Annotated in this window: 95 protein-coding genes, 2 tRNA genes and 1 riboswitch; of the genes, 71 read left to right on the top strand and 26 right to left on the bottom strand. The window is 56.0% G+C overall.

The genetic code is table 11. The features are described 5' to 3' along the window. Nucleotides 1–804, top strand: an 804-nt coding sequence (locus tag BLV81_RS20200) for an aromatic amino acid ammonia-lyase (RefSeq protein WP_143036398.1), incomplete at its 5' end; no start/stop codon positions are given. A gap of 89 nt (nucleotides 805–893) precedes the next feature. Here BLV81_RS20200 and BLV81_RS20195 read toward each other — a convergent pair. The 4 genes from BLV81_RS20195 to puuE all read right to left on the bottom strand — a co-directional run bounded on the left by BLV81_RS20195 (nucleotide 894) and on the right by puuE (nucleotide 3,922). Continuing rightward, on the bottom strand, nucleotides 894–1,076 hold the full coding sequence (locus BLV81_RS20195) for a 4-oxalocrotonate tautomerase (RefSeq protein WP_092359599.1): 183 nt from the start codon (nucleotides 1,074–1,076) through the stop codon (nucleotides 894–896). Between the two features lie 40 nt (nucleotides 1,077–1,116). After that, on the bottom strand, nucleotides 1,117–1,878 hold the full coding sequence (locus BLV81_RS20190; protein ID WP_092359597.1) for a class II aldolase/adducin family protein: 762 nt from the start codon (nucleotides 1,876–1,878) through the stop codon (nucleotides 1,117–1,119). A 107-nt stretch (nucleotides 1,879–1,985) separates the two neighbouring features. Continuing rightward, nucleotides 1,986–2,798, bottom strand: a complete 813-nt coding sequence (locus BLV81_RS20185; RefSeq protein ID WP_092359610.1) for an outer envelope protein — start codon at nucleotides 2,796–2,798, stop codon at nucleotides 1,986–1,988. Between the two features lie 164 nt (nucleotides 2,799–2,962). Further along, entirely contained in the window at nucleotides 2,963–3,922 is a 960-nt protein-coding gene (gene puuE, locus BLV81_RS20180) for an allantoinase PuuE (RefSeq protein ID WP_092359595.1), read from the bottom strand. Nucleotides 3,923–4,067: 145 nt separating this feature from the next. Between puuE and uraH the strand changes: the two genes are divergently transcribed. From uraH to typA, 9 genes are all read left to right on the top strand, one after another. Then, nucleotides 4,068–4,433, top strand: a complete 366-nt coding sequence (gene uraH, locus BLV81_RS20175) for a hydroxyisourate hydrolase (protein WP_092359593.1) — start codon at nucleotides 4,068–4,070, stop codon at nucleotides 4,431–4,433. 469 nt (nucleotides 4,434–4,902) lie between these two features. Beyond that, nucleotides 4,903–5,898: an SMC-Scp complex subunit ScpB gene (gene scpB / locus BLV81_RS20170; RefSeq protein ID WP_092359591.1), complete on the top strand. Its 996-nt coding sequence runs from the start codon at nucleotides 4,903–4,905 to the stop codon at nucleotides 5,896–5,898. After that, a complete protein-coding gene (gene rluB / locus BLV81_RS20165) occupies nucleotides 5,885–7,936 on the top strand; it encodes a 23S rRNA pseudouridine(2605) synthase RluB (RefSeq protein ID WP_092359589.1) in 2,052 nt (683 codons plus the stop codon). Before scpB ends, rluB begins: the two co-directional genes overlap by 14 nt. 386 nt (nucleotides 7,937–8,322) lie before the next feature. After that, nucleotides 8,323–8,808, top strand: coding sequence for a ribosome maturation factor RimP (gene rimP / locus BLV81_RS20160; RefSeq protein ID WP_092359587.1), 486 nt, complete (start codon nucleotides 8,323–8,325; stop codon nucleotides 8,806–8,808). After that, nucleotides 8,805–10,364 carry a transcription termination factor NusA gene (nusA, locus tag BLV81_RS20155; protein ID WP_092359585.1) on the top strand — a complete coding sequence of 520 codons (1,560 nt, stop codon included), beginning with the start codon at nucleotides 8,805–8,807 and terminating at the stop codon, nucleotides 10,362–10,364. The genes rimP and nusA overlap by 4 nt, the downstream gene beginning before the upstream one ends. Before the next feature lie 58 nt (nucleotides 10,365–10,422). After that, nucleotides 10,423–13,284 (top strand): translation initiation factor IF-2, encoded by a 2,862-nt coding sequence (gene infB, locus BLV81_RS20150; protein WP_092359583.1) that lies wholly within the window; start codon nucleotides 10,423–10,425, stop codon nucleotides 13,282–13,284. Nucleotides 13,285–13,444: 160 nt separating this feature from the next. After that, nucleotides 13,445–13,834: a 30S ribosome-binding factor RbfA gene (gene rbfA, locus BLV81_RS20145; RefSeq protein WP_014007418.1), complete on the top strand. Its 390-nt coding sequence runs from the start codon at nucleotides 13,445–13,447 to the stop codon at nucleotides 13,832–13,834. A gap of 107 nt (nucleotides 13,835–13,941) precedes the next feature. Then, nucleotides 13,942–14,895 (top strand): tRNA pseudouridine(55) synthase TruB, encoded by a 954-nt coding sequence (truB, locus tag BLV81_RS20140; RefSeq protein ID WP_092359608.1) that lies wholly within the window; start codon nucleotides 13,942–13,944, stop codon nucleotides 14,893–14,895. A gap of 236 nt (nucleotides 14,896–15,131) precedes the next feature. Continuing rightward, nucleotides 15,132–16,967, top strand: coding sequence for a translational GTPase TypA (typA, locus tag BLV81_RS20135; RefSeq protein WP_092359580.1), 1,836 nt, complete (start codon nucleotides 15,132–15,134; stop codon nucleotides 16,965–16,967). Nucleotides 16,968–17,099: 132 nt separating this feature from the next. On the opposite strand, the gene BLV81_RS20130 is transcribed toward typA, so the two are convergent. Next, nucleotides 17,100–17,942: a helix-turn-helix transcriptional regulator gene (locus BLV81_RS20130; RefSeq protein WP_092359578.1), complete on the bottom strand. Its 843-nt coding sequence runs from the start codon at nucleotides 17,940–17,942 to the stop codon at nucleotides 17,100–17,102. Nucleotides 17,943–18,557: 615 nt separating this feature from the next. On the opposite strand from BLV81_RS20130, the gene BLV81_RS20125 reads away from it, so the two are divergent. The 17 genes from BLV81_RS20125 (at nucleotide 18,558) to sctV (ending at nucleotide 32,394) form a co-directional block, all read left to right on the top strand. Continuing rightward, nucleotides 18,558–19,748, top strand: coding sequence for an FHA domain-containing protein (locus BLV81_RS20125; protein WP_092359576.1), 1,191 nt, complete (start codon nucleotides 18,558–18,560; stop codon nucleotides 19,746–19,748). Further along, nucleotides 19,749–20,015: a hypothetical protein gene (locus tag BLV81_RS20120; RefSeq protein ID WP_092359574.1), complete on the top strand. Its 267-nt coding sequence runs from the start codon at nucleotides 19,749–19,751 to the stop codon at nucleotides 20,013–20,015. Between the two features lie 79 nt (nucleotides 20,016–20,094). Further along, nucleotides 20,095–20,295 carry a hypothetical protein gene (locus BLV81_RS20115; RefSeq protein ID WP_092359572.1) on the top strand — a complete coding sequence of 67 codons (201 nt, stop codon included), beginning with the start codon at nucleotides 20,095–20,097 and terminating at the stop codon, nucleotides 20,293–20,295. Nucleotides 20,296–20,329: 34 nt separating this feature from the next. Continuing rightward, nucleotides 20,330–20,788: a tetratricopeptide repeat protein gene (locus tag BLV81_RS20110; RefSeq protein WP_143036397.1), complete on the top strand. Its 459-nt coding sequence runs from the start codon at nucleotides 20,330–20,332 to the stop codon at nucleotides 20,786–20,788. Nucleotides 20,789–20,806: 18 nt separating this feature from the next. Beyond that, complete coding sequence (locus BLV81_RS20105) at nucleotides 20,807–21,241, top strand: hypothetical protein (RefSeq protein ID WP_143036396.1); 435 nt, start codon at nucleotides 20,807–20,809, stop codon at nucleotides 21,239–21,241. After that, nucleotides 21,238–22,092, top strand: a complete 855-nt coding sequence (gene sctJ, locus BLV81_RS20100; RefSeq protein WP_092359567.1) for a type III secretion system inner membrane ring lipoprotein SctJ — start codon at nucleotides 21,238–21,240, stop codon at nucleotides 22,090–22,092. Before BLV81_RS20105 ends, sctJ begins: the two co-directional genes overlap by 4 nt. 13 nt (nucleotides 22,093–22,105) lie before the next feature. Next, nucleotides 22,106–22,912, top strand: coding sequence for a SctK family type III secretion system sorting platform protein (locus BLV81_RS20095; RefSeq protein ID WP_092359566.1), 807 nt, complete (start codon nucleotides 22,106–22,108; stop codon nucleotides 22,910–22,912). Next, nucleotides 22,863–23,573, top strand: a complete 711-nt coding sequence (sctL, locus tag BLV81_RS20090; RefSeq protein WP_143036395.1) for a type III secretion system stator protein SctL — start codon at nucleotides 22,863–22,865, stop codon at nucleotides 23,571–23,573. The genes BLV81_RS20095 and sctL overlap by 50 nt, the downstream gene beginning before the upstream one ends. A 2-nt stretch (nucleotides 23,574–23,575) precedes the next feature. Next, nucleotides 23,576–24,898: a FliI/YscN family ATPase gene (locus BLV81_RS20085; RefSeq protein ID WP_369823910.1), complete on the top strand. Its 1,323-nt coding sequence runs from the start codon at nucleotides 23,576–23,578 to the stop codon at nucleotides 24,896–24,898. Then, nucleotides 24,858–25,415, top strand: a complete 558-nt coding sequence (locus tag BLV81_RS20080) for a hypothetical protein (RefSeq protein ID WP_143036394.1) — start codon at nucleotides 24,858–24,860, stop codon at nucleotides 25,413–25,415. Before BLV81_RS20085 ends, BLV81_RS20080 begins: the two co-directional genes overlap by 41 nt. Nucleotides 25,416–25,417: 2 nt before the next feature. Then, entirely contained in the window at nucleotides 25,418–26,242 is an 825-nt protein-coding gene (locus BLV81_RS20075; RefSeq protein WP_143036393.1) for a hypothetical protein, read from the top strand. 111 nt (nucleotides 26,243–26,353) lie between these two features. After that, nucleotides 26,354–27,418 carry a type III secretion system cytoplasmic ring protein SctQ gene (sctQ, locus tag BLV81_RS20070; protein WP_092359557.1) on the top strand — a complete coding sequence of 355 codons (1,065 nt, stop codon included), beginning with the start codon at nucleotides 26,354–26,356 and terminating at the stop codon, nucleotides 27,416–27,418. Nucleotides 27,419–27,434: 16 nt separating this feature from the next. Beyond that, complete coding sequence (gene sctR, locus BLV81_RS20065; RefSeq protein ID WP_092359555.1) at nucleotides 27,435–28,085, top strand: type III secretion system export apparatus subunit SctR; 651 nt, start codon at nucleotides 27,435–27,437, stop codon at nucleotides 28,083–28,085. Between the two features lie 14 nt (nucleotides 28,086–28,099). Beyond that, a complete protein-coding gene (gene sctS / locus BLV81_RS20060) occupies nucleotides 28,100–28,366 on the top strand; it encodes a type III secretion system export apparatus subunit SctS (protein WP_092359553.1) in 267 nt (88 codons plus the stop codon). Between the two features lie 11 nt (nucleotides 28,367–28,377). After that, nucleotides 28,378–29,166 (top strand): type III secretion system export apparatus subunit SctT, encoded by a 789-nt coding sequence (gene sctT, locus BLV81_RS20055; protein WP_092359551.1) that lies wholly within the window; start codon nucleotides 28,378–28,380, stop codon nucleotides 29,164–29,166. Beyond that, complete coding sequence (gene sctU, locus BLV81_RS20050; protein ID WP_092359550.1) at nucleotides 29,163–30,230, top strand: type III secretion system export apparatus subunit SctU; 1,068 nt, start codon at nucleotides 29,163–29,165, stop codon at nucleotides 30,228–30,230. Before sctT ends, sctU begins: the two co-directional genes overlap by 4 nt. A gap of 25 nt (nucleotides 30,231–30,255) precedes the next feature. Continuing rightward, complete coding sequence (gene sctV, locus BLV81_RS20045) at nucleotides 30,256–32,394, top strand: type III secretion system export apparatus subunit SctV (RefSeq protein WP_092359548.1); 2,139 nt, start codon at nucleotides 30,256–30,258, stop codon at nucleotides 32,392–32,394. 75 nt (nucleotides 32,395–32,469) lie between these two features. Here sctV and BLV81_RS20040 read toward each other — a convergent pair whose 3' ends face one another. Next, on the bottom strand, nucleotides 32,470–33,354 hold the full coding sequence (locus tag BLV81_RS20040) for a helix-turn-helix transcriptional regulator (protein WP_092359546.1): 885 nt from the start codon (nucleotides 33,352–33,354) through the stop codon (nucleotides 32,470–32,472). Between the two features lie 1,154 nt (nucleotides 33,355–34,508). Here BLV81_RS20040 and BLV81_RS20035 point away from each other — a divergent pair. The 3 genes from BLV81_RS20035 (at nucleotide 34,509) to BLV81_RS20025 (ending at nucleotide 42,027) form a co-directional block, all read left to right on the top strand. Continuing rightward, nucleotides 34,509–37,544: a LysM peptidoglycan-binding domain-containing protein gene (locus BLV81_RS20035; RefSeq protein ID WP_176992911.1), complete on the top strand. Its 3,036-nt coding sequence runs from the start codon at nucleotides 34,509–34,511 to the stop codon at nucleotides 37,542–37,544. A gap of 115 nt (nucleotides 37,545–37,659) precedes the next feature. Continuing rightward, complete coding sequence (locus BLV81_RS23740; RefSeq protein WP_143036392.1) at nucleotides 37,660–38,031, top strand: hypothetical protein; 372 nt, start codon at nucleotides 37,660–37,662, stop codon at nucleotides 38,029–38,031. Between the two features lie 294 nt (nucleotides 38,032–38,325). After that, entirely contained in the window at nucleotides 38,326–42,027 is a 3,702-nt protein-coding gene (locus tag BLV81_RS20025; RefSeq protein WP_143036391.1) for a hypothetical protein, read from the top strand. A gap of 170 nt (nucleotides 42,028–42,197) precedes the next feature. Here the strand turns inward: BLV81_RS20025 and BLV81_RS20020 are convergent, their stop codons facing one another. After that, a complete protein-coding gene (locus BLV81_RS20020) occupies nucleotides 42,198–42,743 on the bottom strand; it encodes a GNAT family N-acetyltransferase (protein WP_218134297.1) in 546 nt (181 codons plus the stop codon). A gap of 478 nt (nucleotides 42,744–43,221) precedes the next feature. Here BLV81_RS20020 and dusA point away from each other — a divergent pair, with 478 nt between their 5' ends. The 7 genes from dusA to maiA all read left to right on the top strand — a co-directional run bounded on the left by dusA (nucleotide 43,222) and on the right by maiA (nucleotide 49,525). Then, nucleotides 43,222–44,187 carry a tRNA dihydrouridine(20/20a) synthase DusA gene (gene dusA / locus BLV81_RS20015; RefSeq protein ID WP_369823908.1) on the top strand — a complete coding sequence of 322 codons (966 nt, stop codon included), beginning with the start codon at nucleotides 43,222–43,224 and terminating at the stop codon, nucleotides 44,185–44,187. Between the two features lie 250 nt (nucleotides 44,188–44,437). Continuing rightward, nucleotides 44,438–45,550: a bifunctional 3,4-dihydroxy-2-butanone-4-phosphate synthase/GTP cyclohydrolase II gene (gene ribBA / locus BLV81_RS20010; protein ID WP_092359536.1), complete on the top strand. Its 1,113-nt coding sequence runs from the start codon at nucleotides 44,438–44,440 to the stop codon at nucleotides 45,548–45,550. Nucleotides 45,551–45,673: 123 nt separating this feature from the next. Beyond that, on the top strand, nucleotides 45,674–46,159 hold the full coding sequence (gene ribH / locus BLV81_RS20005) for a 6,7-dimethyl-8-ribityllumazine synthase (RefSeq protein WP_092359534.1): 486 nt from the start codon (nucleotides 45,674–45,676) through the stop codon (nucleotides 46,157–46,159). Nucleotides 46,160–46,274: 115 nt separating this feature from the next. After that, nucleotides 46,275–46,745: a transcription antitermination factor NusB gene (nusB, locus tag BLV81_RS20000; protein WP_092359532.1), complete on the top strand. Its 471-nt coding sequence runs from the start codon at nucleotides 46,275–46,277 to the stop codon at nucleotides 46,743–46,745. A gap of 125 nt (nucleotides 46,746–46,870) precedes the next feature. Further along, the gene (locus tag BLV81_RS19995) at nucleotides 46,871–48,067 is read left to right on the top strand and encodes a pyridoxal phosphate-dependent aminotransferase (RefSeq protein ID WP_092359530.1); all 1,197 of its coding nucleotides are present in this window, start codon (nucleotides 46,871–46,873) and stop codon (nucleotides 48,065–48,067) included. Nucleotides 48,068–48,138: 71 nt separating this feature from the next. Further along, complete coding sequence (locus BLV81_RS19990) at nucleotides 48,139–48,834, top strand: fumarylacetoacetate hydrolase family protein (RefSeq protein WP_092359607.1); 696 nt, start codon at nucleotides 48,139–48,141, stop codon at nucleotides 48,832–48,834. A 28-nt stretch (nucleotides 48,835–48,862) separates the two neighbouring features. After that, a complete protein-coding gene (gene maiA / locus BLV81_RS19985; protein ID WP_092359528.1) occupies nucleotides 48,863–49,525 on the top strand; it encodes a maleylacetoacetate isomerase in 663 nt (220 codons plus the stop codon). Between the two features lie 55 nt (nucleotides 49,526–49,580). On the opposite strand, the gene BLV81_RS19980 is transcribed toward maiA, so the two are convergent. Then, nucleotides 49,581–51,194, bottom strand: coding sequence for an FMN-binding glutamate synthase family protein (locus BLV81_RS19980; protein ID WP_092359526.1), 1,614 nt, complete (start codon nucleotides 51,192–51,194; stop codon nucleotides 49,581–49,583). A 312-nt stretch (nucleotides 51,195–51,506) separates the two neighbouring features. On the opposite strand from BLV81_RS19980, the gene BLV81_RS19975 reads away from it, so the two are divergent. The 4 genes from BLV81_RS19975 (at nucleotide 51,507) to BLV81_RS19960 (ending at nucleotide 55,470) form a co-directional block, all read left to right on the top strand. After that, nucleotides 51,507–52,058 (top strand): hypothetical protein, encoded by a 552-nt coding sequence (locus BLV81_RS19975; protein WP_092359524.1) that lies wholly within the window; start codon nucleotides 51,507–51,509, stop codon nucleotides 52,056–52,058. Between the two features lie 120 nt (nucleotides 52,059–52,178). Then, nucleotides 52,179–52,811 carry a response regulator gene (locus BLV81_RS19970; protein ID WP_092359522.1) on the top strand — a complete coding sequence of 211 codons (633 nt, stop codon included), beginning with the start codon at nucleotides 52,179–52,181 and terminating at the stop codon, nucleotides 52,809–52,811. A 124-nt stretch (nucleotides 52,812–52,935) separates the two neighbouring features. Then, the gene (locus BLV81_RS19965; RefSeq protein WP_092359520.1) at nucleotides 52,936–53,364 is read left to right on the top strand and encodes a response regulator; all 429 of its coding nucleotides are present in this window, start codon (nucleotides 52,936–52,938) and stop codon (nucleotides 53,362–53,364) included. A 24-nt stretch (nucleotides 53,365–53,388) separates the two neighbouring features. Next, complete coding sequence (locus tag BLV81_RS19960) at nucleotides 53,389–55,470, top strand: PAS domain-containing sensor histidine kinase (protein ID WP_092359518.1); 2,082 nt, start codon at nucleotides 53,389–53,391, stop codon at nucleotides 55,468–55,470. Between the two features lie 50 nt (nucleotides 55,471–55,520). On the opposite strand, the gene BLV81_RS19955 is transcribed toward BLV81_RS19960, so the two are convergent. Next, on the bottom strand, nucleotides 55,521–55,961 hold the full coding sequence (locus BLV81_RS19955; protein ID WP_092359516.1) for a universal stress protein: 441 nt from the start codon (nucleotides 55,959–55,961) through the stop codon (nucleotides 55,521–55,523). A 366-nt stretch (nucleotides 55,962–56,327) separates the two neighbouring features. Here BLV81_RS19955 and BLV81_RS19950 point away from each other — a divergent pair, with 366 nt between their 5' ends. The 5 genes from BLV81_RS19950 to BLV81_RS19930 all read left to right on the top strand — a co-directional run bounded on the left by BLV81_RS19950 (nucleotide 56,328) and on the right by BLV81_RS19930 (nucleotide 60,798). Further along, nucleotides 56,328–57,626 carry an NAD(P)/FAD-dependent oxidoreductase gene (locus BLV81_RS19950; RefSeq protein WP_092359514.1) on the top strand — a complete coding sequence of 433 codons (1,299 nt, stop codon included), beginning with the start codon at nucleotides 56,328–56,330 and terminating at the stop codon, nucleotides 57,624–57,626. Nucleotides 57,627–57,801: 175 nt separating this feature from the next. Next, nucleotides 57,802–58,218 carry a glycine zipper 2TM domain-containing protein gene (locus tag BLV81_RS19945; RefSeq protein WP_092359512.1) on the top strand — a complete coding sequence of 139 codons (417 nt, stop codon included), beginning with the start codon at nucleotides 57,802–57,804 and terminating at the stop codon, nucleotides 58,216–58,218. Between the two features lie 150 nt (nucleotides 58,219–58,368). After that, nucleotides 58,369–58,572, top strand: a complete 204-nt coding sequence (locus BLV81_RS19940) for a hypothetical protein (protein ID WP_092359510.1) — start codon at nucleotides 58,369–58,371, stop codon at nucleotides 58,570–58,572. A 152-nt stretch (nucleotides 58,573–58,724) separates the two neighbouring features. After that, nucleotides 58,725–59,486 (top strand): c-type cytochrome, encoded by a 762-nt coding sequence (locus tag BLV81_RS19935; RefSeq protein WP_092359509.1) that lies wholly within the window; start codon nucleotides 58,725–58,727, stop codon nucleotides 59,484–59,486. Between the two features lie 16 nt (nucleotides 59,487–59,502). Further along, nucleotides 59,503–60,798: a c-type cytochrome gene (locus tag BLV81_RS19930; protein WP_092359507.1), complete on the top strand. Its 1,296-nt coding sequence runs from the start codon at nucleotides 59,503–59,505 to the stop codon at nucleotides 60,796–60,798. Nucleotides 60,799–60,858: 60 nt separating this feature from the next. Here the strand turns inward: BLV81_RS19930 and BLV81_RS19925 are convergent, their stop codons facing one another. Continuing rightward, nucleotides 60,859–61,842 carry an NAD(P)H-quinone oxidoreductase gene (locus BLV81_RS19925; protein ID WP_092359505.1) on the bottom strand — a complete coding sequence of 328 codons (984 nt, stop codon included), beginning with the start codon at nucleotides 61,840–61,842 and terminating at the stop codon, nucleotides 60,859–60,861. 276 nt (nucleotides 61,843–62,118) lie between these two features. On the opposite strand from BLV81_RS19925, the gene BLV81_RS19920 reads away from it, so the two are divergent. The 7 genes from BLV81_RS19920 to BLV81_RS19890 all read left to right on the top strand — a co-directional run bounded on the left by BLV81_RS19920 (nucleotide 62,119) and on the right by BLV81_RS19890 (nucleotide 67,771). After that, nucleotides 62,119–62,772 (top strand): hydrolase, encoded by a 654-nt coding sequence (locus BLV81_RS19920; protein ID WP_092359503.1) that lies wholly within the window; start codon nucleotides 62,119–62,121, stop codon nucleotides 62,770–62,772. Nucleotides 62,773–62,886: 114 nt separating this feature from the next. Next, nucleotides 62,887–64,734 (top strand): amidohydrolase, encoded by a 1,848-nt coding sequence (locus BLV81_RS19915; protein WP_092359500.1) that lies wholly within the window; start codon nucleotides 62,887–62,889, stop codon nucleotides 64,732–64,734. Nucleotides 64,735–64,764: 30 nt separating this feature from the next. Beyond that, nucleotides 64,765–64,956 (top strand): DUF1427 family protein, encoded by a 192-nt coding sequence (locus BLV81_RS19910; protein ID WP_092359499.1) that lies wholly within the window; start codon nucleotides 64,765–64,767, stop codon nucleotides 64,954–64,956. Continuing rightward, nucleotides 64,953–65,105 carry a DUF1427 family protein gene (locus BLV81_RS19905; protein WP_092359497.1) on the top strand — a complete coding sequence of 51 codons (153 nt, stop codon included), beginning with the start codon at nucleotides 64,953–64,955 and terminating at the stop codon, nucleotides 65,103–65,105. Before BLV81_RS19910 ends, BLV81_RS19905 begins: the two co-directional genes overlap by 4 nt. Before the next feature lie 30 nt (nucleotides 65,106–65,135). Continuing rightward, nucleotides 65,136–65,822 carry a YoaK family protein gene (locus tag BLV81_RS19900; protein ID WP_255365382.1) on the top strand — a complete coding sequence of 229 codons (687 nt, stop codon included), beginning with the start codon at nucleotides 65,136–65,138 and terminating at the stop codon, nucleotides 65,820–65,822. A 77-nt stretch (nucleotides 65,823–65,899) separates the two neighbouring features. Next, complete coding sequence (locus tag BLV81_RS19895) at nucleotides 65,900–66,823, top strand: DedA family protein/thiosulfate sulfurtransferase GlpE (protein WP_092359493.1); 924 nt, start codon at nucleotides 65,900–65,902, stop codon at nucleotides 66,821–66,823. 24 nt (nucleotides 66,824–66,847) lie between these two features. Further along, nucleotides 66,848–67,771, top strand: coding sequence for a LysR substrate-binding domain-containing protein (locus tag BLV81_RS19890; RefSeq protein ID WP_092359491.1), 924 nt, complete (start codon nucleotides 66,848–66,850; stop codon nucleotides 67,769–67,771). A 66-nt stretch (nucleotides 67,772–67,837) separates the two neighbouring features. Here BLV81_RS19890 and BLV81_RS19885 read toward each other — a convergent pair whose 3' ends face one another. The 10 genes from BLV81_RS19885 to BLV81_RS19840 form a co-directional block, all read right to left on the bottom strand. Then, on the bottom strand, nucleotides 67,838–68,539 hold the full coding sequence (locus tag BLV81_RS19885; protein WP_092359489.1) for a pirin family protein: 702 nt from the start codon (nucleotides 68,537–68,539) through the stop codon (nucleotides 67,838–67,840). Nucleotides 68,540–68,951: 412 nt separating this feature from the next. Further along, a tRNA-Lys gene (locus BLV81_RS19880) sits at nucleotides 68,952–69,027 on the bottom strand. 90 nt (nucleotides 69,028–69,117) lie between these two features. Beyond that, entirely contained in the window at nucleotides 69,118–69,864 is a 747-nt protein-coding gene (gene ybgF / locus BLV81_RS19875; RefSeq protein ID WP_369823909.1) for a tol-pal system protein YbgF, read from the bottom strand. A gap of 2 nt (nucleotides 69,865–69,866) precedes the next feature. After that, nucleotides 69,867–70,382: a peptidoglycan-associated lipoprotein Pal gene (gene pal, locus BLV81_RS19870; RefSeq protein WP_092359485.1), complete on the bottom strand. Its 516-nt coding sequence runs from the start codon at nucleotides 70,380–70,382 to the stop codon at nucleotides 69,867–69,869. Between the two features lie 51 nt (nucleotides 70,383–70,433). Further along, a complete protein-coding gene (gene tolB / locus BLV81_RS19865) occupies nucleotides 70,434–71,717 on the bottom strand; it encodes a Tol-Pal system beta propeller repeat protein TolB (RefSeq protein WP_092359483.1) in 1,284 nt (427 codons plus the stop codon). Nucleotides 71,718–71,720: 3 nt separating this feature from the next. Further along, nucleotides 71,721–72,650 carry a cell envelope integrity protein TolA gene (tolA, locus tag BLV81_RS19860; protein ID WP_092359481.1) on the bottom strand — a complete coding sequence of 310 codons (930 nt, stop codon included), beginning with the start codon at nucleotides 72,648–72,650 and terminating at the stop codon, nucleotides 71,721–71,723. A gap of 10 nt (nucleotides 72,651–72,660) precedes the next feature. Then, nucleotides 72,661–73,095, bottom strand: a complete 435-nt coding sequence (locus BLV81_RS19855; RefSeq protein WP_092359479.1) for a biopolymer transporter ExbD — start codon at nucleotides 73,093–73,095, stop codon at nucleotides 72,661–72,663. After that, nucleotides 73,095–73,796: a protein TolQ gene (gene tolQ, locus BLV81_RS19850; RefSeq protein WP_092359477.1), complete on the bottom strand. Its 702-nt coding sequence runs from the start codon at nucleotides 73,794–73,796 to the stop codon at nucleotides 73,095–73,097. Before tolQ ends, BLV81_RS19855 begins: the two co-directional genes overlap by 1 nt. Before the next feature lie 295 nt (nucleotides 73,797–74,091). Then, entirely contained in the window at nucleotides 74,092–74,556 is a 465-nt protein-coding gene (gene ybgC, locus BLV81_RS19845) for a tol-pal system-associated acyl-CoA thioesterase (protein ID WP_092359475.1), read from the bottom strand. A gap of 96 nt (nucleotides 74,557–74,652) precedes the next feature. Then, entirely contained in the window at nucleotides 74,653–75,399 is a 747-nt protein-coding gene (locus BLV81_RS19840) for an SDR family oxidoreductase (protein ID WP_092359473.1), read from the bottom strand. A gap of 98 nt (nucleotides 75,400–75,497) precedes the next feature. On the opposite strand from BLV81_RS19840, the gene BLV81_RS23735 reads away from it, so the two are divergent. From BLV81_RS23735 to BLV81_RS19785, 12 genes are all read left to right on the top strand, one after another. Then, nucleotides 75,498–75,716 (top strand): hypothetical protein, encoded by a 219-nt coding sequence (locus BLV81_RS23735; RefSeq protein WP_143036390.1) that lies wholly within the window; start codon nucleotides 75,498–75,500, stop codon nucleotides 75,714–75,716. A gap of 56 nt (nucleotides 75,717–75,772) precedes the next feature. Beyond that, the gene (locus BLV81_RS19835; protein WP_255365379.1) at nucleotides 75,773–78,061 is read left to right on the top strand and encodes a TonB-dependent receptor; all 2,289 of its coding nucleotides are present in this window, start codon (nucleotides 75,773–75,775) and stop codon (nucleotides 78,059–78,061) included. A 155-nt stretch (nucleotides 78,062–78,216) separates the two neighbouring features. Continuing rightward, a riboswitch (ZMP/ZTP riboswitch) is annotated at nucleotides 78,217–78,342 on the top strand. Nucleotides 78,343–78,428: 86 nt separating this feature from the next. Further along, on the top strand, nucleotides 78,429–79,676 hold the full coding sequence (gene glyA, locus BLV81_RS19830; protein ID WP_092359469.1) for a serine hydroxymethyltransferase: 1,248 nt from the start codon (nucleotides 78,429–78,431) through the stop codon (nucleotides 79,674–79,676). A 211-nt stretch (nucleotides 79,677–79,887) separates the two neighbouring features. Then, the gene (nrdR, locus tag BLV81_RS19825) at nucleotides 79,888–80,355 is read left to right on the top strand and encodes a transcriptional regulator NrdR (protein WP_092359467.1); all 468 of its coding nucleotides are present in this window, start codon (nucleotides 79,888–79,890) and stop codon (nucleotides 80,353–80,355) included. A gap of 100 nt (nucleotides 80,356–80,455) precedes the next feature. Further along, nucleotides 80,456–80,998, top strand: coding sequence for a GspH/FimT family pseudopilin (locus tag BLV81_RS19820; protein ID WP_092359464.1), 543 nt, complete (start codon nucleotides 80,456–80,458; stop codon nucleotides 80,996–80,998). Then, nucleotides 80,992–81,957, top strand: a complete 966-nt coding sequence (locus BLV81_RS19815) for a PilW family protein (RefSeq protein ID WP_092359462.1) — start codon at nucleotides 80,992–80,994, stop codon at nucleotides 81,955–81,957. Before BLV81_RS19820 ends, BLV81_RS19815 begins: the two co-directional genes overlap by 7 nt. Nucleotides 81,958–82,081: 124 nt before the next feature. Then, nucleotides 82,082–83,167 carry a bifunctional diaminohydroxyphosphoribosylaminopyrimidine deaminase/5-amino-6-(5-phosphoribosylamino)uracil reductase RibD gene (gene ribD / locus BLV81_RS19810; protein WP_092359461.1) on the top strand — a complete coding sequence of 362 codons (1,086 nt, stop codon included), beginning with the start codon at nucleotides 82,082–82,084 and terminating at the stop codon, nucleotides 83,165–83,167. Nucleotides 83,168–83,183: 16 nt separating this feature from the next. Beyond that, nucleotides 83,184–83,810, top strand: coding sequence for a riboflavin synthase (locus tag BLV81_RS19805; protein WP_092359605.1), 627 nt, complete (start codon nucleotides 83,184–83,186; stop codon nucleotides 83,808–83,810). A gap of 42 nt (nucleotides 83,811–83,852) precedes the next feature. Next, nucleotides 83,853–84,503 carry a Pr6Pr family membrane protein gene (locus tag BLV81_RS19800; RefSeq protein ID WP_092359459.1) on the top strand — a complete coding sequence of 217 codons (651 nt, stop codon included), beginning with the start codon at nucleotides 83,853–83,855 and terminating at the stop codon, nucleotides 84,501–84,503. A gap of 155 nt (nucleotides 84,504–84,658) precedes the next feature. Continuing rightward, nucleotides 84,659–84,967 (top strand): hypothetical protein, encoded by a 309-nt coding sequence (locus tag BLV81_RS19795; RefSeq protein ID WP_092359458.1) that lies wholly within the window; start codon nucleotides 84,659–84,661, stop codon nucleotides 84,965–84,967. Between the two features lie 157 nt (nucleotides 84,968–85,124). Then, complete coding sequence (locus tag BLV81_RS19790) at nucleotides 85,125–85,349, top strand: hypothetical protein (protein WP_038492120.1); 225 nt, start codon at nucleotides 85,125–85,127, stop codon at nucleotides 85,347–85,349. 169 nt (nucleotides 85,350–85,518) lie between these two features. Continuing rightward, nucleotides 85,519–87,114 carry a GMC family oxidoreductase gene (locus tag BLV81_RS19785; protein ID WP_092359456.1) on the top strand — a complete coding sequence of 532 codons (1,596 nt, stop codon included), beginning with the start codon at nucleotides 85,519–85,521 and terminating at the stop codon, nucleotides 87,112–87,114. Between the two features lie 544 nt (nucleotides 87,115–87,658). Here the strand turns inward: BLV81_RS19785 and BLV81_RS19780 are convergent. Both BLV81_RS19780 and BLV81_RS19775 read right to left on the bottom strand, forming a co-directional pair. Further along, complete coding sequence (locus tag BLV81_RS19780) at nucleotides 87,659–89,434, bottom strand: M14 family metallopeptidase (protein ID WP_092359453.1); 1,776 nt, start codon at nucleotides 89,432–89,434, stop codon at nucleotides 87,659–87,661. A gap of 102 nt (nucleotides 89,435–89,536) precedes the next feature. Then, nucleotides 89,537–90,217, bottom strand: a complete 681-nt coding sequence (locus tag BLV81_RS19775; RefSeq protein WP_255365378.1) for a DUF4336 domain-containing protein — start codon at nucleotides 90,215–90,217, stop codon at nucleotides 89,537–89,539. 151 nt (nucleotides 90,218–90,368) lie between these two features. On the opposite strand from BLV81_RS19775, the gene BLV81_RS19770 reads away from it, so the two are divergent. The 5 genes from BLV81_RS19770 (at nucleotide 90,369) to BLV81_RS19750 (ending at nucleotide 94,720) form a co-directional block, all read left to right on the top strand. Continuing rightward, nucleotides 90,369–90,902, top strand: coding sequence for a TetR/AcrR family transcriptional regulator (locus BLV81_RS19770; protein WP_176992910.1), 534 nt, complete (start codon nucleotides 90,369–90,371; stop codon nucleotides 90,900–90,902). 31 nt (nucleotides 90,903–90,933) lie between these two features. Then, on the top strand, nucleotides 90,934–91,782 hold the full coding sequence (locus BLV81_RS19765) for an aldo/keto reductase (protein WP_092359447.1): 849 nt from the start codon (nucleotides 90,934–90,936) through the stop codon (nucleotides 91,780–91,782). A gap of 143 nt (nucleotides 91,783–91,925) precedes the next feature. Beyond that, complete coding sequence (locus BLV81_RS19760) at nucleotides 91,926–92,582, top strand: LysE family translocator (protein ID WP_092359445.1); 657 nt, start codon at nucleotides 91,926–91,928, stop codon at nucleotides 92,580–92,582. Nucleotides 92,583–92,699: 117 nt separating this feature from the next. Beyond that, nucleotides 92,700–93,869 carry a cyclopropane fatty acyl phospholipid synthase gene (cfa, locus tag BLV81_RS19755; protein ID WP_092359443.1) on the top strand — a complete coding sequence of 390 codons (1,170 nt, stop codon included), beginning with the start codon at nucleotides 92,700–92,702 and terminating at the stop codon, nucleotides 93,867–93,869. 209 nt (nucleotides 93,870–94,078) lie between these two features. Further along, nucleotides 94,079–94,720: a LysE family translocator gene (locus tag BLV81_RS19750; RefSeq protein WP_092359441.1), complete on the top strand. Its 642-nt coding sequence runs from the start codon at nucleotides 94,079–94,081 to the stop codon at nucleotides 94,718–94,720. 139 nt (nucleotides 94,721–94,859) lie between these two features. Here the strand turns inward: BLV81_RS19750 and BLV81_RS19745 are convergent. The 4 genes from BLV81_RS19745 to BLV81_RS19730 all read right to left on the bottom strand — a co-directional run bounded on the left by BLV81_RS19745 (nucleotide 94,860) and on the right by BLV81_RS19730 (nucleotide 98,555). Next, nucleotides 94,860–94,935 (bottom strand) — tRNA-His (locus BLV81_RS19745). 101 nt (nucleotides 94,936–95,036) lie between these two features. Beyond that, on the bottom strand, nucleotides 95,037–95,903 hold the full coding sequence (gene murI, locus BLV81_RS19740) for a glutamate racemase (RefSeq protein WP_255365377.1): 867 nt from the start codon (nucleotides 95,901–95,903) through the stop codon (nucleotides 95,037–95,039). A 23-nt stretch (nucleotides 95,904–95,926) separates the two neighbouring features. Continuing rightward, nucleotides 95,927–97,474, bottom strand: coding sequence for a fumarate hydratase (locus BLV81_RS19735; protein ID WP_092359440.1), 1,548 nt, complete (start codon nucleotides 97,472–97,474; stop codon nucleotides 95,927–95,929). Between the two features lie 193 nt (nucleotides 97,475–97,667). Further along, on the bottom strand, nucleotides 97,668–98,555 hold the full coding sequence (locus BLV81_RS19730) for a DMT family transporter (protein ID WP_092359438.1): 888 nt from the start codon (nucleotides 98,553–98,555) through the stop codon (nucleotides 97,668–97,670). A 163-nt stretch (nucleotides 98,556–98,718) separates the two neighbouring features. On the opposite strand from BLV81_RS19730, the gene BLV81_RS19725 reads away from it, so the two are divergent. Next, nucleotides 98,719–99,208: acetyl-coenzyme A synthetase N-terminal domain-containing protein (locus tag BLV81_RS19725; RefSeq protein ID WP_143036389.1), on the top strand; the 490-nt coding region annotated here is incomplete at its 3' end.

The following is a 99,208-nucleotide window of genomic DNA, read 5'->3' as shown; positions in this document are numbered from 1 at the left end:
ACGCATGAAGCGCGGGCCGTGCAGTTTCCGGAAGAAACGCGCCGTACCGATATCCCTTACAGCGCGCGCATCCAGGATGTGTATTCGCTGCGTTGCGCGCCGCAGGTCTACGGCCCGGTATTCGATGCGCTCGACTATATCGACAATATCGTCGACAAGGAAATCAACTCGGCTACCGATAATCCGCTGATTTTCGACAAGGAAGGCGGCGGCTTTGAAATCATTTCCGGCGGTAATTTCCACGGCCAATACCTGGCGCAAGCGATGGATCTGCTGGCGATGGCGGTTACCGACCTGGGCAGCATCTGCGAACGCCGTGTCGCGCGCCTGATCGATCCGACCTTGTCGTGGGGCTTGCCGCGCAATCTGATGAGCGGCGTGCGTGGCGTCAACACCGGTTATCCGGTGGTGCAATGTTCGCTGAGTTCGCTGGTGATGGAAAACCGCACCCTGTGCATGCCCGGCAGCGTCGACAGCATTCCGGCCAAGGGCAATAGTGAAGACCACGTCTCGAACTCGACCTGGTGCGCGCGCAAGGCGGCGACGGTGGTGGCCAATACGCAGTACATCATCGGCGTCGAGATGCTGCTGGCGGCGCAGGCGTTGACCATGACGGAAGATCTGTTGCCGGGCTTCGTGCTGGGCAAGGGAACGCAAGCGGCGTATCAGGAAATCCGCCGCCAGATTCCGGCTTGCCTGGAAGGCGATCGCTGGTTCCACAACGATATCCTGGTGGCGCAGTCGTTTGTGGTGAGCGGTTCGGTGCGTAATGCGGTGGTTAAGCAGATCGGCGAGTTTGCCTGATGAACTAATGGTAAGACTAAGGCAGCTTGAAATGAAAAAGGAGCGACGATAACGTGGCTCCTTTTTTTTTGCAGCAGTGTTTTATAAAATCAATCTGACCACAGTTTTCCGGCGGTCGCCCAGTGTTCGCGCTTGACTTCCTGGATGATGATATCCACCGATTCCGGGCCGCATTCGAGCGTCTTGCGGGTGGCTTCAGTGATGGCTTTGACGAAGGCGCGCTTTTGCTCGACGCTACGGCCTTCAAACAGTTGTACGTTAAAAGTCGGCATACAAATCCTTTCAAAAAGATGCAGAAATCAAGAAGCGAAATTATTGTTGATAGCTCGCATCAATGGCATCCAGTTTGCGCAGCAAGGCAGGCCATTCCAGTACACCTTCTGGACTGCCGTCGCCCAGCAGCTGGTCGCGGGTCTTGCGGCAGATTGCCTGCGACGGCAAGGTCAGCCGGCCGCTGCCCGAGCTAAGCTGGAGTTGTATTTCGCAAGCTTTGTCCAGGGTATCCATCAGCACGTAGGCTTCCGCGATAGTGCGCCCGCATACCAGGCTGCCGTGATTGCGCAACAGCATGGCGGGCAGTTTTCCGAGTTTTTCGACCATGCGGTTTTGCTCGCTGGCCGTGAGCGCCAGTCCCTCATAATCGTGATACGCAATCTGTTCATAAAAACGCAGCGCGTGCTGCGAAATCGGCAGCAAGCCATCGGCCTGGATACCGACCGCCACCGCATGCGTATTGTGCAAGTGCATCACGCAAACAGCGTCAGCCCTGGCTGCATGGACTGCGCCATGGATGGCAAAACCGCTGACATTTACCTGATATGGCGAGTCGCCGACAATGCGGCCCTGGGCATCGATCTTGACCAAGTTGGAGGCGCACACCTCGTCGAAGCGATAGCCAAACGGGTTCAACAGGTAATGCCCCGGTTCATCGGGTACCGTGGCGGAAATATGGGTGTAGATCAGGTCGTCCCAGCGCTTCAATGCACAGAGGCGATAGCAGGCCGCCAGATCCTGGCGGACCTGCCATTCGACTTGGCTGATTGCGGCCGGACGGCCGCCAGAGGATAAGCTCATGATGTCAGCACAAAAGCTGCGGTTGCAAATGTTAAATGATGCAGGGTTGTTTTGGCCGCTTTGGTAGTTGTGGCGGCGCTTCCCTGCATCGTAGCATTTGCTGCTGCTTAGAAGTGATATTCGGCGCGTATCATCGGCGTTTTGGCCAGGGAACCGGGGACATCATGCGGATTGCCGAACTTGTTTCTCCAGTATTGATATTCCAGACCGACTTTGAAGGTGTTTTTACCCATGCCCAGCTGCGTGCCGAGGTCGTACATGACCTGCGCGTCGATATTGACTTCAGGAGAAGTAGGGCCGCCGAATTCGTTTTTGCCCTTGGCGCCGATCCAGTTCGCATAGCCTTCGAATGAAAAAGCGGAAGATCCGAGCGGGATGCCCCATGCCAGGTTCAACATCGGATGCGTATCGTAGCGGTAGCGGCTGGTGACGCCTATAGGCTGGTTGCTTTCGAATAATGCAAACAGGCTGATGTTGAGGAAGCCGGGCACATCCATCATCAGCGTCGGGCCCACTACCAGCATGCGTTTTTTCGATGCATAGCTATTGTCGTTCTTGGTATTCCAGTCGAAACCGCCGGTGAAGCCGAGGCCGCGGACCGGTCCGAATTTAAAATCCTTTCCTGATATCTTGCCGATATCGAGCGTATGGCGGTAGACGATATACGCTTCCTGCGCATTGTCGTCTTTATGGTCAGACATGAGCAGGTCGACGTTCAGGTAGTTGCTACCGTACTTGTAACCGTCGGCATGCGTGAAATTGATGATGTTTTTGGTGATGTCCTGATTGTTGTACGGCTCGGCGAACTTGGTGCCATAGCGGTAACCGATGGAGGTGTCGCTCCAGTCGGCGGCATTTGCCGAGTGCATGCTGGCCAAAGCCGACAGCGCGATCAGGCAGCCCGCCGTGCGCGTGACCATAGCTTTTCTACGCATGCGATTTGTTGGTGCGGCCGCGGATAATTTGCCGGATGGCTGGCGGGTTTGATGCATGGTGTCGTCTCCGTTCTATTGATAATTCCATCTTTTTTATATATATGATGGGTAGTGAATGCGTGGAACCGCCACGACGGTAAAAAAATCGTTTATGCCCCGAATGGGTGCGTGGCGCGCCAGTGATCGGCGATATCGATACGACGCGCCACCCAGACCTGACCATGGCTCTGCACGTAATCCAAGAATCGTGCCAGGGCTGCTGCACGCCCCGGACGGCCGACCAGGCGGCAATGTAGTCCGATCGACAGCATCTTCGGCTGATTCAAGCCATGCGGATCGCCTTCGCGGTACAGCACATCGAAGGCGTCTTTCAGGTAATCGAAGAACTGGGTGCCTGAGTTGAAACCTTGCATGGCGGCGAAGCGCATGTCGTTGGTATCCAGGGTGTAAGGCACGATCAGTTGCGGCTTGAGCACGGTTTGGCCGTTGCCGTCGCTAACTTTGACCTGTTCCCAGAAGGGCAGGTCGTCGCCGTAATGGTCGGCGTCGTAGCTGAAGCCGCCATGTTCCAGCACCAGGCGGCGGGTATTGGGCGAGTCGCGGCCGGTATACCAGCCGAGCGGGGCGCTGCCGGTCAGTTGCCTGATCACGGCGACAGCTTCGGCGATATGCGCGCGTTCGGTGGCTTCGTCGATATTCTGGTAGCTGATCCAGCGCAAGCCGTGGCAGGCGATTTCGTGGCCGAGTTCTTGAAATGCGGCAGTCGCTTCCGGGTTGCGTTGTAGTGCGCGCGCAACACCGAACACGGTCAAAGGCAGCCGGCGCTCTTCAAACATGCGCAGCAAACGCCAGACACCGGCGCGCGAACCGTATTCGTAGATGGATTCCATGCTCATGTGACGCGCCGGAAAGCTCTGGGCGCCGATGATTTCGGACAGGAAGGTTTCCGAGCCGGCGTCGCCGTCCAGCACGCAGTTTTCGCTGCCTTCCTCATAGTTGAGGACGAATTGCAAAGCGATCCGAGCCCGGTTCGGCCATTGCGGGTGCGGCGGGGTGCGGCCGTAACCGGTCATGTCGCGCGGATAGTTTGGGTCGGTGTTGATTGTCATTGCTTGACCTGGAATGTTATTTGGTTTTCAGGATTATGTGCGCTGCAGCCATGATTAATATATGCCGGATAGTATATTGACCTGGACCCTGCGGTATATCATTTGATCGATACTGGTTTTCAACTAATCGATATAAGGAAAAGTCATGGGAAACGCCGTTGGAAAATTAAGCACGCACGTTCTGGATATCACCCAGGGCAAGCCGGGTGTCGGTGTAAAAATTGCACTATATGCCGTTACGTCTGCCGGCCGCAGCCTGTTAAAGAACGCCGTGACCAACCAGGATGGCCGGGTTGATGCGCCCCTGCTGCAGGGAGAAGAGATGCAGGCAGGGCAATATGAACTGGTATTTTCGGCGGGCGACTATTTCGCTGCGCAGGGAATTGACCTGCCAAGTCCGCGTTTTGTCGATCGCGTCACACTGGCTTTCGGGATCGCCCATGCCGATCAAAATTATCACGTGCCGCTGGTCGTGTCGCCTTGGTCGTATTCGACTTATCGCGGCAGCTGAGTGCTAGGTAACTGGCAAGTAGGAAGCAAATAAGCAATAAGTAGGCAATAATGCAAGACCGTCGGCTGCTATTCACACTATGCTCCGATGGCGGTTGAGACCGGCGATAGCGAATCGGCAAATCCCCCTGCCGGCTATCGCCAAATAACCACGCCAGCAAGATCAATGCGCCTTCCCATCCGCTTTGTGCTAAACTGTGTACTAACATTTTTGATCAGCAACAGGATCGGTTCCAGTAATTTATAGCGTAGTCATGGCTATGGGCCGCTCGGATCGAAATTGAAAGAACGAGCGGCGCAGTGTTATCCGTCTTATTCAAGTCTTATTGTCCCCGCCCTCATTAATCCTCCTCTAACGGGCGCTGGACAGCAGTATCAACAGCTTTTTCTTTAACCAGGGCAGCAGGCGCCTTCGGTTGGACATGAGCTCTGCGAATTTTTTAATAAAATTTAAATAAACTACGTCGTACATGAATATTATTGAGGCTAAGAAAGTCCTCGAAACTGCATTGCTCTGTGCTCACGAGCCGCTGTCGCTTAACGACTTGAAAAAGCTGTATGCGCCAGGTGATGTGGATGGCAGTGACGATGACGGCGAAATCAATGCAGATACGATCAGGTCTATGCTGGAGGAATTGCGCAGCGATTGGGCTGGCAAGGGTATTGAGGTAGTCGCCCTGTCAACCGGTTGGCGCTTCCAGAGCCGCCCGGAGATGAAGATTTACCTGGAGCGCCTGAATCCGGAAAAACCGCCGAGATACTCGCGCGCGACGATGGAAACCCTGGCAATTATTGCCTATCGTCAGCCAGTGACGCGTGGCGACATTGAGGAAATTCGTGGCGTAACAGTCAATTCGCAAACCGTCAAAATGCTTGAAGAGCGCGGCTGGATCGAGGCCATCGGGCATCGCGACGTGCCAGGACGCCCGGCATTGTTTGCCACCACCAAGCAGTTTCTCGATGACCTTGGCCTGACTTCGCTGGATCAGTTGCCGCCCTTGCAGCAAGTTGCCAGAAATGATATGCAGGAAGGCAGTTTGCTGGAGCTGCAGGCATTGGAGGCCGATCTCGAAGCAAGTATCGAAGCCAGGGCAGTGCTGGATGCGGCGGCGGCGCTCGAAACCAATGAAGTCGCTGCGGAACAGCAATCCGCAGCGCTCAGCCAGGATGAGCAAGATGCCGTCGCAGTTGATGCGGAATCGACGATAGAAGCAGCAGAAACGACAGAAACAATAGAAGCAGCAGAAACAACGGCAAACACAGAGCCGGTTACAGAAGATGCAATTGAACATGCATCCGAAATCACGAAGGAAAATGCGATGGAAGCGGATGAGGAAGTAGTTGCTCATTCACAAGTAGCGCCAGTTGCATCGAATGAAACCCACACCAACGACCACGCGTCCCAATCGGATGATGAAGCTACGCCAGGTCGGCATAACCAACACCTGAATAATGAACCCACCTAGTTCCAATGATGCACCGGTCGTCGACGCGACAGCCGCCACTGAACCGAAGCCGGCTAAAAAGCCAAGAGCGCGCAAGGCTGCGACGGTCGCGGCTGACGCCCCGGCTATTATTGAGACCTCTTCTGCGGATGTCGCCGAGCCGGTCAAACGCGCTCCGCGCGCGCCGCGCAAGAAAGTAGCTGCGGCAGCCGGCGAGAGTAGTGCTGCATCGGAAGTGGCGCATGTCGCCGTGGAAGCTGTTGCGCCCGCCAAGCCTAAGGCTGCGCCGCGCAAGAAAGCGGCTGTAGCGGCTGAGCCGGCTGCCAGCGTCGAGGTGGTTGCGCAAGTGGCGCCAGCGGCTGTGGAAGCGGCGCCATTCGTGAACGTGGTGAATGCAGAAAGCGCGCCGCGCGAGCGGCCGGCCAAGCGTGGCGTACGCGGGCCGCGCGCTTTGCGTAGCAACCGCGCCGCCCAGCGCGCGCAAGAGTCGGCGTCAGCGGCTGCGGCGGATTCCGCCGTCGAGACCGGTATTGTGGCTGTGGCCGAAGGTCAGCCGGCCGTATCGCCAAGTGCCGATGCTCCCGCCGGCGAACCGCGCCAGCCGCGTGGCGACCGTAACAGCGGCCGTGGTGCTGAGCGCAGTGGCGACCGTAGCGGTGACCGCAATTCACGCGATCGCCAGCAAAAGGGCAAGAAGCCGCAAGGACAGAATGGCAAGCCGGGACAACCCGGCCAGCGCAATGGCAAACCGGGAGCCCGTGGCGGCGACGCTGATGACGTGTTCTCCTTCGTTACCTCCGAGTCTTTCGATACGCTGGTGACCGCCGAAGACGCGAACGACCGCCGCCAGGCTGCGCAAAAGAATGTCCGGCGTGATCTGACCGCCGAAGATGATGCGCCTAAACTGCATAAGGTATTGGCAGAGGTCGGCCTGGGCTCGCGGCGCGATATGGAAGAGCTGATTATCGCCGGCCGGGTCTCGGTCAACAGCGAGCCTGCGCATATCGGCCAGCGCATCTTGCCAACCGATCAAATCCGCATCAACGGCAAGTTGTTGCAGCGCAAAGTAAGCAAGCGTCCGCCGCGGGTGCTGGTGTACCACAAGCCGGCTGGCGAAATCGTCAGCCACAACGACCCGGATGGCCGTCCATCGGTATTCGATCGTTTGCCCAATATGAAGGCGGCCAAATGGCTGGCCGTGGGACGCCTGGATTTCAACACCGAAGGTTTGCTGTTGTTTACCACCTCGGGTGACCTGGCCAACCGCCTGATGCATCCGCGCTACGGTATCGACCGCGAATACGCGGTGCGTACTTTGGGCGAGCTGGAGCAGGGCATGCGCCAGAAATTGCTGGCCGGTGTCGAGCTGGAAGACGGCGTTGCGCAATTCACGAAAATTGCCGACGGCGGCGGCGAAGGCATCAACAAATGGTATCGCGTGGTGATCGGCGAAGGCCGTAACCGCGAAGTGCGCCGCATGTTCGAAGCCATCGGCCTGACCGTATCGCGCCTGATTCGTACCCGTTATGGCGCCATGACGCTGCCACGCGGCCTCAAGCGTGGCCGTTGGGAAGAGCTGGATGAAAATGCTGTACGCGACATGATGACTGCGCATGGCCTCGACAAGCCTGCGGCCGGCCAGAATGCCGGCGGCGGCAAGGGCCGTCCCGATTTCAACAGGGATCGCGAGCCTAACGGCAATCGCGCCGACAGCGCGCCGCAAGGCCCGGGTGTTTACCGCGATCAGGGTTTTGGCGGTCAGCCGCGCGGTAATCAGGGGCGCGGCCCGGGTGGCGGCCAAGGCCGTCCGCAAGGTGGCGGTCTAGGTCGTCCACAAGGCGGTGGTCAAGGTCGTCCGCAAGGCGGCGGTCAGCCGCGTAGCCGGCAGCCGGATCCTTTGCAGACTGCGTTGGGTTTCCCTGATGCCGGGCAGCAACGACGGAATGGCGGCGGTAATGGTTTTGCGCGTCCTGCACGTCCCAACAAGGCGGCTGGCGGACAAACAGGCGGTGGACATTACGGCGCACAAGGCGGGCCGCGCCGTCGTCCACGCGGCTGATTGGTGATTTGTCGTCCAATGCAGCATTTTTCTGCTTTGGACGGTTGCAAAGAAATGGCGGGAAGTGTTGCAATAATGATCAATTGACCGTCTGCTGACGAGTGATTGTCAATAAATGCAAACTTCCTGCATTGCGGTACATAGCCCAATCGTTTATAATTTACAAGTTAACAGAAGTCATTGACAGAATTAAATTGAAAATAAATTCAAATTAATTCGCAGCCGATCTCGTGAAACTGCTCGAATGACAAACGATAAGAAGATGGGCAGATGCCCATTTTTTTTTTGCTTTTCGTTTTGGCTGCTTTTAAGTTGTACGTGTGCGTAGGTAAAAAGATTCAGGCCCGTGGTTACTGGGCCTGTAGCATTATTTATAGGGAGTTGCTTTGCAGTTGCTGGAGCTAATTGAAACAACCGTGGTTGGCATGGGCTACGAGCTGGTCGAATTCGAAAAGGCCGCGCGTGGTTTGTTGCGCGTATACATCGACTTCACGCCTGAAAATGCCGAGCAAGGCCAGATTACGGTAGAAGATTGCGAAAAAGTGACGCATCAACTGTTGCACGTACTGACGGTAGAAAATGTTGTGTACGAGCGGCTGGAAGTATCGTCGCCAGGCCTGGACCGGCCGCTGAAGAAACTGGCCGACTATGTGCGTTTTGCCGGCAAGGAAGCAATTGTGAAATTGCGCATGCCGATGCCGGGCGCTGCACATCGGAAGTCATTTCAAGGCGTTCTGGGTGAACCGGACGGCGAGAATTTGAAAATCGAATTTGAAACAAAAGATGGGTCGGCGGTGTTGGATTTCACGCTCGCTGACGTAGACAAGGCACACTTGGTGCCGCAAGTGGATTTTAGGAGTCGCAAAGCATGAGTCGCGAAATTTTATTGTTGGTCGATGCGCTCGCGCATGAAAAAAACGTCGATCGAGATGTTGTGTTCGGTGCACTTGAACACGCGCTTGGACAGGCAACCAAGAAACGCTACGAGGGCGACGTCGATATTCGCGTCACGATCGATCGTGAAACCGGCGAATTCGAATCCTTCCGCCGCTGGCACGTTGTGCCGGATGAAGCGGGTCTGCAATTGCCGGACCAGGAAATCCTCCTGTTCGAAGCCAAGGAACAGATTGACGACGTCGAAGTCGACGACCACATTGAAGAGCCGATCGAATCGGTTGAATTCGGCCGCCGCTTTGCGCAAGATACCAAGCAAGTCGTATTGCAACGGATCCGCGACGCTGAACGCGAACAAATCCTGGCCGACTTCCTGGAGCGCGGCGATTCGCTGGTGACCGGCACCATCAAACGGATGGAACGCGGCGACGCCATCGTGGAGTCGGGCAAGATCGAAGCGCGTTTGCCGCGTGATCAGACGATTCCTAAGGAAAACCTGCGTATCGGCGACCGTGTCCGTGCCTTTATCCTGCGTATCGACCGCAATGCACGCGGCCCGCAAGTGATTTTGTCGCGTACCGCGCCGGAATTTATCATGAAGCTGTTCGAACTGGAAGTACCGGAAATCGAACAAGGCTCGCTGGAAATCAAGTCGGCAGCACGTGATCCTGGCGTGCGCGCCAAGATCGCTGTGTTTACCGCGGACAAGCGTATCGATCCTATCGGCACCTGCGTCGGCATGCGTGGTTCACGCGTGCAGGCCGTGACTGGCGAACTGGGCGGCGAACGTGTCGACATCGTGTTGTGGTCTGAAGATCCGGCGCAATTCGTCATCGGCGCACTGGCTCCCGCCAATGTTTCTTCCATCATGGTTGATGAAGAGAAGCATGCTATGGACGTCGTCGTCGATGAGGAAAACCTGGCAATCGCGATTGGTCGCGGCGGTCAGAACGTGCGCCTGGCGGCAGAACTGACCGGCTGGCAGATCAACATCATGACAGCGGAAGAGTCGGCGGATAAATCGGCGGTGGAAACTGCTGCGATCCGTACCCTGTTCATGGAAAAACTGGATGTCGACCAGGAAGTCGCCGACATTCTGGTGGAAGAAGGTTTTGCCAGCCTGGAAGAAATCGCCTACGTGCCGATTACCGAAATGCTGGAAATCGATTCGTTTGACGAAGATACCGTCAACGAACTGCGTAACCGGGCTCGCGACGCGCTGGTGACAGAAGCGATTGCCTCGGAAGAAGGACTGGAAGGCATGGAAGATGCCCTGGTCAATTTCGAAGGCATGGACCGGGTTACCGCCGGCAAGCTGGGTTTGGCGGGGGTCAAGACATTGGCTGCGTTCGCCGGTTTGGCTTATGACGAATTTGGCGCGATTCTGGCTTTATCAGCCGACCGTGCGCGTCATTTGATTGAAGCAGAGTTTAAAGATGTGACCGACGATGAGATGAAACTCATCGATGCCAAGTACGATGATCATGCCAAAGCCCTGCAGGCCAAGGCATGGAATATAGCGGAAGCCAAGTGATCAAGTGATCCGAGAGGTTCCGTATCGTCTGCCGCGCCACATAGAAAAAGAGGACTGAATGGCGAGTAACAATGTAGCCCAATTTGCCACCGAACTGAAAATGCCAGCGGATTTACTGCTGACACAATTACAGTCGGCTGGCGTCCAGAAAAATTCGACTGACGACGCCTTGTCGAAAGAAGACAAGGATCGCCTGCTGGAACACCTGCGCCGTTCGCACGGTGCGGTTCCTGATAGCGAAAAGAAGAAAATCACGCTGACCCGCAAGGAAACCACCGAGATCAAGCAGGCTGACGCCACCGGCAAGTCGCGCACGATCCAGGTCGAGGTGCGCAAGAAGCGTACTTTCGTCAAGCGCGATGAACCTGTTGCCGAAGTAGCGGCAGCACCGGTTGCGCCTGCCGCACCGGTCATCGACGAAGCGGAACAGGCGCGTCGGATTGAGGAAACACGTCGTCAAGCTGAATTGATCGCTCGCCAGGAAGCAGAATTGCTGGAGAAGCAAGAGCGTCTGGCCAAGCTGGAAGCTGAGAAAGAAGCGCAAGCCAAGGCTGCGCAAAAAGCTGAAAACGACGCCAAGAAAGCTGAAACCGAAGCTAAAAAAGCCGCTGCTGCCGCAGCGCAGGCTCCGGTTGCCGGCGATGCAGCGGGCTCTGCGGGTACGCCTGTCAAGCAGGAAGATCCTGCCGCCGAAGAAAAGAAACGCCTGGCTAACGAAGAAGCCAAGCAAAAAGTTGCGCAAGCCGCCAAGGAAGCTGCCGAGAAATCCGCGGCTACTGAACGTGCTCGCAAGGCCGTGCAAGATGAAGTTGCGCAGATCAAGGCGATGATGAATGCGCCGCGCAGGGTCATCAAGGCGCCTGAGCCGGTCGCGCCTGTGGCAGCTCCGGCCAAGACCGCCGAAGGCACCTTGCACAAGCCAGCGGATAAGAAGCCGGGCGAGAAGAAAGACGACAAAAAAGTGGTGGTCGACAAGAAATCGATCAAGTCCGCCAACGTCTCTTCAACCTGGCAAGACGATGCGGCCAAGAAGCGCGGCCTCGGCATCAAGACCCGCGGCAATACCGGCGGTGGCCGCGATGGCTGGCGCGGTGGTCCGAAGGGCCGCCGTGGTTCGCATAACGACGATCACGAAAGTAATTTCCAGGCGCCGACAGAAGCGGTCATCAAGGACATTTATGTTCCTGAAACCATTACCGTCGCCGAACTGGCGCACAAGATGTCGGTCAAGGCTTCGGAAGTCATCAAGCATTTGATGAAGCTGGGCCAGATGGTCACCATCAATCAGGTGCTGGACCAGGAAACTTCGATGATTCTGGTCGAAGAAATGGGCCACACCGCACACGCTGCGAAACTGGATGATCCGGAAGCATTGCTGGTCGACGGTGAAGAACATACCGACGCCGAATTGCTGCCGCGCGCACCGGTGGTGACTGTCATGGGTCACGTCGACCATGGTAAGACCTCGCTGCTGGACTACATCCGCCGCGCCAAGGTAGCATCCGGTGAAGCTGGCGGGATTACCCAGCACATCGGTGCATATCACGTGGAAACGCCGCGCGGCATGATCACCTTCCTCGACACCCCGGGCCATGAAGCGTTTACCGCCATGCGTGCTCGCGGCGCCAAGGCGACCGATATCGTGATTCTGGTAGTCGCAGCCGACGACGGCGTGATGCCGCAAACCAAGGAAGCGATTGCCCACGCGAAAGCAGCCGGCGTACCGCTGGTGGTGGCAATCAACAAGATCGACAAGCCGGGCAGCAACCTGGATCGCGTCAAGCAGGAGTTGATCGCGGAACAAGTGGTGCCGGAAGAATACGGTGGCGAATCGCCATTCGTGCCGGTATCTGCCAAGACTGGCGAAGGCATCGATAACTTGCTGGAACAAGTCCTGCTGCAAGCTGAAGTGCTGGAGTTGAAAGCAGCGGTAGCCGCACCGGCCCGCGGCCTGGTAGTGGAAGCCCGGCTCGACAAGGGTCGTGGTCCGGTGGCAACGATCCTGGTGCAATCCGGTACGCTGAAACGCGGCGATGTAGTGCTGGCTGGCTCGGCCTATGGCCGGGTCCGCGCGATGCTGGATGAAAATGGCAAGGCGATTTCCGAAGCCGGCCCATCGATCCCGGTCGAAATCCAGGGTCTGACAGAAGTGCCGGTTGCCGGCGAAGAAGTCATGGTCATGGCAGACGAGCGCAAGGCGCGTGAAATTGGGCAGTTCCGTCAAGGCAAGTACCGTGACGTCAAGCTGGCCAAGCAGCAAGCCGCGAAGCTGGAAAACATGTTCGACCAGATGGCCGAAGGCGAAGTCAAGAACCTGCCGATGATCATCAAGACCGACGTCCAAGGTTCGCAAGAAGCGTTGGTGCAATCGTTGCAAAAGCTGTCGACCAGCGAAGTCCGGGTACAAGTGGTGCACGCCGGCGTCGGCGGCATCAGCGAGTCGGACGTCAACCTGGCAGTCGCTTCGAAAGCCGTCATTATCGGCTTCAACGCCCGCGCCGATGCGCAGGCACGCAAGCTGGCGGAAGCCAACGGCGTCGACATCCGTTACTACAACATCATTTACGATGCTGTGGACGAGATCAAGGCAGCGATGTCCGGCATGTTGTCGCCGGAGAAGCGCGAACAGAACCTGGGTCTGGTCGAGATTCGCCAGGTCCTGCTGGTCAGCAAAGTCGGCGCGATTGCCGGTTGCTACGTGCTCGAAGGCCTGGTCAAGCGTGGCGCTTCGGTCCGCCTGCTGCGCGACAACGTGGTCTTGTGGACGGGCGAGCTGGATTCGCTGAAACGCTTCAAGGATGACGTCAAGGAAGTCCGTTCCGGCTTTGAATGCGGTCTGACCCTGAAGAACTTCAACGATATCAAAGAAGGCGATCACCTCGAAATCTTTGAAGTCGAAGAAATTGCACGTACTCTGTAATATGTAAAGCACACGCAGCTGGTAAGGTGCGCAGGGCAGGAAAATCGGGCCTAACAGCCCGATTTTCGTTTGCTAGTGTCCGGTGCAGCGCTGGTCAGTTGTTGGTAGTGTCGGTAGTTCATTTGTGAAAGATATAGCGTGTCAAGCGCTGAATAAAAGTATGGCTAAACATAGTAAATCCATTCCTGGCCGCGGTCTGCGCGTTGCAGATCAGATCCAGAAGGACTTGTCCGAGATCATCGTCTTCGAGCTGAAAGACCCGCGGGTCGGCATGATTACGATTACCGAAGTGCAAGTGACGCCGGACTACGCCCATGCCAAGGTGTTTTTCACGATGCTGAACGACGACCTCGAAGCAATTGCGAATACCGTCAAAGGCCTGACCCAGGCTGCCGGTTTCTTGCGCAACCAGCTTGGCCGCCGTTTGTCTATCCACACCTTGCCTGCCTTGCATTTCATTCATGACAATTCGACAGCCCGCGGCGTCGAGATGTCGCGTTTGATCGATCTGGCCAACGCGACACGTTCTAAAGACGATGGGCAGGACTAAGCGATAAGCTTATTTATCAATCATAATTATCAGTCACAAATTTGATACGGCTTGCTGGCGACGGCAAGCCGTTTCCGCTTCTCTTCACCTCTTCTGTATTTGCTGCCATGGCATCACGCCCACCCAAAAGAATCCGTGTCCCGCTCAATGGCGTTTTGCTGTTGGATAAACCTGTCGGCTTTTCCAGCAATGACGCACTGATCAAGGCAAAAGGCTTGCTGAACGCGCAAAAGGCCGGCCACACCGGCACGCTCGATCCGTTTGCCACCGGCGTGCTGCCGCTGTGCTTTGGCGAAGCCACCAAGTTTGCCCAGGATTTGCTGGACGCCGACAAGACTTACGAAACCCTGGTCCATCTGGGAGTGAGTACTACCACCGGTGATACCGAAGGCGAGGTCCTGGAGCGCAAGGACGTCAATCTCAGCCGCGCACAGATCGATGCCGTGCTGGCGCAGTTCCGCGGCCCGATCAAGCAAGTGCCGCCGATGTACTCGGCGCTCAAGCGCGACGGCAAGCCGCTGTATGAGTACGCGCGCGCCGGCATCACTCTGGAGCGCGAAGCGCGCGATGTGACCATCCACGCACTGGAATTCCTGGCCTACGATGCGCCGTTCCTACGTTTGCGGGTAGCCTGCAGCAAAGGCACCTACATCCGCGTACTGGGCGAAGACATCGGCGCTGCGCTCGGCTGCGGCGCCCATTTGCAAGAGCTGCGGCGGATCCAGGTGGGCCATCTGACGCTGGACGGCTGCGTCACGCTGGAACAATTGACGGCCGCCGAACCGGCCGCGCGCAGCGCCTTGCTGGCGCCGGTCGACAGCTTGCTCCTCACGTTTCCTGAAGTGTTGTTATCCGAGCCATTGGCCAAACGGTTTTTGCAGGGCCAGCGCCTGACGCTGACAAAGGAAGGTGTGGCGTTGCCGCCGGAGGCTGGACGGGTGCGGGTTTATCTGCAGCCGGCGGATGCTGTATCCGCTCGACAACTGCTGGGCACCGCGCAGTTGCATGAGTACGGGGTTCTGGCTCCCGAACGTCTGATTGCCACTGTACAGGCTGTGTAAAATATCTTTAAGGCAATATTCATGCTGCAATTGAGGCAGCAACTCTTTGAAAAGACAAGGCTTTTCATAAAGTAGTGCAGCGCGTCATGCTATAATACGCGGCCTCCCAAATTCCGCTACAACTGCTGTGCCTAGTGCAGTGCCTTAGCGAGCATTTTGGCCGCACTTGTAGCTATATATATTCTGCGCAATCCTTATCTGCGCATTTACTAAGTTCTCCAATCTCCAAACTGACCATGTCAAACACACCTCGCGCTATCCGCAACATTGCCATCATTGCCCACGTTGACCACGGCAAGACCACGCTGGTTGACCAATTGTTGCGTCAATCCGGTACTTTCCGTGACAACCAGCACGTCGATGCGCGCGTGATGGATTCGAACGCTATTGAAAAAGAACGCGGCATTACGATTCTGTCGAAGAACTGCGCAGTCGAATACAAAGGCACGCACATCAACATCGTTGATACCCCTGGCCATGCCGACTTCGGTGGTGAAGTCGAGCGCGTATTGTCGATGGTCGATAGTGTTTTGCTGCTGGTCGATGCGCAAGAAGGCCCGATGCCGCAAACGCGTTTCGTGACGCGTAAGGCACTGGCGCTGGGCTTGAAGCCTATCGTTGTCGTCAACAAGATCGACCGCGAAAATGCCGATCCGCAAAAGGCTGTGAACGCGACTTTTGAATTGTTCGACAAACTCGGCGCAACCGACGAGCAGCTGGATTTCCCTATCATTTACGCATCGGGTTTCAAAGGCTACGCAGGCTTGGAAGATACCGTCCGCGACGGCAATATGGAACCTTTGTTCGACGCCATCCTGAAGCACGTTCCAGCGCGTGAAGATGATCCTAACGGCCCGCTGCAACTGCAAATCACTTCGCTGGAATACTCTTCCTACGTCGGCAAGATCGGCGTTGGCCGTATCCTGCGCGGTAAAGTCAAGGCGCTGCAAGACGTGATCTGGATGAACGGTCCGGACGACAAGCCGACCAAGGCCCGCATCAACCAGGTGCTGACTTTCCACGGCCTGGACCGCGTGCTGACTGAAGAAGCGCTGGCTGGCGACATCGTGCTGATCAACGGTATTGAAGAAATCAGCATCGGCTCCACCATCTGCGCTCCGGATTTCCCGGAAGGCTTGCCGATGCTGAAGGTAGATGAACCGACACTGACCATGAACTTCATGGTCAACAACTCGCCGCTGGCTGGCCGCGAAGGCAAGTTCGTCACCACTCGTCAGATCAAGGACCGTCTGGACCGCGAACTGAAAGCCAACATGGCATTGCGCGTGGTACAGGCTGAAGGCGACGACTCGACCTACGAAGTGTCGGGCCGCGGTGAATTGCACCTGACCATCCTGATCGAAAACATGCGCCGCGAAGGCTACGAGCTGGCCGTATCGCGTCCACGCGTAGTGTTCAAGATGGTCGATGGCGTGCGCCATGAGCCATACGAAAACCTGACCGTCGACGTCGAAGAAGTGAATCAAGGCGGCGTGATGGAAGAACTCGGCCGTCGCCGCGGCGATCTGCAAAACATGGAACCGGACGGCAAGGGCCGTGTGCGTCTCGAGTATCGCATTCCGGCGCGCGGCCTGATCGGCTTCCAGGGCGAATTCATGACCCTGACCCGCGGCACCGGCTTGATGAGCCACGTGTTCGATGAATACGCACCGGTCGACACCTCCAAGGGCGAACTGGGCGGCCGTCGCAACGGCGTGCTGATTTCGCAGGACGACGGCGCAGCCGTTGCCTACGCCATCTGGAAACTGCAAGACCGCGGCCGTATGTTCGTCAGCCACAATGACCCGGTCTACGAAGGCATGATCATCGGCATCCACTCGCGCGACAACGATCTGGTCGTCAACCCGATCAAGGGCAAGCAATTGACCAACGTCCGTTCGTCGGGTACCGACGAAGCGGTGCGCCTGGTGCCGCCAATCGAAATGTCGCTGGAATATGCAGTTGAATTCATCGACGACGACGAACTGGTCGAAGTCACGCCGAAGAGCATTCGTCTGCGCAAGCGTTACCTGAAGGAACACGAGCGTAAAAAGGCTTCGCGCGACGCGTAAGCCGTTTTACGATCCGGACCGTTTGTTCCGGACACAAAAAACCCGTCGATTAGTGAGTTTGAGAAAACTCACGGATCGGCGGGTTTTTTATTTTTAGGGGATTGCACGTGTCGCGGCGACAGGATGCCAAACTCATGCGAGCATCAGGCGGCCTACCACGTAGGCCAGTTGCACATGATTGCGCACCCCGAATTTCTTCCGGAGTTGGAGAATGTGGTAGTCGATGTTTTGCTGTGATGTATCGAGACGATAGGCTATCTCCCGTCGACTCACGCCATCGATAACCAATTTCAGAGTCTGGCGCTGGACATCCGACAAGTCGATCTGGATGTCAGTTCTTAAATTTTGTTGTACATGATGGGTCAGCAGCTCATGAATCTTTAGTCCGACCGCATAAGTCTGTCCCACAACGCTGTCGACAATCCATTCCTTGGTGGGTTTCGCCGAGTAGAAGCTGATGAAGGCGTGTTCAACAGTGCTGGGATTGGCGATGCCGAAGGCAATTCCACTTCGTACACCCGCATGCTCTGCCTCGGTCAGGAATTGCGCGGACCGCTTTGCCAATCTGTCTATGCATCCTAAATTATTCAGGGACGATAAATCCCATACGAACGGCAGCTCATGCCGAAACGCAAAATGCACGCGTGGATCGACCTCATAGTAACGCTGTTCGATGTAGCGTTTTGCCCAAGGAGGCATGACGAAATGGCCGAAGAAGTCAACGATTTGAATTGTGTCGCCCAAACGAGAATATCGCCCATATCCGAACCCGTCCAAGCCTATCGATTGCAACGCCGCATGAACAGTCTGCTCAATTTCTTCGGCGTTACGTTTTGAATTGATCCCAATGATCGAGGCGACGGGGCGGGCAAGAGCTGTCTTTTCCGGGAACGCACTTTCAAAATCTCTTTCGATTAAATGTCCTTCATCGGGCGGAATGGTGCAGCCAGACTGGCCGGCAAGGTGTAAGTACATGGCGGAGCCTTTTCAGATCGAATGCGTGAACTGTGCACAAGAATTATCTCCACGGTGTTGCTGTTCTGTTCACGCATGGGATGACTTGCTGATGACGTGCTGACACTTTTCCCTGCATGGCCTTGAATGCAAAGATTAATGCCATCAGCTTAATTCTCTTTTTTTTGCGATTGAGATCAGTTTCTCGTAGCCGGGTCGCTTCTATCGGTTAGCCACAAACGAATTGACTACAGTTTTCCGGCACTCGCCGACATCAGTTCAGTTCCATGCCGAGTGGTATTGATGTCATCTTGAATAGCGTAGGCGAGTATTGATGGCGGATATCCCGTTTAACTGGTCAGAAAGCGGCTGCGCTTGCCGAATCAGAGATTTCCTTGGAGATTTCTGATTTTTCTTGCAATTAAGATGAGTTTCTCGTAGCGGACTACATCTATCCGGCAGCCATAAACAATTGGCTACGGTTTTCCGGCCTCGGCCGAAATGCGTTCAGTTCTATTCTAGATGGCGAGGCGTCATTTATTTTATAGATGCAAACAGGCTCGGTGCACATATTGACAATTCAGGACACGCACGATGGCTGTGCAGACGGTTCTGAGTGTTTTCTGCTTTTAGTACATGACGGCATTGCAAAAAAAAATCATGATACAAAAAACGCTTAAGATACTTAACGGATTTAATGAAGGGGCAGAGATCAGCCTGGAGCTTGGCGTGCCCTTCATTTTGGGTTGCCGGCCTGACTGTTCTCTGGTGCTTGTGGACGAGGGGATTGAAGCCCAGCATTGCCAGTTGGTATTGACGGTCGCAGGCCTGATCTGTACCGCGCTCAATGGTTCGCTCACGATTCAGGGCAAAGAGCTGACGCCAAGTGAAACAATAAAAATCACCTATATGCAGTCGGTACGTTGCGGCAGCATTGATTTTGCCGTGGGTGACAAAGGCACTGACTGGGCTCAGTTGCAAACTGATAATGCCGCATCAGCGTTGATGGCAAAAAATAAATCAGAGCGCTCCTGGCGATCAGGTTTTTCTGGATTGCTGTTGATGCCACGCTGGAAGCGCAATGTAGTTCTGGGGGGAGGTGCAAGCGTTTTTTTAGCCGTGATGGGGATTGCCTATGCAGCAATGCTGCCGTCATCCGCGTATATGTCGCAATCCTACCTCACCGAAGCCCGCCTCTGGTTGAAGTCGATTGCGCCCGCAGGCAGTGAGTTGCGCATCGATCGTGCCCAAGGCGGTGAGCTCGCCTTGACCGGATACGTGGGAAGCAATTATCAAAATGAGCTGCTGACCATGACAGTGCATAACTCTACCTACCATCCAAAAATCGAGGTGTATTCCGTGGAGCAGATGGTGTCTTCATTGTCGCGCCTGGCGAACCTTGAAAATTTGCCTTGTATAGTTAATTACCGGGGGAACGGGCGCCTCGGCTGCAATAACGACGTAGATGAACAAGCGCAGGCCGTGCGTTTGCAAGTGCTGGCGCACCAGGTTGTGGGTGTGAAGGCGCTGGAGGCGCGTGTACGTCCGGAAAAAGCGGATGCCGTTATGACGCCGCAAGCTTCTCCAGCATCAGAGGCGCCTCGCCTGCAATCGCCTGCGTCCGCGGGGATTGGAACAATCGCCAATTTTCCTCGCAAGCTTTCTATTTTGATGAGCAAGCGTGGCCGGTACGTCATTGATTCGAGCGGTTTGAAATTTTCTGAAGGTGACGTGGTCGATGGCTTTGCGCTTGTCGCGATTGAGTTTGATCAGGTCGAGCTGGAACGCAATGGGCAACGGTTCCTGGTCCGGGTCGGAAGCAACTAGATGATGAAGATTCCTGAACATCAGTGCAACGACAGCACGCACGAATCGATGATGACGCCGCTGGCGCGAAGCCTGATGCAAGACCAGCACGGCATCCTTAGAGACCAATATTGCCATGTTTTTGAAGTCTTGCAACTTCACGCAAGCGCAAATCTCCGGCAGCCGATGTCCGTTGAAGAATGCGCGGTCAACCAATCCGCGCTTGAAATAGCGGAAATAGCAGCGCAAGTGATAGCCCGTTTTTGGGACAGGTGTCACGCCAAATAGATTTTTTACGCAGCAGTCATCCGGCTGTTGTTTTTTATGAGTGATCCCGTCATGGGACTTTTTCTTTTCGGAGCCAACTATGTCAGTTTCAGGCGTAAATACAAGCGGTCTGACTAACCAGTCAAATGCATTGCAAAGTGCTATTGCAGATTTGAACAGCAACACCGATCCGGCAAAAATCCCTGCGCTCGCAGCCAATGTATCGGTGATTTCTGCTGCACTGGAATCGCTCAAGAAAGCGCAAGACGACTCAAGCAAAGCACAGGCAGGTCGAGCTTAACCTTCATCGATTCACGACTGCAGGCGGATATTCCATGACACAAAACATAGAGGTCTTGACCCTTTCTGCTATGCAGCATTTAGCGGAGGTGGGATTTCTTGCCAGTGAAATGGGATTATCCGACCAAGCGGTGACGATTTTTTCGGGCCTGGCGAAAATCAGGCCTGATCAACCTCATTCCGAAATTAATCTGGCGCTCGTCTATGCCCGTTATGACAAAGCAGACGAAGCGATCGAATTGCTGCAGTTTCTGCAAAAAAAATTTCCAGATAATCAGATGATCATGTCGGTATTGGGAGTTTGTCTGGTGCAGCAGGAAAAACCGGGAGCCTTGGCCCTGCTGGATCACGTGCTCAGTCGCCAAACCGACACAGACGCGATGAACGTCGCTCGTTCCTGTTATGACCTGGCCAAGCAGCAACAAGCTAGCCGGGAGCACAAGACCCCCACCGAGGGTTTGCAATTTTTTCGGCACTACAACCATCAGGTCTGATGAGTGCTATTGCTTGGCATGTTGAATGAAAACGTGAGGATGAAAATGAGTGGAGCACAAATATACAATCAGGTCGATTCGAGTGCACTAAACAAACTTACTGAACAGCATGAAGCAAGTTGGGTTAATCAGTCAGTCTCCGAGAATACCGTCGAGCGCTTCCAGCTTTTGATGAATGGTCAGCCTGCTCAAGCCAATGCGGCGTTCGGCGAGGCAAATGGCACGAATGGTCCAGCGACTTTCGATACCGCGAAATATGGTTTGGACGATGTATTTCATCGTGAAGAATTGATGCAGGCAGTTGCTGCCATGAGTAATTTGAAGCCTTATGAAATCCCGGCTGCGGCGGCCAAGGTAACCATGATTTCTCTGGATATGCAGATGAAGGTCGATGCGGTCAGGCAGGGGTCGAAAAGCAGTGAAGATTCCGTGCAGAGCATGTTGCGCGCATGAAGTATCTGTTTTCTGTAATTGATTTCAGAAGGTGGCTGATACTTACCTGTCTTGTTACATCACTGGCTTTTTTGTCGGGTTGCAAGGAGGCAGTCTATAACCAGCTCAGTGAACGCGAAGCCAACAATATTCTGCTAACGCTGCTCAAAGGCGGCGTTGAGGCAGACAAGCGCGCGGACGGTGAAAAGGGATACAGCATTTTGGTCAGCGAGAGCAAGATGGCGCTCGCTATCGAATTGCTTAAGATGAATGCGGAGCCGGAGGAACCTTATCGCACCATGGGTGATCTATTCGCGCGCAATCAGTTGATCGCGACTCCCGCCGAGGAACGCATCCGTTTCATCTATGGCATTGAACAGGGACTCGCTGCGACGTTGTCCAAGATTGACGGCGTGCTGGTTGCGCGCGTGCATATCGTCATGCCAGACAATGATCCCTTAGCCAATCAGGTCAAGCCTACCTCAGCCTCTGTTTTCCTGAAACACCGCGCCGATATGAACATGCAGGTGATTCTGCCTGCCGTCAAGGATATGGTGGTGCATAGTGTCGAAGGCTTGACGGTCGACCGTGTCGCAGTAACCTTGTTTCCCGCGACCGCAACCTCGACGACGCCTTCCGATGTTCCCATTACCCGATTCTTTGGCGCATTGGTAGCCGCTTCCAGTGTGTCCACGTTGTGGATGCTGTTGGGCTTGCCTTGGTTGCTGGTTGTCCTGCTGGCGGTGGCATTGTTTTTCGCGACTCGTTTGCGCGCGCTGCTCTGGAGCTACGTCAAGCCATCGTCATCCGGGATGGATTCCAATGAGCGTGGCGAACGGCCGGTGGCAAGCGCGAAGAACAGATTCCACTGAATAAGGGGACAAGATGGATGTTGACGAGGCCAGGCATTTTGGGGGTACGGAGCAGGCAATGTGCTTGGCTGAAACGGGATACGCGTTGCCGATCGTGCATGATCGATTCTTTGATCTGATTCTTAAATTCAATCTCTTCCCCGCGTTATATGTTCATCCTGCGCGGATCAAGTCACTCGATGCATTGCCAGATGATGCTCTGCTGGACTCAAACGGAAATGACTGGAATCCATACTGGCTGCGCTGCCTTTCGGACGCCTTATTGCGATCTGGCCGGCTGGAACAGTCCTATGATTTCGATTTTTCGGATCGAGCAAAAAGAATGATGCTGCTCGACGCATCGGATCTCATCCTGCTGGCACAGCATGTTGCGGCCGTTTTGGTACAACCCTATTTACGCAAGATCGTGCTGGGTGAACGTATTAGAGAAATCGATCAAGTCATGGGTTCGGCATGTCGTGAATTCGGATTGCGTTGGGTCACCGGGCCAGATCCCGCGTTATCGCCGGCAACTGCGTCATTGCAAGGCTTGGGCGATGCCGGGATTGAAGCGCTTGGTACCGACGACGACTGGCATCAGTTTGCCTTTAGATTGATTCTGTCGACATTATCGGAAAGCGACATCGCGGTACGTGGCAGATTGAAGCTCAAATTTTCGCCTGCCTGGAAGAATGCAAAATCATTCAGGCTGCATGAAAGCAAGAGAGATTTATTGGTCGCATTGTTCTTTGATGTCCTGAAAAAGACTTTTCCCGTCTGGCACGGTCACGTTGCCATCGAATTTCCAGGAGAGCCTCATGCAACGACTGACTCTGATTGATAAGCGCGCGCTTGCCATCAGTGACGGCAAAGTGGTCAAGGCGGAAGTGTATGCAACCTCGATTGAGGCCGCAGCTTTGCTCGCAGATGCGCGCGCCTATGCCAAGCAACGGCGCGCAAGCGCGGATGCTGAAATTGCCCGGGAATGTGAGCTAGGTTACCAGGAAGGATTCGCCAAGGGCGGCCAAGAGTTCGCAGCGCGCATGATCGACAGCGTCATGCGGCTCGAGTCGACCTACATAGGGCTGGAAGCGCGCCTGGTTAACACGGTGATGAACGCGTTGAAGACAGTGCTGGGCTCGCTTGATGAAAGCCTGCTAATCGAAAAACTGGTTCGGCAGGTGATCCAGGCTGCAGGCCAGGAAAAAAAGATGTGCTTGAGGGTAGCTGCGATTCAGTTTGAAGAGGTCAATGATATTCTGCAAAAAATTCTTTGCGATTACCCTTACGTAGAATTTATCGATGTCGCTAAAGACCCTCATATGCGCTTCGGGGATTGCGTACTGGAAACAGAATACGGTGCGGTTGACGGTGGCCTGGAACATCAATTGAATGTCATTCGCCAGAGCTTGATCAGCGTGTTTGCAGGCAGGCGGGCAGAATCCGGCGGATCGCGAACTTCTCAGCATCTGCACACCGAACCGTTGCGGGAGGACAGCTGATGTTGAACCAACAGGAATACTTCGCTGAAATATTGGACACCGCTACGCATAGATTGCAACCCTTGGAAATCAAGGGACGGGTGACTCAGGCGGTGGGAACCCTGATCAAGGCGGCCGGAATTTCTGCGCGGATTGGCGATGTTTGCCAGCTCTATAACCCCGGCAGCGACTGGCAGTTGTCGGCAGAAGTAGTCGGCGTTACGCGGGATGGCCTGCTGTTGATGCCCTATGGCGAATTGACGGGGCTATCGGTCCAGACGCATGTCCAAAATCTTGGGCACGTACCGTCTATCCGTGTCGGTCCCGAATTGCTGGGGCAGACACTGGATGGTTTTGGCGTTCCGCTAAAAAGAGATCTGATCACGACAGATATGGTGGACTATCCGCTACTCGCCGCTGCACCTAGTCCATTTGAACGCCGGCCGGTGAAAGATGTTTTCCAAACCGGGGTGCGCGCCATCGATGCATTGCTGACCTGCGGCAGGGGGCAGCGTATCGGTATATTTTCGCCGGCCGGTTCAGGTAAGAGTACCCTGTTGTCCATGATTGCGGAAGGTGCCGATAGCGATGTCAATGTTGTCGCGCTGGTGGGAGAACGAGGCAGGGAAGTCAGCGAATTCATTCAGCATTTTTCCGAAACGGACAAGATGCGGAAAACCATATTCGTGGTGACAACCTCCGACCGTTCTGCGGCGGAACGCGCCAAAGCGCCATGTGTTGCGATGGCAATTGCAGAATATTTTCGCGATCAGGGTTGTGCCGTTCTTCTCTTGATGGATTCTGTGACGCGCTATGCGCGCGCATTGCGTGAGATCGGCCTTGCCGCCGGAGAACCGCCCACGCGAAGAGGATTTCCGCCTTCCGCATTGACTGCTCTGCCAAAATTGTTCGAGCGAGCCGGGCAAAATGCCATAGGCTCGATCACATCTTTTTTTACTGTCTTGCTTGAGGATGATATTGCGGGCGATCCGATTGGGGAAGAGATGCGCGCCACCTTGGACGGGCACATTATTCTTTCGCCTCTGCTGGCCAACGCCAATTCTTTCCCTGCCATCGATATCCCGCTGAGCCGCAGCCGCGTGATGCGTCAGGTGGTATCGGATGGACATTATGAAAATGCAGGAATGCTGCGCGAATTGATGCGGAAATATGAATCTGTCGAAATGCTATTGCAAATGGGAGAGATCCAGCATGGCAATGATAAGTTCGCCGACAAAGCGATCCGTACTCACGAGCCCATGCGCCAGTTTCTGCGGCAAAAGACCGGAGAAATAGGCGATTTCTATGACAGCATCGAACAGCTCGCTCGGTTGGTTGGAGACTGATATGCAGACCGATTGCATGGAATCCCAGTTGCTAAATCTAATTCGCGTATATCGCTTGCGCATGGACAGAATCGAGATACTCAGGTCCGCAGGAATCAACGACAGGAACAACGTGGACAAGCTGCTCCTGCTCCTGCGCGACGACATGAAACTGGTCTCCGATCAACGGCGTGATTGGCAATCCCAATGGCAAAAATGGTTGCAAGAAGGAGGGACTCTCGGAAACGGCCGCAACTATAACGCTCATCATATGCAACTGCGGGAAATCGAGAATCTGCTCAGGCAGCACCAGGCAGGGATGGAGGCTCGGCGTGCCGACATACAGATGCGAATTGCGACGTTAAATCGCGATTTGATCCGTCATCAGGAAAAGATTCGCTTTGCAGAAGAGCAACAGGCCGATTTGAAAAACCAGGATGCAAAAATAATACGCCGCCATGAATCCGACCAAAATGAGGATACGGGTTTGAGAAAGTGGTTTTCTGAACAGCTTATACCTGCAGAAATGAGATTTTGAATATGCCAGCCAATCCAGCCATGCCAACTACAATACCCATGTGCGGCGACGCCCTGGATACCCGTTTTGCGTCTTCGCATGTGTCGCAGATGCTTCCATCAGGCAAACCAAGCGCCGCTGCGATTCAAATGTGGAAAGCTGCCGGGCTTGGGCAGGCGGATCCTCGCTTGGCCAGCCAGATATCGCCCGACGATCTGCCGCAGGGCGGCGCCAAGCTTGTTACTACGGCGGCAATATCAGGATTGCCCGGGCTGGAATGCCGAGCGCTTGCAATGCCAACGAAGGATTTGACGATCCAGCAGATCAGAGAGAACTATCGGGATAGCGCTCATCAAAGCCCGCCGCCCCCGCATGATGCGAAACACAATCTGGTCGATGTGGCTGCCTCCGGCCCGCTTATGGCGATGCAGTCGCCAACCCGGCATGACGACGTTTTGAAAGAATTCCACGGCGGTTTGCCGATGGGCCAAGCGCCACTGCCGACACATATTCCATCCATGGCACCGGTCGTGTCTTCTGGAAACAGCTCGGCACCCATCGTCAATGAAACCGAGTTGCATACCCTTTTAGAGAATTTTTGCCAGTCTCTCTATATGGGAAATCAATCTGGTTCGAGTAGTTTCGGCAGCGTCGTGCTGGACGTGGGGGCGATCCTGCCAGGCGCCATGATAGAAATGTCACGACAGGGCGCATCGTTGCAGGTTCGCCTGTATGCGTCAGATCAGCAGACATTGCTTGTGATGCAGCGTGAACGCGAAAAGCTGAATGCAAGCCTTACTGCATCAACTAATCTGGTGGTCAAGGTGGACGCGATTGCGCGTGGTTGAGATGGTTACGCCTCCGTTTAGCGCGGCGCCCGGTGATGCCGGATTTCTCGGAAAACATGGCATCAGACCTGCTACCAAACACTCTCATTTTTGAAACGGCAAAGCAAGAATATGCTTGTTGAACAATGTCTCCCGGTGTTGTCTGACGCCTGGCTGGAAGAAATGAATCAATGGCTCTTATGGCGTTCGGATATCCGCTTCCAGCTTGCCAGCGGTGAACTTGAGTTGAAATGGATTGAACCGCAATCTGAAACGTCTCAAGTGCGAATTCTTTTCAGGCAGCGTGACCATCGATGGGCAGTCGGCCTCAATCGGCTTGGTGCATTGGATGCCCGGCTGAACGGCGCACCGTTTACGGAAATGCCGGAAGTATTACGCACCCTCACTGTGCAAAAAATACTGTCTGGATTATTGGAGAAATTTCCATCGAGCGTGGCAAACGATCTGGATTCTGCCGAAGTGGAGTGGGATCCCCCGCACGGACCTGACGGATGGCAGTCATTTTCATTCGAACTGACGAATATGACGCAGCAGACGAAATCGATGGGGGTGTTTGCAGTTTGCTCGCCGCTGACATTGGGTTGGTTCAGGAAGCATTTGCCTGCCGCGCGGAAAGAACAATCGGTCGCCGTCGGCCAATTACAGGTGCGGACGAGACTTCAGGTCGGTATCACAAGATTGCACGCCGGGCAGATCGCCGAGCTGTCATTGGGCGACCTGATTTGGATGGATCAAGTTCGATTGGACAAGCACGGCTTGCAGGTTGGTTTTGATATCGAGACAAAAGGCAGCAATGCGACTTTTTACGCACATTGGAAACACAAAATATTGACCGTGAAATCCCGGCCCATGGATTCAACGCCGGGATTTCAGGATCTTGCAGCTAATTTTTCGGAGAATGCGTACATGCACATCGACATGAATCAGCTTGAATTACCCGTTTCATTTGATCTTGGCGAGTTATCGTTACCGGTGTCAGAGATTGCTCATATCGCACCGGACTACGTCTTCCAGCTGCCGGACGAAGCCGCCGATGCCGTTGTGAATGTCCGGATCCATGGCAAGTTAATCGCACAGGGGAGTCTGGTTCTGGTGGGAAGAAGACTCGCGGTTCGACTGACAAAGGTTCGCCAGCCGGACAATCTTCCGGATGCAGGCGGCGTTTCGTTGGACTGATTAAAAAAAACAAAAAATGCTGAATCAAGATCCTCTCGTTCTCATTATCAGCCTTGCGTTACTTAGCCTCGCTCCTTTTATCGCAGTCATGGTGACCTCGTTTGCCAAGCTGGTTGTGGTATTCAGTCTGGCCAGGAACGCAATAGGGTTGCAGCAAGTGCCTCCGAACCTGGTCGTCAACGGCCTCGCACTCATCTTGTCGTTTTATATCATGGCGCCGGTTGTCAATCAGATGTCAGATGTTTCGCAAGCGCAAATAACAAACGGCAGCTTGCGCATAAGCGGGCTGATTGAAATCATGAATCAGGGGCGCGAGCCGCTGAGAGCTTTCCTCGAAAAACATGCGGAACAGCGGGAACGGGAATTTTTTGTGCGTTCGGCGCAAAAGATATGGCCGCCGGAACAGGCCGCCAAACTGAAAAACAATGACTTGCTCGTGCTGGTGCCCGCTTTTACCGTCACTGAACTGACCGCGGCTTTCAAAATCGGGTTTCTGATTTATCTCGCGTTTGTGATTATCGATCTGGTTGTGGCCAACATCTTATTAGCGCTCGGCATGATGATGTTCTCTCCCACCGTCGTTTCGGTGCCACTCAAGCTATTGCTGTTTGTCATGTTGGACGGTTGGGCCAAGCTGATTCATAACCTGATTCTTACTTATCAATAGGTTGTAGCGTAATCATGAATATTGCGACACTCGCGACAGATGTGAAGCAGGCGCTGATGCTCGTGCTCTTGCTCTCAATGCCGGTGGTTCTGGCGGTCGGAGTGACTGGCTTGTTACTGGCGTTCCTGCAGGCCGTCACCCAAATGCAGGATCAAACCATGGCGTTTGGCATCAAGCTGGTAGTTGCTGTGATTGTCATTGCCTTGATGTCGGGTTGGCTGGGGGGCGAATTGTTCACCTTTGCAGATGGACTGTTTGCGTCCATTGCGTTGGTGAGGTAAGCGGCGCAGCCATGTTAGACCAATATCAAAATCTTGAATCCTCGCTGATAGGTCTGGGCATGTTGATGGTGCGCATGTTATTGGCGTTTTCCTTCATGCCGTTTTTTTCTACGAAAGTAATGCCACTCACCGTGCGCCTGAGCTTCGTGGCCGGATTGAGTTTATTCCTGTTCCCGCTATTGCAATCTCAACTGCCTTTATTCCAGGCGGATTGGCACATGCTTTTACCATGCTTGCTCAAGGAAGCCGGTTTAGGCATGGTGCTCGGCGTATTCGCCAGTTTATCATTTTGGGCCTTCCATACGGCGGGAGTCATCATCGAATATCAAGCCGGCTTGACCATGAGTGTCGCTATCGACCCATTATCCGGAGAGGAAGATTCATTAATCGGCGGACTCTTCATGCAGCTGCTGACCGTTTTCTTTTTTATTTCCGGTGGCATGAGGCAGCTGGTGGACATGCTGTTTGAAAGCTATGTTATCTGGCCAATCAATAAGATGCTGCCCATCGTCGGTAATCTTAAACTGATCACCATGCTGATGGCGGCAATCATGCAGATGATAGTGCTGGTCGTCAAAATCGCTGCGCCCTTTGTCATTCTCATGTTGCTGGTTGAGCTGGCGTTGGGTTTGTTGTCCCGCTTTGCTCCGCAATTGAACGTCTTCTTCTTGTCGCTCCCCCTCAAGGTGGGGATCCTTGCCGTGTTGCTTCTTATTTATAGTTCGCTATTGTCGGACGGAATGCAGTTATTGCCCAATTTCCATGAGTTGAACAAGACATTGGAAGGGGTGCTTCGATGAGTGATTCGAGCAGCAGTCAAAGCAAGACGGAACAGCCCACCCCCAAGAAGCTGCACGATCTGCGCCGTAAGGGCGATATCCCGGTGAGCCAGGATCTGGTTTCTGCTTTGTCGATGCTGGTTGTCAGCGTGGCGCTCGCCATGACAGGGAAATCTTTTATTCAAAACATGATGGGACTTATAAATCAAGCGCTGAACATGGATTGGCGGTCGATGAAAGATCCGGATGCAGTCCTCCACGCCACGAAAAACATGTTTGTTGAAGGCATTGGTTTCAGTTTGCCATTGATTGCCCTCCTGATATTTACCTCGATAGCGATCGGTTTGCTCCAAAGCCGCGGCTTACTGGTGATTACACGCGTCATGCCGGATTTGAAACGACTCAACCCTATTACCGGAATGCAGCGCATCTTTTCTCTGCGTACGGTTTTTGAGTTGTTCAAGCTGTTATCCAAATCAATATTGTTAGGCTTGATTGTATTTTTATTGACGCGTCAAATACTAGGCATCCTGTTTGATGCCCGTTTCCTGCCGATTGCCGGCGTTCTTTTTCTGGCCGAAAAAGTCATCGGTCAATTGTTCTGGATGTCGCTTGCGGCCTTCATTGTGTTCGCCATTGCGGATTTCAGTTTCCAGCGTTGGGATTTCACCCGTAAAAATCGGATGACAAAAGACGAGGTCAAGCGTGAATATAAAGAGATGGAGGGCGATCCTCATTTGCGTGCCAAGCGCAGGCAACTCCAGCAGGAATTAAGCATGCAGACCATGCTCGATAACGTCCGCAAAGCCAATGTCGTGGTGGTCAATCCAACCCATATTGCCGTCGCGCTGTACTACAACCAGGACGAGACGGCGATCCCGGTTGTTCTGGCAAAGGGTGAAGGGTTCATAGCGGAAGAAATACGCCGGGTGGCACAAGAGGAGGGCATTCCGATATTACGGGATATTCAGTTGGCAAGGCAGTTGCAGGCCAAAGTTCCGGTGAATCATTATATTCCTGACGATTTGATTGAACCGGTTGCAGCGGTATTGCGCTGGGTCCGGGACATCAAGCCCGATGCATGAGCGTTTAATTTAAGTTGAGGCAGACATGGCATTTTTAAAGTCAGCATGGAATAGTTTGGGCAGCCCTCGGTCAGTTGGTTCGAGTACGCGGCTTTCTCGCTTGGGGCGCCATTACGACCTGATGCTCGTGGCGCTGATTGTAGCGGTCATAGCATTGCTGGTATTGCCCTTGCCTCCGTATGTGCTCGATACATTGATAGCATTCAATCTTACCGTTTCCGTCACATTACTGATCGTTTCGTTATACATTGCTTCCCCGCTTGGCCTATCGACTTTTCCGTCACTGCTACTTTTTACTACGCTGTTTCGACTGTCGCTAAATATTGCGTCGACACGTCAAATACTGCTGCATGCCTATGCGGGCGACATCATCTCTACCTTTGGCAAATTGGTCGTCGGCGGCGACGTCATTATCGGCATGGTGGTATTCGCCATCATTGCAATTGTCCAGTTTATCGTCATTGCCAAAGGTTCTGAGCGGGTTGCCGAAGTGGCTGCCCGTTTCAGCCTTGACGCCATGCCGGGTAAGCAAATGAGCATCGATGCCGATCTGCGCGCGGGCATTATCCACAAAGATGATGCACGTCAGCGCCGCCGGACGCTGGAGAGCGAAAGTCAGTTATATGGCGCCATGGATGGCGCCATGAAGTTTGTCAAGGGAGATGCAATTGCGGGCATCATCATCGCACTGGTGAATATCCTGGCGGGCATCATGGTGGGCATGTTACGCAAGGACATGAGCCTGGATACGGCTTTGCAGACATATTCTGTTCTGGCTGTGGGCGACGCCCTGGTTTCTCAAATTCCCTCCCTCTTCGTTTCCATCGCAGCCGGCATCGTCATCACCCGTGTTGCACGTTCCGACAGCATCGAGGCGATTCCTCTTGGTAATGAGATCGCGCAACAAATCAAGGCGCATCCGAAAGCATTGGTGGTCACTGGCGTTGTGGTGTTTGCCATGCTGCTGGTGCCCGGTTTTCCGAAATGGCAATTTCTGGCACTGGGCCTGACGGTAGCGCTGACTGGCTGGAACCTGGGGGCAGGCAGGCGAGGCAGGGCGCGCAATCCGTCGGAGGTGTTGATGCCGTCAATGTCACGGGAAGGAAGTGATCTGGTTCCCGTTTTTATCGATGATGCCGATCATCTGATGACGATACCGATCGTCATGGAGGTATATCCGCAGATTGCACAGGACGTTAATCCGCAACGGCTTGATGCCGGATTGGAAAATGTGCGTCGGCATGTCGCGCATGACTTGGGTATTCCTTTTCCCGGGATGGTCATCCGTCCCGCCTCTCGCCTTGCCCCGGGGAAGTTCATCTTGTATATCAACGAAATCCCGATGCTGCAGGGTTCTCTCATGCCGGGACATGTGCTTTGTCTTGAGGAGGAGGCAAATTTAAAAGCTGCAGGTATTCCCTATGTGATGGCGGACGGCATGTTTGGCAACGCCGGTGTGTGGGTTCCGCTAAATCAGAAAAACAGACTGACAGAAAATGAATTTCGGGTTTTGCACGCGGAACAAATTCTGGCGCAATATGTCTTTCGCGTGGTCAGCCGCCATGCACATGAATTCATGGGAATTCAAGAAACCCAGTTACTGCTCAAACGTCTTGAAGACGCATACCCGGATCTGGAAAAGGAATTGAAACAGCAAGTGCCCTTGGCCCGACTGGCGGATGTGTTGCGCCGGTTGGTGCAAGAGCAAATACCGATACGCGACCTGCGTCTCATCGCTCAGGCATTGATTGAAACCGCCGCGCGTGAAAAGGATAATGTCATGCTGACCGAATACGTGCGCAATGCCATGGTTCGTTCAATCAGCTATCGCAATACCTTGCACAACGGTACGCTTGCAGCCATCGTAGTAGCACCTGGTTTCGAAGATCAGATCAAGCAGTATCTGAAACAAAGCGGCAGCGGCAGCGTTTTGCTGTTGCCGGAGACATTGCGCTTGTCTATTCATTCCCAGATACTGCAAATCACGGGTGCCAGGCAAGCACAGAAGGATGATTTTCCGAAACCCGTGCTATTGGTCAACGCGATTGAAATACGCGCTCATCTGCGATCGATACTTGTCGCCGATTTTCCCGATCTGACGGTACTCGCTTCGCCGCAGGTGGAAGGGGCGATCAGGGTCGACATCCAGGGGCAGATTCAGTAATGGTGCTAATTGATACCTATGAGAAGAAGGGGCGATCGGGAATTCATGCGGCGCGTGACATCTTTGTTTTTTTCTTCAAACAATCGCCAGTCGGCCGATCATATAGGCCAGCTGCGCGCGGTTCGTTGCGCCATATTTTTTCCGCAAATAGCGTAAATGATAGTCCACATTGTGATAAGTGGTTTTCAGGTTTCGGGCTATTTCTTTATCACTTAGGCCGTTTGCCAGGCATTCGAGTATTTGCTTTTGGATGTCCGAGACGGCATCCAGGTCAGGGTGGTGCATCAATTTTTCAATGCAGCCGGAGATGAATTCGTGGATCGACAGACCAAGAATCAACGCTTGCCCGACAACACTCGTGGTAATCCAGTTCTTGGACGGATTGGCGGAATTGAATCCTACGACTACCTGCCGATGGGTTGCCGGATTAATGAAGCCAAAGGAGATGCCGCTGCACATCCCTGCGCGAGCCATGTCTTCGAGAAATCCACGCGTTCGCGCATCGTGCGGCGGAAACAAACGGGCTTTCAAGAAATATTGCAAATCCCAGACGAATGGGAAGGGGGAGCCGAGACACGCGCTTACTCTCGGATCCAGATTGCAATAATGTTTGCGTGCATATTGATTCGCCCATTCGCCGGGAACATACGTTTTGAGAAAGTAGTGCTCGTGACCGCCATCGTTCGTATTTTGCACGGCCTCGTATTGAAGGAAATTGAATCCCAAGACCGAAAGCATGCTTCGAATATTGGCCATTCGCGCTTCTGGCGTCGATGCTGCTATGAGCTCACTGGCGATACGCGAGGGTACATGATCTTCTTTCTTCCGCATGTCAAAGACCAATTGCTGCTCTTCAAAAAAATTTACTGTATGGCGTTGCTCATGGCTTCTTGCCTGGCGCGGATTCTGCGGTGCAAATTCATCTTCAAAAGGGTCGAGAACTTCAGCGGCATTTATCATTTTGGTCTTTGTCTACGTTGTCTGCCAGGCGTAATCAATTTTTCTTCACCAAGCGAATTTTCATTGCGCATGAAAGTTTGTTAACGTTCTCAGATCATCGCAAACGATGGCCGGTGAATTCGTATGGAATTTCAATGTCTAAATGTTGTTCCCAAGCATGATTTGAGCGTATCAAATCATTTTAGTTCGTTCGTTGACGCAATTTGTGTCGACGCTGCAATCATGTCGGTTTGGCATCGACGCTGACGGATACAGGCCCGGCAAGGCGGGCTCCAACCGCGCGTTTTTCTTGCAACCATCCATCCGAGTCATCGATTTTCAGACCAGTACTATCTATGCTGAGGACCCGGGCCATTCCGATTGGAATGACGCACAGTTGCGTTTGTTCGTCATTGCGCAACCAGGCGCAGATCGATAGCGCTGTATCTGGGTCAAAAATCGGTTTTGTTATCCATGTGGCAACGCCGGCTGAGTACTAAATTCGAAAGCCGGCAAGCCTTAAATCTGTCGCGGAATCTAGTCATTTTTGTTGCCATTGGGAAATAATTTCATCATAGCACGAAGCCCTTTTCTGCGGGTTTGACGATTCGTTCAGCAATCGCCAACTTTACCTCCTGATAATTTTTCCTTCACTTGAATGACACGCCCTATGCCATGAGCGGGGAAGTTGTCCTGCTTCAAAATTTGACAATGCGCGGGTTGTTTTCCAACTGACTAGATAGCGCGCCTCGATACCCGCTTGATACCCGCTCGTTACACGTTGGCGCCCATCCGGCTGCTAATCCGTGCCTCGACGAGACAGTCAATTCCTTTCTTCAATTGGCCGATGATCTCGACCGGGAATCGACTCAACTACCCGCCAGCGAATGTTTGTTGCGCATCGATGCGCGCTATCCTGCTACAGCCGGAATTTCATACGGAGGTAATAAACAACTGGTGTAATGGGATCTGAATCTTCCATGGCGATTTGCTGACGCTTTCGCGGACGCTGGGAGTATCGGAAGGGTCCCAGACATCTATTTGCAGCATCTGCCACTACTCACTTCTCACCTTCCAGAGATTGCGTCCATCAGATGTCACTCTACATATATCCAAAATCGATCGCAAGTTCAGTTAACTTTGCTGCTCTCGATACGCCGCCACAGGCCCTACCTTTGCCAGACCCCACGGACGACACGGCAATCTCGCATATTGTCGGGCAGGACGAATCCCTCCATGAGTTGGCGGCGCGCTATTGTGTGCCGGTGCAGGACATCATTGACGCCAATCCCGCACTGACAGATCCCGACCATCTCATCCCAGGTGAAGCGCTCACGGTCCCGCTGCAAAAGGGAGGGGACGTGCTTCCAGCGCTATATTCCGTGCAGAGCGGCGAGACCTTGTATCAAATCGCTGCGACTCATGGCGGCGACGTTGGAGAAATCGCGCTGGCCAATAACATATATAGCCAGGACCGTATTTATCCGGGGGAGAAAATCTGGATTCCTGGCATGGGCGGCAAGGCCCAGCCAGGTGCAACGAGCGCGAACGGCGATACTGCAACTGCCTTCACTTCCGAGACGAAAAAGGTGAACGACGCGCTCCGGCAGGTGGATTCCACGCAGCGCTTATTGGCGTCACTCAGGGACGATGCAGCTAAAGGCAGTAACGCCGCGCACGCGGAACTGCGCGATGGCTTCGCGCAACAAAACGCAGATGATGCGCTGAACCAGCTCAACGATGCCGTCGACGGCGCGATCGGCGCGAGGGTCGGCGTCAAGACCGATGATGCAACGCTTAGCAAGGCCGGACGGGAGCTTGCGGCTACCTACGTCCGGGACCCGGCTACATACAAACTGGTCGACAGTGCTATCGCCCAGGTGCGCATCGGCCGCCAGGTGCAAGCGATCGTCACCGGCGTTCGGGCGCAGAGCGATCCGCTTCAAATGATGAGAACGTTCAGTGCCGGCTATGCCAATGCGCCGCAGGATGTAAAGGACGCGTTGCTGGCCGACCCGCATGCGCAGGATATGTTGGACGCTGTCGCGGCGTGGGCCAACCAGCCGATTACGCAGAAGCCTGAGAATGGAGTATTGCCCCAGGGACAAACTGTAGCGGCGATCAGGCGGGTGGATCAGGCGACGCAGGGTTTGGATAAAACAATGGCTGGCGCGCTGGTTGAGCGTGCCGTGTCCGCTTATGAAACTTTCTACAAGGATCCGGAGCACAGTGCTTTTTCGCTATTCGGGACTCAAGGAATGACTGTCTTGATGAATTTGTCAGGGCGCATCGCGGGCAGTACGCAAGGCGATAATGCGATAGTGCGGCTTGCCGCGACCGGAGCCTGGAACAGCGATGCAGTGCGCGACGCGATCGCTGCCGGCGCGGACCCCGCTTACGCAATCGCGCTGGCGGGAGCCATCAAGATGGACGGACAGAAACCGGACGGTGTGGTCCAGATCATCAATGACGGCATCGCGTTGCGGGACCAGAAAAATATCGCTCGCGGCGCCAACCCGCAGCCGACCCTTGATCTAGTCAAGCGCATGCAGGCAGCGGGGCTCGATGGCAATGGCGTAATGAAGGTCGTGATAGACGGCATGCAGCAATTCAAGGGAGTTGTCACGGCTGACGTCACGAAGCTGGCGCAGCACGATGCCGAGATATCCTGGCTGGTGCAGAACCTCGGCGCCGGTATGACACCGCAACAGCTCAATCAGGCTGTCGCCGACTATCGCACCAAGAAGGGACCCGGTTGGCAAGCTGACGAAGACAAGCTGCGCCAGCAGATTGTAGCCGATGGCAACCAGCTGACTGCGCAAATGATCGCAGTCAACCAGACGCCGCAGACGTCGGTGACGCGGGCAATGGTCGATCCGGCGTTGCAGGCGATCGTCAGCGATCCGTCCGCAGGCTTGGCCATTTCCACCGCGATTCAGGCCGATCCGAATTTGACGGATGCGTCACACGCCAAGGATATGGCTGACTTGTTCGCCTTGTCGAAGATCGGCGACATCGGACGCAAGTACTCCAGCGAGATCGCCTCTGCCTACTTGCGCCGCAATGTACTTAGCCAACTGCAAGGGGTCGACCTCCACGATCCTGTGAGCGTCGAGCAAGCCAAGCGGGCGATCAACAGCTTGCATGGCGAGCCTTTTGCGCGACTGTTGGGCGTGACGCAGAGCGACCTCGACAAAGCCATCAAAGCGGTGCAGGGGGCTGCCGACAATATTGCTGAAACCCGGACGCCGGACGGCGCGGATGCGGCGCTGCAAAACCTTAACAAGACGCTCAGCACCGACGCAACGCTATCCAAGACTTTCAATAAAGTCACGGTGCCGGGTCAATTGCTGCGCGGTGTTGCCGTGGTCTTTGCCAGCGCCAGTCTCATCAATTCGGACAACAAATTCAACGCCGATCCGTCCGACCCGCAGAACAGTCTCAAGCTGCTGGTCGACTCGTCGGGCTTCGTCCAAAAGAACGTCGAAGTGCTGGTCGGTTTGGGCCGCATCGACAAGAATTCGCTGATGGGGCAATTTGGCGGCGAGTGGAAGATGGCCGGCCGTGCGTCTGCGGGTGACCTGATTGCGGGCGTGTCGACGGTGCTCGACGGCGTCAGCGCGGTAAGGTCGACATTCGGTATCGGTACTCAGCAAGATGGCGCCAATGCGGCGCTTTCAGCGACGACTGCCGTTGGCGGCGCATTGACGGTGGCGCCGGCGTTTGGCGCTGCCGCCTGGCTCGGACCGGTCGGCCTGGGGGTGACTGCGGTCGGGGTGGTCGGCAAGGCAATTTACGAAGCGAATAAAGATGCGCACAAGTATGAAACTGCATCTAAACGTTTTTTGAAGTCGGCCGGCTACGACGACGTCGCTGCGGATGCGCTGAGCAAACAAGGAAGTGTCATCTCGGATGCTGCGGGAGCGAGTCAGATACCATTCCTGGCGAAATTCGCCCAGCTCAAGAAAATGACGCCTGATCAGATCCGGAATTGGGTCAACAGCCTGTCCGCCGACCAGGTCGATGCCGTGTCAAAGCGTCTGCAGCAGACAGCCAGCGATAGCGGTGGAAAGCCAGGAAATTTCACCGATGGTCCCCGGCAGACCGTATTTATCGCAGGCGCAGACGGCTATGCGGTGCAGGTAACGCGGGCCAATACGCTGGGCGTATTCGAGGAATATCTGAAATACGATCATGTACCGCTTGGGTAGCCAGGCTATGCATCTGATATGCCCATCTGCAGGGTGTAATGTTTGGCATTTGAAGGGGAGCGAAACGCTACACTGGCAAGCAATCAAGCATGATTGATAATCGAAGAAGCGAGCAATGAACCTCTGTCCGCATTGCAAATCCGAATCCTGTTTGCCCTTGTGGCGCAAGCTCTGTCTTGGCCCGGCGGGCACTGCATGCTGTCGAATCTGCGGTTGCAAGGTTGGTGTCGATGTTTCCCGCTCCTGTCTGGCGATGCTGCCGACCTTGTTGCTGGTGATCATGGCCAGCTTCGGCTTGGTGCGCGATCCGGTGACGTTGGCGGCCTCGTTGCTGCTGTGCCTCGTATGCACGTTTGCGCTGTATGCGGCCTGGGTACCTCTGCGGCCGGAGGAGTTGACCAGCGCGAACATGGTGGCAATCGGTCGGGCCCGCATAGCTGCCGCTAAACAAGCAGCAAGGCGGCCAGGCAAAGGGAAAGGCAAATAAGCCGGTGTGGCCCGAATACCGTGCAAGCACCGCATTTTTGTCGGGTACCGCCCGGCGTCACCTATAGCTAACGATATCGGCATATAAAACTTCCTGAGCGGCTTCGACGTGTTCTTGTCGTCCTGTCACCAATTGCACTGTCATAGGAAAACTACGGTTTTTTGAAATGGCGGACAAGTAATTCGAACATACAATGGATCAATTGGCATACCGAAAGTCAAGGGCCAAGGCGTGTCCGCATAAGCTTCAATCCAGCCTCAAAAAAATACTGTAAAAAATTTAAGGAGATTGTTTATGGGTTTGTATATCGATGGAGAGTCTTCGGCGAGATACCAGCCGGCGATAGTTCCTGCCGCTGCGCCTGCTTCACCACCGCCCCAACCCCCAACAACGCCCGATAATTCGTCTCCGACCGTGACCATCGGGAAAAACGGCGATAACAATCTGTTTGCCGTTTTCGTCAACCGTCGTGATCAATTGCTGTCCCCGGATGAACAGACCAAGCTTACTTATGATCAGCAATTTCTGTTGGTATTCAAACGGTTGAGCGAATACAACAAGAGTCAGAATTTCGACATGAGGCTGGTGGATAGCCGTCTGCCCGGTCCACCGAATCCGAAGGCTCCTGCGCGCGATCCTAACAATCTGGACCCAGGCGAGATAATCAATTTGACCGCCACCGCTGGATCTAACGGCGTGCCTGGGCCAGCGGTGTCGGGACCGTCTGGCACAGTGGTTCCGCCGCTTACGCCGGTACAGACCGCAGACGTCAATGCGGTGCCGCAGCCGGCGCCGCCCACCTTGCCTACGCTGGCCGATATCAACTCCCGCAAGATCGACGGCCAGACGCTGCCTGAAGCCAGTATGGCCGCATTGGTCGCGCAGTACAGCAACGCAGACCATAATTCAGATCAGTACAAATGGGCGATGACTGTCAAAGCGCAATCGTTGGCGCAAACCGGTGTGCCGGTGGACACGAAAGATTTCAAAACTGGGGCCATGTCGAGCCAGGTTATTACAAACGGCGTCATCGACCTGCCAAAAGTGCAAGCACTTCTAGGCTCTTTCAGCAAGAACAAGACGTTTACAGATCAGTTGGGTAAAGACTACCAAGCCATCACCGACGGCTTGACGTTGAAATATTTCCCGACGGCGATCAGTACCACACAAAAGCCGTTGCTATGGGCCGCTGTCAACGGCGACCCGATTCCTAAGCCGCAAACTGGCAATCCGGCCGCAGCGACGACTGTGCCGGTTCCTACGCCGTCACCCAGTGCGTCCGGCTGGTCGCCCGCAACATCACCCGCTCCCGCACCGACGTCGAGTCCGTCCGCCACCCCGGCAGCTGCTGCGTCGAACGCCCCAGCCTCGGCAGACACGCTGAAACGCGGCAATCTCGATCTGCAATCTCTGGCGCTTAGCGGACTCAGCAACGGCGAGATCAATCCGCAAGCACTTGCCGCTACTCCGCAAAAGTACCTATCGGGTGGACTGCTCAGCCCGGGGTTGTTGCAAGGCGTGCCAGCAGCCCAAGCGAAAATCGATCACCCGGACTTGGTAAATGACAGTCTCGCTGTGGTGGCCAATATCCAGACAGCGGCGAAGGCTAACGCCACAGCAAATCCGTTCAGTGCTGTCGGCACTACCGCTTACGGCGTAAATGCGCAATTGGCGTATCTGGCGAAGACGCATCCTGAGCTGACTCCGCAGCAGCGCTCCGATGCCGTCAACCAGGCTTACGAGTTGATGGGAGTATCGAACCGGCAAGCCACTGAATATGCCAAAGCGGTAGCGCCTTACCTGACGGCGCCGGCCAGCCCAGCAGTCGCCACTCCCGGTGTGCCGACCGCAAGTCCCGGCCCGGCGCCTGTCGCGCCTGGAACTCTGCCACAAGGCGTCGCCCTCAGCGCCGATGCGCCGGCTTCGGCGAAGGCTGCCTGGGACGCTTTGCATAAAGTTGCCGAGATGCGCGCCGCGCTGGACGATACCAACGGTGTCCATCCGCCAAGCGCGCTGACGACCGATCCGGCATTGACCAAGAACCTGGACCGGACATCGCTGGAGACAGCCATCGACCAGGGCGCCAGTACGCAATTCAGTTCCAGCAATATCGCGAACGGCTGGGCCGACTACATTGCCACACCTGCGTATGCCAAATGGCTCGCCACGTTGCCGGACGCTCAGCAAAAGCAGCAGGTAAACGACGCTCTGGCTACCATTCGTGCATTCAATCCGTCGATTGCCGACACGGCAGCTGAAAAGCTGGGATTGAACCTGTATCAGCAAACCTATGATGTCAAGCTCAACACCATCGATCCTAAAGCAGGTGCAACTGCAGCATATTTGATATTGAATATAGAGCGCTGGAGCGCGCGCGGTACAGGCTTCCTTAGCGGGACGTCGGATAAAGAGATGAAGCAATTTGGCCAGTATATGTTCACGGCGATGCAGCGAATTCAAGCCAGAGGCGGTGATCCCACCAGCTACACCGAATTTTTAGCCGAATCTCGAAAAGACGGGGCGGCGCCCACCGCGCTACTGCCTCTGGCAGAGAAATTAAACAAGGCCGGAATTTGGGGCAGTCTTTCCGGCGCTATCGATTTGGTCGCGGGGGACAAGCGCTGGGGCGATCCTCAGTTCCAGACTGATCTGTTCAATGGCACCAATCCACTGGATTTTTCCGATAATTCCAAGGCTGCATGGGCCAAACGGGATGCCATCGTCGCCGGCGTGAACTATATCGACATTGCAGGTTCCTATGCCGAGCATTACGTTCGGTTCGCTACGACCAAGTTTCCGGAAACGCAAAACAAGATAGCGCTGTATAAGGATTTCGGAGAAATATTACCGGAGCTTAAGCAAAACCTGCGCCCCGATGTGAATACGCTGACCAAGGCGTTGGATAAGGTGGACCCGACAGATAAGAAAGCCGTTCAGGCCGCGCTTGATAGTGCACTTAGCAAAAATGGCCAACTGTATAAATTGCTTCCAGCCGTTAAATATGACTCGGCATCCTTTGCTGAACGCTATAGCAAGGCGGCGGGACAGCTCAGCGCGGATGAGCGGGCTGCGGTCCAGAACAATCCCATGGCCAGGCTGGGATTTTTGCTCGATAGCCCGGCTGCCGGCGCTGCCGGCAGCGCCCAGACACCGCTTACCCAGGAAATCAGTAAACAAGCGAAAGCGTTGACCGGTGTTAATTTATCGGATCAGGCAGCAGTAAAGGCCGCCTTGATCGATAAAGGCAAATACGCGGTAGGCGATGCTGATTTACTTTCCGACCGGATTGCAGCCACTGTGACTACCGGCGGTGAGGGCACTGCTACGACCTTGGAAACCTATGGACGCTTGACGCTCGATACCTATTCAAGCGCGCCGCTCTATTCGGACCCTGCGATTCAGAAGGCGGCCCTGCAGGCTAGCGAAGCCGGCGGCAACGTAGCGCTGTCGGGAGTGATCGATGTTTCCACCGAGAAGATCGGGTCGGGATTAACCAGGGGATTGGCATACACTGGCTTGGCGCTCAAGGGAGGCGTAGCCGCATTGGATGTATTGTCCGGGCCGCTTTCAATATATTCGGGCGCCAGGGACATGTATACCGGTTTCAACATGAAAGATGCGTACGGCAATCCGTTGCCGAACAATTATGGCGTAGTTGGCTTTGGTGCGGTAGAGACTGGAGGAGGAGTGTTCTGGGGCGCCGCAGGTCTGGCGGAAGCCGGCGCAATCGATGTGGCTGCAGGGCCGTTCTTCCTGGTCGCACTGGGACTTACCGTGGTAGGTGCCGTGGGCGTCTTTATTTCCGAGAAGATTTTCGAGCCCAGTAAAATCGATCAGAATAAGCAGGCGTTAGAAGAATTCTTCAAGCCGTACAATGAAGCCGGACTGACCAGCCCGGATTGGAAAAACAATATCGATAACTGGTCGATGATGGAGCAGAAAGGCACTGTCATTCTCGCTCCGGGGCCATTTCAGTCAAGTAGTCTTTTGGGGTAGCTTGAAAGACGCCGCCATCGCTTATGGTACGGCCAATGCTTGGCGGTTATGCCCATCGGGATCAGTCTTATACTGTCTGCCTGTGTGGCGCGTACTGGAAAATACACCGGCACGGCAGTAAGCAGAGTGATTGGCCGAGTAAGCTGCGGATATCGGATTGCGCGCCTTGCTCAGTCAATGCGCGGGTTGCCGGCCTGCGTGCGGGCGGCGAAACCTGGTTGCACGGACATGCTGGTTGCTGGTACGGTCACGACCCTACAACGGTGGACGAGCAACGTTGTTTCCAGTCCAACGCAAGTGCTCCCCCATCGGTTCTGGAAATACCTGTTCTCCAGAAAAAGCGCTTCGTGTCGCATCCCGAGAATTTTGCACAGCCTTATCGCTGCTTTATTTTCCGAAATCGTTTCCGCATAAATGCGATGCACTCCCTGCTGCTCAAAACCGAAGGCAAGCATCGCACTTCCGGCTTCAAGCGCGTATCCTTTCTTTTGCCATTCACGGCCTAGTTCACAGCCAACCGATGCCTGTTGATCCGCTTCCAGGCGGATGCCGCATGAACCAATCAGGTCGCCGCCCTTGGTGACTATCGCAAATTGATATTTGCTTCTCGGTTGCGCCAGGTTCTCGGATATAAAGAATGTAAGCAAGGCATCCGACTTCTCATTCGAAAGGTCTTCCTCGCTATAGAATCGCGCGAATTTCCGGTCATCCCGCAGCGCTCTTTATTCGTCCCTGTCTTCGGAGGAAAAGTCGCGTAAAACCAAATGTTCTGTCCCGAGTGTGTACATTGGCTGGCCTGCCTGTCTTGTGATATTTGCGATCTTGGTTTTATTGTCTATTTTGCAATTGAATTTAATTCTGAATTAATCTATGTCGCAACTATCATCGTGCCCGGACACCGAGGTCAGGTCTCAGCATTGTTTAAGGTAGGTAACGCCATGTCAGATATAATGCGTCCATCCTGCTATTTGAGCGTTCGCCTGTCGCTTTCCATCTTTGCGGCTCATTTCTGAGCCCGCCAGCGTTTACCTATTTTAATGGTCAAGGCCATGTTTTCTATAGCCAGGAAACGTGAAGTCCGATGATGAAACATGAATTACAGTGAATATTGCAATGCTGACAAACACTCCTGAATCCCTTGCAAACACCGGGAAATCAACGAATTACCGAGGCCGGAGGATATCTGTTGCGCCCATGATGGACTGGACCGATCGCCATTGCCGCGTATTCCACCGTCAAATCACCCGCCACACCTGGCTCTACACCGAAATGGTGACCACCGGCGCCTTGCTGCACGGGGATGTGGCGCGCCATCTGGATTTCAGCGATATGGAGCATCCGGTCGCCTTGCAACTGGGCGGCAGCGAGCCGGCCGACCTGGCCAGGAGCGCCAAGCTGGGCCAGGAATGGGGTTACGACGAGATCAACCTGAATTGCGGCTGCCCGTCGGAACGGGTGCAGAAGGGCGCTTTTGGCGCATGCCTGATGGCGGAATCGGCATTGGTTGCAGATTGCGTCAAGGCAATGCGTGATGCGGTGACGATTGACGTGACTGTCAAACATCGGGTTGGTATCGACCAGACTGAATCCTATGAGTTTGTCCGCGATTTTGTTGGGACCGTCGCAGAAGCCGGCTGCCAGACATTTATCGTGCACGCGCGCAACGCGATCCTGAAAGGGCTGAGCCCTAAGGAGAACCGTGAAATCCCGCCGCTGAAATATGAATACGCCTACCGGCTGGCGAACGATTTTCCGGAGCTGGAAATCATCATCAACGGCGCCATCAAGACTACCGGTGAAATCGATTTCCATCTGCAATATGTGGACGGCGTGATGCTGGGGCGCGAGGCTTATCACAATCCCTATCTGATGGCCGATTTCGATTCCCGCTATTTTGGCGACGCCGGCGCCGCGCCGAAGACCCGGGCCGAGGTGATAGACGCCATGTTGCCTTATATCCGCCAGCAACTTGCCCTGCATGGGCGCGATGGCAACGGTTTGCGCCTCAATAGCATTACCCGCCACATGCTGGGCTTGATGGCCGGCGTGCCGGGCGCCAAATCGTTCCGGCAGGCGCTGTCGGACTCGAAAAAACTGGCGCTGGGCGACCCCTTGTTGTTGGTTGATGCATTGGCAAACATGCAACCATTGGCGGCTTGATTCGACTGGCATCGTTGCTGTATTGCCTGACCGAGGCGAAACTTCCGCAAACTGCTGTCCGTAAAACATTTTCAGTCTGCTAAATCCTTTAAAATAGCCACCTCTGGTTTATGTTTGATTTATCAGGATTGCTCAGCAGCGACCCTTAGTCCATAAACCACAATCTTCATAGCACGATTTATAGCAAATATCAGTTGGACGCAGTCAGCTCACAAGGCGACTTCCCGACTGGTTATCTTCAAGGCGAAACATGTCAATTGCAACAACAGAGGAAATCATTGCCGAACTCCGCGCCGGGCGCATGGTGATTTTGGTGGATGAAGAAGATCGTGAAAACGAGGGCGACCTGGTGCTCGCCGCCGATTTTGTGACGCCAGAGGCGATCAACTTCATGGTCAGGTATGCCCGCGGCCTGGTATGCCTGACCTTGACCGAAGAACGCTGCGACCAGCTCAACCTGGGCATGATGACCAGCCGTAACGGCACCGCCTACGGCACCAATTTCACGGTCTCGATCGAAGCCGCGGAAGGCGTCACGACCGGGATCTCCGCTGCTGACCGCGCCCGCACCATCCAGGTTGCGGTGGCGGTAAATGCCAAGGCTGGCGACATCGTGCAGCCGGGCCATATTTTCCCGATCAAGGCGCGCAAGGGCGGCGTATTGATGCGCGCCGGGCATACCGAAGCCGGTTGCGATTTGACTGAAATGGCGGGCTTGACGCCGGCCGCGGTGATTTGCGAAATTCTCAAGGAAGACGGCACCATGGCGCGTCTGCCTGACTTGCTGGAGTTTTCCAAGGAACACGGCTTGAAGGTCGGCACCATTGCCGATCTGATCCACTATCGCGGCCAGCACGAAAGCATCGTCGAACGGCTCGCTGAACGCACCACGCACACCGCGCAGGGCACGTTCAAGACCATCGCCTATCGCGATACGCCGAGTGGCGGCGCCCACCTGGCGCTGCTGCATGGCGAGCCTGCGCCGGACGTGGAAACGCTGGTGCGGGTGCATCAGCCGGTCTCGATCCTGGATTTGCTGGAAACCCAGGCCACCAACCATTCCTGGAATATGGCGTCGGCCCTGGCGGCCATTGCGGCGTCGCCTTGCGGCGTGGTGGTGTTGCTCAATTGCGAAGAGTCGGCAGACCAGATATTCGCCAAGTTTGCGGCGCTGGAAGCGGCCTGCAGCGGCATCAAGCCGCCGCCGCCGCGGGTCGATTTGCGGACCTACGGCATCGGCGCGCAGATTCTGAAAGACCTCGGCGTCGGCAAAATGAAATTGCTGGCCAGCCCGCGCAAGATGCCGTCGATGACAGGTTATGACCTTGAAATTACCGGCTATCAGAACAAGCCGAATTCTTGAAGATCGGGTGTCTTTGCGTTTGTCCTTGCAATCAATGGCAGTGGCAGCAACGAGCAGCGATTTTTGTAAATTATCTTGAAAATTAATTAGTAGAAAGCGCCCAGTGCGCATAAGAGGAAAGCCATGACAGTCGGAATTTACGAAACCAATCTGGATGGTGCAGATTTGCGCATCGGAATTGTGCAAGCCCGCTTCAATGAAGATGTATGCCACGGCTTGATCTCGGCCTGTCTGGCAGAGCTGAAGCATCTGGGCGTGGCGGATGAAGACATCTTGCACGTCACCGTGCCGGGTGCGCTGGAAATCCCGCTGGCGTTGCAGAAAATGGCGGAAACCATGCAGTTTGACGCGCTGATCGCGATCGGCGCCGTGATTCGCGGCGAGACCTACCACTTCGAGCTGGTCTCCAATGAGTCCGGCGCAGGCATCACGCGCGTCGGCCTGGATTCCGGCATTCCGATTGCGAATGCGGTATTGACCACCGAGAACGACGAGCAAGCCGAAGCCCGGATGGAAGAGAAGGGCACCGATGCCGCGCGGGTAGCGGTAGAGATGGCCAATCTCTCTATCGCGCTGGAAGAACTGGCGGAAGCCACCAGCGAAGAATAAGATTTTTGCGACAGGCAAGGCATCTTTGATGTCTTGCCGCGTAGTGTAGTGTTTGAATGAATTACAAGCTGGCGGCTGAACCGGCCGCGCAGTAGATAAACAAGCTGGAAAAACTATGACTAATAAAACTTTGCACGCCAATCCGAGCAAGAGCCGCACGCCACGTCACCGCGCGCGCGAATTCGCGTTGCAGGGCCTGTATCAATGGCTGTTGAATAACGAAGACGTGACTGCCATCAGCGAAAACATCCGCCAGGCGCACGGCTTCGACAAGGCCGATGCCGAGCATTTCAACTCGCTGCTGTATGGTGCGATCAAGGATGTGACGACACTGCGCGCCGGCCTGGAGCCGCTGATCGACCGCAAGATCAGCGAGCTGTCGCCGGTGGAACACGCGGCCCTGCTGATCGGCGCCTTCGAGTTGCAGAATCACGTTGAGATTCCTTACCGTGTCGTCATCAACGAAGCGGTGGAACTGACCAAATCGTTCGGCGGTATCGATGGCCACAAATACGTCAACGGCGTGCTGGACAAGTTTGCCGCCAAAGCACGGGCGACCGAAATCGGCGCCGGCAGGAAATCCTGAGTCGGCAATCAATGTAGACGGGAATACGGACGGTGCGCTTATCTCGTGCACCGATACCGGCCCCGTGTTTCAGGCGCGGCATGGCTCCAGCAACCGGAAACGCCTCGCCATTCGGAAAAGTGTTCATGACATTCTCGCATTTGGCTTCACGTCTCGACAACATCGCACCGTTTCATGTGATGGAGTTGGCAAAAATGGCCGCGGCATTGGAGCAGCAAGGCCGCCATATCATTCACATGGGTATCGGCGAGCCCGATTTCACTGCAGCGCCGCTGGTGATTGAAGCTGCCGCCAGGGCCATGGCCGACGGCAAGATGCAATACACTTCGGCTACCGGTTTACCGGCGTTGCGGGCGGCGATCTCGGCCCATTATCGCCAGGCATTCGGCCTGGATATCGCCCCTGAACGGATTATCGTGACCGCTGGCGCCTCGGCCGCTTTGCTGCTGGCTTGCGCTGCATTGGTGGAAAAGGGCAGCGAAGTGCTGATGCCGGATCCATCCTACCCATGCAATCGTCACTTCGTTGCTGCGTTCGACGGCCAGGCGAAAATGATTGCCAGCGGTCCGGACCAGCGTTTTCAGTTATCCGATGAGACGGTGCGCCAGCACTGGAGCGAAAACACGCGCGGCGTGCTGCTGGCATCGCCGTCCAACCCCACCGGCACCTCGATCCTGCACAGCGAACTGGCGAAGATCATCGCCACCGTGCGCGGCAAAGGCGGCTTTGCCATTGTCGATGAAATTTATCAAGGCCTGACTTACGACGGCGAGCCGTTTTCGGCGCTGTCGCTGGCTGACGACATTATCGTCATCAACAGTTTCTCCAAATATTTCAATATGACCGGCTGGCGTCTCGGCTGGATGGTGGTGCCGGAATCATTGGCGGCGCCGATTGAAAAACTTGCACAGAATTTGTTCATCTGTCCTTCGGCGATCGCCCAGCATGCAGCGCTGGCCTGTTTTGAGCCTGACTCGCTGGCCTTGTACGAGGCGCGCAAGAGCGAATTCAAGCGGCGCCGCGATTATCTGGTGCCGGCCTTGGTCGAGCTCGGTTTCAAAGTGCCGGTGATGCCGGACGGCGCATTCTATGTGTATGCCGATTGCAGCGCTTTACTCAAGCACTGCGTCAAGGACGGCGGCGACGCCGACACGCTGGTCAAGGATGTATTGAATCAGGTCGGCGTCAGCATGGTGTCCGGCCTGGATTTCGGCCCGTACACGGCGCAGCACTATATTCGGCTGTCCTATGCGACGTCGATGGAAAACCTGCAAGAAGCGGTACGTCGCCTTGGGCTGTTTCTGGGTAAGAATGACGTTTAACTATTGTTCGCTGCCGATCATTGGGCAATATTCTCGGCAGTATTTTCGGCGGTATTGAAAAAGGAGCTTCCATGCAATTCATTTTTCCCCCTAAGCCAGTAGCAGCGGTCCCCGTCGCAGGCAGCGCCCAATTGTTTCCGGTACACCGGATTTATTGCGTCGGCCGCAATTATGCCGAGCACGCCAGGGAAATGGGCAGCAGCGGCCGCGAAGCGCCGTTTTTCTTCATGAAGCCGGCTGATGCGGTGCTGCCGGTTGCGCACGGCACGGTAGGCGAGATGCCTTACCCTTCCATGACCGAGGATCTGCATCATGAGATCGAGTTGGTGGTAGCGCTGTCTACCGGCGGCAAGAATATTCCGGTAGCGGAAGCTGTCAAGCATATCTGGGGTTATGCCGTCGGGCTCGACATGACCCGCCGCGATTTGCAGGGCGAGGCCAAGAAACTCGGTCGGCCATGGTGTACCGCCAAGGGTTTCGATTACTCCGCCCCGATTTCTCATCTCCATCCCGCCGGCGCGAGCGGTGTCATCGATCAAGGCGATATCCATCTGAATGTAAATGGCGCATTGCGCCAGCAAGGCGATATCAGCCAGATGATCTGGAACATCGCCGAGACCATAGCGCAGTTGTCCGCCTATTTTGAATTGCAGGCCGGCGATCTGATTTTTACCGGCACCCCCGCTGGCGTTGCCGCAGTGGGCAAAGGCGATCTGCTGGAAGGATCGATAGCGGGCGTCGGCGATCTGCGGGTGCGCCTGGTTTGATACCTGAATCGAGATTCGAGATACATTGATGAAACTGTATAGCTATTTCCGAAGTTCCGCCGCCTATCGGGTACGGATCGCCTTGAATTTGAAAGGCATGCCCTACGATATCGTACCGGTCCATTTGCTGAAGCACGGCGGCGAGCAACTGAGTCAGATGTACCGGACCTTGAATAGCGATGGCCTGGTGCCGACTTTGGTCGACGACGATGCTGCCGGCGGCCAGGTTGCGCTGACCCAGTCGTTAGCGATTATGGAGTATCTGGAAGAAGTCCAGCCTGCGCCTGCCTTGCTGCCATCGACGGCACTGGATCGCGCTTTTGTGCGCAGCATCGGCCTGTCGATTGCCTGCGACATCCATCCGGTGAATAATCTGCGCGTATTGCGTTATCTGGTGCACGAACTGAAGGTCGATGAGAATGCCAAGAACGCCTGGTATCGCCATTGGTGCGAAAGCGGTTTGGCGGCGCTGGAGCTTACGCTGGCCAGGGACAGCCGGTCCGGCAAATTTTGTTTCGGCGATACGCCGACGCTGGCCGATTGCTGCCTGGTGCCGCAGATTTTCAATGCGCAGCGCCTGAAATGCGATTTGTCTGCGATGCCGACCTTGACGGGCATTTACCAGAACTGCCAGGAGCTGGATGCCTTCATCAAGGCGGCGCCGCAAAATCAACCGGATGCCGAGGTTTGAAACACAGCCAGGTATGGAAAAAAGCCAGGGGTCGCGAGAGCCCTGGCTTTTTTTATCAGGCGCCGCTTTTGATCGGCGCTGCGGGATGAAAACTTTCCGCGCGCGAGATCGGCCAGTATTTCTCAAATACCGGGAAGCGGTATTTCTGATTCAGCAAATCCCCCGCTTGCAGATAAGGCAGCAAATCAGACATCAGTTTCACTTCATGGTCCGAAGTGCGGCGCACAATATGGTGCGCGCGTAGTGCAGAGGCGTGCGGCAAGCCGGCAGCTTGCACCAGTTCTTGCAAGGCGTGCAAGGTGCTTTCATGGAAGCGATACACGCGCTCGGCCTTGTCAGGCACCACCAATGCCTTCTGGCGACCGACATCCTGGGTGGCGACGCCGGTTGGACAACGGTCGGTATGACAGCTTTGCGACTGGATGCAGCCCAGCGAAAACATGAAGCCGCGCGCCGAATTGCACCAGTCGGCGCCGATCGCCAGTGTGCGAGCGAGGTCGAAGGCGGTAATCACTTTGCCGCTGGCGCCGATCTTGATGCGGTCGCGCAGTCCGGCGCCGAGCAAGGTGTTATGCACCAGCAGCAAACCTTCCTGCAAAGGCATGCCGACGTGATCGACAAACTCCAGCGGCGCAGCGCCGGTGCCGCCTTCAGAGCCATCCACCACAATGAAGTCAGGCAGGATGCCGGTTTGCAGCATGGCTTTTACAATCCCGAAAAATTCCCAGGGATGGCCGACGCAGAGTTTGAAGCCGACCGGTTTGTCGCCCGACAGCGTGCGCAGTTTCTGGATGAATTCCAGCAAGCCGACGGGATTCGAAAACGAGGAGTGGGTGGCCGGCGAGATGCAATCGACACCCATAGGCACGCCGCGAGTTGCCGCTATTTCCGGCGTGATCTTGGCTGCCGGCAGTACGCCGCCATGGCCTGGTTTGGCGCCCTGCGAAAGTTTGACGGTGATCATCTTGACTTGCGGCGTAGTGGCTTGCTCCACGAATTTTTCTTCGTTGAAGCTGCCGTCGCCGTTGCGGCAACCGAAGTAGCCGGAGGCGATTTGCCACAGCAGGTCGCCGCCGAATTCGCGATGATAAGGTGAGATCGAGCCTTCGCCGGTATCGTGTGCGAAGCCGCCTTTCTTGGCGCCGCGATTGAGCGCGCGAATTGCGTTGGCCGAGAGCGCGCCGAAGCTCATCGCGGAAACATTGAAGACCGACATCGAATACGGCTGCGCGCGCTCGGCGCCGACCGTCACGCGGAAGTCGTGGCTGGCCAGGACGGTGGGCGCCAGCGAATGGCCGACCCACTCGTAGCCGCGCAGCTTGACATCGAGCTCGGTGCCGAACGGCCGGCTGTCGACAGCGCCTTTGGCGCGCTGGTAAACCAGGCTGCGTTCCTTGCGGGTAAATGGCGCGCCGTCGTTATCGCTCTCGAAAAAATACTGCCGCATCTCGGGACGGATCATTTCAAACAGAAAACGGAAATGTCCGATCAACGGATAGTTGCGCAGGATCGCGTGGCTGCGCTGGCGCATGTCCCAGATACCCAGTACGGTCAGCAGAGCGGGGATCGCAGCCCACCACCATGCCATTTTGCCAGCCGCGGCGCCGGCGGCAAGCAGCAAAGTCAGCAACAGCACTGCCCAAAAGCTAAGATAACGACTGACTCTCATGACTTCCTTCCTTTTAAGACTTGTATTTGCGGGTGCAATGGCGATTATGCGTAGGAAACCGCATTTGGCAGAGCAGGTTGACAATTTTACACGCCGAATTTTACACATTGATGGCGCGCTCCGCATGACTGACGCTTCCGCTTGTCCTACAAGCATGCCCGTCCCTGTCCTATAGCGCTGTATAGCTGTGCCTGGTTAGTATGGGATCACCGGCGCAAGGGCAACGGCGATGGCAGGCCGGCGAGGCTGGTATGGTCCATCAGGGGCTCAGCGGGAAGTTCTTGCATGCCGGATTGAATAAAGGATATTGACATGATTATCAAAAAAATGATCGCCGCCATGCTGATCGGCGTGGCCGGCGTTAGCGGCGCATCGCTGGCGCTGGCGGCAGACAATGCCAAAGCCAGCTACAAGGCGGCAGAAGATGCGGCCGATGCGAGCTATAAGGCTGACAAGGTGAAATGCAACGATTTCAGCGGCAATGGCAAGGACGTCTGTCTCAAGCAAGCCAAGGCCACGCGCGAGCACAGCAAGCAGGATGCCATGGCCGAGTATAAAGACACACCTGAAGCATTGGCCAGCGCCCGCAAATCCGAAGCTGATGCCGACTATGCAGTAGCCAGGGAAAAATGCAACGGCCTGGCGGGTAACGGCAAGGATGTCTGCATCACGCAAGCAAAAGCCGCGCAAACCGATGCCATCACCAACGCCAACACGCAACGCGACGTCTCCAAGGCAAGCGCCAGTGCCAGGGAAGAGCGCGCCGATGCCAGATACAAGGTTGCACTTGCCCAGTGCGATGCGCTGGCCGGTGCTGCGAAAGACGAGTGTGTCAACGCCGCCAAAATCGAGCTCAACAAATAATTGCCGCATATGTTTACATTGAAGGCAGTCAGTCGCACACTGCATATGACACGCTGAAGATTGGCCGCAGCCAGGCCATGACAGCGCCGGATAATTGATCTGATTGCGACGGTTGAACAGATGACGAGAATTTTGGTGGTTGACGATCATGCGGTAGTGCGCGCCGGTGTCCAGCACTTCATCGCCGACATACCGGAAATGGAGATCGCCGGCGAGGCCGCCAATGCGCAGGAAGCCATCCGGCTGATCCGCTCCAATGAATATGACATCGTGCTGCTTGATATCGCGATGCCGGACAAGAGCGGAGTGGAAGTGCTGAAACAGATCAAGCGCGAGAAACCGGCGCTGCCGGTGCTCATGCTCAGCATGCATCCGGAGAATCGCTACGCGGTGCAGGTGCTGCGCAGCGGAGCCGACGGCTATGTGCAAAAAGAGGCGCTGGCGACGGAACTGGTGAAGGCTATCGAGACTATATTGCAAGGTCACAAATACATCAGTTATGCAGTTGCGGAGCTATTGACGGCCGATCCTGCCAATGCTGAACAGGGGGCGTTGCATGAATCCTTGTCCGCGCGCGAGTACGAAATTTTTTATAAGCTGAGCCAGGGCGAAGGGGTGACCAAGATTGCCAAGGAACTTTGCCTGAGCGTCAAGACCATCAGCACCTATCGCACCCGTGTGCTGCAAAAGATGAGCATGACGAGCAATGCCGATATTATTTATTACGCGATCAAGAATAATCTGATCGATTAGGCAGGCGAGATGCACCAGAGACACACGATATAGTTGCTGCAAGAAGGCTGTCAGCCGCCGCCATCCAGACTGGCATAATGCACGAACCCAAGCGAGGTATGTTGATAACTAGCCGTCAACCAATATGAACCAAACCATAACCCCTGCTGCAGCCAATGCCAGCGTCGCGCCCTTGCGGATTTTCCTGGTGGAAGATTCGCTGGCTGTACGGGATTTGATGATTGATACCTTGAAGGAAATTCCCGGCGTGATATTTGCCGGATTTGCGGAAGAGGAAGCCGACGCCTTGAAAAAGATCAATGCGGAGTCTTTTGATGTCTTGATTCTGGATATTGAACTTAAGCAGGGCAATGGCATGAACCTGTTGCGGACCTTGGCTGAATCGCACAAGCCGCTCAATTCGCTGAAAATCATTTTCAGCAATAATGTCAGCAATGCCTTTCGACGCGCCGGAGAGAAATATGGTGTACGTTTTTTCTTCGATAAGAGTTCAGAATTCACCAAGCTGCGCGACTTGCTCGCAGCCTTGGGAACGGGACTGCCAGATCATTGATCGACACGATTTCCTGGAGGCGATTTGATAGAAGATGGTGATCAGGCGGAGGCGGGACTTGGCAATCCGCACTATCAGGATCTGCTGAAGACACGCGCGCTGGAGAGCCTGGCTGCGACCCAAACCTATGTGTCGCGCACTATCCTCGCCGCGGTAGCCGTGAGCATGTTGCTGATGATGATTTCTGCGTTTGTGCTGATTGCCGCTGTTTACCCGTTTACGCTGTCATTTCCGCTGCAGTTTTCTACTTCGCAACTACCCCTCTGGGGTACCAACACAGCAGCCGGTTTTCTGCTGGCAACCTGTAGCCTGTTACTGCAGTGCGTGATAGTGGGGCCCCAAAAAGCGATTAAATTTCTGGCGCAGATACTGGCCGTTTTACTTTTGATGCTTGCCATCGCAGCACTGTTGCACGAGGTGCTGGGCAGCGCCGGCTGGCTCGACGTTCTCCTTAACCTGCTGGCGTCACATCCAGGTCAGCGCTATCCGGATGGCTTGCATCCGATGGCTGCGATCGGCTTTGTTTTCTGCGGAATGGCTTTGCTCCTGCTGGATCATCGCACCAGGAGCGATCGCCACCTGGCCGAATACTTGGCAATTTCCCTCATTTTTCTAAGCGCGATCCCGTTGCTGGGTTATCTGTATAACGTTGCTGCAATGACCCAGATGGTTTACGCGACCCGCATTCCGTGGCTGGCGGCAGTGGCTTTTTTCCTGTTCGGCATGGCGTTGCTGATGTCGCGTCCGCGTCAACGCATGATGGCGATCATTACCCGGCACGCGCCGGGCGGGCAGATGTTGCGCCGTTCCGTGCCGCAGATGCTGATCTTGCTGGTTGCCCTGCATTGGCTGGCCGATTGGGGTGCGCGCCAGGGTATCTACGACCGCGCCTCGGTGCCGCCTTTGCTGACCTTGATCGACAGCGTGCTGGTGTTGTTCATTTTCTGGCGTGCCGCCGGCCAGGTCGACCGCGAGTACGGCGCGCGTCTGCAAAGCGCGGCAGAGCTGGCGGAAGCTACCGCGTTGCTGATCGCGGTCAGCGATAACACCAACGATCCGATCTTCGTGAAAGATCGCCAGGGGCGCCTGATTTTCGCCAATCCGGCCTATTTGCGCCGGCTCGGACTGGAATGGCGAGACGCCAGGTACCGCCGCAGCGAAGAACTGTTTCAGCGACGGGAAGACGCCGAGCAGATCGACCAGGCCGATAGCCGCATCATGAGCGGCGGGGTATCGGAGACGCTGGAGCAAACGGTGCAATCGTTAAACGACATGGTAACTTTCCAGACCACCAAAGCGCCGTGGTTCGACCAGCAGGGGCGGGTCATGGGGGTAGTCGGCATCGCCACCGATATCAGTGAACGCAAGCGTGCCGAGGATTCGCTCAGGCAGCGCGAGTCGGAGCTGGAGCGCACCATCGCGCAGCGCACTGCATTATTGCGCGAGCTGGCCAACCATATGGAGACCATACGGGAAGAAGAGAAGCGGGCGATTGCGCGCGAGCTGCACGACAATATGGGCGCGTCCCTGACTGCGCTGAGCATGCATCTGGCGGGAGTCTATAAAGTCCTGCCGGACAATGAACAATGGCAGAATCGCCAGATCCAGATGCAGGAGCTGCTCAGTTCGCTGGTGGCTACCACACGCCGGATTCAAACGGAATTGCGGCCTAACATGCTTGATCTGTTTGGATTGAAAGCGGCCATCCTGGAGCAGCTGGAAGATTTCGGCCAGCGTACCGGGATCGTATGCAAGTCCAGTCTGCCCGATGAGGACATTGCGGTCGACCATAAAGTCGACATCGCGGTATATCGCATGCTGCAGGAAATTTTGAACAATGTCTCCAAGCACGCCCATGCCAGCCAGGTTGAGGTGATTCTCGATATTGACGAGGACAGGCTGGCGCTAACGGTGCGGGACAACGGCGTCGGCATGTCGCAGCAGCGCTTTGAAAACACTGCCACCCATGGTTTGCGTGGCTTGCATGAAAGAGCAACTTATCTGGGCGGGCAAGTCCGTTTTAACGCGGCAGAAGGTAAAGGCACCACGGTGGTGATCGAACTGCCGGTATTGGAGCAAGCCCCGACAGATCAACCCAAGACGTAGGCAGCCGGCATTGCGCAGGCTGCCTGGTTGGCGCCGAGTTTAAGGAGGCGCTAAGGCATGCAGGGATCGGTCGCCACCAGCACGCTGCAAGGCACTTTTTCGACCAGCAAGGCATCGACTGAACCACGCCACCAGCGCGTCGCCAGCGGCCTTTTGCGCGAATGGCCGACAATCACCAGGTCTATCCCCAGTTTGCTGACCAGATCGCTGATCACATTGACCGGTTCGCCGCTTTCAAAGTGATCGATGGGCTTGAGGCCGGCGTCGCTGAGCAGTTTGTGGCCTTTGATCAGTTCTTGTTCCAGCAAGGTTTTTTCAGCCCGGATGGCAGATTCGGCGACGAATTCGCCTGCCATCAGATAGGTGGCAAGATTGATCACCCCCAGCAGATGGATCTCGACTTCGGGAGCGGGCGCTAGCTGGATGCACGAATATAGGGCAGAACGGCTTTCGGGCGTGCCATTGTAGGCGACGAGAATTTTCCGGTACATATACCCTCCTGAAGATTATTTTTTTTTATGTTTGCAATGCCCTTCGCTTTCATCATAGCGCAGACTGCGGCCATGAACCAGCTGCCATTGCGGTATTTGTAAGCTGGGTTTTCGCTGAGGATTTTGGGTGGTGAAGGTGGGTTTTGGCATCCAGTCCGGGCGGTTTTCCCGCACCCTCGGCTTTTCCCCGAATACTGCAAATTGGCGCCGCCTGATCAACAATCGCTGAAACTACGGCACTATTGCGCTATGCGGCACTATAAAAGTAGACTTGCCAGGCGGTTCGCTGGTTTTGTCTCTGCGCAAACCCGGCGTTTCCAGGCGCGATTAGTCAATATTGGCCAATAAAATTTGAAGGATAGATGGATGTCAGATGAAATCGTGATTGTCGGCGGCGGCGCCGGTGGCCTGGAGCTGGCTTGCAAGCTCGGCCGCAAGTTGGGGAACGGCCACGTCACGCTGGTCGACCGGGCGCTGTATCACATCTGGAAGCCGTCCCTGCACGAAGTCGCAGCGGGCACGCGCGATATCCATCAGGAAGGCCTGTCCTATCAAATGTTGGCACACGACAACAAGTTTCGTTTTGTTTACGGCGCAATGAGCGCTCTCGACAATGGCAACCATACGATCACGGTGGATGCAGTGCTCGACGAATCGGCGGCCGAACTGATCCCGCCACGTCAAATCGCGTTCAGCAAGCTGGTGATCGCGGTCGGCAGCATCTCCAATTATTTCGGCATCAGCGGCGCCGAGGAAAATACGATTTCGCTGAACACCACCGAAGACGCGGAACATTTCCGGCTGCGCCTGTTGAAAATGCTGTCGTCGGCGGATTTGAAGAAAGAAAAGAATCCGGATGCCGGGATCGATATCGTGATTGTCGGCGGCGGCGCTACCGGCGTTGAACTGGCGGCAGAGCTGCGCGATGTCAGCAGCGTGTACACCGATTATGATTTTCCGCATCTGAATCCGAACCGCGACGTGCGCATCACCATACTGGAAGGCGCGCCGCGCCTGCTGGCGCCGTTGACTGAACGGGTCTCGAAAGCCGCTACCAAACTCTTGCAGGAGCGTGAGGTGAAAGTGGTTACCGATTGCCGCGTCGCCAGCATCGCAGAGAATTTTGTCACTGACGCCAACGGCAACAATTATGTCAGCGACCTGTGCGTGTGGTCGGCCGGTATCAAGGCGCCCGATTTCCTCAAGACGCTGGGATTGCCGGTGACAAAATCAGGCCAGCTGGAAGTCGACGGTTTCCTGAAGGTCGCCGGCACCGACAATATCTATGCGCTGGGCGATTGCGCGGCATGCCTCGGCCCCGACGGAAAAATGGTGCCGCCGCGCGCGCAGGCGGCGCATCAGCAGGCTGATTATCTGGTGCAGATGTTCGTCCGCGCCAACAAGGGCCAGGCGGCACTGGAGGCGCCTTATGTCTATACGGACCATGGTTCGCTGGTGTCGTTCGGCAGGAATACCTCGGTTGGCACCTTGATGGGTTCGCTGACCAAGCTCGGCTGGTTTGTCGACGGTTTCTTTGCCCGCATGATGTACACCAGCTTGCACCTGATGCATTTGAATGCCTTGCTGGGACCGGTTCGCACCGGCGTTACAGCTGCCGCCAGCAGCTTGATGAAACACGCCAAGCCGTCAGTCAAGCTGCACTAGGGCCTGGATAAGCGGCCCTGCAGATGTAAGTATGTTGTGCAAATGTAAAAGTGTGTATCGCTTGCATGGCTTTCCCGGAAGCTGGTCTATAGTTCAAATCAACAGCCGCGATCTTGCAATTTTTCTCGCAATTTTTGCCCGGCTGTTGGCTGTACGACCCTTAAAGGAGTCAACCATGCTGTATAAAAAATGGATGTGCGTTGCGCTGCTGGCCAGCACAGGCGCTGCAATTTCAAGCTCTGCCATGGCTTACGACGATGGCGCCAATACTGCCATCGGCGCGGTAGCCGGCGCTGTCATCGGCGGCGCGGTGGGCGGCCGTAACGGCGCCATCGTCGGCGGCGTGCTTGGCGCTGCGGTGGGCGCGACTTCCGGCGGCTATCGCCAGGATGACCGTGGCTACTATGACCGCGGGCAAGGTTATTATGCGCAGCCTGCGCCGGTGTATTACCGGCCGGAGCCGGTCTACTATCGCCCGGCCCCGGTGTACTACCAGCCGCAGCCGGTATATTACCGGCCAGCCCCGGTTTATGTAGAAAGCCGCGACTATTATTATCGCCGGCCTTATCGAGACGGCTACTACGAGCGCTGATCCAATACTAAGCAGGTATCCTTGAAACGCTGGCCCGGATGTGAATCCGGCCCGGCGTTTTTTCGTTGCAAGGGATTCTTTGCTATGCGCGAGTCCGTGAACGTTCTATATTGAAAATATAAAATAAACCAGGCAACCAAGGAGACTGCGATGGGTAAAGCTAAAGATGTTACGAAGGACAGCAATACCGGCAAGAAAAAGAAGATACGCCCTTTGAGTCCGGCCGAGAGATGGACCGGGCACGCGCTGGACGGCAGCCAGCAGCTGGATATCGTCGAAGAGCAGATATACGTGAATGAACCGGGAACCACGATCGACCAGCCCCTGGTGCCGCCGCAGAAACCGCCAAAATGAGATGCCCCGAATGTTCCGCCGCGCCTGCGGCCTGGGACAATTTGTCCAGCCTGAACAGCTGTTGCGGGAGGGGCTTAGTTGTACTTGCTAGTTTATAATCGTCAGCTGAATGCCCTCCCTAAAAATGCAGGAACATAACAAGGCAGGAAATCATGTCGATTATTTCGGTAAGCCCGGCCAGCGGCCGTGCGGCAGACAGTGCGCGCCACTTGAGCGCGAAGTTCCTGGTTTTCTTTGCCGCGACATTGCTGGCGGTGGTTGCCAATGCGGCAGAGGTCGACGCCGGCGCAGTTCCAGATACCATCAAGCAGCGCCTCACCGCATGTACCGCCTGCCATGGCGAGCAAGGGCGCGCCACCAACGATGGCTATTACCCGCGCATCGCCGGCAAACCGGCTGGCTATCTCTACAACCAGCTGCATAATTTTCGCGAAGGACGCCGTCGGTATCCGATGATGACCTATCTGGTCGATCACCTGTCCGACGCCTATCTGCAGGAAATCGCCCGGTATTTTGCAGATCAGCACCCGCCTTACCCGGCGCCGCAACCGTTCGATCGGTCGAACGCAACCCGCGAACGCGGCGAAACCTTGGTCAACAAGGGCGATCCCGGCAAGAAGATTCCGGCTTGTATAGCCTGCCACGGCAGCGCCATGACCGGCGTCATGCCTGCTACGCCGGGTTTGCTTGGCCTGCCGCGCGATTACCTGGTCGGACAGATAGGCGCTTGGAAAAACGGCGCACGGCACGCCAAGGCGCCCGATTGCATGGCGCAGGTTGTGCAACGCTTGAGTCCAGAAGATATCGGTGCGGTGGCGGCATGGCTGGCTGCGCAGCCGGTCCCTGCCGACGCCGTCGCAGTTGCTCCAACCCCGGTCAAATTGCCGCTTGCCTGCGGCAGTGTCCCCAATTGATGAAGCGGAACCAAGAATGAAACGGATATTCAAGTGGGCGGCCGGCGCTCTTGTGTTGCTGATCGCGGCGGCAGTCGGGGTAGTGGCATTGCTCAACGTCGACGATCACGGCGACCAGCCGGCTGCCACTACAGCCGCAGTTGCAACCGCAGAGCAGATTGCGCACGGCGCCTATCTGGTGCGCACCGGCGATTGCATGGCTTGCCATACAGCGCGCGGCGGCAAGGAGCTGGCGGGAGGGCGCGCGATACAGACGCCGTTCGGCGCCGTCTATTCGCCGAATGTCACGCCTGACAAGGAAACCGGTATCGGCACCTGGTCGGCCGACGATTTCTGGCGCGCGCTGCATAACGGTAAATCGAAAGACGGCAGCTTGCTGTATCCGGCTTTTCCGTACACGAACTACACCAAGGTCACGCGTGCCGATGCCGATGCGATGTTTGCTTATTTGCGGAGCGTGCCGCCGGTACGGCAAAAGAATTTGCAACACGGTTTGCGTTTTCCCTATAACAACCGGTTCCTGCTCTACGGCTGGCGCGCCTTGTATTTCCGGCCTGGCGTGTACCAGGCCGAGACGCCGCAATCGGCCGAGTGGAATCGCGGTGCTTACCTGGTGCAGGGATTGGGCCACTGCAGTGCTTGCCACACCACCCGCAATGCACTCGGCGGCAGCGATCTGAAAGCGGAGCTGGGAGGGGGTTTTATCCCGGTGGTGAACTGGTACGCACCGTCGCTGACATCGGATGAAGAAATCGGTCTTGGCGGCTGGAGTATTGAGCACATCAGCGCTTTGCTGAAAGACGGCGTCTCGCCGCGCGGAACAGTGTTGGGGCCGATGGCGGAGGTGGTGGGCGCCAGTTTGCAACATCTGAGCGATGCGGATGTCAGCGCGATGGCGGTTTACCTGAAATCGTTGCCGCGCCAGCAGGAAGCGCCGGCAGAAAAAGAGCGCGCCAGTCCTGAGCAGGTGGCAAGCGCGCTGGAGTTGGGCCAGAAGATCTACAAGAACCATTGCGTGGATTGCCACCAGGCTTCCGGCAAAGGCGTGTGGCCGGCTTACCCGCCGCTGGCAAGCAATCACGCGATCACCATGTCGGCGCCGGTGAATGCGATCCGGGTGGTGTTGAACGGCGGTTTTGCACCGAGTACGGCTGCCAATCCGCGTCCTTACGGCATGCCGCCATACGGTCCGACGCTGAGCGATAGCGAAGTCGCTGCGGTCGTCTCGTATATCCGCAACAGCTGGGGCAACAAGGCGCCGATTGTGAGCGCATCGGAAGTTAGCCGATATCGCTCGGTGCCGTTGGATTAACTCTGAGTTAGTCCTGGGATTTGTCCAAACGACAAGGCAGCCGTCCGGCTGCCTTGTCGTTTAGTGTTCTATGGTCAGCATGATCTTGCCGATATGCGAACTACTCTCCATCAGTGCATGCGCTTGTGCCGCCTGCTCAAGTGGAAATGTCTTGAAAATCACCGGTTTGATTTTCCGTGCCGCCAGCAGCGGCCAGACGCGCTCGCGCAATTGGGCCGCAATGGCCGCCTTGAAAGCGATCGGCCGCGGCCGTAACGTCGAACCGGTAATCGTCAGGCGCCGCATCAGGATATGGCGGAAATCGATATTGGCGCTGCTGCCGCCGAGGGTGGCGATGAATACCAGGCGGCCGTCGTCGGCCAGGCAGCTTATTTCGCGCGGAACATAGTCGCCGGCCACCATGTCCAGGATGACATTGACGCCTTTGCCGTCGGTTGCGGCCTTGATGACAGCGGCGAAGTCTTCAGTCCGGTAATTGATCGCGCGTTCGGCGCCCAGCGCTTCGCAGGCAAGGCATTTTTCATCCGAGCCGGCAGTGGCGAATACCCGATGGCCGAGTGCCGTGGCGATCTGGATCGCCGCCGCGCCGATGCCGGAACTGCCGCCCTGCACCAACAGGGTTTCGCCGCTCGCCAGCTTTACCCGATCGAAAACATTGCTCCAGACAGTGAAAAAAGTTTCCGGCAGCGAGGCAGCTTCCACTGCGCTCCAGCCATCGGGCAGCGGCAGGCACTGCGCGGTCGGCGCACAACAGTATTCGGCGTAACCGCCGCCCTGGACCAGGGCGCATACCAGGTCGCCTTTCTTGAAAGCGCTGCCGCTGAAATCGCCGTCGACAATTTCACCTGCGATTTCCAGCCCCGGCAAATCAGACGCGCCTGGCGGCGGCGAATAATTGCCGGTGCGTTGAAACACGTCGGGCCGGTTGATGCCGGCGGCCTGCACCTTGATCAATACTTCGCCTGGTTTGAAAGACGGGAGAGGGCGTTCGCAGATTTGCAAGACATCCGGGCCGCCGGGATGAGTGATTTCGATAGCGCGCATGGCATGGTCTCAGGAGAGGAAACGTCCATTGTATGACATCAGGCGGCATCGGCCGCTTTCTGCGCGTTCTTACGGTCTGAAAAATATCGAAAAATAAATGTTCGATTAATTCGATCATTAATCTGCAAATTTTCCGTTTTTCTTTTGATTTTCCCTAGCCCATACTGCAATCCATTGGCACTGACCCAACGCCAATCAATGAAAATCGATGTTTATCCGATTCTTATCTGACTTTATTTTAATGTCGAATTAATTGCATATTAAAGAGGAGAAATCATGCCAATCGCAACCGCCAAGCCAGGCAGCACATTGTTGGATCCTGCCAACCACACCTTGATCATGATCGATCATCAATCGCAAATGGCGTTCGCCACCAGATCCATCGATCTGGCGTCCTTGCGCAATAACGTCGCATTGGTAGCCAAGGCCGCAAAGGAATTCAAGGTGTCGACCATTCTGACCTCGGTCGCCGAAAAATCGTTTTCAGGTCCCGTCTTCGACGAAATCAAAACAGTGTTCCCGGAGCAGGAAGTGATAGACCGGACCACCATGAATACCTGGGAAGATGCGCGCATTGCTGAACGGGTCAATGCCATCGGCAAGGGCAAGATCGTACTGGCTGGCTTATGGACTTCGGTGTGCATCGTCGGTCCGGCCTTGTCGGCCCTGGATCAGGGATTCGAGGTGTATGTCATCACCGACGCCAGCGGCGATGTGTCCGACGAGGCGCATCAGCGCGCGGTTGAACGCATGATTCAGCAAGGCGCGCGGCCCATGACCTCGCTGCAGTACCTGCTGGAGCTGCAGCGCGACTGGGCGCGCGGCGAAACCTACAACGAAACCGTGGCCACTTCAATTGCCCACGGCGGCGGCTACGGCCTCGGCTTGATTTATGCTAAGACCATGTTCAACGCTTCTGAAGCACATTAAGAGCGGGCGGCCCGGTTCAGTCGCTCAGTCGCCGACAGGGCCGCGTTGTCCGTGCTGTATCAAATCAATGGCATCAAATCAATGGCATCAGATCAATGACGCGAGGGCATAACCATGCATGCAGACATGATTTTGTTGAACGGCCGCTTTCACACGGTCGACAAGACGCAGCCGCTGGCGACGGCAGTAGCAATCCAGGACGGTAAATTCATTGCAGTCGGCGATGCCGAGGAGGTGCTGCGTCATCGCAGCGCGGCGACCCAGGTGATCGACCTGAACGGCCGCACCGTGGTGCCGGGCTTGAACGATTCCCACATTCACCTGATCCGCGGCGGCCTCAACTACAACCTGGAATTGCGTTGGGAAGGCGTGCCTTCGCTGGCGGATGCCTTGCGCATGCTGAAGCAACAGGCGTTGCGTACGCCGCATCCGCAGTGGGTGCGTGTGGTCGGCGGCTGGACCGAGTTCCAGTTTGCTGAAAAACGTATGCCGACCTTGGAAGAAATCAATGCCGCAGCACCTGACACGCCGGTGTTTATCTTGCACCTGTACGACCGTGCCTTGCTCAATCGCGCCGCTTTGCGCGCTGTAGGTTATACCAAGGACACGCCGAATCCGCCCGGCGGCGAAATCCAGCGCGATGCGGCTGGCAATCCGACCGGCATGCTGATCGCCAGGCCGAACGCCATGATCCTGTACGCCACCCTGGCCAAGGGGCCGGCATTGCCGCGCGAGCAACAAGTCAACTCTACCCGCCAGTTCATGCGCGAACTGAACCGGCTCGGGGTCACCAGCGCTATCGATGCCGGCGGCGGCTTTCAGAATTATCCCGAAGACTACGCCATCATCGACCAGCTGGCGCGTGACCAGCAGTTGACTATCCGCGTCGCCTACAACCTGTTCACCCAGCGCAAGGGGCAGGAACTGGAGGATTTCCAGAAATGGACGGACATGATCAGTCCCGGACATGGCGATGATTTTTATCGCCATAACGGCGCCGGCGAAATGCTGGTGTTTTCGGCGGCAGACTTTGAAGATTTCCTGGAGCCGCGGCCGGAGCCGGCGGCTGGCATGGAGGACGAACTGGAAAAAGTGGTGCGGCATCTGGTGTCGAACCGCTGGCCGTTCCGTCTGCATGCTACTTATGACGAGTCGATCAGCCGCATGCTGGACGTGTTTGAAAAGGTGAATCGCGATATTCCTTTCGACGGCTTGCACTGGATCTTCGATCATGCGGAAACCATTACGCCGCACAATATCGAGCGGGTGCGCGCACTTGGCGGCGGTATAGCGATTCAGCATAGGATGGCGTTCCAAGGTGAATATTTCGTCGACCGCTATGGCGCCGAAGCCGCCGCCCACACGCCGCCTGTCGCGCGCATGCTGGAAATGGGGGTGCCGGTCGGCGCCGGCACCGACGCTACCCGCGTGGCCAGCTACAACCCATGGACTGCGCTGTATTGGCTGGTATCGGGGCGCAGCGTCGGCGGCATGCAACTGTATGACACCGCAGCCAGGCTGCCACGGGAAACCGCACTCGAACTGTGGACCGCAGGCAGCGCCTGGTTCTCCAGCGAGCAAGGCAAGAAAGGCCGCATCAAGCAAGGACAACTGGCCGATCTGGCAGTCTTGTCAGCGGATTTTTTCGGTATCGATGAAGACGGCATCAAGGCGCTGGAATCGGTGCTGACGATAGTTGGCGGCAAGATCGTGTACGGCGCGGCAGAATTTACGTCGCTGGCGCCGCCGCCGATCCCGGTATTGCCTGATTGGTCGCCGGTAAAAACCGTGCCGGGGCATTATCGTCCGGCGCTGCAACAACGCCAGGCGTTACCGCATCAATGCGCCGGCGCCTGCGGCGTGCACGCCCATGCGCATGACGCTGCAAGAAAGTCGAGCGTACCGATTTCCGATTATTCCGGATTCTGGGGCGCATTGGGTTGCAGCTGTTTCGCTTTTTAAGCATGCGACGGACTATCACCGAGGATTATCATGCGCTATACAAAGATACTAATGGGTTTGCTGCTATCGTTCGTGGTCGGCGCCGCTTGCCGCCTCGCGCAGATTCCGGTGCCTTCGCCGCCGGTGCTGAGCGGAGCGCTGCTGGTGTTCATGATGAGTAGCGGATATTGGCTGGTGGGCCGTTATCTGGCGACCCGTGTTGCGCCCGAGAGGCAATCATGATTGCCCTCCTGCTGGGCGCCATCCTGGGTTTGCTGGTGGGCGCAGTCTGCCGCTGGTTCGATTTGCCGTCGCCAACGCCGCCGACCCCGGTCGGCGCCTTGCTGGTGGTGGCGATGACACTCGGCTACGTGGTCGCGGGCTGGGTTTGACGTGAGGATGCGATGCAGCCAAACAAGCGTATGACACAGCAGTCTATCGTATTGAGTTTCCTGGCCGGTTACGTCGATACCGTCGGTTTTATCGCCTTGTTCGGTTTGTTCACCGCGCACGTTACCGGCAACTTCGTGCTGATCGGCAGCGCGCTGGCTAGTCATTCGAACGGCGTGCTGATCAAGTTGCTGGCGTTCCCGGCTTTCATACTCGCGGTGGCGCTGACGCGCATGGCGCACATCTGGCTGGAACGCAGCGCCAGAACGCCTATGCCTTATCTGCTGTTGCTGCAATTGGTCTTTTTGCTATGCTTCATGGCCGCCGGCTGTCTGGCCGAACCGGTCAGCAATACGCAGGCGCCGCTGGCTTTGCTGGCCGGCATATGCGGCGCCGCCAGCATGGGCGTGCAGAATGCCAGCAGCCGCCTGATCTTGCAGCACCTGACGCCAACTACGGTGATGACCGGCAATGTCACCCAGCTGGTGATCGATCTGGTCGACATCCTGCGCGGCGCGGCGGACGACGTGGTGCGCCAGCGCTGCATCAAGTTCTTCTGGCCGGTGGTAGCGTTCGGCGCCGGTGCGATAGGCGGCGGGTTCGCCTACAAGCACCTGCTGTTTTTCGCGCTGTTGTTGCCGGCCGCCATGCTGGCCTGGCTGGCGGCCACAGAATATCTTTCAGAAAAAACCGGAGCCGGATCGCCATCAACTTTATAATGGTCAGGGAAATTACCGCAGTACTTTGATATTGCCGATCTGGCAATCCCTGACATGGCGATGAGGCGACGAAAGAGATGACCTATTTGTTTCATTTGATTGAGCAATATGGGCTGGTCATCGTATTTTTCAATGTGCTGGCGGAACAGCTGGGGGCGCCGGTACCGGCGTATCCGACCCTGGTGATTACCGGCGCCTTGATGCACCGCGGCGACTACTCGGCGCCGGTGCTGCTGCTCACAGCGGTAGCGGCGGCGTTGATCGCCGACTTCCTCTGGTATCTGGCGGGCCGGCGTTATGGCAGGAGGGTGCTGTCTACGCTGTGCCGGATTTCGCTGTCGCCGGATTCCTGTGTGCGCCAAACCGAATCGATCTATTCGCGCTGGGGTGCGCGCTCACTGCTGGTAGCCAAATTCATCCCCGGTTTCGCTTCCATCGCCAGCGCGCTGGCCGGCACCATCGGCACCAGCCGCACAAGGTTCATCGTCTACGACAGCTTAGGGGCGGCATTATGGGCCGGCCTGGCGATTTTCCTCGGTTCGCTGTTCAGCACCACCATCGACGATCTGTTGAACGTGCTGACCCAGCTAGGCCAATACGGCATGATGCTGGTCGCCGCCGGATTTGCCATCTTTGTCGCCAGCAAATGGTGGCAGCGCCGGCGCTTCCGCATGTCCCTGCGCATGGCGCGCATTTCGGTGGCGGAGCTGGATCAATTGTTCAAGGAAGGAATCACGCCGGCGATTGTCGACGTGCGCTCGCCGGCTTCGCAGCAGGCCGGGCGGATTCCCGGTGCGCGCACCATATCGCATCAGGAAATCAACAGCTTCGTCTTCGACGCGCCGGTGGATCAGGAAATAATTGTCTACTGCGCTTGCCCTAACGAAGCCTCGGCGGCACTGGTTGCCAAGCAGCTGATGCAAAGGGGTTACAAGAAAGTGCGCCCGCTCTCAGGTGGCATAGACGCCTGGATCGCAGCCGGCTACGCCATCGATTCCTAGTCTTTTTCTCTCTATCGGAGTTCCATGTTCAGAATCAGTCTCGACGCGCTGTTGATTCTCGACGCCATCGACCGCCGCGGATCGTTCTCCGCCGCCGGCAGCGAATTGCATCGGGTGCCTTCGACCATTTCCTATACGGTGTCGAAACTGGAGCAGGACCTGGGCGTGCAGGTGTACGAGCGCCAGGGGCCGAAAGTCACGCTGACGCGCGCCGGCGCAGAATTGCTCAAGGAAGGGCGCTATCTGCTGAAAGCGGCAGAGGACCTGGAACATCGTGTGCGGCGCGTGGCTTCAGGCTGGGAAACCGAACTGACGATATGCATGGACTCTTTGTTTTCGGTGGCGGCGCTGGAAACCGATATCGCCAATTTCTGCGCGATTGCCGATAAAACCCGTTTGCGCATCGCCCGAGAATCTCTGGCCGGCACCTGGGAAGCCTTGCTGGACCGTCGCGTTGATTTGTTGATTGCAGCGCCGGGGCCGGGACCGGCAGGCGGCGGTTATATCGCCGAACAGATGGGGACGGTCTCTTTCGTGTTCGTGGTGGCGCCTACGCATCCGCTGGCCAAGGTAAGGCGCGTACTGGGCAAGGCGGAGCTGCATCCGCATCGCGCCATCAGCGTGGCGGACTCGGCGCGCAAGATGGCCTCGCGCACGGTCGGCCTTTTGTTTGGACAGGACACGCTGACCGTGCCCGACATGCGCAGCAAATATGAGTTGCAACTGGCCGGCGTAGGTTTCGGTTTTTTGCCGGAGCCATGTGCAAGGGCGGCGATTGCCTCAGGCGCCTTGATCGTGAAAGAAGTGGAAGAACCGAAGCCGGATGAAACGTTTTCGCTGGCGTGGCGAACCGGCGACGATGGCGCCGCATTGAGCTGGTGGATAGATAAAATGCGCGACAGCGATGCGATGGCGCGCTTGATCCGGCATGTGCCGGGTGCGCTTTGAAAAAAACAGGCCGGACAGCGTGAAGCTGCTCCGGCCTGCATCGTTTCAGTAAACCAAAATACAAAATCAATAAGGCAGATCGAAAAGCAACACTTCTGCGGCGTCGGCATTCGCCAGCGTGATCAGATTCTCCTCAGTCACCTTCACCGCATCGCCGCCGTTCAGCGCGGCGCCGTTGACGCTGAGACGGCCGCGTATCACATGTACATAAGCGTTGCGCCCTTTAGCCAGCGCGTATTGCAGCGGCTCGCCACCGTTCAGGATAGCTGCATAGATCGCCGCATCCTGATGTATCAGCACCGAGTTGTCGCGGCCATCGGCTGACGCGATCAGACGCAGCTGGCCTTGTTTTTCCGCGGCAGTGAAATGCTTTTCTTCATAGCTGGGCGGAATGCCTTTGACATTCGGCTGAATCCAGATCTGCAGAAAATGCACAGGCGCTGTCGCCGAGTGATTGAACTCGCTGTGACGCACGCCAGTGCCTGCGCTCATCCTTTGCACATCGCCGTATTGCAAGACCGAACCGGTGCCCATGCTGTCCTTGTGCTCCAGTGCGCCATCCAGCACATAGGAAATGATCTCCATGTCGCTGTGGCCGTGCGTGCCGAAACCCTGGCCGGCTTGCACCCGGTCCTCATTGATCACCAGCAGCGGCCCGAAGCCGGTGTGCTGCGGATCAAAGTAATGGCCGAACGAAAATGTATGGTGCGAATTCAACCAGCCGTGATCGGCAATACCGCGTTCTTCGCTTTTACGAATTTGAAGCATGATTTTCTCCGTCAGTTACTGCAGGCAACGCCATTTTTCACAGTGAAGAATGGTTGCGCTGGATGCAGGGTTGGGTCGACAGGGGAAAGTATGCGCGTTGCCAATTCAAAAGAAAAACGGAAAAAATATGGATATATCTTCGAATTTATCGATGATTGCCAAAAGGCCTGTGTTTACATGCTTTTCCTGAAGATGAATTGATTTCGAGAGGTGGTTTTTGAATTTAAAAACGGGTAGGGTACATAAAATTCGAAAATAGATGAACGAGAGGAAATTATTTGCAACGAATGGGGCGGCTGGCGCCAAGGCTGTAAAAAAGCGGTGTTTTGCAATGACCTAAAAATACGGAGGCCAAAACAAAAAAGCCACTTACATTTCTGTAAGCGGCTATTTCTGTACTACGACTTATTCGTGGTAGGCCGTGCGGGATTCGAACCTGCGACCAACGGATTAAAAGTCCGCTGCTCTACCAGCTGAGCTAACGACCCGAAAGACGGCTATTATATGTAATGTGCATATGAGCTGTCAAACCCATATGCACTTTTATTTACATAATTTGCAAAATTAAATTTTGCGGCTTACTTGAGCGTTGTCAGGCGCTCTTTTGCCGTCTGTGCTGCCGGCGTGTTCGGATACTGCGACAGCAGTTGTTCCAACGCACGCTTGGACTGAGGTTTATTCTTCAGCTCGGTATAGCTGCTGGAGATATTCAACAGGGCATCGGCAGCTTTGGGATTGTCGGCATACTTGCTGACAACCACCTGCTGCGCCGCAATCGCATTCTTGTAATCGCGTAGAGCGTAATACGAGTTCCCCAGCCAGTACTGGGCTGATGGCGCTAAACCCGAATCCGGGTTGGAGCGTACAAAATTGGAAAATGCGCTTACCGCAGTTTTATAGTCGCCGCCTTTGAAGGTCGCCAATGCTGCGTCGTAGGCCTTCTGGTCGTTGGCGCCAACGCTGACTTCCTGGCCGTCGACACTGACTTTTTGCGGCTCCAGCTTGCGCAAGCGGGTATCCAGATCGACATAGAAATCTTTCTGGCGCTGTTGCGTGTTGGCCAGCTCATTGGTCAGCACTTCGATTTGTCCGCGCAGCTTGGCCAGTTCCTGATTCAGGCGGTCATTCTGTTCCGACAAACTGAGCGAACTGGTTTTGTCCGCCTTGCCGTCGACCCTTGCATTGACCGCGTCAATCTTGGCGCGTATATCCAATATCGCCCGACGTGCTTCATCGTCGTCAAACAGCCCGGCGTGGGCGGTCGGAGCGGAAAAAACTGCGGCCAGCATGGCCGCAGTCATCGTGGCTTTGAAGAACGTCCGCATCATTATTGATAAACGATGTCGGAGCGGCGGTTTTCAGCGTAGGACGCTTCGTCGCTGCCGAGGGCCTTAGGCTTTTCTTTACCCAGTGAGACTGCTTCGACCTGGGTATCCGAAACGCCTAGCAATACCAATGCCTTGCGAACCGCTTCGGCACGTTTTTGTCCCAGCGCCAGATTGTATTCACGGCCGCCGCGTTCATCGGTATTGCCTTGGATGATGATCTTGCGATTCTTGTGGCTGTTCAGGTATTGCGCGTGCGCTTCAACCACGGACTTGAATTCATCCTTGATGGTATAGCTGTCGAAGTCGAAGTAAATGCTGCGCTTCGAGAGGATGCCGGTCGGGTTGTTGAGCGGATCGCTGCCGGTATCGACGGTATTGACCGAACGTGCATCAGCGCCGGTGGCGCCGCTATCGACGACCGGGACCGCTTTGTCGTCGAGTTTGACTGGGGAGGAGCAAGCGGCCAGCAAAATGGCGCTGGCAACGATAAGGGCAAAGTTTTTGATATTTAGCATTTTTTAATTCTCCAGGGTGGGAAACGTACGTCGATTCAAATTACTGCGTGATTATTTCATGAAAGGACCCCAAGTAGGCTCCCGTATGTCGCCTGCCTGCATAGTTAAACGCTGTTTCACGCGGCCGTCAACCGAGACAACGGCCAGTGAGCCGCGGCGGCCTGATTCAGTGGCGTACATGATGTATTTGCCGTTCGGCGAAAAACTTGGGGATTCGTCTTTGACGGTGTCCGACAAACGCTGCTCCTGGCCGTTGCTCAGGTCCAGTACATACAGCTGGAAGCGGCCGCTGCGCTGCGAGATATAGGCCAATGCCTTGCCGTCGGGTGAAATCCGCGGGCTGATGTTGTAGCTGCCGCCGAATGTCACGCGTTGCGCATCGCCGCCGCTGGCGCTCATTTTATAGATTTGCGGGCCGCCGCTGCGATCGCTGGTGAAATAGATGCTTTGGCCGTCAGCCGAAAATTGCGGTTCGGTGTCGATGCCGTTGGTATTGGTCAAACGGCGCAAGCCGCCGCCGTCGGCATTCACCATATACACCTGGGTCAGGCCGTCGCGGGCCAGCGCAATCGCCAGTTTGGTGCCGTCGGGCGACCACGATGGGGCCGAATTACTGCCCTTGTAGTTGGCCACCACGATGCGCTGCTTGGTGACCAGGTTTTGCACGTAGACCACCGGTTTTTTTGCTTCAAACGAGACGTAGGCAACCCTGGTGCCGTCGGGCGACCAGGCTGGCGAAATGATAGGCTCGTTGGAACGCAGGGCGACCTGGGTGCCTTCGCCGTCGGAATCGGCGACCTCAAGGCGGTATTCCTTGCCGGCCTTGATGATATAGGCGATGCGGGTAGCGAACGCACCGCGTCCGCCGATCAGTTTTTCATAAATATCGTCGGCGATCTTGTGCGCGGTAACCCGCGTGTACTGCGGTGCGGCGGCCATCGCCAGGGCTGACAGCTGGGCCGATTTGACGGTATCAAGCAGACGGTAGCGGACATCGAAACGGCCATCGGCCAGGCGCTGCACGCTGCCGACTACCAAAGCGTCGGCGCCGCGGGCTTTCCAGTCGCCCAAGTTGACCTGGGTCGCTTCGGAAATGACATCACCGGTATCAATAATCTTGAAAAATCCGCTGCGCGCCAAATCAGCTTTGATGATGGCTGTGACCTGCTGCGGCGCCAGGTTTTCGTCGCTGAAGCCGGCAATCGCGATGGGAATCTGGGTGGCGCCGACGCCGGAGGTTTCGATGCGCAACTGGGCATTTGCCGGAGCGCTGAATACTAAAGCGGTAAGCGCCAGTCCTATGATCGCGAATAATTGATGCAATTTGTTTTTCATGGCTTACTGATCTTTCGGTTTATGGATTCCGAGGAAACTGGAAGGTACAGAACCCGTTTTACTGTCTTTTGGATAGGGTACAGATTTCTCAATCGCACGCTTCACGGCCTCGTCAAAACCGGAAACCCCAGAGGATTTCCTGAGGCGCACGCTTGCCACCGAACCGTCCGGAAGCAGTTCGACATCGAATTCCGCTGCCGGGTTTCCGGCCAAACCTTCAGGCACATTAAAGATAATGTTCGACCTGATCTTGGCGCCGACCTTTTGCCCATAGCTAGGATCGCCACGCGGCCCTTGCGACTGGGCTGCCGTGCCGGTACTGTTGGCCGCACCATTGCCGACCGCCTGGCCCATCATGCGTTTCAATTCGTCGCTGTGGCGCTTGTTGTCAGCCGCGGTATCGGCTGCTGCTTGCTTCTTCTTGGCGTCGGCTTCCGCTTTTTTGGCGGCATCCTGTTTTTGCTTTTCCTGAGCTGCGGCTTTGTCCTTGGCGGCTTTTTGTTCAGCCTCGGCTTTCAGCTTGTCCTTGCGCTCTTCCTCGGCTTGCTGTTTCTGCAATTGTTTTTGCTTTTCCAGCTCTTCCTGGCGTTGCAGGTCCTTGCGTTCCTGTTCTTTGCGTTTCTTTTCTTTTTCCAGCGCAATTTCCGGATCCGGCAGCGGTGGCGTCACCACTTTCGGCGGCGCGGTTTCCTGGATCACCGGTTCCGGTTTGGGCACGGGCGTCGGCTGCGGCGTTGGTTCCGGCGGCGTCGGCGCAGCATCCTTGATCTCCGGGCTCCAGATTTCGGCCTCGACTGCTATCGGCTGCTGGCTTTGCCAGTGAATGCCAAACCACAGGAATGCAAACAAGGCGGCATGCACTGCCGCTGCGAGCAAGATGGCGCGGATGCTGCCGGGTTCTTTTGGTACGGAATACGGGGAGTTGCCTGTCATAACCAGATCGTCACTTTGTCGCCAGTCCGACGCGGTTAATGCCAAGCATCTTGGCGTCCGAAATGACCTTGATCACGTCGTCGTATTTGATGTCCCTGTCGGCGGAAATCATCACCGGCATCTCGGGTTTGTCAGCGTGCAGGGTTTGCAGTTTCTGTTTCAAGCCGTTGCGGGGAACGCTTTCGGCTTTGCTCATGCCGCTTTTCTGACCGTTGATACGGATACTGGCCAGCTCGCCGGGTTTCAAGGTGATTTCTATGTATTCAGTCGGCGGCGTCGCCGATTTCGCCGCATTCGGCAAATTGATGACGCTAGGGTTGGTCAGCGGCGCCGAAACCATGAAAATCACCAGCAATACCATCATCACGTCGATGTACGGGACGACGTTGATTTCTGCCTTGAATTTGCGGGTACGGCCGCCGCGCATGGATGAGGGCCCCGACATTAGTGCGCCTGACGTTGCAAGATGTTGGAGAATTCTTCGATGAAACTCTCGAAGCGGATGGCCAGGCGGTCGACATCATGAGAAAAGCGGTTATAGGCAACCACCGCCGGAATCGCTGCAAACAAGCCGATCGCGGTAGCGATCAAGGCTTCGGCGATACCGGGCGCGACTGCCGCCAGCGTTGCTTGCTGTACGTTCGCCAGGCCGCGGAAAGCATTCATGATGCCCCATACAGTGCCGAACAAACCGACATACGGCGATACCGAGCCGACCGAGGCGAGGAACGCCAGATGCGATTCCAGTGCATCCATCTCACGCTGGTAGGCCGCGCGCATGGCGCGCCGCGCACCTTCCAGCAAGGGTGCATTGTCGCTGCCGCCCTTGTGGCCGATCGAAGCCTTGACCTTGTTGAACTCATCCATGCCGGCTTGGAAAATACGTTCCAGCGCACCGGTTTTTCCTGCGCCTTTGCGGCGGTTCGAGGTGGCGTCCTGATACAGCGTGCTCAGGTTGCCGCCGGACCAGAATGCGCGCTCGAAGTCTTCTGTCTGTGAGCGGGCGCTGCGGATAGCGAACATCTTGCGGAAAATATAGGTCCAGCTCATCACGGAAACTGCCAGCAGCAGCGCCATGACCAGTTGTACTAATACGGAGGCATTGGTAATGAGGGTAATAAACGAAAGATCTTGGGTGACAGTCATGGATAGCGGTCTTGAGGAATGGTCTTAGGTTTAAGTAAAGACTTAGGTTTAAGTAAAATACTCAAACAGTGAATTGTAATCGCAAAGTGCTTACCGCAAAATTAGCAATTGACGCCGGCAATGTTGCCGGGCGCTATCGCGTTATCCCGGTTTCCTTGCAATGCTGCATGAGACCGCGTCCGGTGCGCGAAGGTTCATTGTGCCCTCGGAGTTGCTATTTTGTACTATTTCGCACTACTGGGCTAAGTGTATTAAAGAGTAAGAAGAGTAAGGGCTAAGCGCATTAACGCAAAAACTATGCCGCTGCCGGCACAGAATGGGTGGTGCCGGGCTTGATGCTATGCAATACCTGTTTCGGGATTGCCTGCGGCCGGAAGGTGACGGCATTGACGCAGACCACGCTGATGCGGCCGGTCGCCAGCAATGCCGGTTCATTGCCACCCAAGCGCCAGGCTTGCTGAATGAAGTCAACGCCAGCGCGCCCCATGCGCTCGACCACCACGGTCAGTTCCAGCTCGTCATCCAGCTTGGCAGGCGCATGATAGTCGACGCTGGTGCTTTTTACGACAAACATGACGCCATCGGTCTGTTCCAGCGTGCGCTGGCCGACGCCGGCTGCGCGTAACCATTCGGTGCGGGCGCGCTCGAAAAATTTCAAATAGTTGGCATAAAACACGACACCGCCGGTATCGGTGTCTTCGTAATACACCCGGATACGCCAGCTAAAGTCTCTAGGCGGGGTGGAGCTTGTCTGGTTCATTGCCTGCGGTGCTTTTCGAATGTTGTATGCGGACAGGCTACAGCCGGGAGCTGCGCTGTAGCCATCCGATAATGTTGCTTACTTGGTTAAGGTTGATTAGTTGCGTTTGATGCTCATGCCTGCGAAACCTTGGCAGGTCGGCATCATTTCGATGCGGTTGATATTGATGTGGGCAGGCAAGGTCGCGACCCAATAGGCGGTGTCGGCGATATCGCCAGGCGTCAGCGGCTGCGTGCCCTCATACACCTTGGCGGCAGCCTCGTCGTTGCCGCGATAGCGCACATTGGAGAATTCGGTGCCGCCGCACAAACCCGGCGCAATATCGGTTGCGCGCACACCGGTGCCGACCAAGTCGGCGCGCAGGTTCAAGGTGAATTGCTTGACGAAAGCTTTGGTGGCGCCATACACATTGCCGCCGGGATAAGGGTATTCGCCGGCGATGGAGCCAAGGTTGATCACGGTGCCGCGTCCGCGCGCCACCATGCCGGGCAGCACCAGGCGGGTCATGCTCACCAGCCCCTTGCAATTGGTTTCAATCATGGTTTCCCACTCTTCCAGCGAGGCTTGCTGCGCCGATTCCACGCCCAGCGCCAGGCCGGCATTGTTGACCAGGACATCGATTTCTTGCCACTCCGGCGGCAGCGCAGCCAGCGCGGCGCTGATCGAAGCCTTGTCGGTGACGTCCATGACGATAGGCAGCACCGCGGCGCCCAATTCGGCTGCCAAATGATCCAGGCGGTCCTTGCGGCGGCCGGTAGCGATGACCCGATGGCCGTTTTTGGTGAATTTACGTGCCATTTCGGCACCGAAGCCAGATGTTGCGCCAGTAATCAAGACAATCATGGTCAATGCTCCTGTTGTTGCGATGTTTGGTGTAGCCGGAAATTGTAGCCCAATTTGCCAGACCCGCCGTTGACAATCGCTGCCAGCCTCTAGCGCGCATGCCTGCCGCAGGGGTGCGGCTGTTTAATTGCTTTGGTGCAAGCCGCACCAAAACACGACACAAAGCCGACCGTCATTTTGACCGCAATGTTTTGCAGCCTGTATTAACGCCAGTATTAGCAGCTTCAACCTGTGGCATGCATATTGCTGATAAGCATTTTTCACCGCTGTTTCACAGTTTTTCATCGATGCGTACCATAGGGGTTATAAAACAATGAGAGCGAGTTCCGCAAATTTTAGCTGCGCGATTGCTGTGGCCGCAGCAACTTCAACGTTGCTGCTGACTACAGTTACGGCTGCGGCGCAGCAACTGCCTGCCAGCGCCGATACAGCCGCTGCACCTGAGACAAAAAAATCGGCGAAGCCAACCGAGCAAATTGAAGCGGTGCTCGTCACAGCGCAAAAACGCAAGGAAGATGCAAGCAAGGTGCCGTTGAGCATCTCGGTGATCAACGGCGAGGAATTGCAGGCTGCGCACATCAACAACTTTGCGGATGTGACGCGGGCCGTGCCGAACATATCGTTCTCCGGCGCCAGCGGTTCAGGGGCAGGGCTGAGCAATATCGAAATTCGCGGCATCAGTTCGGCCGCCGGTTCGGCCACCGTCGGCGTGTATCTGGACGACGTCTCGATGACCACGCGCAATCTGTACAGCATGGGCAGTTCCGAGCCGAAGTTCTTCGACATCGATCGTATCGAAGTGCTGCGCGGCCCCCAAGGCACGCTGTATGGCGCGAGTTCGATGGGCGGCACCATCAAGTTCATCAGCAACCAGCCCAACCTGAAGGAGCGCGAAGCCAGCGTCTATTCCGAAACCTCGTCGACCAAGGGCGGCGGCACCAATTACACGGTCAACGGCGTGGTCAACCAGCCCTTGATCCCGAACCAGCTGGCGCTGCGCATCGGCATTCAGACCGGCCATGAGAGCGGCTACATCGACCAGGTATCGCCAACTACCGGCAATGTGATTGCCAAGGGCATCAACTCCCAGGATTCAAGCGTGGTGAAGCTGGCGATGAAATGGGCGCCGACCCGCAACCTCAGCATCACGCCATCGGTGTTCTACCAGGAAGTCAATTCCAAGGATATCGATGCGTCCTATCTGGATCTGCCCAAGAACCAGACCAGCAAGCTGGTGCGCGAGCCGGGCAACGACCGTTTGCTGGTGCCCAGCCTGACCGTCAATTACGACCTGGGCAAGGCTGATCTGATCTCGGTTTCCAGCTTTTATCAGCGGACCTTCAACCGCACCCAGGACGGCACTACGGTCAACAACCTGGGTTTCGCGGTGCCGGCTACGCCGCCGGGCCTTGCCGAAGCGATCGGCGCCTTGCCGTCAGCTGTCTATCTGCAGAACCAGGTGCGGCAGTTCTCGCAAGAATTGCGCGTCACTTCCAAACCGTATGACCAGAAAGTATCGCCCTTCACCTGGCTGGGCGGCGTCTATTACGCCAACCTGCATACCAACGTGACCGACAACGAACCTATTTTCGGCCTCAACTCTACCTACGCTGCGTTCGGCGCCAATCCGGCCGATCCCGGCCAACTCGGGATCGCCTTTCCGAATGACAATTCCTACTTCAGCGAACGGCACTACCATACCGAGCAAGAAGCGGTGTTTGGCGAGCTGAACTACTATTTCATGCCGAACTTGCACGGCACTGTCGGCATGCGCTATCTGCAAGCCACCGACAGCTTGAGCCGCAGCGGCGATTATTACTGGAACGGCGGCCCGACCACCTCCTCGGTCAGCACCAAATCGTCGGCGTTCACGCCGAAGGTCTCGCTGATTTGGGAGGTCGATCCGAACAACACCGTCTACACATCTGCTACCGAGGGTTTCCGCCTGGGCGGCAATGACCGTCCGATTCCGGCGTCGCTGTGCGCGTCCGACTTCAGCAATCTCGGCATCGCGCAAGCGCCGACTTCATTCAATTCCGACAAGCTGTGGAGCTATGAAATCGGCAACAAGTCGCGCCTGCTGGGGAATCGCCTGTCGTTCAATGCGGCCCTTTTTTATATCCAATGGAATGATTTGCAACAGGATATCCAATTGCCCGGTTGCGGCTTCGATTACGAGACCAATGTCGGCAAGGCAAAAAGCTATGGCGCAGAGTTCGAGATCAAAGGCAAGCCGACTGCCAATATAGTGCTCGGCCTGTCCGGCGGCTACACCAACGCGACCTTGTCGTCCGATGTGCCGTCATTGAAAGCGCACGCCGGCGATCCAATCCAGGGCGTGCCAAAATACAATGCCAGCCTGACCGGTCAATACACGTTCAACCTGAGCGGCGACTATTACGGTTTCGCGCGCGCCGCGGCACATTGGACCGGCAGCAGTCACGGCACCCTGGTGGCCACCGATCCGGACCATTCGCGTCCGGCATACAGCACCATCGACGCCAGCATCGGCGCCACCTTCGATCAATGGGAATTGACCTTGTTTGTCAAGAATGCAAGCAACAACGACAAGGTGATCCAGCGTCCGAACGTGCAGTCGATATCAGAAGGTTACCGGGTTGCACCGCGCACGATAGGGATCAGCCTGGCGGGTAAGATATAAGCAAATAAAACAGCATGCGCATGCGTTGATCGTTTGTTGTTTTTTGGCAAATCATGATCAGGCCGCCCTCCGGGGCGGTTTTTTTTTATCCAGCGCTGAGGCGCACTGCCAATCTTGCCCAAACCAGGTGCTATCGCTTACAATAGCCGCACCATTTCGTCTCACGTGACTGGCGAAAAAACCGGACCGCGCGGATTCATAAGATCGCGGCGGCTTCGGCAAAAGGTGGGCATCCACCGGGAAGCGTGAGATTTCATCCGCCGTACGCCTGGGCAGCCCGAATGGAAAGTACGACTGAGGCTGCCGCATTTCCCCTTATTCTGGCCCTCATTCGATTTAGGCTCAACCTTATCGATTGGAGTATCACATGTTCGAAAAAAACCACACTATCGCCAATGTCGATCCAGAATTGTGGAGCGCCATCCAGAAAGAAAACCATCGCCAGCAAGAGCATATCGAGCTGATCGCCTCGGAAAACTACACTTCGCCGGCCGTGATGGAAGCGCAAGGCACGCAGCTGACCAACAAGTACGCTGAAGGTTATCCAGGCAAGCGTTACTACGGCGGTTGCGAATTCGTCGACATCGTCGAGCAACTGGCGATCGACCGCGTGAAAGAATTGTTCGGCGCCGAAGCCGCCAACGTGCAGCCGAACTCCGGTTCGCAAGCCAACCAGGGCGTGTTCTTCGCCATGCTCAAGCCAGGCGACACCATCATGGGCATGTCGCTGGCGGAAGGCGGCCACCTGACGCACGGCATGGCATTGAACATGTCCGGCAAGTGGTTCAACGTGGTCTCCTACGGTCTGAACGAAAAAGAAGAAATCGACTACGAAGCGTTTGAACGCCTGGCGCACGAAAAGAAGCCGAAGCTGATCATCGCCGGCGCCTCGGCCTACGCCTTGCGCATCGACTTCGAGCGCATGTCTAAAGTGGCTAAAGCGGTCGGTGCGTACTTCATGGTCGACATGGCGCACTACGCCGGCCTGATCGCGGCTGGCGAATATCCGAATCCGGTGCCGCATGCCGATTTCGTGACTTCGACTACCCATAAATCCCTGCGCGGCCCGCGCGGCGGCATCATCCTGATGAAGGCCGAGTTCGAGAAAGCCATCAATTCGGCGATTTTCCCCGGCATCCAAGGCGGCCCGCTGATGCACGTCATCGCTGGTAAGGCGGTAGCGTTCAAGGAAGCGCTGACGCCTGAATTCAAGGCTTATCAGCAACAGGTTGTAAAGAATGCCGACGCCCTGGCGAAAGCACTGATCGCACGTGGCTTGCGCATCGTTTCCGGCCGCACCGAATCGCACGTGATGCTGGTCGACCTGCGCGCCAAGAAGATCACCGGCAAGGAAGCCGAAGCGATTCTCGGCGCAGCGCACATGACCTGCAACAAGAACGCTATTCCTAACGATCCGGAAAAGCCATTCGTCACTTCCGGCATCCGTGTCGGCAGTCCGGCGTTCACCACCCGCGGTTTCAAGGAAGCGGAAGCAACCAAGGTCGGCAACCTGATCGCCGACGTGCTCGACAACCCGCAAGACGCAGCGACCATCGAACGGGTCAAGGCTGAAGTCAAGAAACTGACTGACGCTTTCCCGGTGTATGCAGCTTGATGCACTGATTGCCGATGCGCTGCAGAGCTCGTCGGTGATTGAATAAAGCCATGGGCCCGGCGCAGCTTAAACTCTGCACGGGCCCGTGCTCCATTAGTGGTGCTCTGCTTCGCATGGGATAGACGCATAGACGCGCGGCCCCAAAAAGGAATAATGTAGAGATGGAACTGCCGACACTGCCCGCCGCAATAACTTTCGGATTACTGCCATCATGAAATGTCCATTCTGCCAGCATGAAGAAACCCAGGTGCTCGACACCCGCGTGTCGGAAGAGGGCGATGCGATTCGCCGCCGGCGCCGTTGCATGCAATGCGACAAACGTTTCACCACCTTTGAACGGATCGAGCTGGCGATGCCGGTGATCGTCAAGAAAAACGGCAGCCGTACTGATTTCGATCCGCTCAAATTGCGCGCCAGCCTGATGCTGGCCTTGCGCAAGCGCCCGGTATCGGTCGAGGCCCTGGATGAGGCATTGCAGCGCATTAAGGAAAAACTGCTGTCCAGCGGCGAGCGAGAGGTGCTCTCAGGCCATGTCGGCGAACTCGTCATGCGCGAATTGAAGCGCCTGGACAAGATTGCGTATATCCGTTTCGCCTCGGTCTACAAGAGCTTTGAAGACGTTGCCGAGTTCCAGAACATGATTGAAGAGTTCTCCGGGCCGCCAACTCGTAGGAAGTAGAAAGTAAATTCCTAAAAAAGCTAGCGCCGCTCTGATCGGCGCTATTTTTTTGCGAGAATGGTTATTGAAAATATCACAAAGACAATAACCGGAGCCGCCTATGCGCTTGCTGCGCTCGACCATGCGCGTGTTTGCGCGAGATTCAGGCATGACCCTGATCGAGGCCATGGTAACGCTGGCGATCATGTGCATCCTGTTAAGCCTGGCTTTGCCATCCATGCGGACGTTTGTGATCCAGAACCGGCTGTCTGCGGAAACCAGCCAATTCATCGCCGCACTCACCTTGGCGCGCAGTGAAGCAATCCAGCGCGGCCGCGCAGTGTTGATCTGCCGCAGTATCGATGCCGACTCTGCCGACGCCGTATGCAGCACGGCGGCCACCGGTAAACACGCTGCCGGCGACTGGGGCGCCGGTTGGCTGGTGATGGTCGGCGATAGCCGCAAAATATTGCTGCGGCAAGGCGCGCTGGATGACAATACCCGAGTCAACGCCGGCAAGCGGCCGATTACCTATAACGGCACTGGCAACGCCAGCAGCAGTTTCACTAAAGTGGTGTTCAGCCACAACGACGAGTTTGCGCGCGCGGTGTGCATCGCCAGTTCCGGGCGCGTCAGCATCAAGCTGGATGGCGGCGAATGTTGATCACTGTTGCCATCGGCAAAAAGCGAGCGCCGCAAGCGCCATTTCGGAGCGGTCTTTCGCTGGTGGAGCTGCTGGTGGCAATGGCGATTGCTTCCGGTGTGCTGTTGGCGAGTACAACGCTTTATCTTGGCAGCAGCGCCAGTTTTCGTGTGAGCGAGGACAAGAGGCGTCTGTATCAGGATGGCAACTACGCCATGGGCTTGATGGAAAGGGATTTGCGGCAAGCGGGTTATGGCAATCTGGTCAGTGCCAGTTTGTCGGCGGGTGCTGCGGGTGCCACGGCTGTCACCGATTTTATCCTTGCCGACGGCACGCCGGCCCAAGGTTTGCGCGGCTGTGAGCATGGTTTCGTCAAACCGCAGGCTCCGGGAAAAGATTTCTCGTGCAGCGCAAATCCCGGGATGGCGGGTTTTGAAGTCAGTTACCGGCTGGACGACCATGTCGATCCGGCCAGCGGCGCCGGTGTCGACTGCAATGGTGCGGGGATTGGCTTGAGCGCAGTGCCGCCCGGCCATCCAGCACACCTGCGGGCGCCCTATGTCCGCATTGCGCGAAATCTTTTTTTTGTTGCTGCACGTGCAGGCGGCGGCGCCAATTCCCTGTATTGCCAGGGCAATGGCAATAGCAACAACAGTGCGCAGCCGATCCTCAATAATGTCGAAGATATGCAACTGATGTACGGCGTAGCGGCGGTCGGCGACGTCAGCGTGAACCAGCTCTTGAATGCAACGCAGGTGGCGGCCTTATCCGACGACCAGCACCAGAACTGGGGCCGAGTCGTCAGCGTCCACCTGTGTTTGTTGCTGTTCGGCGAACGCAGCCTCGCCATCGAGCCGCAGCGTTATGTCGATTGCAGCGGCAGCGCCAGGCTGGCGAGTGACCGCAAGTTGCGCGCCGTATTCAAGCGGGTTGTTACTTTGCGCAATAGCGCGGCTGCCAGCCTGGTCCCGCCGCCTTGAAATCCGGGTATGGCCGGCATCGCATTTTAATTAACGGCGGCTCCGGCATATTTTGTACAATCACCGCATATCTTCTTTCCGATGGCTCCCACATGAATTTCAGGCTTACTTCCAGGCGTAACCCATGACCCAGGCTGAATTGTTGATGTCGCAAGCCTTGCAGCTCGCCGAACACGGCCAGCTGTCGAGTGCGCCTAATCCCGCCGTCGGCTGCGTGATCGTCAAGGACGGCCAGATTATCGGCAGCGGATATACTCAGCCGCCGGGCGGCAACCATGCCGAGATCCAGGCGCTGCTGGACGCCGCCGCCAAAGGCCATGATGTGCGCGGCGCCACCGTCTACGTCACGCTGGAGCCGTGCAGCCATTTCGGCCGCACGCCGCCCTGCGCCGATGCCTTGGTGCGGGCCGGGGTGGCCAAGGTGGTAGCGGCCGTGGACGATCCCAATCCGCTGGTGGCAGGGCAGGGCAGGGCGCGTTTGCAAGCGGCGGGGATAGCGGTCGAATCGGGCGTTCTGGCGGCACAGGCGCGCGAACTGAATATCGGATTTTTTACGCGCATGCAAACTGGCAAACCCTGGGTAAGGCTGAAAGTAGCCGCCAGCCTGGACGGCAAGACTGCGCTGCATAACGGCCAGAGCCAGTGGATCACCTCGCAGGCGGCGCGCGACGACGGCCATATGTGGCGCGCCCGCGCCGGCGCCATCCTGACCGGCATCGGCACGGTGAAGGAAGACAATCCGCAACTGACGGTGCGTACCGTACAGCTGGCGCGGCAGCCGTTGCGCGTCATCGTCGACAGCAAATTAAGCATCAGCCCGGATGCAAAAATCCTGGTCGGTGGCGGCAACCTGATTTTCTGCGCCACCGCCGATGCCGAAAAACAGGCGTTGCTGGAGCAGCAGGGGGCAGAGGTAGTGGTGCTGCCGAACGCCGGCGGCAAGGTCGATTTGCCGCAAGTCATACTCGAACTCGGCAAGCGCCAGATCAATGAGCTGCATGTCGAAGCCGGGTCCAAGCTGAATGCTTCGCTGATCAGGGAACATTGCGTCGACGAATTGCTGGTCTATCTGGCGCCGGCCATCCTGGGCGACGGCCGCGGCATGTTCAGCCTGCCTGCGCTGGAGAATCTGCAGGATAAGCTGACCCTGAAATTTCATCAAATCAAGCAGATTGGCGAGGATTTGCGTATCCTTGCACGATTCCATTAATTTCCATATCACTATCATGTTCACTGGTATCGTCGCTGCCGTCGGCAAAATTACATCCGTTAAACCACTCGGTTCCAGCGCAGAGGATGGCGTCAGGCTGAAGATCGATGCCGGTGCCTTGTCGCTGGCTGACGTCGCGCTTGGCGATTCGATTTCCTTGAACGGCGCCTGCATGACCGTGGTCGAAAAGACCGCCGACAGCTTTGAAGTCGACGTTTCGCGCGAAAGCCTGAATCGCACCGTCGGCCTCGACGCCAGCGGCGAAGTCAATCTGGAAAAGGCGCTGACCCTGGCCGACCGCCTGGGCGGCCATCTGGTATCCGGCCATGTCGACGGCCTCGGGCTGGTGCAGAAATTCGAGCCGGTGGGCGAATCCTGGGAATTGGTGATCAAGGCTGCGCGCGATCTCGCCAAATACTTTGCCTATAAAGGTTCGGTCGTGGTCAACGGCGTTTCGCTGACGGTGAACCGGGTCGACGACGTGGCCGACGGTTGCCTGTTTTCGATCAACCTGATTCCCCACACAATTGAAGTGACCGCCTTAAAGCATCTGCAGGTTGGCAAGCAAGTCAATCTGGAGGTCGATCTGATCGCACGCTACGTGGAACGCATGTTGAGCGTCGATCAAGGTATTGTTCCCTGAAACACGCCTTAGTGTAGTACCCCAATACCTCGGAAATTGTCTATGAAAAAAACTATCGCACCGCAATTGCTGCTACTGCTGATCGCGCTGATCGCATGGTTTTCCATTGCCGCGCAATTTTCCATTTCAATTCCTGCCTTGGTGGCCAAGGGCATGACTTACGGCGAGGCAGTCTGGCGCCTGTTCGGCTTCTTGACGATCCTGACCAATATCCTGCTGGCGGTTTGCTGCACATTGCTGTTGCTCATGCCGGACTCTGCGCCTGGCCGCTTTTTCTCGCGGCCCGGAGTGCTGGCCGCACTGGCCCTGTATATCATCTTTGTCGGCCTGGGCTACAACCTCTTGCTGCGCAATCATGCGCCGTTCACCGGCTTGCATCGCATTGCGGACGAAGGCATGCATACCGTCGTTCCCTTGCTGTTTGCCTGGTACTGGCTGTTGTTTGCAGTAAAGCATGGCATACAGGCAAAAGACGGTCTTTTATGGCTGATCTACCCGCTGGCCTATTTCGTGATGGCGATGGTACGTGGCAGCCTTTCGGGGTTTTATCCCTATCCCTTTCTGAATGTCACGGTGCTGGGTTACCCTCGGGTGATGGCCAATGCTGTCATGTTATTGGCGGGGCTTTTCCTGATTGCGCAGGCGCTGATCAGAATCGCAAGATACAAGCGCCAGGACCTGGCCATCGACTAATTTCACGTTCACATTCATGTTCACATGTACGAAAAAAACCACAATGCAGCTGCTGTGATACATGTTGTTACAGGCCTTACCACTTGTGTATGGCGGGGCGTTCAAAAATTGGGTTAAATATAGTCATGTTTAACTCAAAGCCATCGAGAACTGCCATGAAAAAAACCATGCGCGTTGCCCTGCTTGGATTGCTTGCCGTCGGCGTGTTTTCGGCAACTCCGGCATTCGCTGGAGCACACTGGTCGGTGAATATCGGTGTGCCTGCGTATTACCCGCCGCCACCGGTTTATTACAACCCGCCGCCGGTCTATTACGCACCGCCGCCTGTGTATGTGCAGCCGCCGCCGGTCGTGGTGTATGGCGCCCCAGGTTATTATCCACCAGGCTATTATGGTCGGGCTTACTGGCGCGGACGCGGCTGGCATGATCGTTACCATGACTATGATCGCGGCTGGCGTCGTTGAGTCGAGCCGGCGTTGAACCGGTAAATCATGTGCCCGCAAGTTGTGCCGATGGCCGGCTTGCGGCGTGACTAAAAACAGACACATCGCATTTTACTGTATGCATATACAGTAGTTATGGTACAGTGGACTTCCCTTCAACGAGATTGGAATTGCTGCCATGACGAACTTGGATATTACCTCCGGCTCCCGCTTTGGTATGGAGTCTACCCCTTCCTCAATCCTGATGCGTTTCGGCAAGCGTGAATTGTTCATCTGCCGCGATTTCTACAAGCGCCTCTACAGAAGCAATCCCGTGGTCGAATGCAATGCCGGCATCCAGGCCGGACATTTGGAAATATTGCTATTTCGCAAATGGCTGGTAGTCATGTCGAAAGCGCATTGAATCTGGCGCGTCGGTCGCATCGTTTGCGCAATCGGCTGAATATTTTGCGTAATTGAAACAAATGCTCTAATACGCCACATGGCGTGATCATCCCGTAACTGTTAAATTTGTTGCCTGGCAGGCTAGTCTATCTGCAACGCATAAATACAACCAGGGCGGGAGACGCATAGTGAACGATGAGTTTGACTTTGTGGTGGTGGGCGGCGGGTCGGCCGGCAGCGTGATGGCGGGCCGCCTGACAGAAGATCCGGAGCTGTCGGTCTGTTTGCTGGAGGCGGGCGGCAGCGGCGATAGCTGGGCTGTAAAGATGCCGGTTGGCGCACTTGCCATGGTGCCGACCCGGCTCAACAACTGGGCTTTCGAAACCGTGCCGCAGGCCGGACTCAACGGCCGCCGCGGCTACCAGCCGCGCGGCAAGACACTGGGCGGATCGTCGGCGATCAACGCCATGGTCTATACTCGCGGCCATCGCTCCGATTACGATCATTGGGCCGAGCTCGGCAACAACGGCTGGTCCTTCGACGACGTGTTGCCCTACTTTAAAAAGTCAGAGCACAACGAACGGTTTTCCAATGCCTGGCATGGTCAGGACGGCCCTTTATGGGTCAGCGATCTGCGCACCGACAATCCTCTTCATCTGCATTACCTGGAAGCCGCACGCCAGGCCGGTTATCCGCTCAGCGAAGATTTCAACGCCGAACATCAGGAGGGATTGGGTGTTTACCAGGTTACCCAGAAAAATGGCGAACGCTGGAGTGCTGCGCGCGCTTACCTGATGCCGCACATGGGTCAACGCAGCAATCTGTGCGTGCAAACCGGCGCCTATGCCGAGCGCCTGATCATCGAGCAGGGACGCGTAACCGGCGTGGAAGTCCGGCAGGACGGCAAGTTGCGGGTGCTGCGTGCCAGGCGTGAGGTGATCCTCGCCGCCGGCGCTTTCCAGTCGCCGCAACTGCTGATGTTGTCGGGCATTGGCGACGGCACCGAGCTGCGCAAGCTAGGTATCCAGGTGCAACATCATTTGCCAGGCGTCGGCAAGAATCTGCAAGACCATCCCGATTTCGTGTTTTGCCATAAATCCGACAGCCTGGATACCTTCGGCATCTCGGCCAGCGGATCGGTCCGCATGCTCAAGGAGCTGCGGCGCTTCCGTCACGAGCGGCGTGGCATGCTCACCAGTAATTTTGCCGAATGCGGCGGTTTTTTGAAAACCCGGCCGGATTTGCCGGCGCCCAATCTGCAATTGCATTTCGTCATGGCCTGCGTTGAAAACCATGCCCGAAAACTGCATCTCGGCCACGGCTTTTCCTGCCACGTTTGTCTGCTGAGGCCGCAGAGCAAAGGCGAGGTCCGCCTACGCAATACCAATCCGCAGGATGCGCCGCTGATCGATCCCAAGTTCCTGGATCATCCGCAAGATCTGGAAGACATGGTGGATGCGTTCAAGATGACGCGCAAATTGCTGGATGCACCGGCGCTGGCCAGCTACAGCACGCGTGACATACGCACCGCAGATGTGCAGTCTGATGAACAGATACGCTCGGCGTTGAAGAATTATGTCGATACGGTTTACCACCCGGTCGGCACTTGCAAGATGGGCGTCGACCAGGCCGCTGTTGTCGATCCGACCTTGAAGGTCCATGGCATCCGGGGTTTGCGGGTGGTGGACGCATCGATCATGCCGACGCTAATCGGCGGCAATACCAACGCGCCAGCTATCATGATTGCCGAGAAGGCGGTAGATTTCATCCGGCAGGGAAGGTGATGCGAAATGCATAACAGCGATGAATATCGCAATCGTTACGCGAAAAACGCATAAGCTTACAAGCGCTATCTTTCCATGTTGGTGCAAAACAACGCTATGTTGCGGTGCATGATGACGGTTAAAGTTTTTTAGCTCAGTATCGCTTCACGCAAAAAAGAGTCCATCTCTCTAGAGGTGAGGAGACAGGGAAAGCCCGCATCGTTAAAGATAGCGGGCTTTTTATATTCTGGAACGGATTCTGGCTGATTGGGGGCTGATTCGATAATCCCAGTGATATTCATGAATCATATATAAGGAATCAGAAATAAGAATTGGCAATAAGTGCTCCGTTTTTATATGCTGCAACGCATCAACACAGTTAATTAATTCGGAGCCCTGCCCATGAACATCATTCAAACCCTGCCCTTACTCGCCGTTATCGCTGCTTTTGCCTTACGCTTTTATTTGTCGAAAAAAATCGGCGAAGCACAGAAGTAAATTCAGAAATAAATTCAGAAACAAGCTATACTCGGCACGCCGGATCCCTTAGCGCCGGATGCCTTAGTTATCCCGGTGCGACCGCGGTTCGCATCACCGGATACAAGTTAAAGCGCTCGTCCCAGGAAGAATGGCGGCGCGCGAAAAACTCCAGCCGTGTCGCCGGATCATTGGCAAATGCCGGATCGTCAGCCAGTTTCTGCTTGAACTCGGCCGCCAGCGCCGGATCCGCCGCCAGTTGTTCGCGCGCGACGTCCTCCGCCACATACGCCTCCATATATTCCTTCTTCTCGAAGGCATTGTTGAAACGCCCCCACGCCGCCAGCGAGTCTGGTGCTTGCGGCTCCAGCAAAGCCATCACCAGCCGTGCCTTGGCTTGTACTATCGGCACAAACAGCGCGCCGGCTCCGAGGTCGCGCGTTTCGCCATGCCATGCGCCCTCCAGCTTCAGACGCTGGTGGCTTTCTATCGACTGCGGATCAAAATTGGTTTTGACTACACGGAAAGTTTCAAGCCGGGCCTGCTGCAATGCTGCCGGCAGCACGCGGAAAGCAATCCCGTGCTGCTGCAGCTTTTGCGCGACCCATGCAGCATGTGCGGCAGGCACCAGATAACCGGCCTGCGGCGCATTGACGCTGAGTTCAGGTTGCAGGTCATCGCGCACCGTCACGTTCCAGATTTGCGGCTTGCTCTCGTCGTAATGCGTCATCAGGGCGCCTGAAATATCCGATGGCGTGCGGGTATATTCATAACCGCGAAACGCCACCGGACGGGTTTTCTCGCTCGCCTTGTAGCTCAGCGCAACCGCCTGGCCGCCCAGTTGGGCTGCACGCAGGTCAGCCTGGTGCGCAGTCTTCAGCCATGCATTGCCATGCGCGGCGATTTGCGCCATGACCGAGACAATGGCGTTGTGCGTGATGCGCACGCGGGTCGGATAATCCTTCCAGGAGTGCGTTTCGACCAACATCCCGAAGCGGTTGCGCAGATGGAAGTAGCCGGTGGAAAAACGCGGCGGCGAGACATCGTCGACAAAGCCAGAACTAGGATCGTCGTCAATACTGAACGAGAGATAGAAAGGCTGCGGCAGCGAACCCTGCCTGGCCAGGTCGCTGATCACATTGTCGCGCAATGCCTCGCCATCCTTGCGCAAAGCCAGGTCGCTGGCATGCACCGGCTCGACCTGGATCGATACGTCATGCTCGAACTTGGCGCCATCGGTGACATGCAGGTCGATATAGGCCAGCGGATCCCAGCGATTGACCAACTGCAGCATGGCCTGCATTTCCGGCGAGTCGGCTTTGGCGTAATCGCGATTCAGGTTGAAATTCTGACCGGTAGTGCGCCAGCCCATTTCCTCCGGGCCGCGCTGATTAGGACGATTCCAGCGCCCAAAACGCTCGTGGCCGTCGATATTGAATACCGGTACGAAGATCAGCACCTGCTTGCTGAGCGCATTGTTTGCGGAAGTGTCTTGCAAGGCTTCGCGCAAGGCCAGGAAACCGGCATCCTTGCCGTCGATCTCACCGGCGTGGATGCCGCCTTGTATAAGCAGCACCGGCAAACCGCGCTGATGCGCAGCATCAGCACTCAAGGCGCCGCTGCGCGAGACAACCAGGGCGAGCATCGGCCGGCCTTCCGGGGTGCGGCCAAATTCGGTGCAACGCACTTCCTTTGGATAGGCTTTCTGGAAGGCGGCGCAAAGAGCGATGACTTCTTCATAGCGCCCTGTTTTCTGAAAGCCGGAACGCTCAGCGATCGTGCCGAGCAGCGGATCGGCGGCGTTGGCGAAGGGAGTAATGGAGGAGAGGGTTAGCAAGGCAGACAGTACGGCAGAACGCAGCATGAATCAGGCTCCAACGGTTGGATTATGGACAATAAAATAATTGGAGGATTTTAGCGCGCCTGCGAAAATATTGCCGAACGGAACTAAATCCTGAGCAAAGGATTATCTGTCAAAGTAAGCGAAAGCTTTTTCCACCGCTTCGTGTGCGCCTTGTTCGATGATGGTGTCGTGCGCAACCACTACGCGTTCGAACGGCCATTCCAGGATTTTACGGGCGCTGGCCCGCGCCGCCTGACGGTCTTTGACCAGCAGGCGAATCGTGCGCGGCACCGCCAGTTGCGCACGCACGCCGCTCAGGCTTGCGTACACTTTTTCTCCCAACGACAAATCGCCGCGCCACCACTGGCATAAATCTGTGACGATCAGTGTGCGCGAGGTTTTGTGAAACCAGACGGTTTCATTGCCGAGCGGGATGCCCGCGAAAAAGACCTGCTCAAGATCCGCTCTCCATTCAGGCTCGACTTCTGGCGTCAGCTCCCGCAAGCCTTGCAGATCCAGCCGCTTGGCAAGCAGTCCGGGAGCTCCGTATAACCTGGCTTGCGGAAACGCATCAAGATATTCGCCGACGAACAGATGATGGGTCTTGCTCGGCGCAACGATAAACTGCACTTCGCCCAATGCCGCAAGCTGCGAGCGGATCGCAGGCGTCAGGGGCACCGGCGAGTGCAGCCATAGTCCGGAATGTTGAAGGCGTACCACCGTCATGCGAGAAGAGACGCGCAGGCCGGCGGCGACAAAAGCGTGCTGTGCGTGCCAGATATCGGGGGCGATGGCTTGAAGCATTGCGATAATCCTTTCGCAGCAATTCTTTTGTCGTATCGGATAAATCAATGAATCGATGGAATCATCGCAACGGCAATCTTCCATACCTTTGAGTATGGCGATGGTCACAGCTGCCATTGCATTTGTCAATACCTTTGGGTATGGTGATGCAATGGATCAGAAAAAAAACCGCACAAGCTGGCTGGAGGCCGGCTTGTCAGCGCTCGCCAGCGACGGCCCGGACGGCTTGCGCATCACGGCGATTGCCCAGCGGCTGGGCGTCACCAAAGGCAGCTTCTATTGGCATTTTAAAAACCTGGAGGAATACCAATCCGCCTTGCTGGAGGAATGGGCGCAAGGTCACACGCAGGATGCGATTGCGTGTGTCGAAGGGATGGGCGGCGACGCCGCCAGCAAACTGCGCAAATGGTTCATCGGTTCCGTGGCGGCGGATTTTACGCTGGCCAGGGCCATACGCTCCTGGTCTTTGAACAACCAGCATGCCTGCGCAATACAAGCGCGGGTGGATCAAAGGCGGATCGACTATCTGGATAAATTATTACGTGACGCCGGCTGGAAAAAAGACCAGGCGACGACGCTCGGGCACTGGGCGTATTGGGCCTGGGTTGGATACTCCACCTTGGATGGCCCGCGCGTCACGGAACAGCAGGTCGACCTGATTCTCTCGGTTTTACAGCCAAGGTGAACGTTTCTTTTTCCTTCAGAGTGAGCCGATCATGAAAACTTTACTTTTACCTTCGGGCAACGCGATACCAATATTGGGACAGGGAACCTGGTACATGGGGGAGGACCCGGTTCATAAAAAGCGAGAGATTGATGCGCTGCGACTGGGCATGGATCTCGGCATGACCCTGATCGATACGGCGGAGATGTATGCCGACGGCGGCGCCGAAGAAGTCGTGGGCAAGGCAATCCAGGGGCGGCGTGCCGAGGTATTCCTGGTCAGCAAGGTCTATCCGCATAACGCTGATCGCCGCGCAATGCTGCTCGCCTGCGAGCGCAGCTTGCGGCGGCTCGGCAGCGATTATCTCGATCTCTACCTGTTGCACTGGCGCGGTTCGGTTCCGCTGGCGGAAACGCTTGAGGCGTTCGAGTCGCTCAAGAAGGCAGGAAAAATACGCGATTTCGGTGTCAGCAATTTCGACAGAAACGATATGCTGGAAGCGAGCGCATTGCCTGGCGGCGACCAGGTCGCGGCCAACCAGCTGCTATACAACCTGATGCGGCGAGGCGCTGAATGGGACTTGCTGCCCTGGTGCCGCGAGCACGCCATGCCTGTGATGGCGTACTCGCCGCTCGAGTCTGCCGCGAACGAGCAGCGGCGGCTGCTGAACAATCCGCATCTGAAAGAGATCGCCAGACGCCATGACGCCAGCCCGGCTCAGATAGCTTTGGCATGGCTGCTGCGGCAGGAGCATGTCATAGCGATTCCGAAGGCGGTCGATCCGGCGCACGTCCGCGAGAATCGCGCTTCGCTGGATATTCTGCTCACGGCACAGGATCTGGCGGAGCTTGACCAGGCATTTGCGCCGCCGCTTCGGAGTACTCCGCTCGACATGAGATAAGTGTGGTTGACAGGCGTGGTCGCTGTTTGTAAAGAACGATGTGCCAATCGCAGGATTCACGCGTATATTTACGGCAGACCCGTTCGGGAACAGGCTTGAATTACTGAGTACGTCAGTTGAAATTTTAAACAGAGATACTTGCCATGTCATTTCAAAATTACTGGCTTTTCGTGCCAGCCTGCTTCGCCATAAACATGGCTTTCGGTCCGAATAACGTGCTGTCCTTGTCCAACGGCGCGCGCGATGGCATGCGTTATTCCATTCTCGCGGCATGCGGGCGATTGCTGGCCTTTGCGGTCATGATCGCCATCTCCGGCTTTGGCCTGGGGGCGCTGCTGATTGCGTCGGAAACGCTGTTCACGATATTGAAATATGCTGGCGCCGCTTACCTGGTATGGCTGGGCATAAAATTGTTCCGTTCTGCGCCGATCGCGCTGTCGGGATCCACCGACAATGCTGATCATGTTAAAACTCGCCTCGAGCTTCCCGCTGACAAGTTGCGTCGCTTAGCCAAGCAAGAATTCCTGGTGGCGGCCGGAAACCCCAAGGCGATCCTCGTCTTCACCGCGTTCTTTCCCCAATTCGTCGATCGTTCGAGCTATACGACCAGCTTCATCGTGCTGGGAGCAACTTTCCTGTTGTTTGAGCTGGTAGCGATCGCCATCTACGCCGCTATCGGCACCAGGCTAGGGACACTCACCAATACCGGCGGACGATTCCGCTGGTTCAACCGCGCCAGTGGTTCGCTGATGATAGGGTTTGGTCTGTTGCTGGCGTTCCTGCGGCGTCCCGCAAGCTGAGCTCAACACGTCTGCGGCCGCCAACTGACTTGAATCGACTTGAACTGACTCGATAACTGCCCCGTTTGCATCGATACAAAAGCTGTTCCATAACGCTACCTTAGAAGGAAGTACTACATGGATAAAGTGGAAGTCGGCAAGACCATCCCGGCAACGTTCGACATGAACGCAAACGCGCCAAAGATCATCCGGCAGCTGTTTGAACATGCGGGCATCGGGTTGAATGGCGAGCAGCCGTGGGATATGCAAATCCACGATCCGATTTTCTTTCAGAAGATGTTTTCGAAATGGGAACTCGGCATCGGTGAATCGTATATGGATGGCGACTGGGATTGCGCCAGCCTGGATGAGTTCTTCTTCAGGGTCACCAGCCACGATCTTGAGCAAACGGTTGTCGGCCCCGCAAAGATAAAATTTTTCCTGGAAATCCTGCGGCAGAATTTCTTCAACCTGCAAACCAGGAGCCGCGCATTCCAGGTCGGCGAGCAGCACTACGATATCGGCAACGATCTGTTCGAAAGTATGCTCGATTCGAGCATGATGTATTCCTGCGCTTATTGGGCGCGCGCCGGCAATCTTGAACAAGCGCAGCAGCATAAACTGGCATTGATTTGCCGGAAGCTGGAGTTGAAACCGGGCGAACGCCTGCTGGATATCGGCTGCGGGTGGGGCGGCCTGGCGCGTTATGCGGCGGAAAATTATCAGGTTGAAGTGGTTGGCATCACGATTTCGAAAGAGCAGAAAAAACTCGCGCAAGAACGTTGTGCCGGACTGCCGGTAAAAATCGAACTGACCGATTATCGACAGCTCAGCGGGCGATATGACAAGATTGTTTCAGTCGGCATGTTCGAACACGTCGGTGCAAAAAATTACGCCGCTTACTTCGATGTCACGGGAAAGCTGCTGGCGCCAGAGGGCTTGTTTCTGTTGCACACCATCGGCAACTACGTGACCGAAAAGAAGCGCGATGTCTGGCTCGACAAGTACATTTTTCCCAACGGCCATCTGCCGTCCGCCAAGGAGATCACGGAGGTGCTGGAAGGGCGCTTCCTGATCGAGGACTGGCACAATTTCGGCCGCGACTACGACCTCACCCTGATGGCATGGTGGGACAACTTCGAACGGGCGTGGCCGCAGCTGTCAGCCAAATACGACGAACGTTTCTATCGCATGTGGAAATATTTCATACTCTCCTCGGCCGGGTTTTTCCGTTCTGGCCAGGGACAACTCTGGCAACTGGTTCTAAGCAAGCGCGGGCGCAGCCAGCCTTATCGTTCGGTGCGCTGATTTCTCAAGAAAAAAATGGCTATCCCTGATGAGATAGCCATCTGCAGCAAATCGTTCTAATTGAGCGCCGGAATCTGCTCCGCAGCCAGGATTGGCGGGTAGTGATATCCTGTCGGGCCCGACTCAAGACAGATAACAAATAGTCGCTGCTAACCTTCTGCCGCTAATTTCACGCAGTTAATATTCGCCATTTCCATTATTTCCCGATCATGAATTTCCATACCTGGTTTACCTTTTTTGCCGCCTGTTGGCTGATTGCCATTTCTCCCGGCTCCGGCGCAGTGTTGTCGATGTCGCATGGCCTGTCGTATGGCGTCAAGAGAACTTCCGCCACCATCGCCGGCTTGCAGCTGGGTTTGTTGCTGATTCTTTTTGTGGCCGGCGCCGGAGTGGGCTCGATCTTGCTGGCTTCCGAGACCATGTTTACGGCAGTTAAGACGGTCGGCGCGCTGTACCTGATTTACCTGGGCTTGAGCCAATGGCGGGCCAAGGTAGACGCCGCCGCGCTCCAGCAGCCTGAGCCGGCCATGCAATCAACGCCGCCAACCATGCGCAAGCGCATGCTGCTGGGGTTCATGACCAACGCTACCAATCCCAAAGGGATTATTTTCATGGTGGCGGTCTTGCCGCAATTTATCAGCGGCGAAAGTCCATTGCTACCGCAGTTGCTGTTGCTTGCCGCGACCATGTGTACAGTCGATCTGGTGGTGATGCACAGCTACGCCTTTGCTGCATCGACCATGCAAGGCTATTTTCGCGATGCGCGCGCAGTCAAGAAACAGAACCGTTTCTTCGGCGGCGTGTTGATGGGAGTGGGAACGGCGCTGTTTTTTGTTAAGCGCAGCGCCTGAGAGTCACGGTTGCAAGATTACCGCGCATAAATGCAAAAAGCCCATCGAATGGATGGGCTTTTGGGGTAAATCCTGGATGTCGCTGTTTTACGACACGAAACTCAAATATTGTGTAACTATTTGATTTTATTGAATTAGTTGGGGTGGCTGATGGGGCTCGAACCCACGACAACAGGAATCACAATCCTGGACTCTACCAACTGAGCTACAGCCACCATTGCTGTACTACTGCAATTACCGTCATGCTTATTCAGCACTAAGGCAGCTGGCAATTATACAAACTTGCCCGCCGCTTGGCAAATTAATTCATCGTTTTTTATAAAATTCCTGCAGGCTGGGCAATTGTGGCCGCCACCGACACCGGTGGATGCAGCTGCAGCAAGCTGGAAAATGCGGTCGTCAGGGCCGACTGGCTGCCGCTGGTGAAAGCGCCCATCTGGCCTTCGCGCGCGCAAGTGCGCAGTAGCATGTTTTCATTCAAGACCTTCACCAGTTGCCGGCTGACCGCGGCGCCGGTATCGATAATGGCGACCGGCCGGGCCGTCAGCTCGCCAACGATTTCCTCGATGAGAGGCCGGACGAAAGGGTAGTGGGTGCAGCCGAGCACCAGCGTATCGGCGCCTTGCTGTATCAACGGACTGATATACCGCCGCAGCAGCAGCGCGGTTGGGGCGGAGCGCAATTCGCCTTTTTCAATCTGGTCGACCAGGCCGACGCAGGCTTGCAGCTCAAAGCGCACGCCGCTGGCCGCGCTGATTTGCTGTTGCAGCGCCAGCAACCGGGCGCTCAGCAGGGTGGCTTTGGTAGCCAATACGCCGACGATCTTGCTCTGGCTTTGCGCGGCGGCCGGCTTGAGCCCGGGTTCGATACCGATCACCGGCAAGTCTGGATAAGCGCTGCGTATCGCCTTGATGGCGGCGGTGGTGGCGGTATTGCAAGCAACCACCAGCGCCTTGACGCCGCTGTGCAGAAGAAATTCCGTTACCGCCAGCGAGCGCGCGGAAATTTCCGCTTCCGATTTATCGCCATATGGAGCGTAAGCCGAATCGGCAAAATACAAAAGATCTTCGTGCGGCAAATGCTGATGGATATGATGCAGCACCGACAAGCCGCCGATACCGGAATCAAAAATGCCGATGGGCGCAACTTGCGCCATCGGCATTTCTTGAGCGCTACTGGTCATCGTGCTAATTCAATCAGGTCGAATCAGATGGCGGTCACTGGGATCTTCGACAGCGCTGCGTGCGCGATCTTTTCCTGCCATTCCTTCGGCCCGGTGTTGTGCACCGAAATACCGTTGGAATCGACCGCCACCGTTACCGGCATGTCCTTGACGTCGAACTCGTAGATCGCTTCCATGCCAAGGTCGGCAAAGCCCAGCACCTGCGCCGACTTGATCGCCTTGGAAACCAGGTAAGCCGCGCCGCCCACCGCCATCAGATAAGCCGACTTGTGCTTCTTGATCGACTCGATAGCTTCCGGGCCGCGTTCCGATTTGCCGATCATCGAAATCAAGCCGGTTTGCTCCAGCATCATGTCGGTGAATTTATCCATGCGGGTAGCGGTAGTCGGGCCGGCCGGGCCAACCACTTCATCGCGCACCGGATCAACCGGACCAACGTAATAGATCACGCGGTTGGTGAAATCCACCGGCAGCTTCTCGCCCTTGGCCAGCATCTCCTGGATACGCTTGTGCGCGGCATCGCGGCCGGTCAGCATCTTTCCGTTCAACAGCAAGGTCTGGCCAGGCTTCCAGGAGGCGACTTCTTCTTTGGTCAGCGTGTTGAGATCAACCCGTTTCGATTTCTCGGTATCCGGCACCCAATGCACTTCCGGCCATTCCGACAACGATGGCGGCTCCATGTAGGCCGGGCCGGAACCGTCGAGCACGAAGTGGCCGTGACGGGTCGCCGCGCAGTTTGGAATCATCGCTACCGGCTTCGATGCCGCATGGGTCGGATGCATCATGATCTTGACGTCGAGCACGGTGGTCAGGCCGCCCAGTCCTTGCGCGCCGATGCCCAGCGCATTGACCTTCTGGAACAGTTCGATACGCAATTCTTCCGTCTTGTTTTGCGGGCCGCGCTTGAGCAGGTCGTACATGTCGATATCTTCCATCAACACTTGCTTGGCCATCAGCATCGCCCGTTCCGCCGTACCGCCGATACCGATGCCGAGCATGCCCGGCGGGCACCAGCCGGCGCCCATGGTCGGCACAGTCTTCATGACCCAGTCGACCAGCGAATCGGAAGGATTCAGCATGGCGAACTTGGTCTTGTTTTCCGAACCGCCGCCTTTAGCCGCGATCTGCACGTCAATCGTATTGCCCGGCACCAGTTCCATGTGCACCACGGCTGGCGTGTTGTCTTTGGTGTTCTTGCGCTCGAATTGCGGATCGGCCACGATCGAGGCGCGCAGCATATTGTCCGGATTCAGGTAACCGCGGCGCACGCCTTCGTTGACGGCATCGGTGATGGAACCCTTGAAGCCCTCGAAGCGCACATCCATGCCGATTTTCAGGAACACGTTGACGATGCCGGTGTCCTGGCAGATCGGCCGCTTGCCTTCGGCGCACATGCGCGAGTTGGTCAGGATCTGCGCAATCGCGTCTTTCGCCGCAGGACTTTGCTCCTGCTCGTAAGCGCGCGCCAGGTGCTGGATATAGTCGACGGGATGGTAATAGCTGATGTACTGGAGCGCAGCGGCTACCGACTCGATGAGATCTTCTTGCTTGACTGTGGTGAGGGTGGTCATGGCGTTTCTCGGTAATGGGATTCGGTGAACGTATTGGGTAAAAAAATCGGTAAAAATCCGCGATAGAAATTACAACAGATGCAGCCGGCGGCCCGTGCAGACCGGATTCGGCAGGAGGCCGATGGTTTGTTTGGACGCAGAAGGTTGAATGTTGCTCATTGGAATTATCGGGAAGGAATCGGGCGTCGCTATTTTACACTTCTTGCACGGTTTTCATGGGCTGCGGCCAACTTGCCACCGCGATTCCGGTCAGCACCAGCGCCAATGCCGCAAAATGGCCCCAGCTCAAACTCTCATGCAAAAACACCACGCCGATAAAGGCCGCCGCCAGCGGCATCAAGGCAGTGAAGATGCCTGCTACATTGGCTGGCACGTGTTTGGTGCCGGTCAGCCATAGCCAGAACGCGATCACGCTTGCCGCCAGCGCATACCAGAAGATCAGCATCCACATGCCGGCCGTGACCTGGCCGAAATCGTAAGACAGGGCGGCGGCAAGGCCGAACGGCAGCATCAGCAACAAGCCGAACAGATGGCTGTAAGCGGTGATCCGCAGCGGCGACAGGGTTTGCGTCAGGCGCTTGGACAGCACCACGTAAGTGGCTTCGCACAGCACAGCAGCCATGACAAACAGATTGCCGATCACCGAGGTGTCGCCGCCGTTAGTCTTGCTCAGGTTGAGTACGGCAATGCCGGCAATGGCCAGCAGGATCGAGGCCAGCGTGCGCGGCTGCAGTCCTTCCTTGAGGATCAGGCGCGACAGGATTGCCACTGCGGCAGGCAAGGTGCTGGTAATCACACCCGCAGCGGTAGCGGTGGTGTGCTGCACCCCGTACAACATGCACAGCGTAAATAAAAACGTACCGAAGAAAGCCTGGCCAAACAGCGTCAGCCATTCATGGCGCGCCAGGCGCGGCGCGGCTTTGAAGAACTGCGGCGCCATCACGGCCACGGCGATCACAAACCGCAACAAGCCGAACACTAGCACCGGCATCACAGCGATGATTGCTTTACCGAAACCGATATTGGCGCCCACCAGCATCATGGCCAGTGCCAGGTAAACGTAGGACTTTGTGTGTTGCATGGGCTGTCGAATTGGGCTGAATGTGCGATGATAACCGACTGTGGCGCTCTGGTAGCGCTAGCGGGGGATTCTTCAAAAGAAATCTGTGTAAGGCCTGAGTAAGTGTAAAAGTTTATTTTTGACGTCAACTTGGCGTTAATTATTATTAAAAGCAGGAGACAGCATGGCGAACATCGAAACCTTTGGTCAGGAAACCCGCATTTTTCCCGCCCCGGCAGAATTTTCCAAAACTGCGGCAATTTCCGGCATGGACGCGTATCGCGCTCTGGTGGCCGAAGCCGAACAGGATGAGCAGGGCTTCTGGGGCCGCCTGGCCCGTGAACACCTGCAATGGCAAACGCCTTTCACCAAGGTGCTGGACGAATCCGATGCGCCGTTCTACAAATGGTTTGGCGACGGCAAGCTGAACGTTTCCTACAATTGTCTCGACGTCCATTTGCACAATGGCAATGCGGACAAAGTCGCGGTGATCTTTGAAACCGACAGCGGCGATGTCACCAAGGTCACTTATCAGGAACTACATAAAAAAGTCTGCCAGTTCGCCAATGGCCTGAAATCGCTCGGCATCAAGAAGGGCGACCGGGTCGTCATCTACATGCCGATGTCGATCGAAGGCGTGGTCGCGATGCAAGCCTGCGCCCGTATCGGCGCCA

Origin of the sequence: Collimonas sp. OK242, from assembly GCF_900107095.1 — a bacterium.
GTDB lineage: Bacteria > Pseudomonadota > Gammaproteobacteria > Burkholderiales > Burkholderiaceae_D > Collimonas.
This window is presented reverse-complemented; position numbering and strand designations above follow the sequence as displayed.

Excerpts from the sequence above, each read along its gene's own strand:
- BLV81_RS20195 (WP_092359599.1), bottom strand. The coding sequence starts at position 1,076 with ATGCCGACTTTTAACGTACAACTGTTTGAAGGCCGTAGCGTCGAGCAA.
- BLV81_RS20190 (WP_092359597.1), bottom strand. The coding sequence starts at position 1,878 with ATGAGCTTATCCTCTGGCGGCCGTCCGGCCGCAATCAGCCAAGTCGAA.
- BLV81_RS20185 (WP_092359610.1), bottom strand. The coding sequence starts at position 2,798 with ATGGTCACGCGCACGGCGGGCTGCCTGATCGCGCTGTCGGCTTTGGCC.
- puuE (WP_092359595.1), bottom strand. The coding sequence starts at position 3,922 with ATGACAATCAACACCGACCCAAACTATCCGCGCGACATGACCGGTTAC.
- uraH (WP_092359593.1), top strand. The coding sequence starts at position 4,068 with ATGGGAAACGCCGTTGGAAAATTAAGCACGCACGTTCTGGATATCACC.
- scpB (WP_092359591.1), top strand. The coding sequence starts at position 4,903 with ATGAATATTATTGAGGCTAAGAAAGTCCTCGAAACTGCATTGCTCTGT.
- rluB (WP_092359589.1), top strand. The coding sequence starts at position 5,885 with ATGAACCCACCTAGTTCCAATGATGCACCGGTCGTCGACGCGACAGCC.
- nusA (WP_092359585.1), top strand. The coding sequence starts at position 8,805 with ATGAGTCGCGAAATTTTATTGTTGGTCGATGCGCTCGCGCATGAAAAA.
- infB (WP_092359583.1), top strand. The coding sequence starts at position 10,423 with ATGGCGAGTAACAATGTAGCCCAATTTGCCACCGAACTGAAAATGCCA.
- rbfA (WP_014007418.1), top strand. The coding sequence starts at position 13,445 with ATGGCTAAACATAGTAAATCCATTCCTGGCCGCGGTCTGCGCGTTGCA.
- truB (WP_092359608.1), top strand. The coding sequence starts at position 13,942 with ATGGCATCACGCCCACCCAAAAGAATCCGTGTCCCGCTCAATGGCGTT.
- typA (WP_092359580.1), top strand. The coding sequence starts at position 15,132 with ATGTCAAACACACCTCGCGCTATCCGCAACATTGCCATCATTGCCCAC.
- BLV81_RS20130 (WP_092359578.1), bottom strand. The coding sequence starts at position 17,942 with ATGTACTTACACCTTGCCGGCCAGTCTGGCTGCACCATTCCGCCCGAT.
- BLV81_RS20125 (WP_092359576.1), top strand. The coding sequence starts at position 18,558 with ATGACGGCATTGCAAAAAAAAATCATGATACAAAAAACGCTTAAGATA.
- BLV81_RS20120 (WP_092359574.1), top strand. The coding sequence starts at position 19,749 with ATGATGAAGATTCCTGAACATCAGTGCAACGACAGCACGCACGAATCG.
- BLV81_RS20115 (WP_092359572.1), top strand. The coding sequence starts at position 20,095 with ATGTCAGTTTCAGGCGTAAATACAAGCGGTCTGACTAACCAGTCAAAT.
- BLV81_RS20110 (WP_143036397.1), top strand. The coding sequence starts at position 20,330 with ATGACACAAAACATAGAGGTCTTGACCCTTTCTGCTATGCAGCATTTA.
- BLV81_RS20105 (WP_143036396.1), top strand. The coding sequence starts at position 20,807 with ATGTTGAATGAAAACGTGAGGATGAAAATGAGTGGAGCACAAATATAC.
- sctJ (WP_092359567.1), top strand. The coding sequence starts at position 21,238 with ATGAAGTATCTGTTTTCTGTAATTGATTTCAGAAGGTGGCTGATACTT.
- BLV81_RS20095 (WP_092359566.1), top strand. The coding sequence starts at position 22,106 with ATGGATGTTGACGAGGCCAGGCATTTTGGGGGTACGGAGCAGGCAATG.
- BLV81_RS20080 (WP_143036394.1), top strand. The coding sequence starts at position 24,858 with ATGACAGCATCGAACAGCTCGCTCGGTTGGTTGGAGACTGATATGCAG.
- BLV81_RS20075 (WP_143036393.1), top strand. The coding sequence starts at position 25,418 with ATGCCAGCCAATCCAGCCATGCCAACTACAATACCCATGTGCGGCGAC.
- sctQ (WP_092359557.1), top strand. The coding sequence starts at position 26,354 with ATGCTTGTTGAACAATGTCTCCCGGTGTTGTCTGACGCCTGGCTGGAA.
- sctR (WP_092359555.1), top strand. The coding sequence starts at position 27,435 with ATGCTGAATCAAGATCCTCTCGTTCTCATTATCAGCCTTGCGTTACTT.
- sctS (WP_092359553.1), top strand. The coding sequence starts at position 28,100 with ATGAATATTGCGACACTCGCGACAGATGTGAAGCAGGCGCTGATGCTC.
- sctT (WP_092359551.1), top strand. The coding sequence starts at position 28,378 with ATGTTAGACCAATATCAAAATCTTGAATCCTCGCTGATAGGTCTGGGC.
- sctU (WP_092359550.1), top strand. The coding sequence starts at position 29,163 with ATGAGTGATTCGAGCAGCAGTCAAAGCAAGACGGAACAGCCCACCCCC.
- sctV (WP_092359548.1), top strand. The coding sequence starts at position 30,256 with ATGGCATTTTTAAAGTCAGCATGGAATAGTTTGGGCAGCCCTCGGTCA.
- BLV81_RS20040 (WP_092359546.1), bottom strand. The coding sequence starts at position 33,354 with ATGATAAATGCCGCTGAAGTTCTCGACCCTTTTGAAGATGAATTTGCA.
- BLV81_RS23740 (WP_143036392.1), top strand. The coding sequence starts at position 37,660 with ATGAACCTCTGTCCGCATTGCAAATCCGAATCCTGTTTGCCCTTGTGG.
- BLV81_RS20025 (WP_143036391.1), top strand. The coding sequence starts at position 38,326 with ATGGGTTTGTATATCGATGGAGAGTCTTCGGCGAGATACCAGCCGGCG.
- dusA (WP_369823908.1), top strand. The coding sequence starts at position 43,222 with ATGATGGACTGGACCGATCGCCATTGCCGCGTATTCCACCGTCAAATC.
- ribBA (WP_092359536.1), top strand. The coding sequence starts at position 44,438 with ATGTCAATTGCAACAACAGAGGAAATCATTGCCGAACTCCGCGCCGGG.
- ribH (WP_092359534.1), top strand. The coding sequence starts at position 45,674 with ATGACAGTCGGAATTTACGAAACCAATCTGGATGGTGCAGATTTGCGC.
- nusB (WP_092359532.1), top strand. The coding sequence starts at position 46,275 with ATGACTAATAAAACTTTGCACGCCAATCCGAGCAAGAGCCGCACGCCA.
- BLV81_RS19995 (WP_092359530.1), top strand. The coding sequence starts at position 46,871 with ATGACATTCTCGCATTTGGCTTCACGTCTCGACAACATCGCACCGTTT.
- BLV81_RS19990 (WP_092359607.1), top strand. The coding sequence starts at position 48,139 with ATGCAATTCATTTTTCCCCCTAAGCCAGTAGCAGCGGTCCCCGTCGCA.
- maiA (WP_092359528.1), top strand. The coding sequence starts at position 48,863 with ATGAAACTGTATAGCTATTTCCGAAGTTCCGCCGCCTATCGGGTACGG.
- BLV81_RS19980 (WP_092359526.1), bottom strand. The coding sequence starts at position 51,194 with ATGAGAGTCAGTCGTTATCTTAGCTTTTGGGCAGTGCTGTTGCTGACT.
- BLV81_RS19975 (WP_092359524.1), top strand. The coding sequence starts at position 51,507 with ATGATTATCAAAAAAATGATCGCCGCCATGCTGATCGGCGTGGCCGGC.
- BLV81_RS19970 (WP_092359522.1), top strand. The coding sequence starts at position 52,179 with ATGACGAGAATTTTGGTGGTTGACGATCATGCGGTAGTGCGCGCCGGT.
- BLV81_RS19965 (WP_092359520.1), top strand. The coding sequence starts at position 52,936 with ATGAACCAAACCATAACCCCTGCTGCAGCCAATGCCAGCGTCGCGCCC.
- BLV81_RS19955 (WP_092359516.1), bottom strand. The coding sequence starts at position 55,961 with ATGTACCGGAAAATTCTCGTCGCCTACAATGGCACGCCCGAAAGCCGT.
- BLV81_RS19950 (WP_092359514.1), top strand. The coding sequence starts at position 56,328 with ATGTCAGATGAAATCGTGATTGTCGGCGGCGGCGCCGGTGGCCTGGAG.
- BLV81_RS19945 (WP_092359512.1), top strand. The coding sequence starts at position 57,802 with ATGCTGTATAAAAAATGGATGTGCGTTGCGCTGCTGGCCAGCACAGGC.
- BLV81_RS19940 (WP_092359510.1), top strand. The coding sequence starts at position 58,369 with ATGGGTAAAGCTAAAGATGTTACGAAGGACAGCAATACCGGCAAGAAA.
- BLV81_RS19935 (WP_092359509.1), top strand. The coding sequence starts at position 58,725 with ATGTCGATTATTTCGGTAAGCCCGGCCAGCGGCCGTGCGGCAGACAGT.
- BLV81_RS19930 (WP_092359507.1), top strand. The coding sequence starts at position 59,503 with ATGAAACGGATATTCAAGTGGGCGGCCGGCGCTCTTGTGTTGCTGATC.
- BLV81_RS19925 (WP_092359505.1), bottom strand. The coding sequence starts at position 61,842 with ATGCGCGCTATCGAAATCACTCATCCCGGCGGCCCGGATGTCTTGCAA.
- BLV81_RS19920 (WP_092359503.1), top strand. The coding sequence starts at position 62,119 with ATGCCAATCGCAACCGCCAAGCCAGGCAGCACATTGTTGGATCCTGCC.
- BLV81_RS19915 (WP_092359500.1), top strand. The coding sequence starts at position 62,887 with ATGCATGCAGACATGATTTTGTTGAACGGCCGCTTTCACACGGTCGAC.
- BLV81_RS19910 (WP_092359499.1), top strand. The coding sequence starts at position 64,765 with ATGCGCTATACAAAGATACTAATGGGTTTGCTGCTATCGTTCGTGGTC.
- BLV81_RS19905 (WP_092359497.1), top strand. The coding sequence starts at position 64,953 with ATGATTGCCCTCCTGCTGGGCGCCATCCTGGGTTTGCTGGTGGGCGCA.
- BLV81_RS19900 (WP_255365382.1), top strand. The coding sequence starts at position 65,136 with ATGACACAGCAGTCTATCGTATTGAGTTTCCTGGCCGGTTACGTCGAT.
- BLV81_RS19895 (WP_092359493.1), top strand. The coding sequence starts at position 65,900 with ATGACCTATTTGTTTCATTTGATTGAGCAATATGGGCTGGTCATCGTA.
- BLV81_RS19890 (WP_092359491.1), top strand. The coding sequence starts at position 66,848 with ATGTTCAGAATCAGTCTCGACGCGCTGTTGATTCTCGACGCCATCGAC.
- BLV81_RS19885 (WP_092359489.1), bottom strand. The coding sequence starts at position 68,539 with ATGCTTCAAATTCGTAAAAGCGAAGAACGCGGTATTGCCGATCACGGC.
- ybgF (WP_369823909.1), bottom strand. The coding sequence starts at position 69,864 with ATGCGGACGTTCTTCAAAGCCACGATGACTGCGGCCATGCTGGCCGCA.
- pal (WP_092359485.1), bottom strand. The coding sequence starts at position 70,382 with ATGCTAAATATCAAAAACTTTGCCCTTATCGTTGCCAGCGCCATTTTG.
- tolB (WP_092359483.1), bottom strand. The coding sequence starts at position 71,717 with ATGAAAAACAAATTGCATCAATTATTCGCGATCATAGGACTGGCGCTT.
- tolA (WP_092359481.1), bottom strand. The coding sequence starts at position 72,650 with ATGACAGGCAACTCCCCGTATTCCGTACCAAAAGAACCCGGCAGCATC.
- BLV81_RS19855 (WP_092359479.1), bottom strand. The coding sequence starts at position 73,095 with ATGTCGGGGCCCTCATCCATGCGCGGCGGCCGTACCCGCAAATTCAAG.
- tolQ (WP_092359477.1), bottom strand. The coding sequence starts at position 73,796 with ATGACTGTCACCCAAGATCTTTCGTTTATTACCCTCATTACCAATGCC.
- ybgC (WP_092359475.1), bottom strand. The coding sequence starts at position 74,556 with ATGAACCAGACAAGCTCCACCCCGCCTAGAGACTTTAGCTGGCGTATC.
- BLV81_RS19840 (WP_092359473.1), bottom strand. The coding sequence starts at position 75,399 with ATGATTGTCTTGATTACTGGCGCAACATCTGGCTTCGGTGCCGAAATG.
- BLV81_RS23735 (WP_143036390.1), top strand. The coding sequence starts at position 75,498 with ATGCCTGCCGCAGGGGTGCGGCTGTTTAATTGCTTTGGTGCAAGCCGC.
- glyA (WP_092359469.1), top strand. The coding sequence starts at position 78,429 with ATGTTCGAAAAAAACCACACTATCGCCAATGTCGATCCAGAATTGTGG.
- nrdR (WP_092359467.1), top strand. The coding sequence starts at position 79,888 with ATGAAATGTCCATTCTGCCAGCATGAAGAAACCCAGGTGCTCGACACC.
- BLV81_RS19820 (WP_092359464.1), top strand. The coding sequence starts at position 80,456 with ATGCGCTTGCTGCGCTCGACCATGCGCGTGTTTGCGCGAGATTCAGGC.
- BLV81_RS19815 (WP_092359462.1), top strand. The coding sequence starts at position 80,992 with ATGTTGATCACTGTTGCCATCGGCAAAAAGCGAGCGCCGCAAGCGCCA.
- ribD (WP_092359461.1), top strand. The coding sequence starts at position 82,082 with ATGACCCAGGCTGAATTGTTGATGTCGCAAGCCTTGCAGCTCGCCGAA.
- BLV81_RS19805 (WP_092359605.1), top strand. The coding sequence starts at position 83,184 with ATGTTCACTGGTATCGTCGCTGCCGTCGGCAAAATTACATCCGTTAAA.
- BLV81_RS19800 (WP_092359459.1), top strand. The coding sequence starts at position 83,853 with ATGAAAAAAACTATCGCACCGCAATTGCTGCTACTGCTGATCGCGCTG.
- BLV81_RS19795 (WP_092359458.1), top strand. The coding sequence starts at position 84,659 with ATGAAAAAAACCATGCGCGTTGCCCTGCTTGGATTGCTTGCCGTCGGC.
- BLV81_RS19790 (WP_038492120.1), top strand. The coding sequence starts at position 85,125 with ATGACGAACTTGGATATTACCTCCGGCTCCCGCTTTGGTATGGAGTCT.
- BLV81_RS19780 (WP_092359453.1), bottom strand. The coding sequence starts at position 89,434 with ATGCTGCGTTCTGCCGTACTGTCTGCCTTGCTAACCCTCTCCTCCATT.
- BLV81_RS19775 (WP_255365378.1), bottom strand. The coding sequence starts at position 90,217 with ATGCTTCAAGCCATCGCCCCCGATATCTGGCACGCACAGCACGCTTTT.
- BLV81_RS19770 (WP_176992910.1), top strand. The coding sequence starts at position 90,369 with ATGGATCAGAAAAAAAACCGCACAAGCTGGCTGGAGGCCGGCTTGTCA.
- BLV81_RS19765 (WP_092359447.1), top strand. The coding sequence starts at position 90,934 with ATGAAAACTTTACTTTTACCTTCGGGCAACGCGATACCAATATTGGGA.
- BLV81_RS19760 (WP_092359445.1), top strand. The coding sequence starts at position 91,926 with ATGTCATTTCAAAATTACTGGCTTTTCGTGCCAGCCTGCTTCGCCATA.
- cfa (WP_092359443.1), top strand. The coding sequence starts at position 92,700 with ATGGATAAAGTGGAAGTCGGCAAGACCATCCCGGCAACGTTCGACATG.
- BLV81_RS19750 (WP_092359441.1), top strand. The coding sequence starts at position 94,079 with ATGAATTTCCATACCTGGTTTACCTTTTTTGCCGCCTGTTGGCTGATT.
- murI (WP_255365377.1), bottom strand. The coding sequence starts at position 95,903 with ATGACCAGTAGCGCTCAAGAAATGCCGATGGCGCAAGTTGCGCCCATC.
- BLV81_RS19735 (WP_092359440.1), bottom strand. The coding sequence starts at position 97,474 with ATGACCACCCTCACCACAGTCAAGCAAGAAGATCTCATCGAGTCGGTA.
- BLV81_RS19730 (WP_092359438.1), bottom strand. The coding sequence starts at position 98,555 with ATGCAACACACAAAGTCCTACGTTTACCTGGCACTGGCCATGATGCTG.